This window comes from Glycomyces harbinensis, assembly GCF_900101745.1.
Classification (GTDB): Bacteria; Actinomycetota; Actinomycetes; order Mycobacteriales; family Micromonosporaceae; genus Glycomyces; species Glycomyces harbinensis.
The window spans coordinates 112,989-225,034 of record NZ_FNAD01000008.1 but is presented as its reverse complement, the minus strand read 5'-3'; the positions used below and the strand labels follow the sequence as shown (position 1 = coordinate 225,034).

Annotated in this window: 106 protein-coding genes, 1 tRNA gene and 1 pseudogene (2 of these 108 cut by a window edge); 53 read left to right on the top strand and 55 right to left on the bottom strand. The window is 68.6% G+C overall.

The window, feature by feature from the left end:
• From BLQ63_RS15365 to BLQ63_RS15330, 8 genes are all read left to right on the top strand, one after another.
• A protein-coding gene (locus BLQ63_RS15365; protein WP_091036731.1) for a lantibiotic dehydratase crosses the window boundary here: on the top strand, positions 1–2,808 show its 3' portion. Its footprint begins 231 nt before the window's first position; the window shows 2,808 of its 3,039 coding nt (coding positions 232–3,039); the start codon falls outside the window, past its left edge; it ends in the stop codon at positions 2,806–2,808.
• Positions 2,805–4,028, top strand: a complete 1,224-nt coding sequence (locus BLQ63_RS15360) for a lanthionine synthetase C family protein (protein WP_091036727.1) — start codon at positions 2,805–2,807, stop codon at positions 4,026–4,028. The genes BLQ63_RS15365 and BLQ63_RS15360 overlap by 4 nt, the downstream gene beginning before the upstream one ends.
• A complete protein-coding gene (locus tag BLQ63_RS15355; RefSeq protein WP_091036725.1) occupies positions 4,028–4,912 on the top strand; it encodes a thiopeptide-type bacteriocin biosynthesis protein in 885 nt (294 codons plus the stop codon). The genes BLQ63_RS15360 and BLQ63_RS15355 overlap by 1 nt, the downstream gene beginning before the upstream one ends.
• Complete coding sequence (locus tag BLQ63_RS15350) at positions 4,905–5,993, top strand: hypothetical protein (RefSeq protein ID WP_091036722.1); 1,089 nt, start codon at positions 4,905–4,907, stop codon at positions 5,991–5,993. The genes BLQ63_RS15355 and BLQ63_RS15350 overlap by 8 nt, the downstream gene beginning before the upstream one ends.
• 188 nt (positions 5,994–6,181) lie before the next feature.
• On the top strand, positions 6,182–7,459 hold the full coding sequence (locus BLQ63_RS15345) for a hypothetical protein (protein ID WP_143014924.1): 1,278 nt from the start codon (positions 6,182–6,184) through the stop codon (positions 7,457–7,459).
• Between the two features lie 56 nt (positions 7,460–7,515).
• Complete coding sequence (locus BLQ63_RS15340; RefSeq protein WP_143014923.1) at positions 7,516–8,523, top strand: hypothetical protein; 1,008 nt, start codon at positions 7,516–7,518, stop codon at positions 8,521–8,523.
• A gap of 124 nt (positions 8,524–8,647) precedes the next feature.
• Positions 8,648–9,493 (top strand): Scr1 family TA system antitoxin-like transcriptional regulator, encoded by an 846-nt coding sequence (locus tag BLQ63_RS15335; RefSeq protein WP_091036710.1) that lies wholly within the window; start codon positions 8,648–8,650, stop codon positions 9,491–9,493.
• Positions 9,490–9,687: a DUF397 domain-containing protein gene (locus tag BLQ63_RS15330; protein ID WP_091036707.1), complete on the top strand. Its 198-nt coding sequence runs from the start codon at positions 9,490–9,492 to the stop codon at positions 9,685–9,687. The genes BLQ63_RS15335 and BLQ63_RS15330 overlap by 4 nt, the downstream gene beginning before the upstream one ends.
• Before the next feature lie 176 nt (positions 9,688–9,863).
• Here BLQ63_RS15330 and BLQ63_RS28485 read toward each other — a convergent pair whose 3' ends face one another.
• Positions 9,864–10,532, bottom strand: a complete 669-nt coding sequence (locus tag BLQ63_RS28485) for a helix-turn-helix domain-containing protein (protein WP_091036704.1) — start codon at positions 10,530–10,532, stop codon at positions 9,864–9,866.
• A gap of 115 nt (positions 10,533–10,647) precedes the next feature.
• Between BLQ63_RS28485 and BLQ63_RS15320 the strand changes: the two genes are divergently transcribed.
• Both BLQ63_RS15320 and BLQ63_RS15315 read left to right on the top strand, forming a co-directional pair.
• Entirely contained in the window at positions 10,648–10,917 is a 270-nt protein-coding gene (locus BLQ63_RS15320; protein ID WP_143014922.1) for a DNA-binding protein, read from the top strand.
• A complete protein-coding gene (locus tag BLQ63_RS15315; RefSeq protein WP_091036697.1) occupies positions 10,914–11,225 on the top strand; it encodes a hypothetical protein in 312 nt (103 codons plus the stop codon). Before BLQ63_RS15320 ends, BLQ63_RS15315 begins: the two co-directional genes overlap by 4 nt.
• 47 nt (positions 11,226–11,272) lie before the next feature.
• Here BLQ63_RS15315 and BLQ63_RS15310 read toward each other — a convergent pair whose 3' ends face one another.
• On the bottom strand, positions 11,273–12,322 hold the full coding sequence (locus BLQ63_RS15310; protein WP_091036694.1) for a M23 family metallopeptidase: 1,050 nt from the start codon (positions 12,320–12,322) through the stop codon (positions 11,273–11,275).
• A 524-nt stretch (positions 12,323–12,846) separates the two neighbouring features.
• On the opposite strand from BLQ63_RS15310, the gene BLQ63_RS15305 reads away from it, so the two are divergent.
• The 9 genes from BLQ63_RS15305 (at position 12,847) to BLQ63_RS27885 (ending at position 26,458) form a co-directional block, all read left to right on the top strand.
• Positions 12,847–13,164, top strand: a complete 318-nt coding sequence (locus tag BLQ63_RS15305) for a hypothetical protein (protein WP_091036690.1) — start codon at positions 12,847–12,849, stop codon at positions 13,162–13,164.
• Between the two features lie 15 nt (positions 13,165–13,179).
• Positions 13,180–13,929, top strand: a complete 750-nt coding sequence (locus BLQ63_RS15300) for a hypothetical protein (protein ID WP_091036686.1) — start codon at positions 13,180–13,182, stop codon at positions 13,927–13,929.
• A gap of 46 nt (positions 13,930–13,975) precedes the next feature.
• A complete protein-coding gene (locus tag BLQ63_RS15295; RefSeq protein ID WP_091036681.1) occupies positions 13,976–15,436 on the top strand; it encodes a proline-rich domain-containing protein in 1,461 nt (486 codons plus the stop codon).
• Positions 15,433–17,091: an SCO6880 family protein gene (locus BLQ63_RS15290; RefSeq protein ID WP_091036678.1), complete on the top strand. Its 1,659-nt coding sequence runs from the start codon at positions 15,433–15,435 to the stop codon at positions 17,089–17,091. The genes BLQ63_RS15295 and BLQ63_RS15290 overlap by 4 nt, the downstream gene beginning before the upstream one ends.
• Positions 17,088–18,593: a VirB4 family type IV secretion system protein gene (locus tag BLQ63_RS15285; RefSeq protein WP_245680978.1), complete on the top strand. Its 1,506-nt coding sequence runs from the start codon at positions 17,088–17,090 to the stop codon at positions 18,591–18,593. Before BLQ63_RS15290 ends, BLQ63_RS15285 begins: the two co-directional genes overlap by 4 nt.
• Before the next feature lie 19 nt (positions 18,594–18,612).
• Positions 18,613–20,427, top strand: coding sequence for a type IV secretory system conjugative DNA transfer family protein (locus BLQ63_RS15280; RefSeq protein ID WP_091036669.1), 1,815 nt, complete (start codon positions 18,613–18,615; stop codon positions 20,425–20,427).
• A gap of 164 nt (positions 20,428–20,591) precedes the next feature.
• Positions 20,592–21,221, top strand: a complete 630-nt coding sequence (locus BLQ63_RS15275; protein ID WP_091036665.1) for a hypothetical protein — start codon at positions 20,592–20,594, stop codon at positions 21,219–21,221.
• 18 nt (positions 21,222–21,239) lie between these two features.
• Positions 21,240–22,166: a hypothetical protein gene (locus BLQ63_RS27890; RefSeq protein WP_143014921.1), complete on the top strand. Its 927-nt coding sequence runs from the start codon at positions 21,240–21,242 to the stop codon at positions 22,164–22,166.
• A 596-nt stretch (positions 22,167–22,762) separates the two neighbouring features.
• A complete protein-coding gene (locus tag BLQ63_RS27885; RefSeq protein ID WP_143014920.1) occupies positions 22,763–26,458 on the top strand; it encodes a YobI family P-loop NTPase in 3,696 nt (1,231 codons plus the stop codon).
• 146 nt (positions 26,459–26,604) lie between these two features.
• On the opposite strand, the gene BLQ63_RS15255 is transcribed toward BLQ63_RS27885, so the two are convergent.
• Together BLQ63_RS15255 and BLQ63_RS15250 are read right to left on the bottom strand one after the other, a co-directional pair.
• On the bottom strand, positions 26,605–27,252 hold the full coding sequence (locus BLQ63_RS15255; protein WP_091036650.1) for a hypothetical protein: 648 nt from the start codon (positions 27,250–27,252) through the stop codon (positions 26,605–26,607).
• Positions 27,249–28,754 carry a tyrosine-type recombinase/integrase gene (locus tag BLQ63_RS15250; RefSeq protein ID WP_091036647.1) on the bottom strand — a complete coding sequence of 502 codons (1,506 nt, stop codon included), beginning with the start codon at positions 28,752–28,754 and terminating at the stop codon, positions 27,249–27,251. Before BLQ63_RS15250 ends, BLQ63_RS15255 begins: the two co-directional genes overlap by 4 nt.
• 266 nt (positions 28,755–29,020) lie before the next feature.
• Here BLQ63_RS15250 and BLQ63_RS15245 point away from each other — a divergent pair.
• From BLQ63_RS15245 to BLQ63_RS15220, 6 genes are all read left to right on the top strand, one after another.
• Positions 29,021–29,124: transfer RNA gene (locus BLQ63_RS15245), tRNA-Pro, on the top strand.
• Positions 29,125–29,308: 184 nt separating this feature from the next.
• Entirely contained in the window at positions 29,309–29,947 is a 639-nt protein-coding gene (locus tag BLQ63_RS28895) for an excalibur calcium-binding domain-containing protein (protein ID WP_218125287.1), read from the top strand.
• A 94-nt stretch (positions 29,948–30,041) separates the two neighbouring features.
• Positions 30,042–31,304: a sensor histidine kinase gene (locus BLQ63_RS15235; RefSeq protein ID WP_218125286.1), complete on the top strand. Its 1,263-nt coding sequence runs from the start codon at positions 30,042–30,044 to the stop codon at positions 31,302–31,304.
• Positions 31,292–31,951, top strand: coding sequence for a response regulator transcription factor (locus BLQ63_RS15230; protein WP_091036644.1), 660 nt, complete (start codon positions 31,292–31,294; stop codon positions 31,949–31,951). Before BLQ63_RS15235 ends, BLQ63_RS15230 begins: the two co-directional genes overlap by 13 nt.
• Positions 31,948–32,748, top strand: a complete 801-nt coding sequence (locus tag BLQ63_RS15225) for a DUF4097 family beta strand repeat-containing protein (protein ID WP_091036640.1) — start codon at positions 31,948–31,950, stop codon at positions 32,746–32,748. Before BLQ63_RS15230 ends, BLQ63_RS15225 begins: the two co-directional genes overlap by 4 nt.
• 258 nt (positions 32,749–33,006) lie before the next feature.
• Complete coding sequence (locus BLQ63_RS15220) at positions 33,007–33,579, top strand: hypothetical protein (protein ID WP_143014919.1); 573 nt, start codon at positions 33,007–33,009, stop codon at positions 33,577–33,579.
• A gap of 78 nt (positions 33,580–33,657) precedes the next feature.
• Here BLQ63_RS15220 and BLQ63_RS15215 read toward each other — a convergent pair whose 3' ends face one another.
• The 3 genes from BLQ63_RS15215 to BLQ63_RS15205 form a co-directional block, all read right to left on the bottom strand.
• Positions 33,658–33,966 carry a hypothetical protein gene (locus BLQ63_RS15215; protein ID WP_091036631.1) on the bottom strand — a complete coding sequence of 103 codons (309 nt, stop codon included), beginning with the start codon at positions 33,964–33,966 and terminating at the stop codon, positions 33,658–33,660.
• 112 nt (positions 33,967–34,078) lie between these two features.
• Complete coding sequence (locus BLQ63_RS15210) at positions 34,079–37,120, bottom strand: ATP-binding protein (protein ID WP_091036628.1); 3,042 nt, start codon at positions 37,118–37,120, stop codon at positions 34,079–34,081.
• Positions 37,121–37,596: 476 nt separating this feature from the next.
• Positions 37,597–38,976, bottom strand: a complete 1,380-nt coding sequence (locus BLQ63_RS15205) for a serine hydrolase domain-containing protein (protein ID WP_091036623.1) — start codon at positions 38,974–38,976, stop codon at positions 37,597–37,599.
• A 368-nt stretch (positions 38,977–39,344) separates the two neighbouring features.
• Between BLQ63_RS15205 and BLQ63_RS27870 the strand changes: the two genes are divergently transcribed.
• Together BLQ63_RS27870 and BLQ63_RS15195 are read left to right on the top strand one after the other, a co-directional pair.
• The gene (locus BLQ63_RS27870; protein WP_143014918.1) at positions 39,345–40,361 is read left to right on the top strand and encodes a hypothetical protein; all 1,017 of its coding nucleotides are present in this window, start codon (positions 39,345–39,347) and stop codon (positions 40,359–40,361) included.
• 169 nt (positions 40,362–40,530) lie between these two features.
• Entirely contained in the window at positions 40,531–40,857 is a 327-nt protein-coding gene (locus tag BLQ63_RS15195; protein WP_091036617.1) for a MoaF-related domain-containing protein, read from the top strand.
• Positions 40,858–40,996: 139 nt separating this feature from the next.
• Here the strand turns inward: BLQ63_RS15195 and BLQ63_RS15190 are convergent, their stop codons facing one another.
• On the bottom strand, positions 40,997–41,659 hold the full coding sequence (locus BLQ63_RS15190; protein WP_091036614.1) for a pentapeptide repeat-containing protein: 663 nt from the start codon (positions 41,657–41,659) through the stop codon (positions 40,997–40,999).
• Positions 41,660–42,142: 483 nt separating this feature from the next.
• Between BLQ63_RS15190 and BLQ63_RS15185 the strand changes: the two genes are divergently transcribed.
• Positions 42,143–43,132, top strand: coding sequence for a TIGR01777 family oxidoreductase (locus BLQ63_RS15185; protein WP_091036611.1), 990 nt, complete (start codon positions 42,143–42,145; stop codon positions 43,130–43,132).
• A 10-nt stretch (positions 43,133–43,142) separates the two neighbouring features.
• Here the strand turns inward: BLQ63_RS15185 and BLQ63_RS15180 are convergent, their stop codons facing one another.
• The 3 genes from BLQ63_RS15180 to BLQ63_RS29290 form a co-directional block, all read right to left on the bottom strand.
• Complete coding sequence (locus BLQ63_RS15180; protein ID WP_091036609.1) at positions 43,143–43,823, bottom strand: DUF1275 family protein; 681 nt, start codon at positions 43,821–43,823, stop codon at positions 43,143–43,145.
• Positions 43,824–43,827: 4 nt separating this feature from the next.
• Entirely contained in the window at positions 43,828–45,159 is a 1,332-nt protein-coding gene (locus BLQ63_RS15175; protein WP_177154951.1) for a choice-of-anchor A family protein, read from the bottom strand.
• 269 nt (positions 45,160–45,428) lie between these two features.
• Entirely contained in the window at positions 45,429–46,352 is a 924-nt protein-coding gene (locus BLQ63_RS29290) for a TetR/AcrR family transcriptional regulator (RefSeq protein WP_091036604.1), read from the bottom strand.
• A gap of 74 nt (positions 46,353–46,426) precedes the next feature.
• Between BLQ63_RS29290 and BLQ63_RS15165 the strand changes: the two genes are divergently transcribed.
• Together BLQ63_RS15165 and BLQ63_RS15160 are read left to right on the top strand one after the other, a co-directional pair.
• Positions 46,427–47,653, top strand: a complete 1,227-nt coding sequence (locus BLQ63_RS15165) for an MFS transporter (RefSeq protein ID WP_245680977.1) — start codon at positions 46,427–46,429, stop codon at positions 47,651–47,653.
• A gap of 12 nt (positions 47,654–47,665) precedes the next feature.
• On the top strand, positions 47,666–48,055 hold the full coding sequence (locus BLQ63_RS15160) for a carboxymuconolactone decarboxylase family protein (protein WP_091036598.1): 390 nt from the start codon (positions 47,666–47,668) through the stop codon (positions 48,053–48,055).
• A 262-nt stretch (positions 48,056–48,317) separates the two neighbouring features.
• Here the strand turns inward: BLQ63_RS15160 and BLQ63_RS15155 are convergent, their stop codons facing one another.
• Positions 48,318–49,463: a DUF5925 domain-containing protein gene (locus BLQ63_RS15155; RefSeq protein WP_218125285.1), complete on the bottom strand. Its 1,146-nt coding sequence runs from the start codon at positions 49,461–49,463 to the stop codon at positions 48,318–48,320.
• 327 nt (positions 49,464–49,790) lie between these two features.
• Here BLQ63_RS15155 and BLQ63_RS15150 point away from each other — a divergent pair, with 327 nt between their 5' ends.
• Entirely contained in the window at positions 49,791–51,746 is a 1,956-nt protein-coding gene (locus BLQ63_RS15150; RefSeq protein ID WP_143014917.1) for a bifunctional copper resistance protein CopD/cytochrome c oxidase assembly protein, read from the top strand.
• A gap of 77 nt (positions 51,747–51,823) precedes the next feature.
• Positions 51,824–52,606, top strand: a complete 783-nt coding sequence (locus tag BLQ63_RS15145; RefSeq protein ID WP_177154950.1) for a class I SAM-dependent methyltransferase — start codon at positions 51,824–51,826, stop codon at positions 52,604–52,606.
• A 267-nt stretch (positions 52,607–52,873) separates the two neighbouring features.
• On the opposite strand, the gene BLQ63_RS15140 is transcribed toward BLQ63_RS15145, so the two are convergent.
• The 3 genes from BLQ63_RS15140 to BLQ63_RS15130 are packed head-to-tail and all read right to left on the bottom strand — an operon-like array spanning position 52,874 to position 55,151.
• Positions 52,874–53,764 (bottom strand): 5-oxoprolinase subunit C family protein, encoded by an 891-nt coding sequence (locus BLQ63_RS15140; RefSeq protein WP_091036586.1) that lies wholly within the window; start codon positions 53,762–53,764, stop codon positions 52,874–52,876.
• The gene (gene pxpB / locus BLQ63_RS15135) at positions 53,761–54,411 is read right to left on the bottom strand and encodes a 5-oxoprolinase subunit PxpB (protein WP_091036583.1); all 651 of its coding nucleotides are present in this window, start codon (positions 54,409–54,411) and stop codon (positions 53,761–53,763) included. Before pxpB ends, BLQ63_RS15140 begins: the two co-directional genes overlap by 4 nt.
• Positions 54,408–55,151 carry a LamB/YcsF family protein gene (locus tag BLQ63_RS15130; RefSeq protein WP_091036581.1) on the bottom strand — a complete coding sequence of 248 codons (744 nt, stop codon included), beginning with the start codon at positions 55,149–55,151 and terminating at the stop codon, positions 54,408–54,410. The genes pxpB and BLQ63_RS15130 overlap by 4 nt, the downstream gene beginning before the upstream one ends.
• A 313-nt stretch (positions 55,152–55,464) precedes the next feature.
• On the opposite strand from BLQ63_RS15130, the gene BLQ63_RS15125 reads away from it, so the two are divergent.
• The 6 genes from BLQ63_RS15125 to BLQ63_RS15100 all read left to right on the top strand — a co-directional run bounded on the left by BLQ63_RS15125 (position 55,465) and on the right by BLQ63_RS15100 (position 59,044).
• Positions 55,465–56,535 carry a glycoside hydrolase family protein gene (locus BLQ63_RS15125; protein WP_143014916.1) on the top strand — a complete coding sequence of 357 codons (1,071 nt, stop codon included), beginning with the start codon at positions 55,465–55,467 and terminating at the stop codon, positions 56,533–56,535.
• 200 nt (positions 56,536–56,735) lie between these two features.
• Complete coding sequence (locus BLQ63_RS15120; protein ID WP_091036578.1) at positions 56,736–57,140, top strand: YbaB/EbfC family nucleoid-associated protein; 405 nt, start codon at positions 56,736–56,738, stop codon at positions 57,138–57,140.
• Position 57,141: 1 nt separating this feature from the next.
• On the top strand, positions 57,142–57,465 hold the full coding sequence (locus BLQ63_RS15115; protein WP_091036575.1) for a type VII secretion target: 324 nt from the start codon (positions 57,142–57,144) through the stop codon (positions 57,463–57,465).
• A gap of 154 nt (positions 57,466–57,619) precedes the next feature.
• The gene (locus BLQ63_RS15110; RefSeq protein ID WP_218125284.1) at positions 57,620–58,108 is read left to right on the top strand and encodes a WXG100-like domain-containing protein; all 489 of its coding nucleotides are present in this window, start codon (positions 57,620–57,622) and stop codon (positions 58,106–58,108) included.
• Positions 58,101–58,607, top strand: a complete 507-nt coding sequence (locus BLQ63_RS15105; protein ID WP_091036569.1) for a hypothetical protein — start codon at positions 58,101–58,103, stop codon at positions 58,605–58,607. The genes BLQ63_RS15110 and BLQ63_RS15105 overlap by 8 nt, the downstream gene beginning before the upstream one ends.
• Before the next feature lie 14 nt (positions 58,608–58,621).
• The gene (locus tag BLQ63_RS15100; RefSeq protein ID WP_091036565.1) at positions 58,622–59,044 is read left to right on the top strand and encodes a hypothetical protein; all 423 of its coding nucleotides are present in this window, start codon (positions 58,622–58,624) and stop codon (positions 59,042–59,044) included.
• Positions 59,045–59,158: 114 nt separating this feature from the next.
• Here the strand turns inward: BLQ63_RS15100 and BLQ63_RS15095 are convergent, their stop codons facing one another.
• The 4 genes from BLQ63_RS15095 to BLQ63_RS15080 all read right to left on the bottom strand — a co-directional run bounded on the left by BLQ63_RS15095 (position 59,159) and on the right by BLQ63_RS15080 (position 63,348).
• Positions 59,159–60,094 carry a peptidoglycan-binding protein gene (locus BLQ63_RS15095; RefSeq protein ID WP_245680976.1) on the bottom strand — a complete coding sequence of 312 codons (936 nt, stop codon included), beginning with the start codon at positions 60,092–60,094 and terminating at the stop codon, positions 59,159–59,161.
• A 1,310-nt stretch (positions 60,095–61,404) separates the two neighbouring features.
• Positions 61,405–62,148: a class I SAM-dependent methyltransferase gene (locus BLQ63_RS15090; RefSeq protein ID WP_091036561.1), complete on the bottom strand. Its 744-nt coding sequence runs from the start codon at positions 62,146–62,148 to the stop codon at positions 61,405–61,407.
• 146 nt (positions 62,149–62,294) lie between these two features.
• On the bottom strand, positions 62,295–62,546 hold the full coding sequence (locus BLQ63_RS15085; RefSeq protein WP_091036557.1) for a DUF397 domain-containing protein: 252 nt from the start codon (positions 62,544–62,546) through the stop codon (positions 62,295–62,297).
• Entirely contained in the window at positions 62,509–63,348 is an 840-nt protein-coding gene (locus BLQ63_RS15080) for a Scr1 family TA system antitoxin-like transcriptional regulator (protein ID WP_091036553.1), read from the bottom strand. The genes BLQ63_RS15085 and BLQ63_RS15080 overlap by 38 nt, the downstream gene beginning before the upstream one ends.
• Before the next feature lie 333 nt (positions 63,349–63,681).
• On the opposite strand from BLQ63_RS15080, the gene BLQ63_RS15075 reads away from it, so the two are divergent.
• Together BLQ63_RS15075 and BLQ63_RS27865 are read left to right on the top strand one after the other, a co-directional pair.
• A complete protein-coding gene (locus BLQ63_RS15075; RefSeq protein ID WP_143014915.1) occupies positions 63,682–64,047 on the top strand; it encodes a hypothetical protein in 366 nt (121 codons plus the stop codon).
• Positions 64,040–64,369 carry a hypothetical protein gene (locus BLQ63_RS27865; protein WP_143014914.1) on the top strand — a complete coding sequence of 110 codons (330 nt, stop codon included), beginning with the start codon at positions 64,040–64,042 and terminating at the stop codon, positions 64,367–64,369. Before BLQ63_RS15075 ends, BLQ63_RS27865 begins: the two co-directional genes overlap by 8 nt.
• A 69-nt stretch (positions 64,370–64,438) precedes the next feature.
• Here BLQ63_RS27865 and BLQ63_RS15070 read toward each other — a convergent pair whose 3' ends face one another.
• From BLQ63_RS15070 to BLQ63_RS15020, 12 genes are all read right to left on the bottom strand, one after another.
• Entirely contained in the window at positions 64,439–64,801 is a 363-nt protein-coding gene (locus tag BLQ63_RS15070) for a hypothetical protein (protein ID WP_143014913.1), read from the bottom strand.
• Positions 64,770–66,050 carry a pentapeptide repeat-containing protein gene (locus BLQ63_RS15065; RefSeq protein WP_091036541.1) on the bottom strand — a complete coding sequence of 427 codons (1,281 nt, stop codon included), beginning with the start codon at positions 66,048–66,050 and terminating at the stop codon, positions 64,770–64,772. Before BLQ63_RS15065 ends, BLQ63_RS15070 begins: the two co-directional genes overlap by 32 nt.
• A 129-nt stretch (positions 66,051–66,179) precedes the next feature.
• Complete coding sequence (locus BLQ63_RS15060; RefSeq protein WP_091036536.1) at positions 66,180–66,725, bottom strand: SMI1/KNR4 family protein; 546 nt, start codon at positions 66,723–66,725, stop codon at positions 66,180–66,182.
• Complete coding sequence (locus BLQ63_RS15055) at positions 66,722–67,252, bottom strand: hypothetical protein (RefSeq protein WP_091036533.1); 531 nt, start codon at positions 67,250–67,252, stop codon at positions 66,722–66,724. Before BLQ63_RS15055 ends, BLQ63_RS15060 begins: the two co-directional genes overlap by 4 nt.
• A 24-nt stretch (positions 67,253–67,276) precedes the next feature.
• Positions 67,277–67,819 (bottom strand): hypothetical protein, encoded by a 543-nt coding sequence (locus BLQ63_RS15050; protein WP_091036529.1) that lies wholly within the window; start codon positions 67,817–67,819, stop codon positions 67,277–67,279.
• Between the two features lie 55 nt (positions 67,820–67,874).
• Positions 67,875–68,363: a hypothetical protein gene (locus BLQ63_RS15045; RefSeq protein WP_091036526.1), complete on the bottom strand. Its 489-nt coding sequence runs from the start codon at positions 68,361–68,363 to the stop codon at positions 67,875–67,877.
• 1 nt (position 68,364) lies between these two features.
• Positions 68,365–68,901 carry a hypothetical protein gene (locus BLQ63_RS15040; protein ID WP_091036520.1) on the bottom strand — a complete coding sequence of 179 codons (537 nt, stop codon included), beginning with the start codon at positions 68,899–68,901 and terminating at the stop codon, positions 68,365–68,367.
• Positions 68,902–68,904: 3 nt separating this feature from the next.
• Positions 68,905–69,417, bottom strand: coding sequence for a DNA/RNA non-specific endonuclease (locus BLQ63_RS28480; protein ID WP_177154949.1), 513 nt, complete (start codon positions 69,415–69,417; stop codon positions 68,905–68,907).
• 293 nt (positions 69,418–69,710) lie between these two features.
• The gene (locus BLQ63_RS28475; RefSeq protein ID WP_177154948.1) at positions 69,711–70,421 is read right to left on the bottom strand and encodes a hypothetical protein; all 711 of its coding nucleotides are present in this window, start codon (positions 70,419–70,421) and stop codon (positions 69,711–69,713) included.
• Positions 70,422–70,439: 18 nt separating this feature from the next.
• Positions 70,440–70,754, bottom strand: a complete 315-nt coding sequence (locus BLQ63_RS15030) for a type VII secretion target (RefSeq protein ID WP_091036515.1) — start codon at positions 70,752–70,754, stop codon at positions 70,440–70,442.
• A complete protein-coding gene (locus BLQ63_RS15025; RefSeq protein ID WP_091036511.1) occupies positions 70,754–71,161 on the bottom strand; it encodes a hypothetical protein in 408 nt (135 codons plus the stop codon). Before BLQ63_RS15025 ends, BLQ63_RS15030 begins: the two co-directional genes overlap by 1 nt.
• 244 nt (positions 71,162–71,405) lie before the next feature.
• Positions 71,406–71,846, bottom strand: coding sequence for a DUF1707 SHOCT-like domain-containing protein (locus tag BLQ63_RS15020; RefSeq protein WP_091036507.1), 441 nt, complete (start codon positions 71,844–71,846; stop codon positions 71,406–71,408).
• A 160-nt stretch (positions 71,847–72,006) separates the two neighbouring features.
• Between BLQ63_RS15020 and BLQ63_RS15015 the strand changes: the two genes are divergently transcribed.
• Positions 72,007–73,092, top strand: coding sequence for an NADH-quinone oxidoreductase subunit D (locus BLQ63_RS15015; protein WP_290427520.1), 1,086 nt, complete (start codon positions 72,007–72,009; stop codon positions 73,090–73,092).
• 37 nt (positions 73,093–73,129) lie between these two features.
• Here the strand turns inward: BLQ63_RS15015 and BLQ63_RS15010 are convergent, their stop codons facing one another.
• On the bottom strand, positions 73,130–73,777 hold the full coding sequence (locus tag BLQ63_RS15010; protein ID WP_091036499.1) for a hypothetical protein: 648 nt from the start codon (positions 73,775–73,777) through the stop codon (positions 73,130–73,132).
• Between the two features lie 73 nt (positions 73,778–73,850).
• Between BLQ63_RS15010 and sigJ the strand changes: the two genes are divergently transcribed.
• Both sigJ and BLQ63_RS15000 read left to right on the top strand, forming a co-directional pair.
• A complete protein-coding gene (gene sigJ, locus BLQ63_RS15005; protein ID WP_218125283.1) occupies positions 73,851–74,846 on the top strand; it encodes an RNA polymerase sigma factor SigJ in 996 nt (331 codons plus the stop codon).
• A 23-nt stretch (positions 74,847–74,869) separates the two neighbouring features.
• The gene (locus BLQ63_RS15000) at positions 74,870–75,370 is read left to right on the top strand and encodes a carboxymuconolactone decarboxylase family protein (protein WP_091036493.1); all 501 of its coding nucleotides are present in this window, start codon (positions 74,870–74,872) and stop codon (positions 75,368–75,370) included.
• A gap of 245 nt (positions 75,371–75,615) precedes the next feature.
• On the opposite strand, the gene BLQ63_RS14995 is transcribed toward BLQ63_RS15000, so the two are convergent.
• The 4 genes from BLQ63_RS14995 to BLQ63_RS14980 form a co-directional block, all read right to left on the bottom strand.
• Positions 75,616–75,927, bottom strand: coding sequence for a DUF1416 domain-containing protein (locus BLQ63_RS14995; RefSeq protein ID WP_091036489.1), 312 nt, complete (start codon positions 75,925–75,927; stop codon positions 75,616–75,618).
• A gap of 30 nt (positions 75,928–75,957) precedes the next feature.
• Positions 75,958–76,809, bottom strand: coding sequence for a sulfurtransferase (locus BLQ63_RS14990; protein WP_091036485.1), 852 nt, complete (start codon positions 76,807–76,809; stop codon positions 75,958–75,960).
• A gap of 432 nt (positions 76,810–77,241) precedes the next feature.
• Positions 77,242–77,964: an LmeA family phospholipid-binding protein gene (locus tag BLQ63_RS14985; protein WP_177154947.1), complete on the bottom strand. Its 723-nt coding sequence runs from the start codon at positions 77,962–77,964 to the stop codon at positions 77,242–77,244.
• A 46-nt stretch (positions 77,965–78,010) separates the two neighbouring features.
• Complete coding sequence (locus BLQ63_RS14980; protein WP_143014912.1) at positions 78,011–79,036, bottom strand: hypothetical protein; 1,026 nt, start codon at positions 79,034–79,036, stop codon at positions 78,011–78,013.
• Positions 79,037–79,418: 382 nt separating this feature from the next.
• Between BLQ63_RS14980 and BLQ63_RS14975 the strand changes: the two genes are divergently transcribed.
• From BLQ63_RS14975 to BLQ63_RS14965, 3 genes are all read left to right on the top strand, one after another.
• Complete coding sequence (locus BLQ63_RS14975) at positions 79,419–80,141, top strand: winged helix-turn-helix transcriptional regulator (protein ID WP_091036471.1); 723 nt, start codon at positions 79,419–79,421, stop codon at positions 80,139–80,141.
• Positions 80,142–80,433: 292 nt separating this feature from the next.
• On the top strand, positions 80,434–80,751 hold the full coding sequence (locus BLQ63_RS14970) for a hypothetical protein (protein ID WP_091036468.1): 318 nt from the start codon (positions 80,434–80,436) through the stop codon (positions 80,749–80,751).
• 5 nt (positions 80,752–80,756) lie between these two features.
• Positions 80,757–82,517, top strand: coding sequence for a serpin family protein (locus BLQ63_RS14965; RefSeq protein ID WP_091036464.1), 1,761 nt, complete (start codon positions 80,757–80,759; stop codon positions 82,515–82,517).
• A 156-nt stretch (positions 82,518–82,673) separates the two neighbouring features.
• On the opposite strand, the gene BLQ63_RS14960 is transcribed toward BLQ63_RS14965, so the two are convergent.
• The 6 genes from BLQ63_RS14960 to BLQ63_RS14935 form a co-directional block, all read right to left on the bottom strand.
• Positions 82,674–83,759, bottom strand: coding sequence for an arabinan endo-1,5-alpha-L-arabinosidase (locus BLQ63_RS14960; protein ID WP_218125282.1), 1,086 nt, complete (start codon positions 83,757–83,759; stop codon positions 82,674–82,676).
• A 328-nt stretch (positions 83,760–84,087) separates the two neighbouring features.
• A complete protein-coding gene (locus BLQ63_RS14955; protein ID WP_091036457.1) occupies positions 84,088–87,153 on the bottom strand; it encodes a S8 family serine peptidase in 3,066 nt (1,021 codons plus the stop codon).
• 232 nt (positions 87,154–87,385) lie between these two features.
• Positions 87,386–87,982: a DUF1707 SHOCT-like domain-containing protein gene (locus BLQ63_RS14950; protein WP_091036451.1), complete on the bottom strand. Its 597-nt coding sequence runs from the start codon at positions 87,980–87,982 to the stop codon at positions 87,386–87,388.
• A 6-nt stretch (positions 87,983–87,988) separates the two neighbouring features.
• Positions 87,989–88,426, bottom strand: a complete 438-nt coding sequence (locus tag BLQ63_RS14945; protein WP_091036444.1) for a hypothetical protein — start codon at positions 88,424–88,426, stop codon at positions 87,989–87,991.
• A 306-nt stretch (positions 88,427–88,732) separates the two neighbouring features.
• Positions 88,733–89,578 carry a hypothetical protein gene (locus BLQ63_RS14940; protein ID WP_143014911.1) on the bottom strand — a complete coding sequence of 282 codons (846 nt, stop codon included), beginning with the start codon at positions 89,576–89,578 and terminating at the stop codon, positions 88,733–88,735.
• Between the two features lie 251 nt (positions 89,579–89,829).
• Positions 89,830–90,681 (bottom strand): hypothetical protein, encoded by an 852-nt coding sequence (locus BLQ63_RS14935; protein WP_091036435.1) that lies wholly within the window; start codon positions 90,679–90,681, stop codon positions 89,830–89,832.
• Positions 90,682–91,147: 466 nt separating this feature from the next.
• Here BLQ63_RS14935 and BLQ63_RS14930 point away from each other — a divergent pair, with 466 nt between their 5' ends.
• Positions 91,148–92,296, top strand: a complete 1,149-nt coding sequence (locus BLQ63_RS14930) for a hypothetical protein (protein ID WP_091036432.1) — start codon at positions 91,148–91,150, stop codon at positions 92,294–92,296.
• Between the two features lie 10 nt (positions 92,297–92,306).
• On the opposite strand, the gene BLQ63_RS14925 is transcribed toward BLQ63_RS14930, so the two are convergent.
• The 4 genes from BLQ63_RS14925 to BLQ63_RS14910 all read right to left on the bottom strand — a co-directional run bounded on the left by BLQ63_RS14925 (position 92,307) and on the right by BLQ63_RS14910 (position 95,855).
• Positions 92,307–93,203 (bottom strand): class I SAM-dependent methyltransferase, encoded by an 897-nt coding sequence (locus BLQ63_RS14925; protein ID WP_091036428.1) that lies wholly within the window; start codon positions 93,201–93,203, stop codon positions 92,307–92,309.
• A gap of 135 nt (positions 93,204–93,338) precedes the next feature.
• Positions 93,339–94,043, bottom strand: coding sequence for a sensor domain-containing protein (locus tag BLQ63_RS14920; RefSeq protein ID WP_177154946.1), 705 nt, complete (start codon positions 94,041–94,043; stop codon positions 93,339–93,341).
• Positions 94,044–94,208: 165 nt separating this feature from the next.
• Entirely contained in the window at positions 94,209–94,625 is a 417-nt protein-coding gene (locus tag BLQ63_RS14915) for a hypothetical protein (protein ID WP_091036422.1), read from the bottom strand.
• 495 nt (positions 94,626–95,120) lie between these two features.
• Positions 95,121–95,855 (bottom strand): DUF7873 family protein, encoded by a 735-nt coding sequence (locus BLQ63_RS14910; RefSeq protein ID WP_091036418.1) that lies wholly within the window; start codon positions 95,853–95,855, stop codon positions 95,121–95,123.
• Between the two features lie 376 nt (positions 95,856–96,231).
• On the opposite strand from BLQ63_RS14910, the gene BLQ63_RS14905 reads away from it, so the two are divergent.
• Positions 96,232–96,969, top strand: coding sequence for a hypothetical protein (locus BLQ63_RS14905; protein ID WP_091036415.1), 738 nt, complete (start codon positions 96,232–96,234; stop codon positions 96,967–96,969).
• 312 nt (positions 96,970–97,281) lie between these two features.
• On the opposite strand, the pseudogene BLQ63_RS29970 reads toward BLQ63_RS14905, so the two are convergent.
• Together BLQ63_RS29970 and BLQ63_RS14895 are read right to left on the bottom strand one after the other, a co-directional pair.
• A pseudogene (locus BLQ63_RS29970) lies at positions 97,282–97,647 on the bottom strand (GNAT family N-acetyltransferase); the annotation flags it as partial.
• A gap of 49 nt (positions 97,648–97,696) precedes the next feature.
• Positions 97,697–99,994 (bottom strand): hypothetical protein, encoded by a 2,298-nt coding sequence (locus BLQ63_RS14895; RefSeq protein WP_091036409.1) that lies wholly within the window; start codon positions 99,992–99,994, stop codon positions 97,697–97,699.
• A 196-nt stretch (positions 99,995–100,190) separates the two neighbouring features.
• Between BLQ63_RS14895 and BLQ63_RS14890 the strand changes: the two genes are divergently transcribed.
• Entirely contained in the window at positions 100,191–101,072 is an 882-nt protein-coding gene (locus tag BLQ63_RS14890; protein WP_143014910.1) for a hypothetical protein, read from the top strand.
• A gap of 26 nt (positions 101,073–101,098) precedes the next feature.
• Here BLQ63_RS14890 and BLQ63_RS14885 read toward each other — a convergent pair whose 3' ends face one another.
• From BLQ63_RS14885 to BLQ63_RS14855, 7 genes are all read right to left on the bottom strand, one after another.
• Positions 101,099–101,821 carry a hypothetical protein gene (locus tag BLQ63_RS14885; RefSeq protein ID WP_091036400.1) on the bottom strand — a complete coding sequence of 241 codons (723 nt, stop codon included), beginning with the start codon at positions 101,819–101,821 and terminating at the stop codon, positions 101,099–101,101.
• Positions 101,822–101,877: 56 nt separating this feature from the next.
• Entirely contained in the window at positions 101,878–103,023 is a 1,146-nt protein-coding gene (locus BLQ63_RS14880; RefSeq protein ID WP_245680974.1) for a M23 family metallopeptidase, read from the bottom strand.
• Positions 103,020–103,568, bottom strand: a complete 549-nt coding sequence (locus tag BLQ63_RS14875; RefSeq protein ID WP_091036397.1) for a hypothetical protein — start codon at positions 103,566–103,568, stop codon at positions 103,020–103,022. Before BLQ63_RS14875 ends, BLQ63_RS14880 begins: the two co-directional genes overlap by 4 nt.
• Positions 103,569–103,571: 3 nt before the next feature.
• A complete protein-coding gene (locus BLQ63_RS14870; RefSeq protein ID WP_091036392.1) occupies positions 103,572–105,407 on the bottom strand; it encodes a cation diffusion facilitator family transporter in 1,836 nt (611 codons plus the stop codon).
• An 89-nt stretch (positions 105,408–105,496) separates the two neighbouring features.
• Positions 105,497–108,361: an ATP-binding protein gene (locus BLQ63_RS14865; protein WP_342673941.1), complete on the bottom strand. Its 2,865-nt coding sequence runs from the start codon at positions 108,359–108,361 to the stop codon at positions 105,497–105,499.
• Between the two features lie 275 nt (positions 108,362–108,636).
• Entirely contained in the window at positions 108,637–109,026 is a 390-nt protein-coding gene (locus tag BLQ63_RS14860; RefSeq protein WP_218125281.1) for a hypothetical protein, read from the bottom strand.
• Between the two features lie 47 nt (positions 109,027–109,073).
• On the bottom strand, positions 109,074–109,352 hold the full coding sequence (locus BLQ63_RS14855) for a hypothetical protein (RefSeq protein ID WP_245680972.1): 279 nt from the start codon (positions 109,350–109,352) through the stop codon (positions 109,074–109,076).
• A 383-nt stretch (positions 109,353–109,735) separates the two neighbouring features.
• Between BLQ63_RS14855 and BLQ63_RS28470 the strand changes: the two genes are divergently transcribed.
• The 4 genes from BLQ63_RS28470 to BLQ63_RS14835 form a co-directional block, all read left to right on the top strand.
• Positions 109,736–110,542, top strand: a complete 807-nt coding sequence (locus BLQ63_RS28470) for a hypothetical protein (RefSeq protein WP_091036381.1) — start codon at positions 109,736–109,738, stop codon at positions 110,540–110,542.
• Between the two features lie 82 nt (positions 110,543–110,624).
• Positions 110,625–111,359 carry a hypothetical protein gene (locus BLQ63_RS14845; RefSeq protein WP_091036378.1) on the top strand — a complete coding sequence of 245 codons (735 nt, stop codon included), beginning with the start codon at positions 110,625–110,627 and terminating at the stop codon, positions 111,357–111,359.
• Positions 111,359–111,661, top strand: coding sequence for a type VII secretion target (locus BLQ63_RS14840; RefSeq protein ID WP_091036373.1), 303 nt, complete (start codon positions 111,359–111,361; stop codon positions 111,659–111,661). The genes BLQ63_RS14845 and BLQ63_RS14840 overlap by 1 nt, the downstream gene beginning before the upstream one ends.
• An 11-nt stretch (positions 111,662–111,672) precedes the next feature.
• A protein-coding gene (locus BLQ63_RS14835; RefSeq protein ID WP_143014909.1) for a hypothetical protein crosses the window boundary here: on the top strand, positions 111,673–112,046 show its 5' end (the start). The gene runs 574 nt beyond the window's last position; 374 of the gene's 948 nt are visible here — the first part of the coding sequence; it begins with the start codon at positions 111,673–111,675; its stop codon lies beyond the right edge, outside the window.

Genomic DNA, 112,046 nt, shown 5'->3' with positions numbered 1-112,046 from the left:
GCCGCGCAGATCCGGCGGGTTGCATTCGCCATCTTGCGCTACGACCTGCGCTTCGAATCACGCGCAACACCGTTCGGACTATTCGCCGGGGTCGCCCCGGTCCGCTTCGCTGATTCGCCGGAGGTGGTGAGCGGTGCGCAGCATCGCGCCCTCGCACGACCGGAAGCGCTGCGGCTGCGCCGAGCGACCATCCCGATTTTGCACAGCCTTCTCCGTGACATGACGGTCCTGTTCAACAATCTCGCCTCAGCTCAAGGCGGACGCCTGGTGGTGCTGGGCCAAGCCGAACACAACGAACTCGGCTCGGCCGCCGTCTCACTGCGCCACACCCCGGCCACCGCGGCGGTTCAACGGCTCGCGTCTGCTCCGATCCGGTACGCCGACCTGGCCGCGAAGCTCACCGCCGAGTTCCCGACCACCCCGGAAACGACGGTCGAGGCCATGCTGCGGGCACTGGTCGGCCAAGGGGTGCTTCTGACTCGGCTGCAACCGCCGATGAGCGAGACCGATCCGCTCGGTTTCATCGCTGATGAGCTAGCTCAATCCGGTCACGAAATCCGACAACAGATGCTCTGCGACGGACAGCAGGCCCTTCAAGCCGTCGCCGCGGCCCGAGGGGACGCCGAACAGCGCGCGACCCTCCGCGAAGCCACTCGCATCGTCGGCCAGGAAGGTGACCGTCCGGCACTAGCGGTCGATCTCGCCTTGGACCTGAACGTGGCACTGCCGCCGGACGTGATTGCCGAGGCCGAACACGCGGCCGACGCCCTACTGCGCCTGACCCCCTTCCCAAGTGGGTTCGGGGCGTGGGCGGACTACCACCACCGGTTCCTCGAACGCTACGGCCTGGGCGCGGCGGTACCGGTAAGAGAGGTGATCGATCCGGTTGCAGGACAAGGCTTTCCAGCGGGGTTCCGCGATTCGTTGCTCCCGCAACCGGTGACGGTATTGACCGACCGCGACCGGGCGCTGATCGCTCTCGCGACCGAGGCAATCCGCACGGGCCGCGAGATCGACCTGGCCGACGGTGCTCTCGACCAGATCGCCACCGAGACGATCACCCCGCCACCGCATGTCGGCATCACCTTTCACTTGCGCGCCGCCGACCTCGAATCGGTTGCCGCTGGACGGTTCACGCTCAGCATCGAAGGCGCCAGCCGCGCCGTCGGCACCACCGAAGGCCGGGTCCTGCACCTGCTCGACCAGGCAGACCGCGACCGCATCGTTCAGGTCTGGGAGCACCTGCCGACCACGATTGCGAGCGCAAGGCGCGTGCAGGTGTCAGCGCCGCCCTTGTTCACCTCGACCGAGAACGTTGCACGTGTTCCGCAGGTCATCGGCGAGTTCCTGGCGCTTGGGGAATACCCGCCGCCGAGCGCGAACCCTGTCAATCTGGACGACCTCGCCGTCTCAGCCGACACCGTGCGCCTGTTCTTCATCGACCTCACCGACGGTTCGATCGTCGAGCCGATGGTGCCCAACGCCGTTGAGCCGATTTCCAGGATGCACCCGGTTCAGCGCTTCCTCGCCGAGCTGTCGCGTGCCCGCGCCTCGGTCTACACGAAGTTCGACTGGGGAACCGCGAGCGCTCTGCCTGTTCTTCCCCAGATCCGGCTGGGACGCTCCATCCTCGTCACCGCCCGTTGGAAGATCCGCGCCGAGCAGCTTCCCGACCGAGAGCGGCCCTGGCCCGAGTGGAAAGCGGCGTGGCAGGAGCTCCGCGGGGAGCTCCAGATACCGGACCTGGTGTATCTGGGTGAGAGCGACGTCCGCATCCGCATCAACACCACCGACCCCGCGCACCAGGCCCTGCTGCGCCGCGAACTCGACCGGCACCCATTGGTCATCGTGCGCGAGGCCCCCAGCCGAGAGGACTTCGGCTGGATCGACGGGCGGGCCCACGAGATCACTCTTCCCCTCGCCACCACCACGCCGGCATCCCAGCGCGAGTGCGCACCGAGACTTCCGCAGCCCTTCACGATGAAGGATGAGCACCTGCCCGGAACGGGAACCTGGCTCTACGCCAAGGTCTACACCCACCCTGAACGGATGAGTAGCCTCCTCACCGACCACGTGGCCCGATTCGCCGCCGAGACCGGACTGGACTGGTGGTTCATCCGCTACCTCGACCCCCTCCCACACCTGCGCGTGCGCTTCCGCCTGACTCCGGCCACCGGATACGGGGCCGCCACCGAGCACCTCGGCGCCTGGGCCCAAGATCTGCGGCAGCGCAGCCTGATCGGCGGCCTCCAGCTCGACACCTACATCCCCGAGACCGGCCGGTACGGGCACGGCCCGGCGATGGCCGCCGCCGAGGAGTCCTTCGCCGCCGACTCGATCACCGCACTCGCCCAACTCCGCCACACCGCCGCCGCGGTTAAGCTGGCGCAGCCGCTGCTCGCAGCCAGCCTCATCGACCTGACGGTTGCCTTCACCGGCTCCGTTGACGCCGGGATGCGCTGGCTCCTCGAACACGTCGACCGCACCGGCCCACCATTGGACCGTACCGCAGTCACCGCCCTCGCCGGCCTCCTCGACCCCCATGCATCAGGGCGAACGCTTCTGACCGACTCACCCTCCGGCTCGGCCGTGGTCGACGCCTGGACGCGGCGGGCTGGCGCGGTCGGCCGCTACCGGTCCGCGCTCGCCGCTGCCGAGCATCCGACCGATCCGGTGCTCTCCGCGCTGCTGCACCTCCACCACATCCGGGCCGTGGGCATCGACCCCGGCAGCGAGCAGGCTGCCCTCAAACTCGCCCGCACCGCCGCGCTCGCTTGGCACTCCCGCAACCGAAGGAGCCCATCATGAACAGCACCACCAACGCTGGGACCGCCGCGGCCGAGCGGATCGCTCATCGACTGACGAAGCCGGGGACCGCCGGGTTCCGTCCGAATATCGGCGCGCAATCGCTGGGTGCAGGGGCCCTCGGCGGCGTGCTGCTGCACTTCGAACGCATCCGCCTCGGGCTCGGGGATGCCGCCACCGCCCGCGCCTGGCTGCGCGCCGTCGCCCACCCGAATGTCAACAGCACCACCGCTACCAATCTTTTCAACGGGGCCCCCGCGATTGCGTTCGTCCTCCACGCCACCGATGCCCCATCCCGCTACGACCATCTGCGCGCTCGCCTCCACGAACAAGTCCAGGCCATCACCACCGGACGACTCGCATTGGCGCGCGAACGCCTCCACCACCAGCGCCCCACCGGATTTGCCGAGTACAGCCAACTATCGGGACTCAGTGGCCTCGCCACCTACCTGCTCGCCACCGAGCCTGGCAGCGACCTCACCGGCGACGTCCTCACCTTCCTGGTCACCCTGACCAAACCGATCCGTATCGGCCGAACGTGGATGCCGGGCTGGTGGGCTGACCACGACCCCTTCCTCAAGCAGTCGCCCGAGTTCCCCGGCGGGCACCTCAACATGGGTGCCGCACACGGCATCCCCGGACCCTTGACGGCCCTCGCCCTGGCCTACAACGCGAACCTGCGCGTCCCCGGCCAGCGCGACGCGATCGAGTGGATCTGCCGCTTCTACGACACCTGGCAGCACGAGGCCGGCTGGTGGCCCCAATGGCTCACACGCGAGGATCTCGACCGGGGCCGCGCCTCTCAACCCCGCCCGGGACGCCCGAGCTGGTGCTACGGCACCCCCGGCATCGTCCGCGCCCTCCAACTGGCCGCCATCGCCCTCGACGACCCCGCCCGTCAGGCCGCCGCCGAAGGCGCCCTGGCCCGCTGCCTGAATGACGCCGACCAGACCAGCCTGCTGGTCGAAGGCGGTCTGTGCCACGGCACCGCCGGGCTCTACCGCATCACCCAGCGCGTCGCCGAAGACGCTTCTGGCGACCGCTTCACCACGGCGCTCGCCGATCTCGAGGTGCACCTGGCCGCCCGCCCCGTCCCCGAGCACGGGTTCCTCGATGGCGAAGTCGGACTCGCCTTCACCCTCCAAGCCGCTGGTCCCCGGATCACCGACGAGAGCATCTGGGACGCCGCCCTCGGACTGGCCGCACCGAAAGTACTCCGCTGATGGACCGCCAACCTCCGACCGCCATCTGGCTTCAGACCAACGTGCGCCTGGTCGATCCGACTCGCGCCGAACGCTACTGCGCCGACATCCTCTGGCCCGCCATCTGGTCGGGCATCGAGGACAACGTTCTCGGCGGCTGGTTCTTCGTCCGCAAGACGCCTTGGTGGCGACTGCGCTACCGTGCAGCCCTGGGCGTCGAACCCGAGCGGGCTCGCGCCCTCGTCACCGAGATCCTTAGCGGGCCCCAATCCCGGTCCTACCTCGCCGAGGTCACCCACCAGATATACGAACCCGAGGTCGCGGCCTTCGGCGGGCTTCAGGCGATGGATATCGCACACCGCCTGTTCAACCACGACTCGGGCTTCGTCGGTGAGTACCTCACTCACCAGCACCTCACTCACGGCACCGATCGCCGACGGGAGCTTTCGCTGCTGCTGTGCACCGCCATGACCCGCGCCGCCGGCCAGGAATGGTACGAACATGGCGACATCTGGGCCCGCCTCGCGAACATCCGCGGCACCGACCCGCACTTGCCCGCTGACCCTGACTCGGCCGCCGAGACTGCCTGGCACCTGCTCACCGCTGACCCCGACGCCACCCTCACCCGCCTCCCCGACCCCCTTGCCTACAACGCCACCGGAGCCCTCACCGAGTACCGCAGCGCCGGCATTGCCCTGCGCTCCCTTGCCGACCGAGGACACCTCGAACGCGGTCTCCGCGACGTCCTCGCCCACCACATTCTTTTCGCCTGGAACCGAATCGGGCTTGCCATCCCCGATCAACAGGCGCTCGCCCGGGCCGCGCGCGACGCTGTTTTCACCAGCCCCCGGACCCATGCACCTACCCGGCAAAGCCGGCCCGAAAGGAACCAACCCGATGCCTGAGCTCCCGAAGGCGCTCGCGACCTGGTTCCCCCTCGTACCCAGGGCCAGACCGCTTTGCGCACCCCTCGACAAGCGCATAGCCGCCGTCTCGACCATGGCCGAACGTGCCCGGAACGCCACCGAAGCCGCCGCGGCCCTCAACCTGACCGCACTGATAACCAGTGACATCGGTGCCCACGATCTCGCACGTGACTTGTGCTGGAACCAGTTCTTGGTCTTCGCCAAGCACGCACCGCTCAACGCCGAGCGTGCGGTGCTGGCGATGGAGCCGATAATCAATCTCGCCCGGCTCGCCACTCGAGAGGGCGACGGCGACCGCGCGCACCATATTCTCGACCAGGCGCTGACCGCTGCAACCGATCACATTTCCACGTGGATCGACCAGCGTGAAGTCGACGTGGCTGCCATGGCTGTAGACCGTCATGGACGCAATGCGATGCAGGAGAAGCTATGGATCGCGTTCCTGTCCGACGGCGCCCGGGCGTTGACACGTGCAGGACGGTGGACCGAGGCACGGCAAGCCGCCGAACGGTGCAGCGGTATCGGCAATCGACTTCTTGACGGCCGCCAAACCGCGATCATCGCCACCATCGCGGCCGACGAGACCGACGCTACGCAGGCACTCATCGCAAGCACCGAGGTGATCGAACCATGGGAAGAAGCCTTGATCACATACTTCGAGATGTGCAGTAGCGCCGCGCTCCGTGACTCGCCGGACGCAAAATCCAGGCTCCTCATCGACCAGATCGTGGGTTTGGCGCTGCCGCAGGAGCAACAGCTCTTCCAGGTCCGGCTCGGGTTGAGTGTCCTCGAACTTGCGTGTCTCGGCCGCGCAGCGTCGGAGCTGGCAGCGACATTCGGGCCGATCGCGATGCGCGACGGGGACGCATACGCTGCGCGAGACCTTCTCTCAAGTCCGACGTTCCGGAGGTCAATCGACCCCGCAGGTGCAGCTCATCTCGCTGAGGTGCTGCATAGATCCGGACTAGAACAGGGCGCTGAACCTGCATTGCGGGAGAGGTTGGAGTTGATTGCCGATGTTGCCGTTGCGCAGCTTTCCCGAGACCTTGCTGAGCACTAGAGAAGTGCGGCACCTGTTTCTACCTGCCGGAACCCAGACTCTCGATGCGATTGGGTTCCCGGTCGGCGCCGCTTGCGCTGTCCCAAGTCGACACGGTGACGCTGTCGAAGAGGTACAGCGTTCGGCTTTCGCGCTGGACAAGCAGCGTAGAGCGACGGACAGACAGTCCGGTTTGACGCTGGGGCCCTGTGGATATGCTGGAGGATGAGCGTGGGCGAGCCGCCGTGGTCGACCCTGCGACAACAGGTGTCGATCCGTTTGCAGTGGAGCCGCCCATGCCGGTAAGAGGGGTTCGCGACCGCTTGCTGGATCGTATCGCGGAGCTGCGAGGGCCACTGACCTGGATGGCTGTCATCGCTGGCTGCGGATCGGGCGTCATGGTTGGATACCTCCAATCATGGTTCCAGGGCCTCCTGGCGGTCGTGTCCGCGAGCGGAATCATCCTGGGATTCCGGATTTGGGCGAACAGCCGATCCCGCAGCGCCCCTTTGCAGGCACCTCGGGTGATCGGAGTGCTTTTCAGCCCGATCGCCAGGGCGATCGAGACTGGCCGGGCGCGATGGTGGCGACGGATCGTCGCTTCGGCGCTGACTAAACCTGACCTGTCTCCGGCCACGAAGTTGGAGATCGTCGATTTGCTGTGTGGGGCAGGGGCACATGAACCGGCAGCGATAGCGGACATGCTTCCTTGGGCGATGAACGGGCGGGTGCCAGCCGAGGTGCGCTTGGCAATCGCCGTGATCGCGGCTCGTGGTCGCGTCGGTGGTGCGGTGCGGATCATCCGTTCGTTGGCCGAGATGAACGATGTCCCGTTCCACGTTCGATTCGACGCGGCCGAAGAACTCCTGGCGTTTGACGAAGCCGCGGCCGAGCGGTGCTTCGAAGCGCTCGCGAGGTCGTTGGAAACCCCGAGCAACCTGCGGTTGGAGGCCGCGGCAATCCTCAGTGAGCGCTCCTATCAGGGTTTGACTGCTCAGCAGGGCCCCGAAGTGCTCGCTCTCTTGGTCGGTGATGAGTCGGTCGGCCCCTGGGTGCGGATCGAATCGTGCAAGCTACTGCGCTTGCATGGGGCCAAGCGCTATCAGCGGGCACTGTGGAGTCTGGCGAACGACTCGCGGCTGAGCCCGGCCCAACGGCTGTGGTGCGCGGAGCGCTTGGCGGACTCTGATGTCGGTGAGGGAGAGCGGGGATGGACCGCACTTGCACACGATGCCCGACTGCCGTTCTGGGCGCGAATAGACGCGGCAGCCCGTCTCGGCATGATTACCGAGAAGAGCGGAGTCTTCGCGCTGCGGGCGCTGTTGCAGGACCCGACAATCGATGAGCGGACCAAGTTCGATGTTGTCAGAAAGTTGACACTTCTCGACTTATCCCAGGCCAACAAGGGTGTGGCGGACTGTTTGTGCGACGCATTGCGGGAATCACTGATTAGGGTTGAGTGCCTACCGGGCGAGATCGCCCGGTAGTACTGTGTAACAAGGGAATCACCCTTTCAGTCCTACCGAAAGATAGAATCACTTCTATGTCTATGGACGGCTCCGAAGACAATCCGGGGCCTCGGTCCCGCCGCCTCCCGGTCATACTGGCGACCCTCGCCCCTGCACTCGCCTCAACTGGACTGGCACCCGCCGGCCTCGTGGAACCCGTCGACCTTCTCTGGGTCTCGCCGACCTGCGCCGCCGGGGCGGCAGGGATTTACGGTCTCTTCGGCTGGCTGCGGAACCGAGAGCTCTCGTTTCGATTCGAACTCGAACGGCGACAGGCCGGCGGCGTCTCACTCAGCGTCAACGCCAAATTCAACGAACTGCTCGGAGAGGAAGAGGCGCAGAACCCGAATCTCGCGGAGATGCATGCCCTGCCCGATGGGACGCAGGACCCGGTCCTCATTTTGGTGCAGCGTCTGCTCCACGTCCCCGAGGTCGAATGGGAGGACGCGCAAGCCGACATCTGGCGCTTCGCGGCGGACCGCAAGACACGCCCGTATTCCCGCGTCGTTATTGCCAGCGGGCTGGCGACCAGGAATATCACCAAGGGCGTGATGCTCCTGGTACGGATTGCGCGAGATGGCGAGCTCGCCTCCATGGTCCGCCTCATGGCCATTCACGAGCTGCGTCGTTGGGACCTTGATGTGGCCGCCATGGAATACGAGTGCCTGAACGCCGATGAGCGAATCAGCGCCGAGGATCGGATCGTGGCCGGGGAGTTGCTTGGTGAACTCGACGCCGAACGAGGAGCCGCCGCGCTGCTGGCGATCGTACAGAACCCGAAGCTCCACTTTGACGATCGGTTCAATGCGGCGGAGCGAAGCGGGCAGTTCTCCGACTGGGCACGCGAGCGGGCCTTGTGGGCGTTGGCGACCGACAGCACTCAGAGGATGACCAACCGAGTATCGGCATCGGGGCGACTGCACCAGCTGGGTGTACCAGGGGCTCGCGAACTGTTGGAGAGCGGCGCGGAGAACCTCTCGCTCGAACCGGAGGCCCGAGAGCTGTGCATGAAGTTCTTGGCGGAGGTGCAGCCTTTCTCGTGATGCGTCGGGCCCGCTTGCGCGGGCCGGCTTGATTGGCGCGCCAACGTAGCCATCCTTCTGCCTGTCTAGCATGCGAGCGATGCACCTTGCATGACAAGGCAGGGGAGTCATAGAATCCCGTGGTATGACAGACGGTGACGATGACTTCGCAAGCTCGCCCCCGCTCACTGAGCTTGCTCAGCAGATGATCTACGAGCGCACAAGGCCTCGCCCCCGCAAGCCGACTGGCTTCAAGAAGAGCGAGATTCCTGGCAGCATCGCTTCGACTCGAACGCTTGACCGGATCGAGTCAGGGACCTATCGCGGGATGGGCCTTGGCAAGATCCTCGAGCTCCTTGACTTCTACGACACCGAACATCAACAAGTCGATCAGATCAAGCGTCTCGTCCGAGCTGCCAAGGCTGACGATTGGTGCAGCGTCTACAGCGACGCGGTTGATGACAAGGGCTGGTTCTACCAGCAGCGCGAGGACGCTGCCTCGGACCTGTTCTTTCACTCGGGCTTTGTGTTGCCGTCGTTGATTCACGGCGAGGCGTACTACGAGCGGATCGTAAGCACGACCGAAGTCCACATGGCTGAAGTTGACGGCAGCCAGAATCCGGGTTTCCGTCTGGAGCGGCGACGAAGGTGGATCGCATCAGAGCGACCTGCTCAGTTGCTCATTCATCAGGCGGCGCTTACGATCGATCTGGGACCCAAGGCTGATGAGATTCACGCCGACCTGCGGAAGATGGTCACGCTTCCTTTCGCGGACGTGCGAGTCATCCCGTTCAATGTCGGCCGCTATGACCTGATGGGCTACGACATGAGCCTCCTGGAGTTTGATGGAGGAGGTGAGTCCATCGTTCAAGTTGAGTCATCCAGGGGTTCCGGGCTCATCAAGGCGGACTCGGCGCGAGGTAAGTTCTTCATCGACGCCTACAAGCGGGCGTCTGCGAAGTCGATCCCAGCAGAGGAGTTCCTACGATGAGCAGCCCCGGACCCTGGCGCAAGTCTTCCCGCAGCGCAGGGAATCAGAACAACAACTGCGTGGAGGTTCGTCTGAACAACGGCGTCCCCGAGATCTCGGACAGCAAGCTTGCTGACGATCGGCCGATCCTCGCCGCGTCAACCGGCAGCTACAACGCACTGTTGGCTTGGGTAAAGCAGCACAGCCAGGAGTGAACGTACGGCCCGCGGTGGCGAAACAGCGGGCCGTACCAAGCGAAGACGCTCATATCCAACGTACCGGAGGTGGCGGACCCACGGGCCTGCCACCTTTCCATATATTCAACGTAAATCACTCAAATCGCCGAATACTACGCGCAGCGTTGCCTTGAGGCTGCCTGGATGCGCGAAAGCTAATCGCCCGGGGTGGAACGATAGTCGTCCGCACTGTCGATGGCGGAAACATCGATCCCGAGTCTGCGCGAGAGTGCTTCGGCGGTGCGGATCAGGTCGGGTGAGGGTTCCTGCTCCAGAAGGCTGGCCGCGAAGGCATGGGCTTCTTCCCGCAAGGTGTCGGCCGTGCTCGCGGCCTCATCGGCATGAGAGACGATCTTGAACGCGAGTGCGCGGGCACGCTGGTCGAGACTGCCCTGGAACCTTCCGATCGGCGCACCGAACGGGTGGTGTTCCACGTACGGCGTCTCGTCTGCTCCTGGTAGGGGGCTGGTACCGGTTACCCAGGCGTTGAAGCGCTCGGCCGAGATGGTGACACCAGGGGCGACGTCGATCTCAGTGTGCTGGTCGGCGGGAAGGGTCATGAGGGCGAGCGGAGAGACACCGAGCGCTGCGGCGATGGCGAACAAGGTGTCGACGTGGATCTTGGTGCGATCGGACGCGAGGTTCCAGAGGCGATTCTCGGTGAACGGGTATCCCAATGCCGCAAGGCGCTCGGCGAGTTCAGGAATGCTGAGTCCAAGGGCGACCCGGATGTCACGGATGCGTTCGACTGCCGCCTTGGCGGGCGACAGGGAACGGCTCTGGTCGGCGTCCTCGTTATCCCTCGAGTTCTGATTTCCTGTCATAACTACAGGATAGCTGCCAGACCCTTGGTGAATGCCCTGTTCGGGGTGAGGATCGATCCATCAGCTAGCGACGGGAATGAATCATCCTGTCGAAAATACAAGCGATGGAGGGCCCATGTCTCGTCGAGCGCGAATCAGAAAACACCCGTACTACTTCCGGAACCGGATGTGGTCACGCGAGGAGATCGAGGATCTCGGCACGACCTGCCCACTGCTGACCGCGGCCGAAATTCTCAGCATCAGCCGCAACGCGGCCTACATCCACGTCGAGGCCGGCACCTTTCCCGTCAAGGTCGTGAGGATCGGGAACCGGCTTCGGGTGGTGGTCCCTGAGTTGGTCGAGCTCTTGTTCGGTGCCGATGAGCGGGCGGAGGTCCAGCGGTGACCTGCAAGCACGACTACTGGGCCCAGCTCGATCCCGAAGGCGAGTTCGAGGACTGGGGTGAAGCGTCGATCGAAGACGCGATCGGCGGCCCCGAGGAGTTCATGATGGTCTGGGAAGAGCTCGGCGAGTTCGGGGACCGCGTTGCCTTGGCCGAGTTCACCGGGAGGTGGATGCAGCTCGGTGAGCATGCGGCGCAGCTGCGCGCGAAGTGCCTCGATGCCGGTCTCGGTGAGCGCCTGACCGAGCAGACGATCGCGGGATTCCTCAAGGAGGTCGCGCCGCGCTGGGGAGAGCCGGAGTCACGATGAGCAGCGTCCGAGTCATGACCGTCGACGGCCGCGAGAGCGCGGCCGCGTCAGGAGGAGAAGCTGATCCCGCGATCGGCGAAATACGAGTAAGGGTCGGTCGCATTGGAGCTGTTGGCATCATGGTTGGTGTGCGTTTCGAGGTGGAGGTGGGGGCCGGAGGAGTTGCCGGAGCTGCCGACGTAGCCAATGATGTCGCCAGCCTCGACGGTGTCGCCGACCTCGAAGAGCGGTTCGCTCACCATGTGGCAGTACCTGGTCAAGGTCCCATCAGGGTGGGCGATCTGCATGTACCACCCGCAGCCCATCACCTCGGGGGAGCCATCGGTATCGCAGGAGTAGTCGGCGCCGTTGAGGGTGGCGTTGCAGCGGACCCGGTTGACGGCGCCGTCGCTGGCGGCATAGATCGGGGTGCCATGGTCGGCCCACAGGTCGAGGCCGTCGTGGTCGGGGCGGTCGCCGGTGCGGTAGCCGGAGACGACGGGTGCGCCCGGGAGTGGGTTGGTCCAGGCGCCTTCAGGGAGGTCGGCGGTCTCGCAGTCGACAATGGTCGCGAGCAGGTCCACGGCGAGCCGTGCGAGCGGTTCCCACTTGGCATAGGCGTCGGGGAAGGCCGATATCTGCACGGCCTGCGCGGCGTCGGTGACCGCCATGCCTTCCCACCCTTCGATGGTCTCGAGCTTGTCGTAGAACTTGGTGGAGGCGTAGACCGGGTCCTGGATCTGCTCGGGGGTTCCCCATCCCGATGAGGGCCGCTGTTGGAACAGGCCGAGGGAGTCGTGGTCGTTGGCGTCGCCGAGGTGGCCGAGATTCCTCAGCGTGGATTCCTGCATCGCCGTGGCGAGCGCGACGACCATCGCCTGCTCGGGCAGGCCGCGTTCGGCGCCGACGGTGTAGATCGTGACGGCGTTCTGGATCTGCTCGTCGGAGAGGTCGGTGGCCTCGATCAGTGCGGATGATCCCTCCGCCTCGGTCCGGCAGGTGTAAAACCCGCCCTCGGACAGTTCAGGGGTGCTCGCCGCGGCTGTGAGCACAAGGAGCCCGAGAGCAGCGACGAACGGCAGGGCCAGCAAGGCGGCCAGCGGGGCGCGAGGGTTCATGTGGGGTACCGGGATTGTCGGGGACGGGGAGTCGCAACGCGAGGAACTCGATCGAGGATCTCACTTTGGCGCTCCAATATAGGCGCCGCTATACGTCGGTCGTCAATACCGACGAGCACCAGTTTGCAAATTCGTTACTTGAAATCGTTCCTAATTCGAGTAAGAAACACTCAGACGTTACCGGCCGGTATTCAGGGGCTTGGTGTGCGCGTGAAGTCACTTTGGTGAGTCGATGGTGAGAGTGAGCTGTCGATGGAGCAAGTCGGTATAATCGGACATTTTTAGATGTGTTCAGGCATGAGCGGGCTGTAACAGGTCCATTTTTCACGGCCACTGAGCTGGATTTTCTCTCAGGTATCAAAAAGATAACGAAGCTTCTTTGGAGTTGTCGCCATGGTGTGACGGCCGCTACGTTAGTCCGACCTGTTGGACCTTTCGGCTAACCGAGAGTGTCCGTTCGGCCCGGAGCCAGATGCCCTCCTATCTCGCTCTGCAATTTGATTCCCCGACAAGGAGTGCCCTCTATGGATGTCCCTTCCGTTCTGATCGCAATCAGTGGATCTACTGATGTGCTCGGTATCGTCACCAACCCACCACCAGTCGACCCGACTGGGGGATCAGAAGGTGTCAGCTTCCTGATCTCGTCCGCGAAGTACGTCGTGCTCATTATCTGCGGGATCGTCGGAGTCGTTGCGGGGGCGCTGATTGCGATCGGCGGCGCGAGCAAGCGGCCCGACACCGCCGACCTCGGCAAGAAGGCGCTCTTGTGCTCGTTCGTCGGCATCGTCGTGGCCGGGGTCTGGATCGTGGTCACGAACACGACCTGGACTTTCGTCAGCTAGGTAGGAGCAGAACCTATGGGACGCAACGCCTTTCTTTCCCGCTCGCGATCGGGCCGCGTCATCGTGCCGCTCGCCGTGCTGCTCGTGCTGGGGCTCTGCGGAGCTGTTGCCCTGGCCGCACACCAGTCTCGCGACGACGACAGCCCGAAAGCCGAGAGCGAATCCCCGACATCCGCGGAGCCCAGCTTCGAAACAGGGCCGGTCGTCCCCGACCAGGACGTACCGGAGGTGCTCGTCCTCGACACCGTTGGCACGCAGCTCGTGTCGGGCATGTGGACCGGCTTCGACCACGACCTCGCCGGTGCAGTCTCCGCTGGTGTGGAGTATTGGTCGGCATACTCCGGCAACCTTGACCCGGGCCGCGGCGAAGAGCTCGGCGCAGCGATGTTCTCCGAGTCGATGCTCGCCGAGTTCGATGCTGAAGGGCTACGGGCCAAGGCGCTCGATTCGCGCGAATCGATCGGGATTCCAGCCGAAGGTGAGGTCCCCGAGGGCACCGACCTGATCGTGGCCTTCTCCAACTACCAGACCTACGGCTATGAGGCCGACCGTGTGAACCTCCTGCTGCTGGGCGAGGCGACCGTCTACGTCGACGACGGTGTCCCGCAGACTTCGCCCGTGGTCACGCCGCTGGTCATGGTCTGGGAGTCGGGCGACTGGAAGATCGACGGCTTTCCCTTCGGCGACCTCGACTACCAAGCGCTCGTGGCCGACCCCGGCTCGCTCGAAGCCACTGAGCTCGGCTGGTACCTCCTCACTCGCTGACCTCCTTTTCACCCTGAACCTGAGACCCACCTCCAGGAGCCCTCCCATGTGCGATGACGGATTCGACCCCACAGCGGTATCCGACTACGTTTTTTGCAGCCCAGTCAACGAATGGGCGATCGACCAACTGGCCGCCGACGCCGCCGACGAGGCCGGCGATGCCGTCGGCGGCTCGATCGGTGAGTCCGTGATGGGCGACCTCGCGCTCGACGCCGCGGCCGGGATGATGCAGATGATGGAGTGGTTCGCGGACGCCTTCGTCGCGTTCCCGAACATTGATCTCGCCGGCGGCGGGATCTCCAAGGTCTACGCCATCAGTATGGGCATCGCGGCCATCGTCTCGGTCTTCATCATGTTCACCCAGATCATCCGCACTGCCGTGACCGCTGAAGGCAGGCCGCTCGCCGAAGCCGTTGTGGGCCTTGGCAAAGCACTCCTGGCAGTCATGACGACCCTGACGATCGGTTCGATGGCGCTCGTCGCCTCGGACGAACTCGCCAGCGGCATCATCGACTACACCTTCGAGGACGGTGACGCCGAGCTCCGCGACAAGCTCGCCGCCCTGTTCGCCTTCGGAGCCAGTCCCGAGCTCGCGGCCACGCTGGTCTTCTTGATCTCGCTGGCCGGCATCGCGCTGCTCTTCGTGCTGTGGGGTGAACTGATCCTGCGCAACGCCGCCCTGGCCGTGCTGATCGCCACGTCGCCGATCGCTGCGGTCGGCCAGATGTCCCACACGACCAAGCAGTGGTGGAACAAGCTGGTTAGCGTCACGATCCAGCTCATCATCATGAAGCCGCTGATCGCGATTATCTTCGCGGTGGGCTTCTCGCTCATCGGCGAGACCGAAACCGAAGACGGCACCGGCGCGACCGACATCGCCACCTTGTTGAGCGGCATGCTCGTCATCCTGCTCGCGGCGCTCGCGTGGCCGGCGCTTGCGAGGTTCATGACGTTCACTTCTACGCACGTCGGCGGCGGGACGGGGCTCGCAGCGGTCGCCGGAGCCGGTGCCGGATTCCTCAGCGCGCAGTCCGCTCCCGCGATGGGTGGCAGCGCCAGCTCACTCCAGTTCGGTCAGGCCGCCGAAGCCCGCACGATGGCGGCCGTGGGCGGCCGCATGACGATGGCGGGCAACAAAAGCGGCGCGATCGGTGGCGGAGCGATGAAGGCCGCCGGAGCAGCAGGGCCGTGGGTTGCCGGTGCCGCGATGGCACTGCGCGCGGTCCAGCGGGGCGCGAACTCCCTCACCCAGCGGATGGAGCAGACCGCGGCCCGCGCCGGGATCGAAGGGGCGAACCCGTATGCGCTGCCCGGCGGCTATCCCGGCTACCACCAGTCCATCGCCCGGCCGCCGGGACCGGACACGAACGGTGAGCCGCGTCCCGGGCATGGGGCTCCGCAGGCGGTCCCGCCGCCTCCGGACTACGGCAACACGGGCGGGCCGCCCCCGCCACCGCCGATCCAGCCCCCGCCCCCGAACCCGACCGACCACGGAGGTAACCGATGAGCGAGCAGACCAAGCCCGAAGCACGCAGCTATTTCGGCTGGCAAGTCGAGCGCGTCGCCTTCATGTTCGGCATGTCCGGACCCCGAGTCCTCCTGCTCGGTGCCGCCTCCCTCCTCGCGGTGTGGCCCTTCACCGTCGCCGACCTCCTCTTCGGAGTCATCGTGTGGCCGATCGCCGCACTCACCGTCGGGCTCGTCTTCTTCCGGGTGCGCGGTCGCACCGCCGACGAGTGGATCACCGGGTGGGTCTCCTACCACCTTGGCAAGCGGCGCGACTTCCACAAGTTCGCCTCCGGCGCGCTCGCTCCCGACGCCAGTCCGGTCATCGACACCGCCGACCTCGAACCCGAAGCCGCAGAAGAGGAGCCGGAGCCGGAGTCCATCACTGCCCAGCACGGAAACGAACGCGGACACGGCTTCGGTCGTGGGCCGAAGCGCAAGCGCGCCGACCTTCCTGGGGTGCTGGCGCCGATCGAGATCCTTGAGGACGAGTTCCCCGATGGGACGCCGATCGCGATCGTCCACCACCGCATCGACAAGACCTTCACCGCCGTCGCCCGCATCACCTACCCCGGCCTCGGCCTGGTTGACACCGACCGGCGCGAACAGCGCGTCGCCGGCTGGGGCGGCCTCCTCGCCGGGCTCTGCACCGAAGGCAACCCGATCATCCGCGTCCAGGCATTCCAGCGACTGCTCCCCGAATCCGGTGCCGCGTTGCGCCGCTGGCACCTCGACCACGCCGACCCGCAAGCCCCTGAGGTCACCCAGGCCATCACCGAGGGACTGCTGTCGACGGCGACGCTGGCGACCTCCAGCCGGGAATCGTTCCTGGCCTTCACAATGGACGCCCGACGCGCGGCCTCCGCGATCCGATCCGCCGGCGGCGGCTCCCGCGCCGCCTCGGCCGTACTCGCCCGCCACGTCATCTCCCTCACCGCCTCCATTGGCGGCGCCGACCTGGCCGTCCAGTCCTGGCTCCAGCCGCGCGAGCTCGCCGAAGTCGTGCGCTCCGCGTTCACCCCGAACATGGCCCGTTCACTCGCCGAGCGCCGCGAAGCCGCCGACAGGGGCGGCCTCCCCGCCGGGATCGACCCGGTCCTCGCACGGCCGGCCTCGGCCGAGGCCCGTCCCGGCTACTACCTCCACGACGGGTCCGCCTCGATCACCTACTGGGTCTACGACTGGCCGAGATCGCGCACCTACTCCACAGTGCTCGCGCCCCTCCTCGGCGAGGGTCAGCACCGGCGCACCTTTTCCATGCACCACGAACCGCTCGGCCCGCGAAAGGCCGAGAAAGAGGTCATGAAGGAGCGCACCGCCCGCTCGGTGGCCGTGCGGATGCGCCAGCGGACCGGGCAGATCGTACCCGAGCACGAGCAAGCCGCCCTCGACCGCGCCGCACAGCAGGACGTCGAACGCGCCAACGGCCACGGGCTCGTCCGCTTCACCGGACTCATCACCATTACGGTCACCGACTTCGACGACACCAGCGACGCTTCGCACCGCGAACTCGAAGACGCCGCTGCCGCGCTCGAAGCCGATGCCGCCGCGGCCCGGATCGAGGTCGACCGGATGTGGAACACGCAGGACATCGGCTTCGCCATGTCCGCCCTGCCCTTGGGGTTCGGTCTGCCCAAGGCCCGGTGGTCCCAGTGAGACAGGCACTCGAACGCCGCCGCGCCGCTAAAGCCGCGCAGCACCTCCCGCACGCCGACCTCGCCGATGTGCTCGCACCTTCCGCCGTCCCCGAGGCGCCGGTGCGGGAGAAGGGACGCCGTGAGCGCCCGGAGCCGATCCCGTCGCGGCGCGGCGTCGCGAAGCCGTTCTCTGGGCGCGCCCCGCGCATCCCGAACTTGCCCGCGTTCCGGTCCTCGACCGGGCAGGTCCAGGGCCTGTACCCGTGGCTGTACGGCAAGTCCCTCCCGCCAGTCGGGGCATACATGGGGGTGGACTGTTTGACGGGCGGGGCGTTCTCCTGTCACCCCGTCGAATGGCTTCACCGCGGACTCACCTCGAACCCGAATCTCTTGATCACCGGGGTTCCGGGCTCGGGGAAGTCGGCGACGATCAAGGGCCTGGCTCTGCGCCTGCTGACCTATGGTGTGAAGACGTTCGTGCTGGGCGACATCAAGAACGAGTACGCCAAGGTCGCCCGCGCCCTCGGTGTCGAACCGGTCGAGCTCGGCCCCGGCCTGCCCACCCGGCTCAACCCGCTCGACTCCGGGCCACTCGGCCAACACCTGCCGACCGACCCGATCGAGCTGCGGGACCGGCTGGCCGAGATCCACCGCCGCCGCATCACCCTGCTTTCCTCGCTTCTCGAAGTGCGCCTGGACCGCAAGCTCGACCCGACCGAGGAAGCCGCGCTCGCTTACGCGATCAAGGACATCTCCGGCGAGCACGACGGCAACTCCCAACTTGTCGACCCGACCATCCCCGACGTGTGGGCGGTCCTGCGCGACCCCCACCCCGTGATGGTCGAGGAGCTGCGCGCCGACTCCGTGAAGGAACTGCGCGAACGCATCCGACCCGCCGCCGACGCACTCGGCAACATGGTCCAAGGCTCACTCTCCGGGCTGTTCGACGGCCCGACCACCGTCCGGCTGGACTTCAACGCCCCGATCCAGACCGTCAACCTCGAACGCATGAAGGGGCGCGGAGACGAGACCGTCGCCATGACCCTCGCTTGCGCTTCCAACTGGGGCCAGACCGCCATCGACGACCCCAACGGTCCCGTTCGGCTCGTCATCCGCGACGAGCTGTGGCGCGCGATGCGCATCCCCGCGATGGTCCGCAAGCTCGACGCCGACCTGCGCCTCTCCCGCTCCAACGGGACCATCGAAGTGCTCTCCACGCATCGCCTGTCGGACTTCGAGGCCGTCGGCGCGGCCGGCAGCGAAGAAGTTGCCATTGCCAAGGGGCTCATCAGCTCCTGCGACGTCCGGATCTGCCTCGCCCAGGACACCGCACCGCTCGCGATGACCCGCGACGCCATCGGCCTGACCGACACCGAATGCCAGCACATCGCCTCCTGGACCGGCCAGCACAAAGGACGCGGGATCTGGAAGATCGGCCGCTCCTCCTCCCACGTCGTCCAGATGATGCTCACGCCGATCGAGCAGGAGTTGACCTGGACCAACGAACGCATGTCGCTGTGACGACCTGAAAGGCCTCCTGATGTCCACCCAGTCCTCTGGAACCAGCACCGACTCAATCAACGACGTGCTCTGGTACACGATCTTTTACATCGTCTTCGGCGCGTTCCTCGGCATCTGGTTGACCGGCCAGGTCGCAGGACTCCTGTTCCGCTTCAACTGGCCCGACACCAGTCTCGACGACATGGCGCAGATCCTCCCCGGACTGTCCGGCAACTTCGACGACCCGGCCCAAGCCTGGCCCGAAGCGGTCGCCGCACAACTGCCCGGCCCGGTCGGCTTCTACATCGCCGCCCTTCTCGTCTTCAGCGTCTTGACCGCTGCCGGCATCCTCCTGATCCGGCTCCTCGGCACCGTCCGCAGCCCCCGCGGCTTCGCCAGCGCCGCCGAGCTCGACCGTGCACTCACCCACCGCGCCGCACTCAGGAAAGCCAAGCGCCTACGCCCTGACCTCGGCCGCAAAGCCGAGATCGAGGACGTCGCCGTGGACCTGGGCCGCGCCGTCGGCGGCTTCGGGAAGCGCTTGGCGGCCAGCATCGAAAACTCCATCCTCGTCCTCGCCGCACCCCGCCAAGGCAAGACCAGCCAGGTCATCATCCCCTGGCTGCGGGCTTGGCGCGGCCCGGCACTGGTGACCTCCATCCGCCGCGACGTCGTCCTCGCCACCCACGAACTCCGCCGCGACACCGGACCGGTCGCCGTCCTCGACGTCTCCGACACCGAATGGCCCTACCCGCTCAGGTGGAGCCCCGTCGCCGGATGCGAGGACTACGACCAGGCCCGCCGCCGAGCGAACGTCATGGTCACCGTCGGCAGGAGCGGCGGCGACTCGACCAATGCCGGCTACTTCCACAACAACGCCGTCAACCTGCTCGCCGGCTGGCTCCACATCGCCGCCCTCGAAGGCCGCACCATGGACGACGTCGTCCGCTGGGCCATGGACCCTGGCGACAACGAACCGATCGAACTGCTGCGTGCCAACCCGGGCACGGTGCCCGGCGTTGCGGGGAACCTCTTCTCGCTCTACAACGGCAACCCCGACTCCCGCGGCGACCTGTTCAACACCGTCCAGACCGCGGTCACCCCGCTCCTGTCAGCCAAGGCCAAGCGGCTGTTCTCCTGCCACCCTGCGGATTCGATCGACATCGAGCAGTTCCTTCGCGAGTCGGGCACCATGTACCTCCTCGCGCCCTCCACCCAGAGCAGCCAGCTCGCGCCGCTCATCTCCGCGTTCGTCGACCACGTCACCGAAGTCGCCACCAATCTGGCCGACCAGTCCCCGTCCGAGCGGCTCGACCCGCCGCTCGGGCTCATCCTCGACGAGGTCGCCAACGTCGTCCCGCTCGAAAACCTCCCGGCTCTCATGTCGTACTCGGCCGGGTCCGGGATCTTTGTCGTCGCGATCCTGCAAGAGATCGCCCAGGCCCGCGCTCGCTGGGGCCGCGACGGCGCCGACATGCTCTGGGGCGCATCGACCGTGAAGATTGCGCTCGCTGGCCTCGCAGGGGAGGAAGCGCAGTGGTTCGCCGACCTCTCCGGCACCTGGCGCGAACACGTCGTCAACCGGCAGCACGGCCCGAACGGCAGCTCCACCTCCCCGACCGAGCGCGAGCGGTCGACCATCACTTCCAAAGAAGTGCGCACTCTCAACGCGGACCGCGGCGAAGCCCTCGTCATCCACGCCTCCACGCCTGCGGTCAAGACCCTCATGCGCCGCCACTACGAGTCGGCTGAAGCCAAGGATTACGAGCGGTCGGCCACCGAGACGAAGCAGATGCTCGGGCGCGGCGCGGCCGTCGCAGAGTCTGTGGACCGCTGGCGCGGCACGGCCCGCTGAACCAAGGAGAGGACGGCAGCATGTCGACACCTGCCCAGCCGCAACGGCCTTCAACGCCGACGCTGCGCCGACCACACGGCGCGTCAGGTGACAGCGGCACGTCCGCATCCGGTTCCGGATCGGGTGTCCTTGCGATCAAGGGCCGCCTGCTCGAATGGCACTCCATGACCGACGAGCAGCGATCCGAGGCCTGGACCGGTCTCGTCGAATGGGTCGCCTGGCTCCACGACCGGTACGAGCTTTCCATCTCCTCGCGCCTCCCCGAGTGCTGGCCTCAGCATCCCGGCCTCATCGAGGAGTTGTGGGCGTTGAAGATGTGGCGCGAGGCCCTGTACACCACTGACACCGAATCAGGTGTCCTCATCGGACAAGAGGCGGGTGGCCTCGCCCAGCACGCCCGGTACTGGCACACCGACCTGCGCAACCTGTTCGGCCAGATCCGCTTCTACGCGGAACGCTGCGCCGCTGAACACCGCGGCGGGCAGCCCTTGGCCGAGCGCTCGAAAACCGACCTCAAAGCCGGATGGTTCCAAGCAGATTCCACCAACGCCATCGCCGCACCAGCGAGCCAGCCCACCCGAACCGCAAGACCCACAAGCGGACTGCCTGCCGCTGAAATGCACCGCCGCCTCGAACTCGGCAGCGCACGCAGCCTCGACCTCGGCGATGACAAGTACGCACGCTCCTTCGACGACTGGTGGGCGCGCGACAGCGAGACTGGTGAGTGGAACAAGGTCACCGACACCGACCTGGCTCGCCGACTCGACAGCCTCGCCGCTACCGAACAGCCTTAACCCGAAGGACTGCAACCAATGTCGACCCTATTGACCGAAGCCGAGCGGCGCTACCTCGCCGCGGTCCTTGACGAACCCGACCTCGCCCTTGACCAGATCCAGGCGAACGACTTCGCCCACCCCGGATACGCCCGCGTCTATCAAGTGGTCAATGACATCCACCGCGAACAGCCCACCCTTGAAGGACCCGAGCTGATCCGTGCCGTTGCTGAGCAGGCCGCAGCACCAGGCCTTGACGCCGACCGCCTTGAACTTCTGCGAGCGGAAGCACCTGACACCGAGCAGCTTCCCTTCTACGTCGGCATGGTCCTCGATGCCAGCGCCCAACGCGAACTCGTCACGATCGCGGCGAACCAGGACCACGTCGAGCAATACCAGAAACTCTTCAACACGCCCTGGCCCGACCAAGCTGTAGCCGCCATAGCCCCTGAAGCCGCCACCCGTGCCGGCCACGAAGAACTTCTCGTCGCTTCCCTCATGGCCTACCCAGAACAGGCCAGGACCCTCGTCGGCATCGTCCCGCCAGAAACCGTCCAGGACTTCCGCTGCCGCGTCGCCTATGAGGCCGTCGCCTCCGCCGCCTGGGACGGCGACTACACCTCCGACGTCAGCCTGGTCTGGCAGATCGCCAAGGCACAAGAAATCGCGAAATCCTTGGGCGATACTCCGCCTACCTACATCGAGCCCGATGCCTCCTTCGTTGCAAGGCTCTCTCGCACGGAGATCACCGATCAGACCGGTCTCGACACAGCTCGCCACCTTCTAGCCCAAGACCTTCGGCACAACCTGAGCGCGACACCAGAACCCGAGCTGGAGCAGCAGATCCGCGTCAGCCCGGCATCGATCTTCGCTAACCCGGCCCAGATCGATCCGCACGCACCACCTGCACCCACTCCCGAGTCCGGGATCGCTCCGCAGCACGGCCGAGCGGAGGGCACCCGATGAGCAACGCTGCCCAGCCCTCGCGAACCGGACTCCCCATGGTCATGACCGCCGCCGAGATGCGCCGCCACTGGCGCCGAGGCGAAGTCCGCCCGCTCTCCCCGCTCCTCGACATGACCGCGGAATACGCCGGCCACTGGTGGAACCTCGACGGCAACGACGCCTGGGTCCGCGCTACCGACCCCAACGCCATCGCCGTCTACGAAGCCCAGAAGCAGCGCTCGGCCGCCACCCTCGAAGATCTCCGGAAGAAGACCCAACGCCTCAACCTGCGAAAGCAGTTACCAATTCCTACATGCTGCCCTGGAAGAACGCGGTGCGTTCGGTCGCTTTCCGGCTGGTTGACGCCTCTGCTCCTTGGCGCAGCCTGGGCTCGACGGCATCGAAGTGAGTCTTGATGATTGTGAGGTGTCGGACCGGATACAACTTCGGCCTCCTGGAGCTCTGGCCCTGAGTATCCTTTGCCTATTGAGACGATGTTGTTGGAGACGCTGTCGCTAAGCAACGCTGGAACTTCTTGCCCAAGATGGCTCTGCAAAGGAGTCAATTTGGGATGAGACGGCCCGCCCGATCTCGGAATCGCGGTCTAGGATCATGGGATGACGCGTTCAAGATCCGCCTCTCAACCCGAAGGCGAGTCGGTGGCCAAGCGGCTCAAGATGTACAGCTTGGCGCCCGAGTACAAGCCTGAGGCTCATTCGATCTATGTCGCTGCCATAAGGCAAGCGCTCAATGAGGAAATCCCCGCCAGGAACATCGCTGTAACTGGACCATACGGTACCGGCAAAAGCAGCATCTTGCAGAAGATCGTCCAAACATACAAAAATCGAGTCGTTGAGGTTTCGCTCTCCACTCTCGGAGACTCGTCGACAGCGGCTCAGACGAATGAGCCTACCGCCCGAGCTGTGGATGCGAAATCGACAACCAATCTGATCCAAAAGGAAATCGTGAAGCAACTTCTCTATCTTGAGAAGCCCAGCAAAACACCTCAATCCAGATTCAATCGGATATCCCGCCCGAACTTCCTACGTGAACTCACCGGTGCACTGATATGCGGGCTTATTGCACTGATTATCCTATTTCTAACGGGCGGCGATCAACCAATCTTGGGCCGACTGTCCAGTACCATACCTTCTGCTCCCGCCTGGAGCCTGTATGTCGGCATCGGCCTTTGCGCGAGCGCCGGCTGGCTGGGAGTTCGGTACCTGTTCCGTGGAAGATTTGTGATTGAGAAGCTCACTGCCGGACCAACTTCACTGACTCTTTCCTCGGATCGGGGAAGCTACTTCGACGAGTATCTTGACGAGATCGTCTACTTCTTTGAGATCAGCAAGCGGGACATCGTCATCTTCGAAGATATTGACCGGTTCGATAATCTCGGTATATTCGAGGAACTTCGAGCTCTCAACGTCCTTCTTAATCGAGCTGGGCAGCTGCGCTCATGGTCGCGAAGTCTGCGCAAACGGAAAATCAAGTTCGTCTATGCGGTCAAAGACAGTCTGTTTGAGAAACTGGAACTCGTCACCGGAGGCGGCATCGATGGAGCGCAGGTTGAGCTAGAGCGCGCGGATCGGACCAAATTCTTCGACCTGGTAGTTCCGGTGGTTCCATTCATCACCCACCAAAATGCGCGTGACCTCATGAGCCGGAAAATGGATCGGGGCACTGGAGGAGTCTCCGATGAGCTAATCCGGCTCGTTGCCGTACATATCCCAGATATGCGGCTCATTATCAATATCCGCAACGAATTCGAAATCTACCGACGCCAACTCCTTGATCATCCCGGGGCGGTGCCGGACTTGACTGCTGACAAACTCTTCGCCCTCGTAGTCTACAAGCACGTCTATATGTCCGATTTTGAAAAAATCCGGCACGGACGAAGTCGACTCGACGATCTCTATAGAGAATGGCGGCAGCTTGTCGAGGTAAACCTCAGCGATCTAGCAAGCGAACGGGCTCGTCTCCGCAGCCGGTTGAAGGATGATACTGCCTTGAGCGAGAGAAGCGTCAAGCTGGGTGATCTGCTGGAACAGCAGGCCAAGCTACTTGTGCGGAGTTCTCCGAGTTCTGGCCGCAAGTCGGATAACGCGACCATCGAGCTCGACGGGCGGATCCTAGATATGGGTGAAATACGCACGCCTGAATTCTGGAAAAGCTTGGTTGCGGGGAAGAAATCGATCAATGTAAAGCCTCATCCTCGGCAGGCGGTTCTCTTGGAACTTACATTGAACGACCTCGCCAATATCCTCGGAGAAGAGCCTGGGTCAGCACTCTGGGAGGCAGCTGACCGTGCTAAGACTGAGCGTCGACTGAAGGCCATTGAAGACGAACTTGAATTCCTGGACCATCACACCTGGAAGCAACTTTACGGTCGATCAGAGTTTCACGAGCAATCCGAGAATGCAGGCAAGGGTGGAACATTCCGTGCTCTGACCAAGAGACATCTCGTCGACAAGCTCCCCTGTGACCTCGTTGCCAACGGCTACATCGACCAGTACTTCATGCTCTACGTATCGTCATACTACGAAGAACATCTCAGCGTGCGCGCGCTGCAGTATTTGCTCCGGAACGTGGACCAAGGAGAGCCAGACCCGCTCTACGAGCTCACGCCGGACGACATCAAGGCAATCATTGCCAATAGGGGATCTGAGATATTGCGGGATCGCGTCATGCTCAACGTGTGGGTTCTTGACCACCTGCTAGCAATAGGTGAACCGGGTGAACTCATCGCGCAACTCCTGGGGTTTGGAGAATCGGAATACGAATTCATCGATCATTTTGTCGTCCATGGAGCGCGTAAAAGAGAGCTCATACGCGCACTGACACCGATGTGGGATGATGCCTTTACCTACCTTGCCGCAAGGGCCCCAGTTGGCGACGAAATTCGGCTAGACCTGTTTGATGCGGCCCTGGCAAGCTGGGATTCCGATCTAGGATACGACCTCGACGACAGCGTGCGTACCTACATCGAGGCGAACTACTCGAAGTTCACACTAGTCACGAAGACTTCGCAACCTATCGAAGTCAAGAGCGCCGTTGAGCTCTTCTCTGCCGCTGGCGCGACCCTCCATGATCTGGACCCGCTTTCGCCAGCGGCACTCGAATCAGTCGCTGAGGAGCGCGTCTATGCGATCACCGCCGAGAACCTGGCGCTCATCAGCGATGGAGATGACCTCGCGCTCGACCAGATCCGAAGGCGCAGCAGCCGGGTATACGAGTATGCCACCGACAGCCTTGACGATTACCTCCGATTGATCGACGAAGCGGATACGCCCTGGTACTCGATCGCCGACCCCGACGAATTCGAGTCCGTGCTCGACGACGTGCGCGAGGAGGGGCCATTCAAGGATCTTGTGCGGCTCTCAAACCCTGCCTGCAAGACTGAAGACATCCACGTGGTCCCGTCCGAGGTATGGCCGGCGCTGGCGCAAGGTCAACGATTCCCAGCCAGGTTCGCAAACGTGGCCGCCTACGTCCTTGCTTTCGACGGGATTGACCGGTCGTTGGCAGAGCTGCTAAGACACGAGGGCAAGATCATCGAGGCCGCCGAGGCTGGCTTGGCTGAGCGGAAGGCGCTCGGCATTGCTCTGGTAAACGACAGAACCTTCCTGGAGGACGTAGAGACGCGTGTGTCGTTGGCAAAGGGGCTCAATTTGGAGGAGCCCCTGAGAATCGAGGATGTGACCGCGGAATCCGGCCCACTCATCGGCAAGTTGATCAAGGAGAAACTCCTGGAAGATTCCGCCAGCTCGTTTGAAAACAGCCATATGCTTGACTGGGAGACAAGAGAAGCAGCAATCGCGGCGTCCGCGAACTTCCTCGATTTCATGAACCCCTCGCTGCTGCCACCCGATCAGGTACGCAGCCTATTTCGCAGCCCCAAGATCGACGAGCAAGTCAAGCTACGAGTCCTTTCCGACTTGCCACGATATGCAGCAGGTGCTGCTTCTGAAGTCTTTGTCGCAATCGCACGTGAAGCGCTTAAGCAAGAATGGGATCTTGACTTCGATCAGATCAAGGCGCTCATTGCGGGCGGGGCGACAGAGACAACAACCATCCTAGGCCTTATTAATTCTTCGGGTGAGTTGATTGAAATTGATCACGTGCACGAACTACTTCAGGGACTCGGTGGATCATACGGGGACCTAATTGTTCCAGGGCATAAGGCAGTGGTCCTGCCGAACGATAAGACCCATCGCCTCTTGGTAAGCGATCTCAAGGAACGTGGGTACGTTTCCACCTTCGTGACTGATAAGAAAGCAATCAAATTGCGCGTCCATATGAGACGGAAGTAATGACGAGCACCCGCCGCTGAACTGATTTCGCTTGCCCTCGAGTTCCCATCGGGTCTGGTCCCTTTGCTTCGGGCCTACCGAGAATGGTCCCGGTGTTTTGACTTGGGGCGGTGCCGAAACTCTGCACCGCCCCTTTTGCCTGATCTCTACCTTGTGAAGTACGAGTTTCCCAAGCGACGCCGATCCTTTGCGGCAATCACCAAGCACGGGTACCCCCTGATCTGGAGTTTCCCAGCCAGGAGCGAGAGGTCGAGGTCCCAGTTGTACCGGCTGCGCCAGTTGAGGCGTTCGGCCGCGTTCTCGAGCGCTAGGTCGATTTCGTCGTTGCTCCAGGCGTTGACGGCCTTGAGCTGCATTTTCACGAGAGACTCCTCTCCGCGGAGGTTCGCGAGGCCGATGTGTTGCAGTCGGTGGCAATCGACGCAGAGCGCGATAAGCCGTGCCAAACGCTGGACCGCCGTGGTGGAAGTGACCTCGAAGTGCCAGATTTCGTGGCAGTCCGGGCGACGGGGGCGACCGGTCTGCGGGTCATGGCCAGGTTGGCCGCAGACCTCGCAGCGCATTCCGGCCGCCTCGCACACCGGGATGCGGAGCCGGTCCCAATCGGCGCGCGGGAGAATGCCGCGGAGGTTCGAGCCCCAGACGTTCTCTGGGAGCACGTCGGGGTAAATCAGACCCGGGCCGATCGGGAGGGAGTCGACCATCGGCTTCACCGCGGGGACTTTGCTCTCGGCGGGCTTCGGCCGGTCGGGGCGAGTTACCCAGCGCCGCAATGACTTGAAGATGCGCTTCATGCAGCCGCACCAATCTTCATCTCGTTCTGGATCAGGCGCCTGTTCATCTCGGCCTGGAAGGTCCCCAGGTAGCTGAACAGCAGTTGGGAGTCGATCTTCGCGAGCTCGTCCTGGTTCAGCGGCTCCTGCGACACCAACCCGGTAAGGATGACCGAACCAAGGACCTCTACGTCCGGATGGCCGCCCTGGCGGACCCGCTCCAGCGCGTCGAGTGCCGCCATGCCGGAGTCGTCCACGGTGTGGAGGTAGCGCTCGGTGGTGAGGATACTGGCATGCCCCAAACGGTCCTTGACATCCATTAGGGTCGCACCACCGTTGAGGAGCCATGAGGCGTGGGCGTGGCGCAGCAGGTGCATCCGAATGTCCACCGGCAGATCCGCAGCGGCGAGCGCGGGCCGGATGACCCTCTCGCGGAACCATCGACTCGGGATATGCCCATCGGTGTCCCAGCGACGCTGCCTGCGCGGCTGATCCTTTCCCGATGCTCGGCGCTTGCGGCGGTAGTCCGTCATTGCGTCTTTGCAGTGTTCGCAGTGGCACCTGCCAGCGGTGTACGCGCTCATGGAGCCGTGCTGGTAAGTCCGGCCCTTCTCGTTGGGCTCGGTCCGACCCAGATCCATCGGCGCGGGCTCGACGACTCCGGGTTCGATGGCCTCGGGGATGTACCAGAAGAGGAGGTCTTCCTTCTTCAGGTTGCGGGTGGCGATGTGGTCCTTGATGCGCTTGGTCAGGCCCTCGCGGATACGGAGCACACGCTGCTCGTGGTCCTTGGGCGGCTTGACGAGGAAACGTCCGCCCTGCGGGTGGAACTTGCGGTTCACCTGGACGACGGCCCGGGACACGCGGAGGCGGTGCTGCTTGGGCTCGAAGTCCTTGACGCGTAGCTCGGTGATCTCGCCCCAGCGCATGCCGGTCTCGATCGCGACTTCGACCAGGAGTTTCCAGATGTCGTGGACGAGCGCGGCGTAGAACTTGTCGTACTGCTCCGGGGTGACGATCCGGAGCGCCTTCTTCGCCACCTTCTCGGTCTTGACCTTGAGGCAGGGGTTGGCCGGGACGATGTCGTCGTTCACCGCGTTGGAGAAGATCGTGGACAGGAGCGTCTTGAGGTACTTCCGGGTCGCGGCCGAGACACCGCCCTGCTTCAACTGGGTGAGCCAGCGGCGGATGTCGGCGGCGCGGATGTCGATCATGCGCCGCTCGGCGAAGTAGCCGAGGATGTGCGCGTGGAGCTCGTAGGAGTACGTTTCGAGCGTCTTGACCTCGACGGTGAGGTTCGGCTTCCAGTGCTCGTTGACATAGGTCTCGAAGCTCATTCGGCCACGGACCAGGTACTCGCCCTGGCCTTCATGGGCCTTCGACTCGGCCTTCTGCCACGCCTTCTTGGCGTCCTTCTTCAGATCGAAGGTGCCCGCCGAGCGGTACTTGTTGTCGACGTCTAGGTACATGGCGGTGTACCGGGGCTGTCCTGCTTTGGTGATTCGCTTTTCGCAATACCCCATGGGGCTGGCTCTCCTTGCTGGTCTCCTGCTGGGCGAACCAGGTGGGACTGGCGGGGACCCGCAGGTGCGCTCAGGGACGTTTCCTGAGTACGTTTCCGCAGGTCGGAGAGCAAATATGACCGCATCTCAGCAGGTCGACAAGGGTCCCTGTAGTTTCGACAGGGCTAGTTCGGGACGAGGGGGTCGCAGGTTCAAATCCTGTCAACCCGACCACATGAAGGGGGCCGCAAGGCCCCCTTTTCCGTGCGCGGCGGAAAAGAGAACATCGGGTTGTGGCGCAGCTTGGCAGTGCTTTTTGGCGGCACTCCGTGCCGGCGGCACCTCGTTCGGGACGAGGGGGTCGCAGGTTCAAATCCTGTCAACTCGACCACAAGATCCAGGCCGGGAGCATCGCTCCCGGCCTGGTTTCGTGCTGCGGCCCTTCGATTCGCCCCGAACGGGTGAGGGCCTAACGGTTGGTAGCCAGTCGACCGCGCAGGGGATTCACGGGCCTCGTGCGCGGGCATAGCCTGCTCGTACCCCGGCACACTCCTCCTACCCCATCGGAGACGCCCGTGTCCACCGATCCCTCCGCCGCGGGCCCGCAACGGCCCCGCGTCAAGTCCTGGTCCCAGATGTCGACGGCCGAGCGGGTCCTGGTGATCCTGGTCTTCGCCGTCCCCGTGCTCTGCTGCGGCGGCGTCATCAACATGATCGACGGCGACGAACCCGAACGGGAGACCATCGTCGAGGAGCCGACCGAGAGCGAGTCGGCCGAGCGCGCGTTCGACCCCGCCACCGACGGCCCGACCTATTACGGCCCTGCCGAGGAGACCACCTCGGCCTCGCCCGAACCCGCACCCGAAACCGAGGAGGAAGCGCCCGAGGTCGAAGAGGTCTACTACGAGAACTGCGACGCCGCACGCGACGCCGGCGCCGCACCGGTCGAGGAAGGCGACCCCGGCTACCGCAGCGGGCTCGACAGCGACGGCGACGGCACCGGCTGCGAGGACACCGGTTCCGGCGGCGGCGGGGGCGACTCCGGCGGCGGCGATTCCGGTGGCGACTCCGGCGACGATGACGACGACGGCGGCAGCGTCTACTACGAGAACTGCGACGCCGCACGCGACGCGGGCGCCGCGCCCGTCCACCGCGGCGACCCCGGCTACGGTGGCCATCTCGACCGGGACGGCGACGGCACCGGCTGCGAGTGAAAGTGCCACCCGCTCGGGGGTGAGGTTTTCTCCACCCCCGAGTCGGGCGTCAGCGGCAATGTGCGGGCCGCGCGGCGAACCTACTGTTCTAAGCATGGACATCTCAGCTACGCCGGCGCTCCCCTGGCGACAAGCCCCGCGGATCGCGGTGCGGGCCCTCTGGGCCGGGGAGACCTGGCGCTCCCTCATGCATCTGGTCACCGGCTCCCTGATCGGCGCCCTCGGCGGGATCCTCATCGGGGTCCTGCTGGTCCCGGCGTTCGCCGCGTTCCTCACCGTCGTCGTCCCGGTCCTCGTGCTCGGCGCGATCCTCCTCGTCAGCTCCGTGCTGACCGTGGTGCAGCGCAGCCGCCACTCCGCCTACCTCGGCGTCCGCTGGCCCGACACGTCGTTCACGAAACCGGCGGCGTTCGAGCTCCGCGCCGTCCTCGACTTCCTGCGCAATCCCAGGACCTGGCGCCAGTTCGCCTACCACGTCATCTCCGGGGTCTACGGCCCGCTCGCCGGGTTCTTCGCGGTGGCGGCCTGGACGTTCGGTCCGGCGATGCTCTTCTCGCCCCTGTTCGGGGCCACCACCACCGGGCTGAGCCCGCGGCACTGGATCCTGTTCGCCCTGGGGGTCATCGTGACCTTCGGCGCCCCGTGGATCACCCGCCTCTTCTCCTGGGTCGACGAGCTCATGGCCCGGCAGCTCCTGGGCACCAACCGGGTCGAGGAACTGCAGACCCGCGTCACCGACCTCGCCGCCAGCCGCGACTCCACTGTGGATGCCGCGGATGCGGAGCGGCGCCGGATCGAGCGCGACCTCCACGACGGCGCCCAGCAGCGCCTCACCTCCCTCGCCATGAACCTCGGCATCGCCCGGGCCACCCTCACCGACCTGCCCGAGGACGCCTCCCGCGCCCTCGCCCAGGCCCACGAGGAGTCCAAGCAGGTGCTCACCGACCTGCGCGACCTCGTCCGCGGCCTGCACCCGGCCGTCCTGGAGGACCGCGGCCTCGACGCCGCGCTCTCGGCGGTGGCCGCCCGCTCGCCCGTCCCGGTCCGCGTCAAGGTCGACATGGACCGCCGCGCCCCCCGCGACGTCGAAGGCGTCGCCTACTTCGTGGTCTCCGAAGCGCTCACCAACGCCGCCAGGCACTCCGACGCCCAGCACGCCGCGGTCGAAGTCCAGCTCGACGGCGAGCGCCTGCGACTCAAGGTCACCGACGACGGCCGCGGCGGCGCCGACCCCGAAGCCGGCACCGGCCTCAAGGGACTCGCCGACCGCGTCCGCTCGGTCGACGGCACCTTCCACCTGACCAGCCCGCTCGGCGGGCCCACCACCATCGAAGCGGAGCTGCCATGCGCGTCGTGATCGCCGAAGACTCGGTCCTGCTCAGAGAAGGCCTCGCCCGACTCATCGAGATCGGCGGCATGGAGGTCATCGACACCGTCGGCGACGCCGAGGCCCTGCTCCGCTCGGTCGAGCGCGACTGCCCCGACCTCGTGGTCGCCGACGTCCGGATGCCCCCCGACCAGAGCGACGAAGGCGTCCGCGCCGCCCTGGTGCTGCGCCGCCGCTACCCCGACCTCGCGATCCTCATGCTCTCCCAGTACGTCGAGGAGCGCTACGCGGTCGACCTGCTCACCGGGCAGATGCGCGGCATCGGCTACCTCCTCAAGGACCGCGTCGCCGACGTCGCCGAGTTCCTCGACTCGCTGCGCCGCGTCGCCGGCGGCGGGACCGCCCTCGACCCCGAGGTCATCTCGCAGCTCCTGGTCCGCCGCGACGGCGACGAGCTCGACCGCCTCACCCCGCGGGAGCGGGAAGTCCTGTCGCACATGGCGGAAGGCCGCTCCAACGCCGGCATCGCCGAGGCCCTGTTCCTCTCCGAAGGCGCCGTCAGCAAGCACATCAACTCGATGTTCACCAAACTCGGACTCCCGCCCTCCGACAGCGGCAACCGCCGCGTGCTCGCCATTCTCAAGTTCCTGCAAGGCAACCCGAAGGACCGGTCATGATCGACACCCCCGTGAAACAGTCCGACACCGCCCAGCCCGACGAACCCGCGTACTCCGGCCGCAAGGTCTGGTGGATCGTCGGCGGCACGTTGACCGCCGCCGTGCTCCTGTTCGTCATGGCCGTCGCCGGCGTATGGATCTGGTCGGCCTCCTCGCCGAGGGAGGAGTACACCCTCACCGAGGAGTACCCCGGCCCCGTCGCGAGCGCCAGTGTCGACGTCGAGGTCGGCGACATCGTCATCGAGGACGCCCCCGGGACGATGCTCGAACTGCGCACCCACGTCGAATGGCGCGGGGCCGAACCCGATGCCACCGAGGCGATGCACGGCGGCCACTTCAGCGCCGACGCCGGATGCGACTCCGGCCTCGCCCTGTGGGGCGGCGCCGACGACTGCCGCGTGGACTACACGCTCGGCCTCCCCGCGGGGACCGCGGCGACCGTCAGCAACGACGTCGGCGACATCCGGATCAACGGGGTCGACGGCGCCGTCAACGCCGAGACCAGCGTCGGCAGCGTCGAAGGCCTCGGCCTGCGCACCTCCGAACTTGAAATCGAGACCGGCGTCGGCGACGTGAACCTCGAATTCGAGCAGGTCCTCGGCGACATCACCATCACCTCGGGCACCGGCGACGTCGTCATCGAGGTTCCCGACGACGGCACCACCTACGCGGTCCGGTTCGACTCCGGTGTGGGCGACCAGCACATCGACATCGCGACCGACCCGGGCACGACCGCCGACCGGGTGATCAACGTGAACTCCGGCGTCGGCTCCCTGACCGTCCGATACGCCGCCTGACACGCTGACCGACACCACAGACCTGACACCGGAAACCCGAACGCCGCCCGCGACCACCCGGTCGCGGGCGGCGCCGTCATGCAAGCCCTTGCGGCCCGACCAGATCGCATGAACGTCAGCGGGCGCGCCCCCGTACCAGCGCGATATCAGCGGCCCGTCAGCGCCGGGCGCGAACCTATCGGCATGGAGCTGGGCGCCAACGGACTCCCGGCGGCGCCCGGCTCGGATCCACACCCGCCCAAGCCGAAGGAGCACGCCGTGAACACCCTCCGCCCCGCCCGTCCCGCCACCGTCACCGCCGCCGTTCTGCACTTCGCGATCGCGCCGGCGTTCGCCTCGATCCCGCTCGTCGGCCTGCTGTACGGCGCCGACGTCCAGGCCGCCGCCGAGGCCGAAGCCGCCCGCCAGGGCCAAGACCCCGGCGTGCTGGCCGAGGCCGGACTCAGTTTCGAGGAGCACGGCGTCGCGATCTGGGCGCCGTTCGCGATCGCCGCTCTCATCGCACTCCTCGGCGGACTGCTCCTGGCGGGCAAGCGGTTCGCCCGGACGATCGCCTTCTTCGCGCTGCCGCTGCTGCCGGCGGGGAACGCACTCATCATGGCCGGCAACGCGACTGCGACCGAGAAGGTGCAGGCGCTGTTCGACGCCTCGGACAGCGGGGCCGTCCGCTCGCTCGACGCGGCCGCCCTGCTGGAGGCCGACTACGCCGCCTATCCGGCCTGGCTGCCGGTCCTCGAAGGCGCCCGGTTCGCGGTGGTCCTCCTCGGCGGCGTGCTCGACATGATCCTGCCGGCCCTGCACCCGGCCCGGGCCCACTTCAAGAAGGCCTGAACCGTCGCGAATGGAGCGGTCCCGCATCTGGTGCGCCGCCGCGGGACGCCTCGGACCCGTTCGCCTTCGCCGCCAGGGCTACCGCTCAGCCGCCCGGAATCGTGCGGCGAGCCAGATCGTCAGGTCGTTCGCGATCCGGCTCATGTCCTCGCCCGGGTCCCGGCGATGCTCGCCGCGGCGGTCGTCCCGCCGCTCGACCTCGTACCCGCCGTCGGGCAGCAGGCGAACCGAGGCGGACCATGCGGGGCTGCCATTGTGCGGCCGAATCACGACGAAGGTGTTGCCGGGCCGTTCGAGTTCGCTGATCAGGATGAACAGCGCGTCCTCGGAAGGGTCGTCGATGTGGTCGCCGTTCTCGGTGTCGGCGATGTAATAGTCCGCGGCCACGCGCTCCTCCGAATGCAGGGTGAGGGTTCAGGATGCCAGGGGCGCGGGCCGGCGCTCGGGCGCGCGGTCGAACCCTGGCTTGCGGCCGGCAGCTCGCCGGTGCGGGGATTCCCTAGCGGCGCAGCAGGGCGATCGCGTCGTCGCGGCCGAGTTCGGCGCCGCGGGCGTACTCGGCCTCGAACACCTTGTCTCCCAGCGCTGCGCGCGTCCGCTCGGAGGTGCGCAGCGCCTTGTCGTAGCCGCGGCGGTCCTCGGTTCCCAGCAGCCCGGCCGCCGCGCCGAGCAGCGCGGCGGCTCGGGCCGCGTCGCCGTCCGCGAGGGCGATGGCCGCGCCGACGCGCGCGGCGACGGCCAGATTCGGGCTCGCCGCACCCTCGACATGCGCGTCCGTCAACGCGTCGAGGCGCCGCTTCGCCAGGGCCGCATCACCGTCGGCGAGGGCGACCACGGCGCGCAGCGCCGCCCCCCACACCTGCACCCGCGAGTCGTTCGCGGTGCCGTCGAAGACGTGCTCGGCGGCGGCGAGCTCGCGCAGTCCCGCCTCGACGTCGCCGGCGCACAGCAGCACCTGCGCGCGGCACCACCACACGTAGGCGGTGGTGTGCGGGTCGCGGTCGGCGTCGGCCCGTTCCAGGCCGAGACGCAGAGGCTCCCAGGCCTGTTCGACCGCGCCGCCGAGTGCGGTGGTGAGGGCGAGTTCGGCGTAGGTCTCGGCGGCGTCGGCGGCGGTGCCGAGTTCGTCGAACAGCCGAGCCGCCTGCGCGAGCGCGTCCTCGGCCGCGTCGTGGTCGCCGTGGCGAGCCCAGTACTCGGCGCGCATCCGCAGTGTCGAGGCCAGGCCGAAGCGTTCGCCGAGCTTCGCGAACTCGGCCTCGGCCCGCTCGACCTGGGCGATGCCCGCGGCGCCGGTGGAGCCTTCGCCGACGGCGGCCGCGGTGAGCAGGATGATGCCCAGCTCCCAGCCCTCGGCCGTTTCGGGGTCGCTGGCGACGTTCGGGTCCGAGAGAAAGGCCGGGGCGATCGCCAGCAGCGACCTGCCCCGCATGGCCGCGCCCGCCTTGCGGCCCAGGGCGATGCCCTCGGAGATCGATCGCGCGCCCGCTTCGAGGTCGTCGTTCACCGTCTGCGCCATGCCCGTCATCAGCAGGACTGCGGGGCGCAGCGACGCGGGGACCTCGCCGGGGAGGTCCAGGACCGCCGGGAACCAGTGCTGGAGCTGGGTGCGGAAGCCGCGCAGGTGCCAGTACCAGAACAGGGCCGCGACCATGCGCAGGCCGGTCTCCTTGTCGCCGTTGGTGACCGCCGCGGAGAGGAGCGAGAGCAGGTTGTCGTGCTCGGCGTCCAGTCGCGCCATCGCCTCGAGCTGGGTCGCCGACCGGATCTCGTCGTCGGAGCGTTCGGCCACGTCGAGGCAGTATCGGGCCTTCGCGTCCCGTTCGGTCTCGGCCCGGCCGCTGCGGTGCAGCTGCACGGCGGCGTAGAAGCGGATCGTCTCCAGCATCCGGTACCGCTCGCCATGGCGCTCGATCAGGGACTTCTCGACGAGCCCGGCGAGCGCGTCGAGATCCTCCACCCGGTCGAGTCCGATGCCGCCGGGGTAGACCGCCATGCGCATCGCCAGTGTCCGTTCGGCATCCGAGAGCAGGTCCCAGCTCCAGGCGAGGACGCCTTCCAGGGTGCGGTGCCGTTCGGGGGCGGTGCGGTCGGACCCGGCGAGCAGCGCGAACCGGTCGTCCAGGCGGGCGGCGATCTGGGCCGCGTCGAGGGCCCGCATGCGCGCGGCGGCCAGTTCGAGCGCGAGTGGCAGGCCGTCGAGTCGGCGGCAGATCTCCACGACCGCAGCGGTGTTGACCGCGTCGAGTGCGAAATCGGGTCGTACGGCGGCGGCCCGTTCGCAGAAGAGCCGGACCGCAGGGCTCTCTTCTGGACGGTCGTCCGAGATCGGCAGGGGCGGAATCGGGTACAGGCGCTCGCCGCCGATGGCGAGGGCTTCGCGGCTGGTGGCGAGGACGCGCAGGCCCGGGCAGGAGCCCAGGAGCCGGGCGGCGAGATCGGCGGCGGCCCGGATGCGGCGCTCGCAGTTGTCGAGGACCAGGAGCGCGTCCTGGTCGGCGAAGTACTCCTCCAGGCGGGAGGCGGCGTCGTGCGCGGAGGGCTCCAGGAGGCCGGATTCGCGGGCGCCGATGGCGCGCAGGACCGCGGGCGCGACGTCCGCGTCGTCCACGACCGCGGCGAGTTCGACCAGCCACACCCCTTGGGGTGCAAGGTCGGACATGCGGGAGGCGGCCTCGATCGCGAGCCGGGTCTTGCCCGCGCCGCCGGGTCCGGTGACGGTGACCAGGCGCGAGGCCGCGACGGCGCCGGCGAGTGCTTCGAGGTCGTCTTCGCGCCCGACCAGGCTGGTCAGCTGGGCTTTGAGATTGGTGCGGCGCCGTTCGGGGCGGGCCGCGGGTGCGGTGCTGTGGCGCAGGATCCGGAGGTGCAGTTCGGCGAGCTCGGCGGACGGGTCGGCGCCGAGTTCGTCGGCGAGTCGCTCACGGGCCCTTTCGAACACGTCGAGGGCTTCGGCCGGTCGGCCGGTGGCGTAGAGGGCGCGCATGTGCAGGGTCTGCCAGCGTTCGTCGAGCGGGTGCGCGGCGGCGAGCGGTTCGAGTTCGGTGAGGACGTCGGTGCCGGCGGCGGTCTCGAGGGCGAGGCGTTCGCGGGTGGTCTCGGAGCGGAGGCGTTCGAGCCGGATTGCTTCGGCCCGGGCGAAGCGGAGGTCGAGAAGGTCGGCGAAGGCCGTTCCGCGCCAGAGGGTTTCGGCTTCGCGGAGGACGGCGAGGTCGGCGGTGCGGCGGCCGGTCTCGGCGAGGCGTTCGAAGCGGAGGACGTCGATGTCGCCGGGGTCGAGGGCGAGGCGGTAGCCGGCGGCGCCGCGCGTGAGCCGTTCCGAGCCGATGGCGCGGCGGACCCGGGAGACGAGGGCCTGGAGGGCGTTCGCGGAGGGCGCGTCGTCTTCCCAGATGGCGTCGGTGAGGGTGTCGGCCGAGATCTCGCGGCCGGGTTCGAGGGCGAGGCGGGCGACGAGCGCGCGAAGCCGCGCCCCACCGAGCTCGACGGGCCGGTCCGCGTCGTCGCGGATGGCGAAGGACCCGAGCAGGAGTACGCGCATACGGGCAAGTGTGCCCTGAGGTGGCGACGAGCCGGGGAGAGGCGGGAGAGCAATCCCGGGAGGCACGCCGAAGGCGATGATCGGAGTGTGGGCCCCCAGACACAAGGGTGGCGCGAGGGTACGACACAACCTCGAGATCCAATCGATGCGAGTGTCCCGAATCACCGGCCTTGTCGCCGTCGCTGTTCCGGCCCACGCCGAAGGCGAGTGGCGCCGCTTGGGCCCCTGAACACAAGGGTGGCCCAGGGGTGCGACAGAACAGTGCCTCTTCGGGGTCGCGGGTGTGCGGAGTCACCGCACCCGCGGCCTGCGCGTTTCAGCCCACGCCGAAGGCGATGGCCGGCGCATGGGCCCCTGACACAAGGGTGCATCGCGGGTGCGACAAAACGGTGCGGGCCGGTCGGGTTGCTCCGACCGGCCCGCACCGTTCTCGCCCGGCTTCGTCCCAGGGCGCCGTTCCCGCTGGTCGCGCCGGCTCAATCCGCCCTGACGACCCGGCGGAACTCGCGTCCGCCGAGGTCGATGCCGGTGATCGCCCCGTCCTCACCGCGATCGAAGTAGCCGCGCTGGCCCTCCAGCGGCCCCTCGGTGATGATGTAGTCGTCGCCGTCCTCGGCGAGGAACCCCATGTGCGCGGGCTCGCAGTCCGCGGGCAGCTCGTCTTCCGACGCTTCGCGCAGCTCCGGCTTGATCCGCGCGGCGAGCGTCAGGCGCCCGCCTTCGTCGGTGACCGTCACCGTCATCATGTCCACGTCGAAGTCGCCGACGACCTCGGCGGCGCGAACCGCCTCGTAGGCGACCGGCTCGGGGTCGCGGTCGATCAGGCCCAGGTAGTGCTCCAGCGCCCAGCGGATGACCGCCAGGTTGCAGGGCGTGCCGCCCGGCGCGGCATTGGTGGCGACCGCGATCGCGAAATCGTGCTCCGGCACGACGATCAGGTCCGCGAACTGGCCGTACGCCGACCCGCCGTGCCCGAAAGAGGCCGCGCCGTCGATCTCGCGCAGGAACCAGCAGATGCCGAACGCGTCGCCGGTGGAGCTGCCGCGGAGTTCGACCGTGGGGTTCCGCATGGCGCGCAGCGCCTCGGCGGAGACCAGCCGCTCACCGCTCGGGGCGGTGCCGTCGCCGAGGTGGAACCGGGCCCAGCGGACGAGGTCGCTCGCGGTGGAGGCGAGGCCGCCGCCGGGGTTCTGGGCGCGGTGGAGCTTCCAGGGCCGCGAGACGGTCGTGCCCTCGTCGTCGACGTTGTGGCCCAGGGAGAACCTGTGCGTCATCGCCTCGGCCGCGAAGAAGGTGGAGCGTTCCAGGCCCAGCGGTTCGAGCAGGAGCCGGGAGACGGCCTTCTCGTAGGTCGTGCCGGTGACGGCCTCGATGACCCGGCCGAGGAGGTTGAAGCCGGCCTGGCTGTAGGAGGCGCGCTCGCCCGGCTTCCCGATGACGGTCAACTCCTCCAGATTGTCCACATAGGTCTTGAGCGCGTCGTCGCCGTCGCCGGTGTCCAGGAGCATCCAGGTGTCGAGCCCGGCGGTGTGGTTGAGCAGGTGGGCGACGGTGATCGACGCGGCGGTCTCCTCGTCGGCGAGTTCGAGGCCGGGCAGGTAGCGGCGCACGGGGGCGTCGAAGTCGACCTTGCCCTGCTCGGCGAGGATCACCAGGGCGGTCGCGGTGAAGCTCTTGCTGATCGAGCCGAGGGTGAAGATCGTGTCCCGGTCGACCGGGAGCGGATTCTCGACGCTGGTGACGCCGTGGGCGGCGTAGATTTCGCGGCCCTGGTGCCAGATGCCGACCGAGACGCCGGGAACGGCGTAGGCCTCGGCGTACTGGGCGACGGTCTCGTTGAGTTCTTCGACGGTCATGATGGCGTCCCTTCGGTGGACCCGGCTCGCGGGTGCTTCTGAGCGGCCGAGGCGGTGGGCCCGGGCCGTCCTTGCTGTCGAAGTGAACGATCGCCGCACGCGCTGACATCGCGCTGACGAGTCGCTGACAGGAACCGCGCGACCCGCGTCTTCCCAGCTGAGAGGCGCTGGAACGGAAATTGTCGGACCCCTTGGGTACGGTCGCCGAGGCAACTGAATAGCGAGCGCGGCGCCTTCGGGCGAAGCGCGATCACCGATCGGACGGTGCGATGGCGACAACGAGACCATCAGGCAGTTCACGGAAGCAGGCCGGGCCGAAGGCCCTCGCCGACCACCTCGGGGGCATCGCCCCGCCGAGCGCGAGCGTCTTGACCGACGCGGAGCCTGAAACCACTGCAAGCGGCCCGACCCTCTTCCCCGATCACCTGCTCGGCGCGATCCCGCCCGTCCCGGGCGGCGTCGCCGAGGAATTGGCGGGCGTCGCCCCGCCGGATGCAGGCGGCATCGGACGCGGGCTCGGCGCGACGAGACCGGATCCGAGACCGCCCTCGGACCGGAGCGACCCATTGCGGGGACCGGAGATGGTCGCGCAGGCACTGCCGTTCGCGACGGTCCCGTCAGAACCGCTGCGCGAGCACTTCACCAAGTGGCTGGTCCGCTCGCTGACCCAGACCGCCTGGAAACTGGGTCTCGCCGAAGCGAAAGCGCAGCAAGCCGAACCGGCGCGAGCCGCGCCTGAGACCAAGCCGGGCCCCGAGCCGCGGCAGACGCGGGAACCGAGCGGGCCGACAGCAACCACGAAGGCCGCAGCCGAACGCACCGCCGAACCGGTGAACCCTCCGGAAGGCTCCGTAGCAAAGCGTCGGCGAAAACCCCCGAGCGCACCGAGAACCAAACCGCGACAGGCCGCTCCTCCACCCGCACCGACGCACCTCCGTGGGCCATTGACGGCACCCGAGACGCCGGCCGCATCCGGCGGCCAGTCGACCAGTCCGCGACCGCAGTTCGTGCAGCGAGGCGATCCGACGGTCTGGATCACCAACGCATTCCTTCGCTCGCGAGGCTGGACCGGAGCCGCGATCCGCGACTTCCTTCCCGAACCCGAGGGTCTGAAACCGAACCCGCGATTCGCGGCCACCGGCGCACCGATGCCGGTCTGGCGACCGGAGACCGTGGCGGCGGCCGAGAAGACAGCCGACTGGCGGGCATGGCTGGAAAGGTCGCTGCGGCGCAGACAGACCACCTTGGCTGCGCTGGCGGCATCCGAAGACGCGGACTTCCGAGTCCGCCTCGAAATCGCGACGCAAGCCATCGAGGCCTGCGGCGGTTCAGCGAACGCAGGTCCCACCGATCGGGCGACGGGCGTTGAGAAAGGGGGCGAGTGACGGGCAACGATGCAGAAGGAGTGATACAGGTTGGCGGTGATGACCGTTCTTGAGCATTCGGAGTCGGCGAATCGCCGGATTGCGCGCCGCTCAACTCGTAGGTTGGAGGGCGGCCGCATTCAATCGGTCTGATTCAGGGCATCGGCGAAGGTTACGAAGGGAGCCGGGCATGAGTGATTTCGCGTTCGCGGGGAAGGTCTTCGAGATCCGTCTCGACAACGGGGTGGTCTTCCGCAACACCTACGGACCCGGGGGCGACAAGCTCCGCTACGAGATGATCGACGGCGCCACCGAGGGCGGCTCGGGCACGGTCGACCTGTATGTGGGAGAGGTCGCCGAGGGGGTGTACCTGGTGGGCTGGAACGAGGAGTCGGGCACGGCCGTCACACAGGTCATGGACTTCAACACCAAGCGGATCACCGCCTTCTTCTCGCTCGACGAGGACGGCGGACGGACCGGCGAGGTCCACGACGGGACCTTCCAGGAGGTGATCTAGCCGAGCAGTGAACGAATTCGGTCGAAGCGATGAAGCGGGAGCGGCGTTGCAACTGGCCGAGTGAAACGGTGATGGTCAAGATCGGCCGCCGCAACGCCGCAACGCCGCAACGCCGCAACGCCGCAACGCCGCAACCGGGCTATGCCAGTTTGAACCCCGCGGCCTTTGCCAGCTCTCCGGCGATCTCGACCGCCTGGTCGGCCGTGATCAGCGACCCGCGCAGGCTCATCAGGCCGGTGATGCCGCCCAGCTCGGCCTGGCGGAAGTCGCAGCCCTTGGCGTTCGCCACACGGGAGAAGTCGGCGCCCGGGAAGGTGCATTCGATGAACACCGTCTTCGAGAAGTCGCCCAGGAACGTCGCGTTCATGAAGCGGCACCGCTCGAAGACCACCGGTCCCTTCGCGCTTCCGATCGAGATCCCGGCGAAATCGGCCCGGCAGTCGGCGATGTAGACGTCCTGCGCCAGCGAGAACTGGGTCTGCCAGCCCACCAGGTTGCTGTCGGTGATCTCGAGCCGGCGCGCGGTCGCCCGCTCCCAGCGGCTGTTCGACAGCACCGACCGCTCGATGGTGGTGTCGACGATCTCGAAGGGCGTCAAGACCGTTCCCGAGAGGTCGGTGCTGCGGACCAGTGACTGGTCCAGGCTGCCGTCGGCCTGCGCGGAGGTCCACTGGAGTCCGTCGAGCAGCCGTTCGCTCAGCTCGAAGTCCGGATCGGGCGGCTCTTCGAGCGGTTGCAGCCGCTCGGCTTCCCACAGCGGTCTGCGCATCGAGCGCCGCTCATCGATCTTCCTGAACTTCACCGGGCCTCCTCGGTCGTCTAGACCCCGGCAGGCTACGGCACCCCACCGACATTCCGGCCCGCGCACCTTCGGCGCCGTCCGGTTTCGGCGCAGGGGAGATCCAACCGGAAGCGGTTCGGAATCGCCCCCGATTCAAGGGTGCCCGGCGGGTGTGACACTCCGGCGGAGCGAGGTCGACCCGGCCGCGCCTGTGAGGTCTTCAGGGCAGGGGAAATCCATAATGCGGCGGTTCGCGAGCGCCCCCGGTTCAAAGGGTGCCCGGCGGGTGTGACACTCCGGCGCCTGTCGAGCTTGCGATTTTCGGGCAGGGGCAATTCTGATTGCCGCGGTCTGCAGCGCCCCCGATCTAAGGGTGCCTGCGGGGTGTGACAGTTCGGTGCTTTCGTCCCCGGTTTTTTCCGGAGTGATCCCGCGAGTGATGCCAAGATCATATTTGAACGTGTTCAAGTTCTGGCGTATCGTTGGCGCAAAGGAGGAAGCCCCATGAAGATCGTCATTCCCGGTGGTACCGGCAACGTCGGCGCCGTCCTCGAGCGCGGCCTGCTCGCCGCCGGGCACCGCGTCATCGTCCTCACCCGCACCCCTTCGCGCCCCCACCACATGCACTGGGACGGGCGCACCCTCGGCCACTGGGTCGAGGCGATCGACGGCGCCGACGCCGTCGTCAACCTCGCCGGCCGCAGCGTCAGCTGCCGCTACACCCCCGAGAACCTCAAGGCCATGATGGACTCGCGAGTCGACAGCACCCGCGTCGTCGGCCAGGCCATCGCCGCCGCCCGCAAACCCCCGGCCGTCTGGCTCCAGGCGAGCACCGCCACCATCTACGCCCACACCTTCGGCCGCGCCAACGACGAGGCCACCGGCGTCATCGGCGGCACCGAACCCGACGCACCCGCCTACTGGGCCAAGAGCATCCGCATCGCACAGGCCTGGGAACGCGCCCTCGACGAAGCCGACACCCCGCACACCCGCAAGATCGCCATGCGCTCGGCGATGACCATGAGCCCCGACCGCGGCTCGGTCTTCGACGTCCTCTCCCGCATGGTCCTGCTCGCCCTCGGCGGCCCGATCGGCGGCGGGCGCCAGTACGTGTCGTGGATCCACGAGGAGGACTTCGTCCGCGCCGTCCGCTTCCTCATCGGCCACACCGACCTGACCGGCCCGGTCAACCTGGCCTCGCCGCACCCCCTGCGGCAGAAGGACTTCATGCGCGTCCTGCGGCGCGCCTGGGGCGGCCACGTCGGCCTCCCCGCGACGCGCTGGATGGCCGAGATCGGCGCGTTCGCGATGCGCAGCGACACCGAGCTCCTGCTCAAGAGCCGCCGCGTCATCCCCGGCCGCCTGGAAGGGGCGGGGTTCGCCTTCCTCTACCCCGCTTGGGAATCGGCCGCCGACGACCTCGCGCGAAGGGTCGCCGAGGACCGCAAGTGGCCGCTGGTGCGCACCCCGGGCATCCACGTCCGCGCCGCCTGAGCCGGGCCGGTCAGCCCTCGGAGCCCCGGTGGCGGGCCTCGGCGAACGCGGCGGCCGCCATGGCCGCCGCGACCGCCGCGGCGACCCAGCAGACCGCGCTGAACGACACCGCGTTCGCCAGGATCGACCCGAGCCCCGCCGCGACCAGGTACACCGCCCACACCCCGGCCTGGAGCCGCGCCGTGCGCAGGTCCTCGCGCCCTCCGGACAGGTTCACCGACATCGCGATGAGCGTCCCGGTGAGCACCGTCGTGGTCACCCCCGACAGTCCGATCCGGGCCGCGTGGATCGACTGCACGCCCATCGCGAACGCCGCCAGCGCGATCGCGAGCTCGGTCGGCCCCGCCAGTCCCGCCGCCGCGAGCGCCACGACCTCGGCCACGAGGAGGAACGGCACCCCGAAGCTGGTGAGCACGTGCCGTCGCGTCGCCAGGGAAGCGAGCACCGTGCCGAGTGCGAACCCGGCGAGCGACCACAGCGGGCCGATGGGGGAGAGCCCGTCCTCGCGGCCGGTGAGGTCCCCGGACACCGCGACGGCCAGCAGGACCGCGTTCCCGGTCTGGTTCGCGACGAACTGCTGGCCGAGGCCGAGGAACCCGGCCCCGTCGACCGCCCCGGCGAGCGCCGTGAGGACCAGTGCGGTCCAGGCGTGCGCTTCGGCGCGGTCGAGCGAGGCGAGGGGCCGCTTCATGTCATCAGCTCCGGGCGCCCTTTCGCCGCACGGCCGTGGCGACGACCGCCGCGGTGCCGAGCGCCGCGAGTGCGCCCGCGGCGATGATCAGGGGGCGCATCGAGTCGCCGGTGGTCGCGAGTGAGTCGCCGCCCGATCCGCCCGGCCCGTCGGTACCGTCGGCGCCGGTCGTGCCGTCGCCGCTCGTGGGCCCGTCGGTGGCGCCGGTGGAGCCGTCGGCCGACATGCTCGGCTCGTCGCTCTCGCAGGTGAGTTCGGCCGCGAACGGGAAGTGGTGGATCTCGCCGCCGTTCTCGCCGATCTCACCCAGGTTGGCGTTCTTGGCGATGATCTGGCCCTCGACGTTGGCGGGGCTGATGTCGGAGTAATCGGCGTCGGGCGCGAGGATGCTGCCTTCGACGGTGTCGCCGGCGGCGATGCGGAGCCTGGTGGTGTCGTCGAAGTTCCACAGCATGTACGGCGCCTGGGGGCCGCTGATGCCGGCCTGCGTGGCGACCCGCCAGTCGAGTTCACCGCCGGTGCCGGAGGTGTCGACGTTGACGAGCAGGGGCGTGTCGGCGCTCGGGGGGTTCAGGAACGTCAGGTCGGACATGTTGTTGAGATCTTCGCCGGTGAGGTTGATGACGTTGGTCCTGCCCTGCTCCAGGGTGATGCGGATCTGCTGGTTGGTGCCGACCTGGCCCTTGGGGACGACCGCTCCCGAGCTGTCGGTCATCTCGACCGCGGCGGCCTCGCACGCGTACAGCTCGGCGGCCTCGGACCGGAAGGTCGCGAACGCGTCGGCGAAGTCGATCGGGGAGGTCGGGCCGACCGAGTCGATCGGCTGCTGCGCGGTCAGTTCGATGCGCGGCGTGCTGTTGTAGTCCTCGCCCGCGGCCACGAGGTGGGTGTTGACGGAGGCGCCGTTGCCGTCGGTGTTGAGGACGCTGGTGCCGCTCAGGTCGCCGATCTTGACATAGCCGCCGTTGAGGACCTGGACGACGGAGGTCGCCAGGTCGACGGTGTAGTCGACGCGGCCGCCGACCACGAGGGCGCTGGGCGCGGCGTCGCCGGGCGCGGTGAACGAGCCGGTGTCGTGGATCATGACGTTGTAGGACCCCTCGATGCGGAGGTCCCCGCCCGTGGCGATCGGTCCTTCGGCCTCGGTCGAGGCGAGGATCGTCCGGTTCTCCACGAAGGCGTTGAACCCGAGCGCCTTTTCCAGCGGGTTCAGGTTCACGACGGCGGCCTCGGCGTGGATCGTGGCGGCGACCGCGGTGACGGCCACGGCGGTGCCGGCGGCGGCCGCGGCGAGTGCGACGGTTCGCGAACGGCGGCGGGTCGGTGTGGTCTGCAAGGTGAGTCCCCCAGGATGTCGATGGTCGGCGGCGGTCGGGGGAACCGCCCATGAGCCTATCGGCGCCCGTCCCTCGAAGGGGTGAACGAAACACTGCGGTTCGCGACGTCCCGGGGAACGGCCGTCGAACTCGTCGCCGCTCCCGCGGCCCGGCCGCGGTCGTCGGCGCGACCGCTCACTGCGATGCGCCCGGCCGGGCGTGTCCGACGGACCGGCGCGCTCGGGCGACGGAGGCGCCCACCGGCGCTCGCGCCGCCCAGTCGCGCCGTTCACTCCGCCAAGAGCTTGAGGACCACCGGGCGGGAGACAGTGCCCGCGACCTCCTTGGCGAGCCGGTTCGCGCTGGTGCCCCGGGCGTTCGCGGCCCGCAGGGCCTCCCCGAGCGCCGCCTTCGCCTCGTCGGCCTCGGCCTGCGCCCGACGCAGCCGCGCGGCCGCCGCGGCGACGGGGTCATCTGCCGCCGACTCGGGCAGGGTCCCGCCCGCCGCGCCGACCGCCAGCACGGTCTCGTCTTCCGCGCCGACGCCTTCGGGGTCGTACGGCCCGGTCACCCGGTCCTCGCCGCCCTCGCCGGTCAACTCGTTGACCGGTCGCGGGAAGGCGCCCGAGGCCCGCGCCGCGCCCTCGGCGAAGGAGACCAGGAACGCCTTGATCGCGTCCGCGTCGTCCCACCGGTCGCCGAGCAGGAGCCGGCGCAGCTGCGGGACCAGGTTGAGCCAGTTGGGGATACCGCAGATGACGAGGGTCATCAGCCCGGCCCGGAACGGGTCGTCGGTGCCGAAGTGGCGCAGCGCGCCCTCCAGCTTCAGGCGGTAGTGCTCGCGCCGCCAGCCGCCGACGTCGTGCACGTCGCCGCCGCCGCGGTGCAGGGCCTCCCAGGCCAGGAGCCGCAGCAGCTGGGGGCGGGTGCGCTGGTAGTCGTAGAGGCTGCCGACGAACGCGCCCACGTCGCCGGTGCCCCACAGGGGGTCGACCAGCTCGGTGAACTCCTGCATGACGTCGATGAGGACCGCGTCGAACAGCTTGTCCTTGCTGCCGAAGATCCCGTAGATCCGCTCCTTGTTGACCCCGGCGGCGTCGGCGATGCTGTCGACGCGCCCGCCGGCCAGGCCGTGCTCGGCGAACTCCTCGCGGGCCGCGCGCAGCAGCGCCCTGCGGGTGGCGTCGGAGCGTTTCCCCTCGTGCAATGGCATGAGGCCCAGATTACCACCATGTAAACCAACTATTTGGTTGACAAGGGGGTCGGGCCGGGCCTAAATTTGCCGCCATGACAGCAACCACCACCGCGTCATCCACCCGCTACGTCCCGGCGCAGATGCCCGTCCGCATCGGCCCGGTCCACACCCCGGCCCGCCGCGCCGTCCCCGTCTTCGCGCTCGCCGCCCTGCTCGCCACCGGCCAGATGTACACGCCGATCCCCATGTTCAGCGCCATGGAGGCCTCCTGGAACGTCGGCCTGGGAGCGATGACCTGGGTCATCAGCGCCTTCGCGTTCGGCTACGCGGGCGGGTTCCTCCTCTTCGGCCCCATGGCCGACCGCTTCGGCCAGAAACGCGTCCTGGTCATGGGCCTGATCGCCGCCGGAGTGGTCACACTATTGACCGGTCTGGCGCCGACGTTCGCCACCGCCCTGCCCCTGCGGGTCCTCCAAGGCCTCGCGGTCGGCACGATCCCGCCGGCGATGACCGCCTACGCGACCTCCCGGATCGCCCCGGGCCGGCGCGCGGTCGCCGTCGCCACCATCGTCACCTCGTTCCTCGCCGCCACCGTCATCGGCCAGCTCGCCTCCCAGACCGCGATCCGGTTCGTCGACTGGCGCTGGGTCTTCATCGGCTCGGCCGTCCTCTTCGGACTGGTCGCGATCGCCGCGCACCGCATCATGCTGCCCGACCGCCTCTCGGGCGACGCGAGCCTGGCCCGCAGCTACGCGGCGATCCCGCGGGTCCTGCGCCTCCGCCGGCTCCTGCCGATGCTCGGCGCCGGGTCCCTCGCCATGGCCGCCATGGTCGCCGTCTACACCGGCATCGAACTCACCGGCATCGTCACCGGCTCGGGCGGCCTGCTCGCCCTGCGCGCCAGCGCCCTCCCGGTGATGATCGCCCTGCCGTTCCTGGCGATCCCGCTCGCGCGCATCGCCCGGCCCTCCCAGGTGGTGCTCGGCACGATCGTCGCCGCCGCCTCGATGCTCGCCGCCGCGTTCGCGGGCGGGAACCTGGTCGTGCTCGCGGTGCTCCTGGCCGTCCTCATCGGCGGCCTCGGCATCGTCGCGCCCGCGACCACCCAGACCGCGGGCGAACTCGGCGGCGAGCACCGCGCCGCGGCGTCCTCGGTGGCGATGTTCAGCTTCTACGTCGGCGCCACGGTCGGCCCGCTCGTCGCGCAGGCCGCAGCCGCCCACGGCTTCCCCGCGCTCGCCTGGACCCTTGCGGCGATGCTGTCGGTTGCAGCAGGATTGGCCCTGTGGGGCAAGCACATCCAGCCAACCGACGCTTAAGGGGCATCGCAAATGGAGCAGCACGGAGAACGGTACGAACGCGGGCTCAAAGCCCTGCAGCACATATCGGGCGACACGGAGCCGTCGGTCCTGACCTCCCTCGCCGGCATCGCCCCCGACCTCGGCCGCTACATCGCCGAGTTCGGCTACGGCGACCTCTACACGCGGCCGGGCCTGGAACCGCGCGACCGCCAGCTCGTCACCCTCGGCGCACTCGCGGCACTGGGCAACGCCGCCCCGCAGCTGCGCTTCCACATCAACGGCGCGCTCAACGCCGGCTGCACGAGGGCCGAGGTGGTCGAGGCGCTCATCCAGATCGCCGCCTACGCCGGGTTCCCGGCCGCGATCAACGCCCTCAAGCACGCCGAGGCGGTCTTCGCCGAAATCGACGCGAAGGCATGAGCCGCACGAGGTCTCGGGCCAGGACCTCGCGCACGAACCGGGGGCGGTGCCGCACGGCACCGCCCCCGCTCAACGTCATGACAGCGCATTGTCGGACCCCCGAAGCACCCTTGAGTTCGGGGGCGCAACGGATGTCCGAATTGCGGGGACACTCCCGGATCCCGCCGGTGGCCCTGCGCATTGTCGGACCCCGGGTGCACCCTTGGGTCCAGTCGAAGTCCAGTTGCGAAGACCGGGGCCGCATCCGCGGCTCAGCGCCGCTCTAGAGGTACTGCCCCACGTGCTGCTGCGGGATCGCGGACTCGGTCCGGGTCGGGTCGGTGCCGCCGCGCTTCGCGTACAGCTCGGCCAGGGTCATCGGCTCGCGCACGGCCTCCCCGCCCATCCAGTCCGTCGACTCCAGCGGCGACAGCTCCCCGACCTCGATCTGCGCCAGGCACCGTCCCGGACGCACCACCGCCGGGTGCAGCCGGTCCAGCCGCTCGTTCGTCGTGATGGCCACCATGATCTCCCGGCCCTGCCCGAGCAGCCCGTCCGTCAGGTTCAGCAGGCGCGCGAGCGACTGCCCCGACGCCTCCTTCGCCTCACCGCGGATCAGTTCGTCGCAGTCCTCCAGGACCATCAGCCGCCAGTGCTCGCGCCGCGTCTCCCCGTCGTCCAGCACCATGTCCATCTCGGACCCGATGATGACCTCCATCAGGTAGGACGGGTCGGAGAAGAACGCCTCCGGGTCCAGCACCGTGTCCACCTGGCACCACGGCGCCCACTCCCTCGCGAGGGCCCGCAGCGCCGTGGTCTTGCCCGTACCGGGCGGGCCGTGGAGCAGCACCAGCCGCCCCGTCACGTCGGACGACCTGGTCGCCATGAGCTTGCCGAGCGCCGAACCGGCGCTCGAGGAGTAGTTGCGCTCGATCTCGGGCCAGCGGGGCGCGCTGATCGACCGGGTGGAGCGGAACGGTCCCCGCGCCGACCGGTACCAGAACCCCATGTCGACCTTGTCCTCGCCGGGCTCCTCGGCCGTGCCGGTGCGCTCGGTGACGTACGCGGCGACCTCCTCGGCGCGCTCGCGCGTCTCGGCGGTCACGACCGCCTGGCCGGTGCCGTCGCGCCAGCGCTGCGTCCGCAGCGTCCAGCCCTCGCCCGTCACCAGTTGGAGGAAGGAGATCCCGGAAATCGACCGGATGAGTGAACCGCCCTCGGGAATCAGGTCGACGTCGTCCGCGACCATGTCGAGGGCCCGGACCACCGCGTGCGGCTGCGCGCCGGTCACATAGGCGTCCAAGGCCATGAGGTTCAGCACGTTGGACGGGTCGTCCGAGCCGTCGAGCGTGAAGTGCATGTTGCCGAGCACGCCGCCGCCTCCCTGGAGCAGGTTCATGATCTCACCGCGTCTTTCGATGATTCCCATCGCGATCCACCATAGAAAACTACGGCGCCGCTCGCCTCGCCGTGACTGCCGATGCACGACTCTGCCAATGTACGGCTCTGCGAACGGCGCACCGTGATCGTGCCTTATGACTCCGACAAGACTGGAGGACGCCCTCGGGCGCGCCTGGGAGTCGCCGGCGATAACTGACCCCACCCGGTGGGGCGTGAGCTGGATTAATCAGCCATGCTGGGATGCGTGACCGCATCGACCGAGACCAGCCAAAACACCGCCGCCACCATACCTGGCGGCGGCGGCGGGCACCGAGGGGGGCCGCGTGCGCGCGCGGGCCGGCCCCCGCGTCGCGGCATGCGGGTACCGGCCCTGTGCGCGGCCGCTCTCGCGGGCCTGCTGGCGGCCGTGATCGCCCTGGACCTGGGCGGGGCGGTGGACGTCGCCGCACTCCCGGGCCTGGCCGCCGCCGACCCGATGGTCACGTGGGCGGCGGGCCTGCTCAAGTACGGCTACGACCTCGCGATGCTCGCCGCGGTCGGCTGCCTCATCGCCGCCGCGTGCTTCCTGCCCGGGCGCGCGGGCGCGCGCCGCCGGCTCTCGGCCCAGTCGTGGCGGTGGCTGCGCATCGGCGCGGTCGCCTCCGGCCTGTGGGCCGCTCTCGCGCTGGTGAGCCTCCCGGTCGACTTCGCGAACACGTTCGCGCGGCCCCTCTCGGAGGTCACCGTCCCGGGTGTGTGGTCGTATGTGGCCCAGTACGAGCAGGGCCAGGCGCTCGGCCTGGCGGCGCTGTTCGCCGCGGCCGCCGCCGTCGTCGCGGCCCGCTCGTTCACGATCCCGGGCGCGGCCTGCGCCGCCGCCCTCGCGCTCGCCGCCGCGGTGCCGCCGATCTTCACCGGGCACTCGGCGTCCAACGGCAACCACCAGATCGCCGTCGACGGCCTCCTCATCCACGTGGTGGCCGCCGCGTTCTGGGCCGGGGGCCTGCTGGCCCTGTTCATCGCCCGCAAGGACCCGGCTACGGCCGCCCGCCGCTACTCGTTCGCGGCCGGCCTCGCCTACCCCGCGATCGCCGTCTCGGGCCTGATCGTGTTCGTCGCGAACGTGGCGCTCACCGACCTGTGGGAGTCGGCGTACGGGCGGATCGCGCTGGCGAAGCTCGCGGTGCTCGCCGTCGGCGGCGTCTTCGGCTGGGCCCACCGCCGCCGCACCCTGCCGGCGGTCGAGGCCGGGGACCGGGGCGCGTTCACGCGGCTCGCCGCGGTAGAGCTGGGGCTCATGGCGATCGCGTTCGGCCTCGCCTCGTCCCTGTCGGTGACGCCGCCGCCCGCCGAGGAGCTCCCGGACCCGAACACGGCCCTGCTGGGTTTCCCGACGCCCGGGCCGGTCAGCCTCACCGCCGTCCTGACCGACTGGTACCCGTCGATCCTGTTCTGCGCCATCGCGATCACCCTCGTCGGCTTCTACGTCGCGGGCGTGGTGCGGCTGCGCCGCCGCGGGGACTCCTGGCCCTGGTACCGGACGGCCCTGTGGATCGCCGGGTGGGGCGTCGTCGTCCTCACCACCTCGACCGGGCTCGGCAAGTACGGGATGGTCCTGTTCAGCGCCCACATGATCCAGCACATGGCGCTGAACATGCTCGCGCCGATCCTGCTCGTCCTGGCCGCTCCAGTGACGCTCGCGCTCCGGGCGCTCAAGCCCGACCGGGCGGGCGGGCCGCGCGAGTGGCTGCTCGCGCTCATCCACAGCGGCTGGTCGCGGTTCGTGTCGCAGCCGCTCATCGCGCTCCTCGTCTACCTGACGAGCCTGTACCTCATGTACTTCACGGGCATGTTCGAGTGGGCGATGCGCGGGCACTTCGGGCACCTGTTCATGACCGCGCACTTCCTCGCCGCCGGGTGCCTCTACTTCTGGGTCATCATCGGACCCGACCCGAAACCGCGGCCGCTCTCCTACCCGGCGAAGGTCCTGCTGTACTTCGTGTCGATCGTCTTCCATGCGATCTTCGGCCTGACGCTGATGATGGGCACGACCCTCATCGCCGAGGACTGGTACACGCAGATCGCGATGCCATGGGTCACCGACCTGCTCGCCGACCAGCGCGCGGGCGGCGGCATCGCCTGGGCGTTCGGCGAGATCCCGAGCCTCATCATCATCTGCGTGCTCATCGCGCAGTGGGCGAACTCGGAGGACCGCGAGGGCCGGCGCCTCGACCGGATGGCCGAGCGCGCCACCGCCTCCGGCCACCCGGAGGACGACCCGCACGAGGTCTACAACGCCTATCTCGCGAGCCTCGACCAAGAACGCCGCTAGGGGGCGGTGGCGCCGGCGCTCCCGGTTTCAATACTGTGGTGGCGGGGCAGTCGTCCGCCGACGAAAGGGGCACCGCCATGGCAACGTCCGACAGGATGCTGCTGATCGCTCTGACCGAGCAGCTCAACGGCCTGACCGCGGCCGTCGCGGACCTGCGCGAGACGCAGCGCGGCATCGAGCGGCGGCTCGAATCGATCGAAGCGGGCGTCGAGTCGAACCGCAAGGCCGCCAACGCCATCGCCCGCACCTCGTACGCGCAGGTCGAGGATCTGCTGGCGCTGTACCGGTCGGTCGGGGCGGACGGGCCGCTGCCGCGCATGCGCGACTTCGCGGCCGGGCCCGAGATCGTGCGGTTCCTGTTCGACGAGGTCGTCGCGCGCGGGGGCGCCCAGGTGCTCGAATGCGGTTCGGGGACGACGACGGTGGTGCTGGCGCACGCGATGCGCTCGCTCGGTGCCGGGCATGTGACGGCCCTGGAGCACGAGCCGCATTACGCCGCGCAGACGCGCGCCGATATCGCCGACCGCGGGCTCGGCGAGTGGGCGACGGTCGTGGACGCGCCGCTGACGGACGTGCACCTCAACGGCGAGGCCTGGCGCTGGTACGACACGGCCGATCTGGCGGACGGCGAGGTCGACCTGCTGCTGGTGGACGGGCCGCCCCAGAAGACCGGGCCGCAGGCGCGGTACCCGGCGCTGCCGGTGCTCGCGCCGCGCCTGGCGAAGGGCGCTCTGGTGGTCCTGGACGACGCGGACCGCCCCGACGAGCGGGCGATCACCGCCCGCTGGGCCGCGGAGTTCCCCGAGTTCGACGCCGAACGGCTCCAGCACGACCGGGGCACGGTGCTCCTGCGGCGCTGAATTCCCGCCGCGGTCGGCCGTCCACAAACCCCCACCCTCCCGAGAGGGGAAAGGCAGTCTGCCGCGATCCTGGCAGCCGGGTCCGACAGGAAATGCCGCCCCGGCGCCGCATCCGCCTGCGGTTCACCCGAAAGCGTGCGCGAAGCCGAGGGCTCCGCGCAAACGCGCAGGAACCGCCGTCTCTCGACGCCGGGCCCCGCGCACGCGCGCCGGGGCGCGGCCGCGCGCGCACCGGCGCAGCGCATTCGACAAGCGCCGGCGCGCGCTTCAGCCCCGCTTGCTCCAGTACGGCATCGGGATCGGCGCGAACCTGATCCCCGTCCCCGGCCTCGCCTGCGCCGCCGCCGCGAGCGACTCCGGGCCCACGACACCGATCACCGGGTACCCGCCCGTCGTCGGATGGTCCGCGCCGAACAGGATCGGCTGCCCGCTCGGCGGCACCTGCAGCGCCCCCGCCACGATGCCCTCGCTCGGCAGCTCCCGCTCCGCGTCGACGCGCCGCAGCGCCGGCCCCTCCAGCCGCAGCCCGATCCGGTTCGAATGCTCCGACACGATCCACAGCCCGCGCGCCAGCTCCGCCACCGCCTCCGGCCTGAACCACTCCAGCCTCGGTCCCAAATGGAGTTTCATGACGATCTCGGCGCTGATCCCCGCCCACGGCGCCGGCCACTGCGTCGGCAGCGGCGGGTGCGCCGGGCTCGGGCCCAGCGGGATCGTGTCCCCGTCCTTCAACGGGGCCGGACCCAGGCCCGACAGCAGGCACGTCGAGTGCGAGCCCAGGCTCGGCTTCGGATGCAGCCCACCGGAGAACGCCAAGTACGAACGCACCCCGACCTCCGCGGGCCCGGCGTCCAGCACCGACCCCGCTCTGAGCTTCACCGGCTGCCCCCACGCCTCGGGCCGCCCGTCCACGGTCACCGGGCACGGCGCGCCCCCGACCACCACGGTCACGTTCCGATGCGCCCGCACCGTGGCGCCGTTCAACGTCGTCTCCAGTGCGCACGCCCCGGTCGGGTTGCCCGCCAACTGGTTCGCCAGCCTCCACGAGGGACGATCGGCCGCGCCCGAGGGCGGCACCGCGAGGTGGCCCCAGCCGGGCCGCCCGGTGTCCTGGCAGGTCGTCAGCGCGCCCGCGCGCAGGATCTCGATGTGGCTCATACCCGCACCGCCGCGAACCGCACGCGCGTGCCGGGAACCAGGAGCGCCGCCGGTTCGCGGTGCTCGTTCCACAGCCGCCCCGGATTCGTCATGGTCGCGATCAACTGCCATCCTCCAGGGCTCGAACGCGGGTACACCCCGGTGTAGGGCCCGGCCACCGCGACCGAGCCGGCCGGGACGGTCGTCCTCGGCGTCTCCTTGCGCGGCACGTGGAACCGCTCCGGAAGCCCCTCGAGATAGGCGAACCCGGGCGTGAATCCGCAGAACGCCGCCTCGTACTCCACATTAGAATGAATGTCGGCCACGTCGTCGGGCGCCACACCCCACATCTTCGCGACCGCCTCGAGGTCCGGTCCGTCGTAGCAGACCGGGATCTCGACGGTCTCGCCCGCGGCCTCGGCCTCCTCGATCAGGGGCCAGCCAGGGAGTTCCGCGGCCAGCAGCTCCGGTTCGTCGATCCCGTCGACCAGGACGGTGGTCGCGCCCGGCACCAGGTCCGCGGCCTCCAGCAGCCCGGACATGCGCCGCGCCTGGAGCGACCGGTAGCAGGACCTCGCGGCCGCCGGTGTGCCGCAGTCGATCAGGATGCTCCGCGGTCCGGCCGGGAGCGGCCTGAGCCGGTGGGCGGTGGTTCTTCCGGTGGTCACGAGAATGCCTCCACGTCGATGCCTCGTTCGTCCAATGCGGCCCGGATCGCCGCGGCCACCGCGACCGCCTCGGGCCCGTCCCCGTGCACGCAGATCGATTCGGCCGCAACCGGGGTGCGCGCCCCGTCGATCGCGGTGACCATGCCTTCCGACGCCAGCCCGATCGCCTGCGCGACGGCCGACTCCGGGTCGAGCAGCGCCCCCGGCGTTCCCCGCGCGACCAGGTGCCCGTCCCCCAGGTAGGCCCGGTCGGCGAACGACTCGCCCACGACCCGCAGCCCCGCCCGCGCGGCGGCCCGGTCGAGCGCCGACCCGCGCTGGGTCAGGACGGTGCCCACCCCCGCGAGCTGCGCCCCCTCGATCACGGCCTCGGCCTGGACCGGGTCGCGTCCGGCCCGATGGTACAGCGCCCCATGGGGTTTCACGTACTCGACGCGTTGGCCGACGGCCTCGGCGAAGACCCGCAGCGCCCCGATCTGATAGGCGACCTCCGCGGCCAGTTCCGCAGGGGGCACGTCGATCTCGCGCCGCCCGAAACCGGCCAGGTCCCTGTAGGACACCTGGGCGCCGATCCGCACCCCCGACTCGGCGGCGAGCGCGCACACGCGGCGGAGCGTGGCCGGGTCGCCGGCGTGGAAACCGCACGCGACATTGGCGCTCGTGACGATCCGCAGCAGTGCGGCGTCGTCGGTGAGCTCCCAGCGGCCGAAACCCTCCCCAAGGTCCGCGTTGAGGTCCATGTGTTCACGGTACCGGAACGCGAGATATTCGGGCGCTTCGGGAACACGGGGTGAAATCACGCCCCCGACGAACACGTTCGGGTGACACCGCCGCCCGCGGGCGCGGTTCCTGTCGTACCCGCGCGGAAGGATGGGCCTACCTTTCCCCGGGAGGGTGGGGGTTTGGGATGGTATTCACTCCCCGTTTCCACTCGACGCCGCCGGGTTCGCTCGGTACGCTTGAGCCCTCTTCCGGCAAACGCTATCCAACCGCTACCTTTCAAGCACCCCACCGGGCCCGGCCAACCGGCCGCCGACTCCCCTTGGAGGAACCATGACGACCGGTCCTGCCCCGAGCCCCGAAGACTTCGCCACCGAGGCGGCCGAGGCCATCGCCGCCGACGCCGACGCCGACACCACCGGGGCCGCCGCTGCCGCCGTCCCGGACCTCCAAGCCGCGACCCCCGCCCCGGTCCTCCAGACCGCCGCCCCCGCGCCCCTCTTCACCGACCCGGTCTTCGACGGCCCCACCGACCCCACCGTCGTCCACGACCCCGCCACCGGCCTGTGGCGCCTCTACTACACCCAGCGCCGCGCCAACCAGCCCGACGGCGGCGTCGCCTGGGTCCACGGCACCGACATCGGCCGCGCCACCAGCCCCGACGGCCGTGTGTGGACCTACACCGGCACCCTGGCCGGCCTCGACCGCGTCCCCGGCAACACCTGGTGGGCCCCCGAGATCCTCCGCCACGGCGACCGCTGGCACATGTACGTCACCTACCTCGAAGGCGTCCGCGAGGACTGGTCCGGCCCCGCCGAGATCCGCCACTACACCTCCGGCGACCTCGAGTCCTGGACCTACCGCTCCACGGTCGACACCGACTCCGAGCGCGCCATCGACGCCGCCGTCCACCGCCTCCCGAACGGCAAGTGGCGCATGTGGTTCAAGGACGAGCGCCGCGAGAGCCGCATCCACGCCGCCGACTCCGAGGACCTCTACACCTGGACCCCGGCCGGCCCCGCCGTCACCGACCAGGCCCAGGAGGGCCCCACGGTCTTCGCCCTCGGCGGCGTCTACTGGATGGTCACCGACGGCTGGTCCGGACTGCTCGTCCACCGCTCCACCGACCTGGAGCACTGGCACCGCCAGCCCGTCCCGCTCCTGGCCGGGCCCGGCCGCCGCGCCTACGACGAGGCCCTCGGCCACCACGCCATGGCCCTCACCCAGGGCCCCGACGAGGCCTTCCTCTACTACTTCACCCACCCCGGCGGCGGGCGCCGCTCCACCGTCCAGGTCGCGCGGCTCCACGTGCGCGAGGGCTGGCTGCGCTGCGAGCGCGACGAGCACTTCGACTACCGGCCCGACCCGGCCCTCGTCGAACCCCTCCGCGGCGGCGCCGCCTGACACGAACGGGCCCAGAGTGTCGCAAGTGCACGGTGCGCTGAACGCAAACCGGTCCGACAAGGGGCGAATCGGGACGCTGACCCTCTGTGAACAAGGTTGCCGAATGCGCTGGTAGAGCGGCACATTCGGGGGACCCGAATGTGGCGGGGCCGGTCTATGCTGAGTCACGAACCGAGTCCACTGAGAACCCCGGAGGCGGCATGTTCGGTGAGGACCAGATCGCCCAGCAGCTGGCCGATGCCCGCTCTGCCCTCAATGACGTCAGACAGCAACAGCAGGACCACCAGGTCCCGCCCGTCACCGCGGAATCGGATGACGGGCGCATCAAGGTCACCCTCGGCGCCGACGGACGCGTCGACAACTTCAAGTTCGTGGAAGAGCGGGTCCTCAAGGAGGGCACCGAATTCCTCGAAGAGGCGCTGCGCAAGATCGTGAACGAGGCCCTCGACGCCCGCGCCGAGTCCCTGACCGCGGACGTGCCGGCGCCCGACCTCGACGCCCTCGGCGAGTCGATCGCCAGGATCCAGGACCAGGGCCTGCAACGGATGCGGGACATGTCCGCGCAGATCAGCACGGTCATGAAGAAACTCCAGAGCGGAGAATGACATGGTCGTGCAGATCGACACCGACACGATCCGCCGGGGCGCGGCCGAACTCGACGCCGCCACCGAGACCGTCCAGGGCCTGATCGACCAGTTCAAGTCCTCAGTGGAGGGACTGGCCGACTCCTTCGGCTCCGACATGATCGGCTCGCTGCTGGACCTCGCGCACCAGGCCGTCATGGAGGCCATCAGCGAGTGCTTCAGCACCAACATCGAAGACCTCCAGGACTACGCCGACACGCTGCGCGAGATGGCGGAGAACCACGACAACAACGACAGCGAGCTCGCCGAGATCTTCCGGCGGTTCCTCACCGAGCTGGGCGTCTAACCCCGCTCGATCCCCGCTTCCCCTGATCCCTTCGCACACAACGGCCGCCGGCACCGGCCCGCATCAACTCCCGCATAACGCTATGTGTCCCCCAAGGCGCTCAGCGTCGCTTCGAACGCCTCGCGCCCCTCCACGAAGGAGCCCCAACGTGGGTATGCAACTGCCATCCGAGCTGCGGAGCTTCCTCAGCATGATCGGATACGACTGGCCCGAGTCCGACGAGGAGAAGCTGCTCGACCTCGGCACCACCTGGACCGACCTGGCCGACCAGATCACCGGTTCGATCGACAAGCTCGAATCGGCCGCGAGGACCGTCATCGACAACAACGTCGGCGCCGACATCGACGCGTTCAAGTCCGAATGGGAGGACGGCGAGTCCGCCGTCCGCAACATCCAGGACATCGGCGAGCCCTCCAACATCATCAGCATCGGCCTGATGATCGCGGCCGGCGTCGTCCTGGCGCTCAAGCTCCAGATGATCGTCCAGCTGGTCACCCTCGCCATCCAGATCGCCCAGGCGATCGCGACGGCCGTGGTGACCTTCGGCGCCTCGCTCCTGGAGATCCCCATCTTCAAGATGATCACCTCGATGCTCGTCGAGCAGATCATCAACATGGCGATCGAGGCGGTGCTCAATGGCTAGGGTTCGCACGCGGGCCGCCCGCAAGGCCACCGCCAAGGGCGCCAAGATCATCTCCGGACTGATCAGCAACACGAAGTTCTTCCGCACCGGCAAAGGAGGCGGAAAGTGGAAGGACGTCAAGATCACCGACAAGGCGACGAAGAACCTGCGCAAAGCGCATCGCGCCCGGATGGGCACCTCCACGTCGAAGGACTACCGCGCCACCTTCTTCAAGAAGAACCCGCACCTCAAGGGCAAAGTGGTCGTCCACCACGCCGTCGAGCAGAACGTCCTCAAGAAGTTCAAGGGCCGGTTCACTCCCAGCCAGATGCATTCCATCGAGAACCTCCGCGGCATTCCAAAGGGAAAGGTCAACGGCGCCGTCCACTTGAGCGAGATCCGCAAGGACTGGAACAAGTTCTACAAGGCCAATCCGAATGCGACCTCACAGCAGATCCTGGACCACGCGACGGAAGTCGACCTGCGGTTCGGCACGAACTTCAATCCCAAGGTCCCCTGAGTTAGGATGCGCCCATGAACTACTACCTTCTGGAACCGGAAGTCGCGGGCGACTTCGGTGACGACACGGAAATGGACTACTCGGTGCAGCCGCCCGCGGTGACCCGCCTCCAGTACCGGTTCCTGGGTTGGCTCGGCGACGAGATCCTGGAATCGACGCCCGCGTTCATCGTGACCGAGCACCTCGCCGGCCTCATCGAGGAGGCCGGCCTGACCGGCTACCGCTTCGCCGAGGTCGACACGATCCTCGACGAGCAGGCCGAGGAACTGGACGAGGGCCCGGTCGAGCTGCCGGACTTCCGCTGGCTCCAGCTCACCGGCAAGCCGCAGGTCGACGACTTCGGCGCCTCGGACAACGGCAGCCTCATCGCCTCCGAACGCGCCCTTGAGGTCCTGCGCCGCGGGGCCCTCAACCACTGCGACATCGAACCCGTCTAGCACGGGTGGAACGGGGGCGGGCGGGGATCACCCCGCCCGCCCTTCGTGTTCGCCGGCGCGGGTAGTCGCGCCGGCGCGGTCCCCGCCGAGATCGTCGGCGGCAGTCACGCGCGGCTAACCGCGGTTGTACTTCTCCCACCAGGTGAAGGAGCCCCTGTAGGCGCTCGGGGTGTTGTCGGCCGCGTGGCTGGCGAGGCCGTTCTTGCCGAAGAAGCAGTCGTGCACCTGGGCCTGCGCCACGCCCGCCATGTCGGTGTCGGCCACCGCGTTCGCGTGGATGTGGTACGAGAACCCCTGCTCGGGGGTGCGCAGCCAGGCCGCGAACCCGACGTCGCGCAGCGCCTTGACCGTCTGCCAGCGCTGCGTGGCGGACATGGACCCGACGGCGATGTCGACCACGCCGCCGCCGTCGTGCGTCCCGGCCGAGTCGGGGTTGCCGGGCGTGTAGGAGCCCTGCGTGAGGGTGAGGCTCCACGACAGCTTCGCGTCGGCGGCCACGAGCATGGCCCGGGTGCGGGCGTTGACGCGCTTGCCGCCGTAGCTGGCGTTGTTGGCCCCCACGCTCACCTTGCGCGTCACCGTGAAGCCCTCGGCCTCGCCGAGCTTGGTGAGCGAGGTCGGCCCCGGGAGGCCGTTGGCGTCGAGCCCGGTGTAGCCCAACGACTTCTGCCACGCGGAGTACGCGGTGATGGTGGAGGTGCCGTAGTGGCCGTCGACCAGCGAGCCACCCAGGAAGCCCTTGTCCCGGAGCGCGCCTTCGACGGCGGTGACGGAGGGGCCCGCCGTGAGCGTGATGCCGGTGCCCGTACGCGGCGGGTCGACCATCGCGGCGACTACGGTCAGCTCCATGTCGACCGAGGTCGCGGCGCTGGCCTGCTGGACGGCGAAGACCGCCGGAACCGTTGCGGCGCCGACGGCCCCGGTGATGAGGGCGGCGCGGCGCAGGACCGCGCGCCTGGAATGGGTCGAACGGATGGTGTCGTCGGCGTGGGTGGAGTGGCTGAACTCGGTGGAATGCGTGTCGGGTGATTCGGACGAGAGATGGGTCATGTCCTTGTGTCCCTTCGAAGGTGACGCACCGAGGGGTGATCGGCGTTACAGCTGACGTCACGGAACCATATCGAAGAAATCTTTCGCCGGGAAGTCCTCCAGCGAAACAAATCTCCAAATCGGCGCACTACGTACCGCTTCGGCGCGTTCGCCGCAAGTGAGACGACCTGCTCGGGGGCGTGTCGAGGAGGTCTGGCGGGGCGCGTGTGGCGTTGCCCGCCAAGGGCTCGACTCGAAAAAGTCGGACTGAGGCTGGGACGTGTTGCGCTGCCGCGGAGTGCGTTGGCGGGGTGTTGGCTGGGTGTTGGCAGGGCGTTGTCGGTGGAGGGCCCGGCTTTTAAAGGGCGGCGGCGACGGTGTGGTGGGTGGTGGGTTGGGGTGCGTCGCTGATTCGGGCACCGTCTGGGTTGGTGTTCGGGCGGGCGGCGACGAAGGGGTGGGGTGTGGGCCGGTGTCCGGGGCGGGCCGGGGGCGGCCGGGGCGCGGCGTCCGCGCCAGCGGTCCCGGTGGGACCGGGTTCGCTTGCGGCACAAGGGGAGTGACTACGAAATGTGAGTGGTGTGTACCCGTGTGGGTGTTGCGGGTGGTGTCTGTGCGAGAGAGAATTGGGGTACGCACAAGGGTAAGGGATTCATACAGGCGGCGGCCGGTGTAAGCAGACTACGCCAAGCCTCTGGCCGAGAGTCGTTCCTCTGTATGGAGCCCCGACACTGCTACTCCATTGAACTGGGGGTTGGTGTGTGGTCGCCCTCGGAGTGCTATCGGGACCCCGCAGCAGTACGGCCCAGAGTGGCCGGATCGGGTGGGGGTGCCCTGTCGGCCGGGATCACCCCGACCGCCGGCAGGCTGGTGCTGTCAACGAGGCACATACCGCAGGCAAAGGCCCTCTGAAGCGCCACCTGCGATGATCACGACCGGTCGGCATCTGCGCCCGATCCACGCGCACCCCGACAGTCCCGACCAACACCCAGCACCACCAGCATTACCAGCACTGGGGTGCAGTACCCGCACGCCCGAACACGGGCACCGGGCGCTGACACCACGACAATGCCCCACCGGCAATCGACCCGATCGCCATCTTCCGCACGCGACAGCTCGAGTGCGGCAACCACAGCGCGCCCAGCGGGGCGCGGCCAGTGCAGCGCCCGACTCTCGAAAGGAGGTGAATACACACCATGACGACCACGACCGACAGGAACCTGACTGCGCCGTTCAGCCGAACCGCCTTGGGGCTCACCGCTGTTCGGTGGCTTACTCGTGCGCGAGTTCTGGCATGGCTATTTGCGGGGTTCAACCCGGCTGAACGACACTCAGGCGGCTTCCAGGACGAGGAACAGGAAGCACAGGAACGCCGAGTCGGGTGTCTTGACATCCTCGGGGAACAGCTTGTGGGCCTCGGGTGCCGGAGGCGGCTCGCTGATGACCGAGATCCGGAACCCGGCTTCGATGAACGCGCCGGTGACTGCTTGCAGTGGCCGGTGCCATTGCGACAGCAGGACGTTCTGGCCGCTGAAATTGCACTCCAAGCCGTATTCGTGGGTCGAGAAGTAGCTGCCGCTGTCCGGGTTGGTGTACTTGTAGACCCAGGGGTGGTTGACGGCCACGATGAGCCGACCGCCCGGCACCAGCACGCGCCGCAGCTCGGCGAGCGGCGCCGTCCAGTCCTCCAGGTAGTGCAGGACCAGGCACGCGACGGCGTCGTCGAACGTGTCGTCGGGGAACGGCAGGGGATCGTTGAGGTCCGCCTGCTGTAGCGCCGCGTCCTCGCCGAGTCGCCGCCTGGCCAGCTCGAGCATCTTGATGCTGGGGTCGACGCCGGTGACGATGGCGCCCCGTTCGCGGAGCGACTCGAAGAGGGGTCCGGCACCGCAGCCGACGTCGAGGATCCGTCGCCCGGCGACGTCTCCGGCCAGATCGACAATCGCGGGCCGTGCGTAGTAGCCGTTGAGGAGACTGGATTCGGTCTCGGCGGCGTACGCCTCGGCGAACCCGTCGTAGTCGCCGGTCGGTGTCTGGTCGGCAAGCGCGGAGGAGTTCTCGTGGTCAGGAGACATCGGCCCATCCTGGCATGGCTCGCTTGCCCGAAGAGCGGCGGTACCAGAAGGATTGGAGGGGCAGAGGTTTCCTGATTTGGTGCGGTGGCTGACCCGCAGCGGGGAGGCACAAAGCGCTTCCAACGGGAAGGTCCGAGAACGGGTCCTTAGCCGGCGGCGCGGAGCAGGCTGGTGAGATCACCTGCGGCAAGGTCGAACACGGGCGAAGCGTCGCCCAGTTTCGAGTCCCGGACATGGAATCCGGCCGACTGGTCGCAGGAGGAAAGCTCGACGCAGTTGGAGTTGTTGTCCCCGCCGCTGCGAGTGCTCTTGCGCCAAGCCCGACGAAGTTCCACGCAGCTGGAGTTGTTGTCGCTGCCGCTACGAGTGCTCTTGCGCCAAGCCGTCACGTCGGTCATCGAGGTACTCCTTCAGCATGATCGATTTAGTCAGCAGGATCTGCCAGAGCTCATCGTAACGTTCGATTCGTGTGGGGTCCTCGATGCACCAGCTGTTGTCCCAGACCTCCGTGTAAGCGAAGGTGGGCCCGCCGAACTGAGCCTTGCCCGCGCTGTAGATTTCGAAAGCGCCACCAGCCTCGGGATGGAGTGCTGAAACGATCCTGATCTCCCAATTGGGTAGGGCTTCGAGTTCGTGCAAGCGGTCGATCTGCTCCTGGCGGTCGGCCGGGCTGAGGAACCGCAGATTCAGGAGCGCGGTCTCGCTGATGAGGAGGACCACCCTCGGATTGTCGGTGCGGGCGAGCAGGGCCCGGATGCGCTCGATCTTGAACGACCAGCCGCGATTGAGCTGTTCGTCGGTGGAGCCTTCAGCCTCGCGCAGGATGTTGAAGTGGTAGGCGCGGGTCTGCGCGATGCCCGGAATGAACAGCGGGTCCCACTTGAAGATCGCGCCGTAGAATCGTTCGGCCATCTGGAGGCAGAGGGCGTTGAAGCGCCGGTCGGTCGGGAAGTTCTGCTCGGCTCCGCTGCGCGCGATGTCGACGAGGTACTTCTTCACCTCCTCGCTGAGTGAGTAGAGGTCGGCGAGCGCATAGCAGTCGCCCACGGAGGGAAAGACTTTGCCTTTCTCCAGATTGGAGTAAGCCTCGTACTGCTTGCCGAGGAACCGGCCCGCCTCGGTCTGGGTGTACTTGATGCGCTGGCGACCGATCCAGGCGGTGCGACCTGAGAACCACTTGGCGAGCTGGGATTGCGCCATCGAAGGCCTCCAAAGTGGGAGTAGTGACTATTCGGCCTCCCATGATGACATTGCGTTGCGACGAAGCAAACACCAATGCTTTTCCGTCACGGCCAATCAATGACGCTTGAACCGTGCCGGTTTTACCGGCACGGTTCGGCCGTCATGGTCAACACGGCGAGCGAACCTACTGGTCAAAGGCTTGCACCGTATCTACATTCAGGATGTCGAGACCGGCCGAACCGGTCTCGACTCGGTGGGACAGCCAGGGGGCCGAGGCCTCCCGACGACAAATCTCGACCTCCTGGCGTTCTCACTGTCGGAAATCCGATAATCCGAAGTGGAGTGGTGGCAATGCCCGAAGCGACACAACCCGGTAAGCCCGATACGGGCCTGATTCGCGGAGTCTTCCGTGATGACTTGCGCCAGTACAAGGTCCGCGCCTCAAGTCCCGATGCGCCCGACTCGTTTCAAGTCATCACCGGCGAGCGCGAGGATATCGTGCTGATCATCTCCGGTCTGAACTCCGGGGACCTGAAAGCCACCTGGGGGCCGTTCTGGCGGTCGCACAAGCCGAACTGGAAGATCTGGGTCGAGGAGTCGGCGTTCCGGGTCTTCTACAACGGCAGCAACCGCGTCCCGGGTCCGGCCGGTCCGAACGCCATGGGGCAGACGCAGCTCGAGTCGGCTTCGGTGTCGTGGCGGTTCTGCGATGGCTAGGACCGCGAACCCTGCCGATGAGGGGCCGTACCACCTGCGTTCGGACGGCGAACCCGGCATAGACGGCCACCTCGGTCATTTTCGCCGGGGTCCGGCGGTGTTCTCGCTCTACCAGGTCTCACCGGTGCCGCACCGGTACACGCCGGGTCCGCCGGAATACCTGATCGACGTGGACGACGGCGCTGGCGCCCGTGAGTGCTGCCGTTTCACGAACGATCCTGCGCCCGAGCCGATGTGGAACCGGAACTGGAACGGCGACGAGTGGTGCGACTGGATCATCGACCAGGCCCTCGCCCTCATCGCCAACCCGGACGACCAGTGAACCCGGTTGAACCCGACCGGTGTTCGGCGTCTTCGAGTGTTTCGGCGCCCTGAATGACCCGGTTCGGGCCTAGGGCCTCGAGGCGGGCCATGTGCCGTGCCGTTCCCGGTATGCCGACTCGATGTCGGCTTCCACGTCTTCTCCGGCGTGGAGACGCACGAGGAACGGAACCAGCCAGTGAAGCTCGGCCGCGTCGAATTCCTCTGCGAAGTTCGGGTTCAGCCCGGTCCCGGTCCCGTCGAGCACGCTGGAGAGTGGGACCCGTCCGCCTACGTTCGCGGCGTGTGGGCCGATCGAGAATCCGACGATGGAGTCCGCGCCGGCCGGATGCAGGCTCACCTCGACGGGGTGGGGCCAACTGCCGGAAGCGGTCTGCGCGAGCAGGAGGAAACGCGGGGGATCAGGTTTCCTCTTCTGCTTCTTCTTCGCCATTCGACTCAGTTCTCGGTGCAGAGGGATGTTCCGGCGCGGTCTCGGAACGGGGGAGATGCAACCCGTCTGATGCTACCGGCCCTTGCGGTGGGACGAACCCGGCGAGGGTTTCCCAGCCGTTCGCTGCGGTGAAGTCGACCGCGCCGCCGGTGAATGCCGCTCCGGTGAAGAGGACTCTGGTGCCTGAGAACGTCGCCCACATGAAGTTGATCCCTCCACCGGAGAAGACGGCCCAGTTGAAGTCGAGCAGGCCTTGTTCGAACCGAGCTCCGGTGAAGTCGACTTCGCCGGCGGTGAACGTGGTGTTCTCGAAGCGCAGCCAGTCCACCGCGAACGTCGCGTCCATGAACAAGACCCTGCTTCCCACGAACTGCGCCTCGGAGAAGTCGAGCCAGGCGTTGGAGAACCTCGCTCCGTAAAAGTCCACGGTGCCTCGTGAGAACCTCGCATTGGCGAAGGCGAATCCGGCGGCCGTGAACACTGCGTTGCGAAACCGCATGACGCCGCCCGTGACCATGATCCCCGACAGGTCGCCGCCGTCGAAATGCGCTTCGGTGAAGTCGAAGTCGTGACCGTGCCAGGTCTTGCCCCGCACCGGTTCCGATCGAAGCCGCTCCCGGATGACGTTGATGATGGTGTGTCGCACCTGCCGCTCCTGGCGGCGCGCCTTCTGCACTTCCGGCTCGACCGGGGTGGCCTCGGCGGTGTCCGCCGTCGCCGATTCGTCGGGCGGTTCGTAGGGCATCCGCAGGTAGGCGCAGAGGACGCTGATGCAGGTCTGGCGGCCCTTGTCCCAATCGTCGGCCAGACCCGCCATCGCGTAGACGCCGGCGAGCCGGTTCGCGGCCTGCTCCGACGACAACTGCTCGGCCGCGCTCTTGAAGCGCTCGTTGAAGACCTTGCCGTCCTCGCGTGCCTCGGCCTGCTCGACGCGGACCTCGGCGGCCTCGTTGAGGCCTTGGCGCCGATAGGAGATCACCAGGGCGAACACGCCGCCGATCCCCGCGATGATGAACAGGCTCAGCCGGATGACCTCGACCTTCAGCTCGTCCTTCAGCGAGGGCGAGAAGACCCCCTGGAAGATCGCCAGCAGAACGAACATCGATGCGACAGCGAGCCCGAAGAACAGCGCGATGTGAAACCACAACCGCAACGGCAGCCAGCGCCCGTCGTCGCCGCTCGCAATGAACCGCAGCTTCGGTGCGACCCGCTGCCGGGCGGCGCCCAGCCGCGATTTCAGCGGATGCACGGCCGCTACGAGCGGAGGCTGCTCGTCATCAAGTGAAGGCGAAGCACCATCGGCTGCCTCAGAAGGGGTGGGCATCCACCAGTTCTACCAGCATCCCCGAGCCGGAGGGTCCCACAATCTGCGCTCAGGTCACTGCGCAGCGAAGTCGGCCGGGTCGACGCGGTCCAGGTGCCGTTGCTTCATGGACACGATGCGTCTGAAGCATTCTTGGAAGTCGTCGAATCGAGCGAGCTCCTCGCCGGAGTCGATCCATACGACACGGCCCGGAGTGGCGGTGCCGGACCGATAAACGACGATGAGGTTGAGTCGCTGACCCGCCGCGATCGGTATGACATCTCTCGGATCGATGCCGATGGTCTCCAGCACCTCTTCATCGTCATATGTCCGCAACAGCTCCTGCGCCGGACTCCAGTTGCCGCCGCCGCGCAGCTCGGGGATGCCGAAAATGCCCATCCCGAAGTAGAACGCCTCCCAGCCGTCGGCGAACAGCAGGAAATCGCGGTACCCCGGAGGAAGCCGCTCGTCGAACTCAGCCTCAAATGCGCGAAGCCCCTCTTCGGTGTTCTCGACCCGGGGCAGCGTGGACGAGTGGATGTTCGGCTCCAGCTCGAGCAGCCGGGCATTGGTGCCGATTGCCGCTCCGAGCAGTGCCAGCCAGGATTCGGAGGCGTTCATCGCGGGCGAGCGGGGTCGTGATTGCCGGACTCCGAGGAGCCGCTACCCGTGTACCGGTTGACGAGTGCACGCTGGAAGTCGAGGATCGCCTGCTCCCTCGGTGTCGGGTCTGTGTCGCCGACAGCGAGTCCGGGCTCGGAATAGCGAGTGTAGTCGGCCTGATAGCAGTGGTCGAAGATCACGACGACCCGCTGCGGAGTGAGCTCGGGTCCGACTTCATCGAAGCAGAGGTAGTAACTCATGAGCAGGTCGGAGGCTCCGGGCTCCTCCGAGTCCTGGATGGGTTCGTCGAAGGCCTCTAGGAGTGCGGAATCAGTCGGGGCGATCGGCAGCGAGTTGCGAACCGCTGTTTGAACTGCGGCAGCAGCGCGGGTGACGAGGTCGAGGACGGTGCTGTCGGCGATGGGGGTCGCGAAGTTCGCCACCGTCCATTGCAGCTGCTCTGCCGCAATGGCGAGCCGTTGCGGCGGCGACATGCCGGCGAAGATCGCTTCGAGCCGGGCGATGCCATTCGGTGAAACGGTCATGCCCCTATAGCCCTTTGCGATGTATCAGGAGTTGTACCGACTGAAGGTCACCGGGGTATCGGCAGGGAAGCGCGGGACCAGTGAGGTCGGCAGCTCTCCGGTGACCAGCCTCGTGAGCACCTGGGTGGTCGACTGCTGGAAGAACTCCCAGTTCTCCCCTGCGAGCTGGAAGAACGCGATCTGCCACTGCTCCGCGGGAACACCTGACTCGGCGATCCAGAACATCTGAACGCCGTCTTCGGTGGTCGCCCAGCTGATGATCGTGAAGGTCCGGCCCTGCAGCTCGGAAGGCATGTCCTCGGGAACATCCTCCCAGTCTTCGCGGAGGTACTCGTCCCAGTACAGCCCCCGCTGAAGGAGGTTGAACAGCTGAATGGGCTCACCGGGTCCGAGAAGCTCGATGTAGTTGTCGTACGCACCTGCGCCGAAGTTGTCGATCAGTTCCCTGTAATCGGCCGGCACATCGTGGCCGAGAGTGGACCTGACGGCGTTCCAGTCGGGTCGGACTGCCGCGCCCTGGCTCATGGCCGTCAGCTGTGCGAGCCGCTGAAGTCGGTCACTGACCATGATGCGCCTCAAGTTCCGCCGAGCGGGGTCGTGACTGCCGGACTTCGAGGAGCCGCTAACCCGTGTACCGGTTGATGAGTGCACGCTGGAAGTCGAGGATCGCCTGCTCCCTCGGCGTGATCTCACGGGCGTCGCCGACGGCGATCGCGGGTTGCGAGTAGCGCCGCAGGTCGGCTTGGTAGCACTGGTCGAACACCGTCGTGAGCCTGTCGGGCCTGATCTCAGGGTCCAGGTCGTCGAAGCACAGATAGAGACTGACGAGGAGTTCATAGGCGCCGACTTCCTCGGTCTCTTCCGAGGCCTCGAACAACGCTGTGGTGAAGCCGTCCTGTCCCGTCGCCGTGGACGCCCCGCGGCCGACCGCTTCGCGGATCGTGGCCGTCGCCCGGGCGACAAGATCGCTGACGACCGGATCGGCAATGGGCGTCCGGAAGTTCGCCACGGTCCATTCCAGCAGCTCCGCCGCCATCGCCAACCGATGTGGCCCCGGCATCTTGCCGAAGGCTGCCTCGACCTGGTTCAGGTCATCCCAGGCTTCCTGCACGTTACGGGTACGGCGTGTAGGTGATCGGCTCTGCCGAGTCGTAGGGCTCGAGCAGCGAGCTGGGGAGCTCTCCTCTGACAAAGGACAGAAGAACCTCGACGGTCGACTCCTTGAAGAACTCCCAGGAGTTTCGCTCCACGGTGTGGAAGGCGATCTCCCATTGTCGCGGTGCGATGCCCGGCTCGGCGACCCAGAAGAATTGGAGCGCGTCTTCCGTGCTGCCCCAATTGATCAGGGTCACGTTCCTGTCGCGCAGGCGGGCCGGAACGGCATCGGGGCGCTGCCCCCAGTCCTGGTGGAGCATCCGGTCCCAGTACAGGCCGCTCTCCTTGAGGTTGAACGACTCCAAGCGCTCTTCCGGACCGAAGATCTGCACGTAGTAGTTGAACAGACCTGCGCCGTAGTTCTCGATCAACTCCCGGTAATCCTCCGGAGGGCCGAAACCGAGCGCGGCCTGCACCGCGGCCCAGTCGGGTCGACTGGGGGCCTCCTGCATACGAGTCAGCTGAGCCAGCTGCTCCAATTGGTTGCTCACCATGGTCTAACTCCAATTGACACTGCTGCGGTCGAACAGAGTGTATCCGGATTCATCCGGCCTCGGGACGTTCGGAATGCTCTCATTGATGGAGACGGGGGGATCTCCGTCGATGGTCTGGGCGTTGATGTTGACGTTCGAGGGGACCTCGCTGCTGTCGTCGTAAGTCAGGTCGACGGTGTACTGGACCTCGCGGCCTTCGTTGAACACGCCGTTGGCGACCTCGTCCTCGACCTGCTTCATCATGGGCGCATTGGCATTGCGTTCGAGTGCGACGAAGTTCTCGTAGTCTTTCCATCGGTCGGCCGGCAGGGTTCCGCCGTCCTTGAGGGTCTGGTTGTCCTGCGCTTGAAGATCCTCGTGGTTGGTACCGCCGAGCTGGGCGCCGAGGATATGGCCGCGGTTTCTCTGGTCGCCGACCTGCTTGCCCGGAGGAATCCCGTTGAATCCCCATTTGGCCATGTCTCTGGTGTTGGTCGAGACGGGGACGGTTTCGCCGTCCCTGAGCGTCACGGTCATGCGTGTGACTCGGCCCTGGCTGTCCCTGGTGTAGGTAGGGGTGTAGTTGCGCGGCGGCGGTGTCGTCGACGACGGAGTGGTCGTGGAGGGTGAAGTGGTGCTCGTGGTGGAACTCGCGGACCTGACTCGTGCGGTGTTGATCCTGCTTCGGGTCTCTCCCTGCGAGCTGGTCTGCCCGCTGGAGGGGAGGGGGCTGTTGGTTCCCCGTCGCCTGCGGGCGTGCAGGCCGATCAGGCCGATGAGGAGGGGTATGAAGGCAGCTCTCATGAGCTTATTGCGCATGTTGTTGCCTCTCATCCGAACAGGAGGTCGCGGAGGGCGGAGATGGAGTCGATGAGGCCGGTGATCCAGCCGAAGATCTTGCCGACCCACTCGGTGATCTTGATGACCGCCTTGGGAATCACCCAGGCCGCGCCGATACCGACGGTGAACGCGACCTCCGCCGCCCAGGCGATCAGCGAGCCGATGCATTCGGCGACGAATTCGCGCACGAACTCTCGGACCATCGACACCAGGTCGCCCGCGCCGCGGGTCGCTGTGGCGAGCGACAGCGCGGTGCCTCCCAGGCAGCCGAGCACGTCGGCGTTCGCGTCGCCCTTGTCGCGGTACGCGTCCGAAGCCTCACCATCCCAGGACTCCACGTCGGCGTCGACGAACGCGGCCAGTTGTTCGGACATCGCGAAACACTCGTTCGCGACGTTCTCCCATGTCATCGCATGTGTCGAAACCAGATCCGGACTGCCGGCGAGCATGTCGAGCGCATCTTGCAGCGGTTCCACGTGCTCGATGAGCCAGCCGACGCCCGCGGACGCGAGCGTGCCGATCGGATCGAGCACGGCACCGACGGTCTCCAGCGCGACGCCGAGACCGGCGACCGACGCGTCGATCCACGAGCCGGAGTCGATGGCCTGGGCCAGACCGCCGTAGGACTCGATGATGCCGGCGCCGGCAATGCCTTTGCCTTCCTGGCTGAGGTCGGCTTCTGTTGCCACGAGGTCGTTCAAGGGGTCACCTTCGCGTATTTAGAGCTGGTCTTCGATGCCGCGATGTTCCTGGGCGGCTGTCTCATCCGCGGATTCGTAGTCGTCGGCAGTGGCCCGCAGCGCCTGGGCGAGGAGTTCGAGGTTCTCCTGGGCCATGGTCGTCAGTTCCTTCTGGTCTTCCTGGCGGCCGGCGAGGATCGGGGGGAGGAACTGGCAGATGATGCCGTAGGCCTCGTTGTCCTGCGAGACGGAGTCGATGGCGCTCAGCACGGCGGCGAAGCGTTCGCGGACCGATTCGATGTTGGCGGCGTGCGCGCGCAGGTCGTCGGTGATGACCTCGATGCTCCCGGCCATCAGAACTCTTCCTCTTCTTCACGCTCGGGGAAGCGCATCTTGACGCTGTCCACGAGCGCGCGGGCCGTCGGTGAACCTTCGGGCAGGCGTTCGCTCACGGCGGCCTCGGCCGCGCGCATGAGGGCCTTGCCCGCGTTGTCGTACGCCTCCATGAACTGCCGTTCGGCGTGGCGCAACTGCATTCGCTGGAGGTCCGGGTGGAACTGCACCCCGATCACCGCGCCGCTGGAGTTGAGCTTGACGGCGACGACACCGTTCGCGTCCATGGCCGTCACGGTGAGCTCTTGCACCGCCTCCGACGCAGCGATGGCCTCGGCCGCGCGCTGGTCGGCGCGTTCCTTCCATTCCGCCAGCGCGGCGCGGGCGTCACCGGGACTGCTGATGTTGGCGAAGGGGCTGTTGTCCATCGCTGCTCCATTCCGAGTGGGGGCCAGCGGAAACCAGCTGGTCGGTCGGCGGGTACAACCCGGATTATATGAAAGCAAGTCTCACAATAGGGTACCGAACAGTAACAGATGAATTCTGTTGTTCACCAACGGGACTGAAGTTGCTGGATGGACTCGGCAGACGGCACGAATCCGGGAGTCACGTCCCGCTCACCGGAACGCCGAAGGCCCGCATCCCATCGGGGACGCGGGCCTTCGCGAAGTGCTAGAACAATCCGGCGAACGCGGCCACCACGAACAGGACCAGGACCACCAGGATCCCGATCGCCAAATACAGGAACAGCTGAGGCGCGGCGATGAACAGCGCCAGGGCGATCACCGCGACGACCGCCGCGGCCACCCCGGCGATCTTCCACTTGCGACCGCCCATGTCCTGGCCCTCGCGCAGCTGCTGGTTCGCCTTCGACAGCGGCGGCCGCATCTCCCGGGTCGGCTCGACCTGCTGGGCGGCGAACCCCGGCGGGGACAGCTGCTGGAGGTCGGAGATCAGAACGTCCAGCTCCGAGTACACCCGGGCCTGCATGGCGGCGTCGACGCGGTCCTGGTACTCGGCCACGTCCAGGCGGCCTTCCTCCACCGCCTGGCGCAGCCGCTCCATGACGACCTGCCGGTCGGACTCCGATGCGCGCATCTGATCGCGGTCCATTCGGCGACACCTCCATAGTCGGATGCTCCCCCAAGGATGCCAGGACGCGACAACACGCGGCCAGGCACTTCCCGAACCGGTGCGAAACTGGGACGATGAGGCGGTGAGCGAGCGCGAGAAAGTCGTCGTCGGCGTCGGAGCCGGGACCGAGCCCCAGGACATGGTGCTCAACATCGGCCCGCAGCACCCCTCCACGCACGGCGTGCTGCGCCTGGTCCTGCGCGTCGACGGCGAGCGCGTCACCGAATGCGAGCCCGTCGTCGGCTACATGCACCGCGGCGCCGAGAAGCTCTACGAAGTGCGCGACTTCCGCCAGATCATGCTGCTGGCCAACCGCCACGACTGGCTCTCGGCGTTCTCCTCCGAACTCGGCGTCGCCCTCGCCGCCGAGCGCCTCGCCGGTATCGAGGTGCCCGACCGGGCCGTGTGGCTGCGCATGGCGCTCGCCGAGATGAACCGCGTCCTCAACCACCTCATGTTCCTCGGCTCCTACCCCCTGGAGATCGGCGCGATCACGCCGATGTTCTACGCCTTCACCGAACGCGAACGCCTCCAGGCGGTCATGGAGGAGGCCAGCGGCGGGCGCATCCACTACATGTACAACTGCGTCGGCGGCCTCAAGGCTGATGTGCCGAACGGCTGGGAGGACCGGGCCCGCCGGGCCCTCGACGAGGTCGAGACCGGCATGGTCCGCCTCGACAAGCTCCTGCGCCACAACGAGATCTTCGCGGCCCGCACCAAGGGCGTCGGGGTGCTCGACGCCGCGACCGCCGCCTCGTACGGCGTGACCGGTCCGGTCGCGCGCGCCTCGGGCCTGGACTTCGACCTGCGCCGCGACGAGCCCTACCTCGCCTACGGCGAGATCGACGTCCCGGTGGTGGTGCGCACCGAAGGGGACTGCCACGCGCGCTTCATCTGCCTCCTCGACCAGGTCGGCGCCTCGATCGAGCTCGCCCGCCTGTGCCTGGGCCGGGCCGCCGCCACCCCCGGGCCGGTGAACACGAAGCTCCCGAAGATCTTCAGGCCGCCCGCGGGCGAGACGTACGTGTGGACCGAGAACCCCTTGGGAGCCAACGGCTACTACCTCGTCAGCCGCGGCGAGAAGACCCCGTGGCGCCTCAAGCTCCGCACCGCGTCCTACGCGAACGTGCAGGCCCTCGCGACCCTCATGACCGGCTGCCTCATCCCCGACATGATCGCCATCCTCGGCTCCATGTTCTTCGTCGTCGGCGACATCGACAAATAAGGCGCCGAAGAAGCAGGGCACCGGTGGACGGCCGCCGCTACACGCAGCCGCCGGTCGTCTCGTGGACGCGCATCGGCTCCGCCTCGACCGGCTCGGTCCAGCTCGACAGGCGCTCACCGCCCGGGCAGTCGACCGCACCGAACTCCCACGACTCGGCGGCGTCTATCGGCGGGTCCGGGGTGAAGGACCCCACCGGGGCCTCGATCGGCCGGCAGCCCGTGACCGCCTGCACCGCGACCGGCTCGGACCAGCGCCCGCCCGCCGGGTCCGACCCCGGGGCGTTGACGCGCAGACCGATGAAGCCCTCGACGTCGCCCGACCACGACGCCTCCTCGGCGCCCTCCGTCAGCACCCGCAGCGCATAGGTCTCGACCAGCGCCTCGATCTGGTCCACCGTCGCCCCCGAGACCTGGAGCGTCCGCTCCAGCGACAGGCCCGGGCGCACCGGCGTCACGTCGCAGGACTCCGCGTGCAGCGGCCCCGCCGCCAGCACCGCCGCGCCCGTCAGCGACCCGGCCGCCGCCCCGAGCACCGCGTCCATCGCCTCCCGCGCCCCGGCCGCGTCCACCTGCTCGCTCACCGTCGCCCGCGACCCCGCGAACGCGAGCGCGACCAGCAGCACCGCCCACACCGCGACCGCGGCCCGCAGACGGCGGCGCCACCGCGCCGAGACGTTCGAGAACACGCCTGACAGTCTGCCCTACGGCTTTCGCGCGATGCCGGTCACAATCCCTGACGGGATGTCACACTCTTGAACCATGCCCCGTCCACCCGACATGAACGAGCCCGAAGCGCACCGAACCACCGAAGCGGGAAACGCAGCGACCGGGCCGCGGCGCGGGGCGCGCGGCGGAGACCGGGTTCCCGGAGCGGGAACCGCCGAGGAACACGCCCTTGCCGAGTTCGCCGCGCTCCGGCCCCGCCTGGTCGGCGTCGCCTACGGCCTCCTCGGCTCCGTCGCCGAAGCCGAAGACGTCGTCCAGGACGCCTGGATTCGGTTGCAGCGCAGCGACATCGAAGCGATCGATGACCTCACCGGCTGGCTCGTCACCACCACCTCCCGCCTCGCCCTCGACGTTTTGCGCTCCGCCCGCACCCGCCGGGAGGCCTACGTCGGCCCCTGGCTCCCCGAACCAGTCGAAACCGCCCCCGATCCGGCCGACACCGTCAGCCTCGCCGACGCCATGTCCTGGGCCATGCTCATCGTCCTCGAAACGCTCAGCCCCGCCGAACGGACCGCATTCGTCCTCCACGACGTCTTCGGCCTCACCTTCGACGAAGTCGCCGCCGCCCTCGGCCGCAGTGCCGCCGCCTGCCGCAAGCTCGCCAGCCGCGCCCGCGAGCACGTCGAAGAGCGCCGCCCCCGCTTCGACGTCGACCCGCAGGCCCACCGCGCCGTCGTCGAGGCCTTCGCGGCCGCGGCCGGCACCGGCGACCTCGACCGCCTCCTCCGACTGCTCGATCCCGAGGCCGTCATGATCTCCGACGGCGGCGGCATCGTCAGCGCCGCCCGCAAACCCATCCACGGAGCAGACAGGATCGCCCGCTTCCTCGCCGGCGTCCACGACAGGACCCCCGAGCGGACCTTCAGGTTCGCGCTCATCAACGGCTCCGCCGCACTCCTGGCCGTCACCCGCGGCCAGGTCGACGGCGTCATCGCCCTGGGCGTCGAGAACGGACGCGTCGCCCGCATCGACTACGTCCGCAACCCCCACAAATTCCACGGCCTCCACACCACCGGGGCCGCGACATAGCACCGCAAAGGAAAGGAACCGACATGGAACCCCGACTCGCGTTCACCGAGACCGAGTTCGCCAAGCAGTACTACAAGAACATGCTCGCCAACGAGAAGCTCTTCCACGAAGGCCCGGTCGCGCACCGGACCATGGAACTGGTCAAACTGCGCGCCAGCCAGATCAACGGCTGTGGCTACTGCGTCGACATGCACTACAAGGACGCCGTGCACGGCGGCGAGGACCCCGAGCGGCTCAACCTGGTCACCGTCTGGCGCGAGGCGCCCGCGTTCACCGACGAGGAGCGGGCCGCGCTGGCCCTCGCCGAGGAGTCCGCCCGCCTCGCCGACAACCCGCACGGCGTCACCGACGAGACCTGGGAGGGCGTGCGCAAGCACTTCGACGACGAGCAGATCGCCGCCCTCGTCGCGATGTGCGCCCAGATCAACGCCTGGAACCGCATCAACGTCACGCTGCGCAACCCGGCCGGCTTCTACGACCCGGCCACCAAGGCCGCGCGCTACAGGAACCACGACAAGGCCTGAAGCACCGCATCGGCATCGCCCCTCCGGCCGGCGGAGGAGCGCCGATCGGGCAGCTGCGAGTGGCCGCGAACGGCTGCGCCGACGACGGCCTGCACCGGGGTGGGCGGGGAGGGGGAGGGGCCCCTTCCCCCGTTCGGAGCCAAGGCAAAGGGCGGGGCCGCATCTGCGGCCCCGCCCTTCAGACTGGGATACGAGCTGAATCGCCCCGGTCGGTCTCAGCGCCGGTGCGAAGGCACCGGCAGGCGTTAACGGCTGACGGCCAGGCTGGTCTCGTTGAGGCCGCGCGCGGCCTCGACTTCACCGGTCGCGTCGCCGTAGCGCGAGAGCGCGCGCAGCGTCCACTTCCCGGGTGCGGCGAAGAAGCGGAACTGCCCGCCCTCGCCGGTCACGACCTCGGCGGTGAACTCGCCGGTGCCGTCGAGGAGGCGCACGTACGCCCCCTGGACCAGCTCGCCCTCGTCGTTGACGACCGTGCCGGTGAGCACGGTCTCCTTCTCGAGGTCGACCGACGCCGGCAGGGCCGCGTCCTGATCGGGTGCAGCGCAGCTGTCAGACATGAGGTGTTCCTTTCCGTACCGTCGCCGGTGCTACTTGGTGCCGGGCTCGTCGCCGAGCGCGATCGGCACGCCGACCAGCGAGCCGTACTCGGTCCAGGAGCCGTCGTAGTTCTTGACGTCCTCGTAGCCGAGGAGCTCGCGGAGCGCGAACCAGGTGTGGCTGGAGCGCTCGCCGATGCGGCAGTAGGCGATCGTCGGCTTGGACTCGTCCAGGCCCGCCTCGTCGACGTAGAGCTCGCGCAGCTCGGCCTCGGACTTGAACGTGCCGTCCTCGTTCGCGGCCTTGCTCCACGGCACGCTCAGCGCGGTCGGGATGTGGCCGGCGCGCTGGGACTGCTCCTGCGGCAGGTGCGCCGGGGCCAGGAGGCGGCCGGCGTACTCGTCGGGGGAGCGCACGTCGATGAGGTTCTTGACGCCGATCGCGGCCTCGGCCTCGTCGCGCTTGGCGCGCAGGCTCCAGTCGAGCGGGCCGGCGACATAGCTCGTGGCCGGGCGGTTCGGGACCTCGGTGACGACCTCGCGGGCGTCGAGCTCCCACTTCTTGCGGCCGCCGTCGAGGAGCTTCACGCTCGAGTGGCCGTACAGCTTGAAGTACCAGTACGCGTAGGCCGCGAACCAGTTGTTGTTCCCGCCGTAGAGGACGACCGTGTCGTCGTTGCCGATGCCGCGCTCGGACAGGAGCTGCGAGAACTGCTCCTGGTTCACGAAGTCGCGGCGGACCGGGTCCTGGAGGTCGTCCTTCCAGTCGATCTTGACGGCGCCCTTGATGTGGCCGCTGTCGTAGGCGGAGGTGTCCTCGTCGACTTCGACGAACACCACCCCGGGGGTGTCGAGGTTCTCTTCCGCCCAATCGGCGGTGACCAGCACGTCTTCGCGAGCCATGGCAGTTCTCTCCTGAACGTTAAAAGGAATGACTTGGGTTCTGTTCCGGAGCGTGCCCAGGGTGGAGCGGTGCGGTCGCTGCGATGTCGCAGCTGAGCAGGATTCGTTCAGGGAGGAAGGTCCCGAACTTGTCAGCCGATACGACGTCCCGGTTCGCATCGCGTCAGAAGGCGATGAGGATCGATGAATCCGGGAGGTCTTGCTCTTGAGTTCGCGCACGCTGGGCCGCAATGCGGCGACTGTCTCCGGGCCGTGTGGGCCGGGCGAGTCGCCTAGGGCATTCGACAGAGCGTGGTCGCGATCATGCAGTAGTCGATCGCGCGCCGCTTGGTGAGCATCGGCTTGCGCATGGGCAGAACGCTAGCAGACTTCCCGGCCCGAATCCACACCCGTTCTCGCGATGCGGACACTCCTGGGGACCGTGCGTGACCGTCAGGTCAGGACGACGTCCTCGGCCGAACCGGAGATGACGACCTCGTCGCCCTCGAACGCGAGCTCGACCAGCTGGATCCCGTACGGCAGCTCCGGCAGCGTCACCGAGGTGGTCAGCTGGGCCGCGTAGTCGTCGATGAGCGGCTGGATCTGCTCGGGCAGGCCCGAGGTCAGCGACTCGACCGCGTCCGGCGTGAACCGCAGCTCGCCCTCGCCGACCTCGATCGCACCGGTGGCCTGGAGGTCCACCGAGACGCCGCCGACCTCCTCGGTGCTCGTCACCGTCGCGACCCCCTCCTCGTCGATCGCGAGGTCGAAACCGGTCTGCTCCGCCATCAGCGCCTCGATCGACGCCACCGAGATCGACCCGCTCACGTCGAGGGTCCCGGCGACCGCGTCGCCGCCGTCCGCCAGCTCGCGCCAGTCCGCGGCCACGTCGCGCGCCTCCATCGCCAGCGACGGGAACACCAGGCCCTCGGCGCCCACGTCCCGCAGGTCGATGTCGATCTGTTCGAACTCGCCCGACCACGCCTGCGTCGCGAACGGCCAGCCGTGGATGGTCACCTCCGGACGCTGATCGGAGTAGGCGCCGTTGTCCGCGGCCGTCGCGGCGACCTCGTCGGCGATGCGCCCCTCCGCGAGCGCGTTCGCGACCCGGTCGCCCAAGGCGGCCAGGGCGACGACGATGACCAGGACGATGAGCACGCGGCGGAAGATCTTCACCAGGGGTTCTCCAGGGAAAGCGGGGGACGGGGCGTCAGCGGAGGTGTCAGTCGATCATGTAATACGCGGACAACAGGTACACGACCGGCCCCGTCACCGCGAACGCCAGCAGCGGCCCCGCCGCGTTCACCACCGGGTTCGGCGCCGTCCCGGCCCCGTCGATGCGCCGCGACGCCGACATGTACCCGCACGCCAGATCCGACAGCACCGCGATGAGCGCCACCAGCAGGCCCCCGATCGCCGCGTGCGAAGGGTCCGGGCCCTCGATGACCAGCCCGGCGTACGCCGCCGAGGCCGTACCGCACATCGTGCCGATGACGATCCCGAACGCGCCCCGCGTGACCTGCCGGTTGATGCGCGGATCGGGCATGACCAGGTCGACCGCGCGGGCCGCCAGGATCGCCGTCCCGGCCGCGACCACCGCCGAGTACATCGCCGGCGGCGCCGAACCCAGGCGCGACAGCGCGATGAAGCAGGTGTACCCGCACACCGCGACGCACAGGAGCATCGTGAACCCGAGGCTCTCGGTCGCCCCCGAATGCTCGCGGCGCAGCAGCTGGCCCACCACGGCCGCCACGAACGCCAGCGCCAGCAGCACCGTGATCGGCAGCAGCGACACCGGCGTCCACATGACCGCCGCCGCGTCCGCGGCGAGCGCCAGGCCCGAGGCGACCGCGAGGGTCACCCAGGCGCCCTGGACCTTCCGCACCCACGTCACGAGCGCGACCGTCGCGATCTGGAGCACCGCGATCCCCGCGGCGTACACCGGCCGCTCCATCTGGGCGCCGAGCACGAGCCCGGCGCTGATGACGATCGTGACCGCGAGGGCCGGAAGCCGGTGCAGCAGCGGAGGACTGGGCGGCGGGAGGGTGTGGTCCTCGCGCCCGTCGGGCCCGGTGGTGCGGTAGGAGCCCGTGTCCGCGCCGGCGCGGGGGTGCGCGCCGGCGGCCCGCCGGCGCTCGGTGCGGGCGGGCTCGGTCTCGGGGAGGGTCGCGCCCCAGGCGGGGTCCTCGGAAGGCGCCGGCGCCTCGGGTTCGTAGCCCCAGGTCTCGTCGGGTCGGCTGTACGACACGAGCACAGCCTACGGCAAGCCCTCTGTGCACTGTTCACCTTCGATGGGGCGTGCGCGGGGTGTCGGCCGGACCGCCCGGACGGCCGCACCGGTCGCGGCGCCGCTGAGCGCGGGGAAGGGCATCGGCGCCCGTCGATCGGTTCGGGCCGTGGCGAAAAGACGGCGCACATGAGCACTTCGTGTCGATTCGGTGAACGGCGCTTGTCCCACATCCTGCATCGGGCCGTCTCGCATGGTGAGGTTTCGCCGCGGTGACGCTGGTCTTTTAAGTGGTGACCGTTTACACTTGGCCAGGACTCCACCTACCGCATGTAAGCCCGCCCGTCGCCGAAGCCGGGAAGAGCGATAGTCGCGTGTGCTCACCTACCAGCGGAGGACTGCTGTGGAAATCCTGATCCTCACTTCCAACCCCGTTCCGGAGTCCCCTGAGTCGATCCTGCCGTCCCTGGAGCTCCTGCCGCACCGCTCGCGCTACGCGGGCCGTGACGTGCGGGCCCTGCTGAGCGGCCCGAGTCCTGACGCGGTCATGGTCGACGCCCGTTCGGACCTGGCCGACGCGCGCGCCACCTGCCGCGTCCTCCAGGCCACCGGCCTGACCGTCCCCCTGTTCGCCATCGTCACCGAGGCGGGTCTGGCCGCGCTCCAGGCCGACTGGGGCGTCGACGACTTCCTGCTCGCCTCCTCGGGCCCGGCCGAGGTCGAGGCGCGCCTGCGCCTGGCCACGGGCAAGCCGAACGCGGCCACGGCCGCGGGCCCGGCCGTGATCCGCGCCGGCGACCTCACGGTCGACCCCGACACGTACGCGGCGAAGCTCAAGGGCACCCCGCTCGACCTCACGTACAAGGAGTTCGAGCTGCTGCGGTTCCTGGCCCAGCACCCCGGGCGCGTCTTCACCCGCGAGCAGCTGCTGCGGGAGGTGTGGGGCTACGACTACTTCGGCGGGACCCGCACCGTGGACGTCCACGTGCGGCGGCTGCGGGCCAAGCTCGGCAGCGAGTACGAGTCGATGATCGGCACCGTGCGCCAGGTCGGCTACAAGTTCGTGGCGCCGCCGCAGGACCACGTGCGCGAGACCGAGCCGGTCCCCGAGAGGGTCGACGCGTAGTCGTTCGCGCATTGGAGTGACGCAAGGGATGGGTCCGAAAGGGCCCATCCTTTTTTGTTTCCAAAGTTGACAGAGCGACTTGTGTTCTTACAGGGATTGCAGTCGATCATTGTGCCGGAATCGAGTCGCGGACACCGATCGGATAAGGAATGTTTACCATCTTATACCCATCGGATATTCAGTCCTAACCGGACAAATGTGACAACTCTCCGTACCCATGGGGTTGCGCAGGGTGGATAGAATTGAGTTCGCTTTGGACCCCCATCCTCTCGCCATTTTGGAGTGTGACCCCGTGTCCGATCGCGCTGTCGACGCCGAAGCCCTCGCCGAGTTCCGCGAAGTCGCCCAGGGCCGCTTGGACCATCTCGATACGCTCATCGAACGGCTGCGCCACGGCAACGAACTGGGCGTCGAGCCCGGGTTCGGCCTGCTCGACAGCGCCGTGTCCGCACGCGAGGCGTATCGCGAGTTCCACCGCCTGACCTGGACCAACCTCCAGGATCTACGAGCCGACCTGGCCGGCATCATCGCCACCGTCGACGGCGTCGCCGAGCGCGCCGTCGAGACCGACGACGAGTCCGCCGCCTACCTGTCGCGAACCAAGGACTGATCGCCATGCCGGAGACGCAGACCCCCACCCAGGACCCTGAGCGCACTGACGACGACGCCGTCGACAGCACCGACGCACCCGACGAGGATCAGGACGACCAGGACGACGGCCCCGACCAGGGCGACCCGGACGGCCAGGACGACGACCAGCCTGAAGACCAGGACGACGGCCAGACCGAGGACCCCGACGACGACCCCGACGACGAGTCCGACGATGACCCGGACGACGAGTCCGAGGACGAAGAGTCGCAGGAGCCGGACGACGAGGACGACGACGACAAGGCCGGGCGCAACCGCGACGACGAGGACCGCGCCGGCCGCGACCGCTACGAGCGCGAGGAGTGGGAGCAGGGCGCGGCGCCCGACGACTCCACCGTCGTGGAGTACCAGCGCCTCGACGCCGAAGCGCTGTTCCTGTCCGGGCGCCCCTGCTCGGACCCGAACTGCCAGAACACCCACAACCCGGCCGAGGACGCGTGGATCAAGCTCGTCTCGGCGATCCCGGTCGCCGGGCAGGTCGCGAGCCTCACCGTGGTCACCACGGGCACGCCGGCGCCGAGCCAGGACGACATCCGGACGCTGGTGAACGAGGTGCGGCCCGACGAGCCGGACAAGTACGCGCTCAGGGAGGTCAGCGCGCACTGGCAGACCTTCAAGGAGGACTTCGACGCCGACCCCGAGAGCGGGATCGCCCCGAACCTCAAGGCCTCCTTGCGGACGCTCTCGGAGCACTGGAAGGGCGCCGACTTCGACGCGTTCGCCGAGCAGGTCGAGATCGTCATCGGCAACTGCGCGACCGTGAGCGACGACATCGGCGACACGTCCTCGGGCGCGGTCGGCCTGCTGGAGCAGAAGGCCGACGAGTTCTACGGGCTCCAGGGCGGGGACTCGGGCGAGCTGCCGTATCCCGCGCCGCTGTACTGGATCTCCGACATGGAGCAGCTGTACACCGACCCGTTCGTGCACGTGCGGCCCCCGTTCTCCAACGGGGACTGCCAGATCACGGCCGGGTGCGACAACGACGGCGGCCTGATCGGGGCCCTGCTGGAGCTCGGCGGCTTCAACAAGGACTATGTGGACGAGGTCTCGGACTACGTCGAGAACCAGACCGAGTACTACCTCAACAAGGGCAAGAAGCTCGACCCGCCGACCACGCCCGAGCAGGCCGCGCTGTGGGCGCAGGCGGACGCGAACAACAACATCAGCGCCGACGTCAACGCCGGGGTCGAGGACTACGACTCGCGGTCCCAGATCGCGAACGAGGACGTCGTCAACCGGTGGGAGAACGCCGAGGAGTCGGCGGGGACCTTCACGCCGGAGGCGCACCCGTCGAACCCGTCGAACTTCCGCGAGGCCGGCGACATGCTCGCCGGCTCCTACTCGGGGCTCGACGCGGGCTCGAACGGGTTCAACGCCGGCGACGAGCCGCCCGGAGGCGGCAGCGGCGCGGGCGGCGGCCTCGAGCCCCCGGGCGGGGGCGGCGCCGGCGGCGGTCTGGCCAGCGGCTCGACCCTCGGCGGCGGCGGCTCGTTCCCGGTCGGCGCGGCCTCCTCCACCGGAGAGGGCGCGGGCGGCGGCTCGGGCGCCGGCTCGGGCTCGGGCGGACGCGGCGCCGCAGCTGGCATGGGCGGCATGATGGGCGGCGGCGCCGGGGGCGGGCGCGGCATGGGCGGCGACCAGCCGTCGGAGGGCGAGCACTCCGACTGGCTGGAGGAGGATCAGGAGATCTGGGGCATCCGCGACATCGACGAGGACCCGTACGCCTGAGTGCCGTTCGGCGGAAGCGAACGGCGGGGGCCGCGATCCAAAAGGATCGCGGCCCCCGCTTCGTCGCCGCCCGAAGGCGCTTCGGACCCGCCGGACTGAATCGTCAGGCCGTGATGCGGTCCCCATCGGACGGCCGGGGGTGCCTCGGACGGTGTGTCAGCTCCCGTCGAGGACGGGCCAGCCGGACTGCCACTCGACGGCCTCGATGCCGAGGTCGAAGTGGCCGTCCTCGTGGTAGGAGTGGTAGGCCATGAGCCCGTTGGCGATCGACTGGCCGCCGGTCGCCACGTAGTCGCCGTGGGCGCCGAGCACGAGGGTGCCGCCGCCGTCGGTGAGGGCGACGCCGTCGGCGTCGGTGAACGGGCCGGTCGGGGAGGTAGAGCGGCCGACGCGGATGTTGTAGGTCGAGTCGGCGCCCGCGCAGCAGGCGTCCCACGAGGTGAAGAGGTAGTAGTAGCCGCCGTGCTCGACCAGCGAGGGCGCCTCGATGCCCGCGCCGCCGCGGCCGGCGACGTGCACCGGGCTCGCGCCCGACTTCACTTCGCCCGAGGGCCAGTCGAGTTCGAGCATGTAGATGCCCTGCCACCAGGAGCCGTAGGCCATGTAGTGGCGCCCGGCGGCCTCCAGAACGGTGGGGTCGATCGCGTTGTACGGGTCGCCGGCGTTCGACTCCCAGACCTGGCCCTCGTCGACCCACTCGTAGCCGTCCTCGGACGGGTCGAGGGTCGTGTTGGTGGCGAGGCCGATGACCGAGCGCTGGTTGCCGAACGTCGAGGCCGAGTAGTAGAGGTAGTAGCGCCCTTCGTCGGCGTCGTGGAAGATCTCGGGCGCCCAGAGGTTGTCGACGCCCGGGACGGCCTCGGTGAGCCAGTCGGGCTTGACGTCCCAGACGGTGTCCACATACGACCATGTGGCGCCGTCGTCGGTGGAGGTGCGGATGGTGACGTTGCCTTCGCCGAGCGGGCCGTAGCCGGTGGCGAAGACGTACCAGGGCTCGCCCTCTTCGCAGGGGGCGAACAGGCCGGGGTCGTGGGCGCCGAGGTCGCCGCCGAGGGTGCCGGGCGCATCGGCGACGCAGGTCTGCTCGGCGTGGCCGTTGCCGTGCCCATGGCCGTGTCCGTGCCCGTGGCCGCCTCCGCGGCCCGGGTCGGCGAACGCGTTCGCCGAAAGCGCCGTCAGGCTCGCGGCGGCGATGCCGGCCGCCGCGAGCGCGGCGATGAGGGAGGTGCGCTTTCGTTTCATGCTGGACCTCCTTGTCCAAGAATCGATGGATTGAGACGGGTCGATGTTAACGGAAACATGACAGGAGGTCAATCGATCGGGTGAATCCTCCACCGGCCCTGGCAATCCGGGGCGATTCCTGTCGGACCCCCCGGAGAGGATCGCCGCAGACCACGGTCCCCGGGTGGGTGGGGGTTAGGGATGGTATACGCGGCCCCGCAAGCGAAAGCACGGCCCGTGAGCTCCGCACGCTCCGCACGCGAAAGCGCCCGCCGCATCGGCCGACCATCACTGGTCCGACCGACGCGGCGGGCGCCGCGATTCGCTCAAGCCCTCAGGCCCGAACCCTTCAGGTGCTCACGCCCACGACCGTGGACCCGATCGACTCGCCGTCGGCGGCGTACTCGACCGTCCCCAGGTAGCGCGAACCCTCCGTCAGACCCGACCACGCCAGATCCAGCGAGAAGTCGCCCGCCAAGGTCACGTCCTGCTCGGCCGGGGCGACCGTGAGGTTCCCCTCGTCCGAACCCGGCACCACCCACGCGTGCAGCGTCGCCTCCAGCGGCGAGGGACCCGCCCACTCGTCGACGAACACCACGAACGTGTAGCCGCCCGGCAGCGTCACCGTCTCGTTCGAACCGCCCGAAGCCGAGTTCGCCACCAGCGTCAGCGAACCGTCCGCCTCCTTGACGTACACGAACAGGTCCAGGTCGGTCCCGGTCGGGTGCTCCTCGTCGAACGTCGCGAAGCGCACCAGCGCCGCGTCGGCCGGCGTCGTGAACTCGTACGAGACCACGTGCGAGTTCTCCTGCGGGTCGTCCGCGGGGAACGTCCCCGAGTCCGGATCCGTCAGCGTCGCCGTCTGCACGTCCGAGGCCACCAGGCCCGTCGCCGAGGCGCTCAGCGAGCCGTCGAAGCCCGCCACGCCGTCGATCTGGGCCGAACCCGAAGCGCCCGTGTACGACACCTCATCGGCCGCCGCGAGCTGCGTCGGCTTCACCACGATCGGCGAACGCACCTCGTGGACCGTCCTGGTGCCCTTCTTCTCCACCCAGGTGACATCGCCGAACGCCCACTCGTCGAACGCCGCGTCAGTGCGCGTGATCGTCAACGTGTACGTCGCCGACTCGCCCGGCTTCAACGTGAACTTCTCCGTGTCCACCGACACCTCGAAGCCCGCGGGCGCCGTGATGTCGGCCTTGTACGTCGACTTCTTGTCCGACGCGTTCGTCACCGTCCGGGTCACTTCGTACGTGCCCGTCAGCTCCGCCACCGTGATCGACGGGTAGTTCAGCTGCGACGGCTCCATCGAACCGAGCGCGTCGCAGTTCGACTGGATCTTGTACGCCTCCGGCGTGCCGCAGATGTACTGGATCCACTCCACCGGCGTCGACTCGTACACCAGACCCGGGTCCAGCATCTCCAAGCCGTCCGCGTGGCCGGCGCCGAAGTCGAACGGCGTCGCGTCCTCCGCGCCGCGCTGGATCGGATCGCCGTTCTGGTCCTCCTGGTACGCGGTCGTCATGATCGCCGACTTGATCGCCGTCGGCGACCAGTCCGGGTGCGCCGACGCCAGCAGCGCCGCCAGACCCGCGACGTGCGGGCTCGCCATCGACGTGCCCTGGTTCGTCGCGAAGTCGTTGCCCGCGTGGTTGTCCGGGGTCACGCCCGCCACGATCTCGACACCGGGAGCGGTGATGTCCGGCTTCAGCAGGTTCTGACCCGCCGCCAGCGCCGGGCCGTTCGACGAGAACGCCGCCATGCTCGGCGCGTTCTGGTCCTCGAGCTCCGACGTCTCCACCGAGACCTTCGGGTTGCCCTTCGAGTCGACCCACTCCTGGAACTCCTGCCCGTCCGTGTAGGACAGCGACAGCACCGGGACCGCCTGCGAGGTGACCGTGGTCGCCGGCCCCCGCTCGAACTGGTCGACCACGATCAAGGCGACACCGCCCGCGGCGGCCACCTGGTCCGCGTTGTCGGAGAACAGGTTCCCGCGAACGCAGACGATCGCGAAGTCCTCGGTCTTCTCCGGGTCCAGCGTGCCCGCGTCGCAGCGCGCCGCGGCCTCGGGATCGGTCCCGTCATAGGCGGCGTCCACCGCGTTCTTGACGTACCAGGTCGCCTCGCCGACCAGCCCTGCGGCGTCGACCTCGTCGCGGCCGAACTCGAGCTCGGTGCGGAAGGTCTGGTCGTGCGTGGAAGCGGCCACCGTGGTCACCCACGGCTCCTGGTGGTCCACCGTCGAGGTGGGGCCGTCGTTGCCGGCGCTGGCGGCCACGAAGACCCCCGCGGCGGCGGCGTTGAAGAACGCGATCGACACGGAGTCGACGAATTCGGGCGTGCCCGTCGAACCGATCGAGAAGTTGATGACGTCGACGCCGTCGGCGACGGCCGCCTCGATGCCCGCCACGAGGTCGAGACCGGAGCAGCCGCCCCAGCAGACCTTGTAGGCGGCGACGCGCGCGGCGGGGGCCAGGCCGGAGAACGTCCCGACCTTCTCGCCGTCGACCTCGACCTTGGTCTTGTAGTTGCCCGCGGCCGTGGTGGCGGTGTGGGTGCCGTGGCCGTCGGAGTCGCGCGGGGACGCGTAGCCGTTCACGGAGACGCCGCGGGCGTCGAACCAGCGGGCGCCGATCAGCTTGTTGTTGCACTCGATGTTGCCGGCCGGGTCCTCGTCCTCACCGGTGACGCACTCGCCGTTCCACTTGGCGTCGATGGTGGCCTGGTCGGGGCGCGGCTCGGAGAGCGGTGCCAGCGACGGGTTCTCCGGCCAGATGCCGGTGTCCAGGACGCCGACGATCACGCCTTCGCCGGCGCGCTTGGCGGAGCCGAACTCCTCTTCCCAGGCGCCGTTGTTGCCCGAGACGTCGAGGAAGCTGGTGGTGTCGACCGCTTCGGTCGTCTGGTAGATGACGTCCGGGATGACCGCGAGGACGTCGTCGCTGGCGGCCAGTTCCTCGGCCTCGTCGGCGGTGAGGTGCGCGGCGAAGCCGTTCAGGACCGTGTCGTACTCGGCGAGCGCGTCGACGTCGTGCTCGGCGATGACGTCGGAGCGCTCCTCGGCGAGGAAGTCGCTGTACTCCTCGACCGCGCCGGCGCTGAAGTCGATGGTGTCGCCCTCGGCGGGGGCGGTGGCGTCGAGGCCGGACTGGCCGCCCTCGTAGGTCGCGATGGGGTCGGCGGCGAGTTGGACGACGTAGTAGCCGTCCTCGTACTCGACGGGTGCGGACGCTTCCTTGAAGTACTGCGGGGTGATCTCGGGCAGCGCGGGGGGCTCTGCGGCGGCCGGGCCGGCGGCGGTGGTGAGCGCGGCGACCACCAGGGGGACGGACGCGGCCGCCAGGACGGCTCGGGTGCCTGATCTGGCGCGCTTGGTCGTGCGCCGTCTCAGGAGACGGGGGGACGGAGATCCCATACGATGAGCTCCTCTCAAGGGGGAAGAGCGCCGCCGTGGGTGGAGTTCGGGTCACGGGTCGCGAGCTAGCCGTGACTGCGGCGCACGGAAAAGAGCCTATTGCGAGCAAGGTTCGGTGTAAACCCTCATATGAGGAGAATGCCGGTATCAGGCATGACTGTTATGCGGCCGTTACATTGGACGTTCCGCGATATGGATATTCAGTGAATGGCGGGTGCCCCGGCTCGGCCGTTCACCAGCGCCACCAGAGGAAACGGTGCTCGTAGCGGATCGTGACCGAACTGGCCTTGGCGCGTCCGGAGACGGCGAATCGAATTCCCGAGGCTCCCTTGTAGGAGGCCTTATTGTTCATTGAACTGGCGATCACTTCGGTGTCGTCGTCGGCCGCGTAGGAACCGGCGGGGAGCACGACCTCCAGTGACGAGGCCCAGAGGTTCAGGTCGATGTCGACCCGGCCGGAGGTGATCGTGGCGTGGCGGAGGTCGAGCTTGACGGAGCTGGCCTTGGCGTCGACGATGATCTTCTGCGGGACCAGCCAGTCGCCCTTGCGCTCCACGGAGGAGGCCTTGGGGGCGAGGCGGAGCTCGGTGGGCGCGCCGGCGGGCGCGGCGCTCGCGGGGGCGGGGACGGCGAGCGCGCCGGCGGTCTCGGGCAGGTCGACCAGGAGGCGCTCGACCTCGCCGTAGGTCCGGGCCTCGTAGGCCTGGCGGGTGCGGTCGGCGAACTCGTCGAGGTCGAGGCGGCCCTCTTCGGTGGCGGCGTGGAGCTTCGCGATGATGGCTTCGCGCTCGGCGTTGGAGACGCGCATGTTCGGGTCGGGCGTGGCCATGTCGTTTTACCTTCTCGTCGGACCGGGGTTGAGACGCCGCGGCCGGCGCACGAGCCCGCCGTTGCACCATTCGTGGTAGTCGAACAGGTCCGGCTGGCGGATGAGCGCTTCGGTGTTGGCGGCCCACAGTCCAACATACTGGTCGCGCGACTCGCCCGCCTTTTCGAGGAGCCGGTCGACGCGCTTGCGCGAGTGGACCCGGAACTTGGTCCGCACGGCGTCGCCCGCGTAGATGTAGAGCACGTGGAGGGCGAAGGAGCGCTTCGGGCAGGTCGCGTCGGCCGCGAGGTCGAGCCAGGTGTCGACGAGCTCGTCGGTGGCGAGGGTGAGGTCCCACTGGCGGCCCTCGGGGGCGACCGAGTACGGGTCGAGCGCCCAGTCGCGGATCTCCTGCGGGGTGGGCACGGCAGGGCGCGCGAAACCGGTGAAGGACCCCTCCGCCACGTGCGCTCCCCGGACTCGAACAATGCTCGCACCGATCCTAGCCCGGCCGCGCCCGATTCCCGGTCCGCGATTTCACCTCCTGGACCTCCTCGCGCCTACCGCTCCCGGGGCCCTCCCCCCCCGCCCCCCACCCCACCCCTCTCGTGATCGCCCACCCGCCGCAGCCCAACCCGAGCCGCTCCGCGCCCCGTCCGGCGGAGTGCCCGATGCGCGATCGGGCCTGCGGCTTCGCGGACCCGCGTTTCGCGCGTCTCGGGTCGCGGTGGGGCGGGCGGCGCCGCCCGCCCCACCGCGCAGTCACTGCCGCTACGGCATCAGTGCCATGCTCACCGCCTCGATGCGGGCGTTGATGTCCTTGAGCTGGTTGGCGTCCGGATCCCAGCCCCGTTCGAGGAGCAGGTCCCTGAGCCGGAGCAGCCACGGCCCCGGATGCTCCATCACGTCAGAGGCCGTCAGGACCACGACCTCCCAGCCCAGGTTGCGCAGCACCTGATGCCGCCGGCGGTCGCCCGTCTCGGCCTCCAGGCCCAGATGGGTGCCCATGCGGTCGTACTCCGCACCGACCCGCCAACGCTCCCAGCCGAAGTCGAGGAACTTCGACCGGCCGTTCGGAGTGCGCACCCGCAACTGCGGGACCGGCGTGGGCAGACCGGCGTCGCTGATCAGGCAGCGCGTCCAGGACTCCATCGGCGACTCCGACCGCGGATCGGCCGCCAGGAGCGTCGCGTTCGCCCGGCGCAGCCGGTCGCCGTGCACCGGTTCGAGCGCGGCCGCCAGGGCGCCCCCGTCGACACCCGCCCGCAGGAGCTGGTCGGCCGCGGCCACCGCCTCCAGGCGCGGCAGGTCCGCCGCGCAGTCGACCAGGGTCCGGGCGAGCGTGGTCACCGGAAGCCCGTCGACCACCGTGATCTCGGCCAGCGGCGGATCGGGCGAACTCTCGACCGGCCAGTCGCGCTGGTCGGCACCCGGTGGCAGGACATCGAAACCGTGGATCCAGGCGGCCGTGCGACCGGTCGCCACCTGGCTGAAATCGGCCTCGAAGGCGGCCTCGAAGCGCAGGAGCAGATCCTCCCCGGCGCGGGAGCCGTCCTCGTCGCCGGCCGGCCGGCTCATCGTCGCGGTGCTGCTGCGGTACATCGGTAGTTGCGTCATATGTCAACTGTGCCGACTCGGCTACATACCGTCAACAACTTCTTTTCGGCCTGTGGATAACTTCCCGTCGGGAGCAAGAAATCGCAGTTCAACCGCTGTGGGCGAAGCAAGCGGGCGCGACCGGCCCCGGTCGCGTCCCCGAGCGGGCGCGACCCGTCCGGCGCATGCGAAAGCGGTGCGGGGCGCCTCCTGAAAGGAGGCGCCCCGCACCGCTTCGAGAGGTCGGCCCGCGTCCGCGGGCCGCCGCGTCGTTACTCGGGAGCTCCGAAGACCACGTCGCAGAGCTTCCAGGCGCCGTCTTCCTCGACCGCCGTGAAGGTGTAGCCGGTCGACAGGTCGTCGACCGAGTCCGGCGCGAGGTCGTCGTACGTCCAGCCGGCCCACGCCTGGACCGTGCCGTCCGCGTTCTCGCGGGCGATGCCCCAGTGGATGAAGTTGAAGCCGAGGCCCTCGTTCTCCACCTCCCAGTCGACGTCGCTCTGCATCGCGGACGTCGGGTTCGCGCACACGACCGACTGCAGCAGCTCGTTGTCGTCGTTGTCCGAGGAGAGCCGGTACGCGATCGCGGCGCCCTCAGGCGTGTTGACGTCGTAGTCCTCAGAGCTCACCGCCGTGCCCCAGCCTTCAAGGGTCCCGGTCGAATCGGCCGAAGGCTCCTCGCTGGCCTCGGGCGTCGGCTCCTGGGACGGCTCGTCCTCGGAGGCCTCCGCGCTCGTCGCCGGGTCGGTGCCGCCGCCCGCGTCCGGGTCGCCCTCGTCGTCCGTCAGACCGGGGATGATCAGGACTGCGGCGACGCCGAGGACCACCACGATCGCGACGATCACGCCGAGGATGATCCCGAGGTTGTTCCCCGAGTTCGGCTGCGGGATCGGCGGGGGCAGCACCGAACCGGGCGCCGTCGGGTAGCCCGGCTGCACGCCGACCTGCGGCGGATAGCCCGGCTGGCCGGGCTGCTGCGAGTACTGCGGCGGCTGCTGCTGGTAGTAGTTCCCGGGCGGAGGCGTGCTGCCGTACCCCTGCTGCATGTAGGGGTCGCTGGGCTGCTGCGGCTCGGGTTGCAGCTGGTACTGCGGGTTCTCGCCGCCAGGGGGCGGATACGTCATCGCTCTCTCACGCCTCGTCTGCTCGGATGGGATCTTCCTGAAGGCCCACGGCACAGGGCCCCGCAACGGGTCGCACACTGAGCTTCAAGAGCACTCCCACGCTGGTCGGGCTGGTGAACGGGTCTCACCGGGGGTCGATTCCGATCGTACAGGCCCCTGGCGACAATGTGGCACCCGCGAAAGACCAGGTCCAGGCCCCGAACGACCGCAACGGTCGCATTCCGGCACGAACCGCTCGCCGCCCGAGAGGCCTCACTCCCGGCCACGGACCCGTCGCACACCCTGTGCGACGACGATTCCCCCTGTGGGACTACGCTTTATGCCCCGGCACTCCGCACGCGGCCCCGCCATCCCGACGCCGGGGCCGCGCACGACGCCGCGACGGGCCTCCCGCCGCGACCCGCGGCGGAGCCGTACGAGAAGTTCTGGCAGCAACAGAGACACGCTCCTACCCGAGGTTCAACGTATGGCGAACGCCGACGCAATGCAGCTGTGGACCCTCCGTTTCTCCGCCGTGCTCGCACCCGTCCCGGTCGTCGAGCTCATCGGCGTCAACCGCCTCTGGGGCTACGGCCTCCTCGGCCCCGCGATAGCCGCGACCTGGGCCACCTGCCGCTGGCAGCGCCGCCGCCAGCTCGCCCGGCTCCGCGACGACCCCCCGCCGCCGAAGGCGCCCGCCGCCCGCACCGCCTTCTGGGGCCAGGCCGAAGGCGAGCCCACCTTCGGCGCGGCCGTCTCCGCCTCCGTCGACGCCGCCGCCGACCCCGGCACCCCCGCCGAGCGCCGCGACCGCGCCATGGGCAGCCTCGTCGCCTCCGTCAAGAACGAGAACATCGACACCGACCTGCGCATCCAGCTCATCCAAGACCTCGTCGACCTCGGCGGCGAGGACATGGCCGTGCGCCTCTCACCCGTCGCCACCGACGCCGAAGTCGATGTCGAAGTGCGCCTCGAAGCCGCCGAGCACATGAGCCGCTACCAGCGCGACGCGGCCGCCCGCGCCCTCGAGCTGATCGCCGCCGACGCCGCCGTCCCCGACAGGCACCGCCTCGACGCGGCCAGCGCCCTCGTCGACTGCGCCGCCCGCCCGGCCGGGGTCGCGCTCATGCAGCTGGTCACCGACGACTCCGTGAGCGAGTACGTGCGCCACAGCGCCGCGAACGCGCTGCGGCGCGTCAACCGTTCGGCGGCGGCGCTGGCGCTGCGGCACCTGGCGAACGCGCCGATGGTGACGTCGCGGCTGCGGATCATCTGCGCCGAGCAGCTCGCCGACGACTGCGTGGCCGACGCCGAGGACGCGCTGTGGCGGCTCATCAAGGGCGTCGAGGCGGTCATGGACCACCATCTGGGCATCGATGCGGCCGAGGCGATGTACGGGATCAGCCCCGACGTGGGGGTCGAGGCGTACTCGGTGCTGGCGGTCGACGGGTGCTTCCACTGGTCGGGGCGGATCGAGGCGGCGTACCGGCTCGGGCGGCTCGGGATGCGGGACGGGTTCGACCTGCTCAGTGACTTCGCGTGCTCGGAGAGCCTGGAGGACGCGTACGGGCTGGCCGCGCTGGACCGGTTGTTCCAGTTGGAGATCGAGTCGGGCACGCTCGAGGCCGACGACTGAGCCGGGACGGTTACCGGGGTCTGACGGCGGTGTAGACCGTGTCGACGCCCAGCCGGTGGAGGTCGCGGCGGTGGCCGAGCCACTCGGGGCGGTCGGGGTCGAGCAGCCGCGCCCAGGCGGTGCGGTCTTCGGCGCTGAGGTAGTGCTCGAACCAGCCGACCTTGGCGGCCAGGGCTTCGAGGGCGTGTTCGAGGTCGGTGCCGGTGAGCGGGGCGGGGATCGCGTCGAGTTCGTGGAGGCCGCGGGCTGCGGTGAGTCCGGCTTGTTCGAGGGCGAGGTTCCAGCCGTAGGGGAGCGGCACGGTGCCGTGCTCGTCGCCGCCGTCTTCGAGGCGGCGGGAGCCGGCTTCGATGAGGCGCAGTTCCAGGCCGGGCCGGCCGGTGCCCAGGTGCCAGGGGAGGTATTGGACGGCGGTGCCGCCTTCGCCGATGGCGATCGTTCCGCCGGGGGCGAGGAGGGCGGCCAGGTGGTCCAGGGCCGCTTGGGGGTCGGTGGCGTGGTGGAGGACGTGTCCGGCCCAGATGAAGTCGGCGGGGGTCTCGACGGCGGCGGTGAGTGCGGCGGGGTCGTCGACGGAGGCGAGGGCGGTGCGCACGGGGGTGCCGCGTTCGGCGGCGCGTTCGCGGACGAGGTCGATCATCGCCGGTTCGGCGTCGACGGCGGTCACCTGCGCGTCCGGGAGGGTTTCGGCGAGTGCGAAGGCCATGGAGGCGGCCCCGCAGCCGATGTCGGCGGCGGTGCGGGTGCCTGGCGGGGCGAGGCGGGCGGCGCGGCGGCGGTACCGGTCGGTCTCGGCGTCGGCGCGTGCGCGGAGCCGGGGTGCGGCCTCGGCGAAGTCGAAGGCCGCCGAATGCGCGTGTCCGCCGTGTGATCCCTGGTGGTCGCCGGGCTGGTGCGGTGCTGCCATGCGGCTCAACCTATCACCGGTTGAGAACCGTTCCCGGTGGAAGAGTCGGGTGCGGCGGGGACGGCGACGGCCCCGCCGCGGTGGCGGGGCCGTCGTGGTTCTTCAAGTCGCGCAGGGTCGTTCGCGGGCCGCCGTCTAGGCGGACAGGCGCTCCTGGACGCGGGTGACCTCGGTGTCGATCTCGGCGGCGCGGATCGGGCCGTAGGGCGCGTCCGGCTCCGAGAGGGAGGCGAGCAGGCCCCGGCCGAGCCCGGCCTGCGTCAGGGCCAGGCCCCGCAGCACCAGCGGGAGGAGCAGGGCCATGACCAGGCCGCCCAGGAGAGCCAGTGCCGACAGTGCGGCGTAGGAGTCGCCCCAGCCGAGCCAGCGGGTCGCGTGCTCCAGGCCGTCGCCTTCGCCGGTGGCGCGGCGGATGACCCAGGCGTACAGGGGGTAGGTCAGCGAGGCGATGGTCGCGGCCCACCACGACAGGGCCACGACGAAGCCGAGGATCGCGAGCGGGAAGTTCACCAGGCCCCACAGGAGGTTCATCCACGACTGGCCGTCGCCCAGCGGCGTCAGGTACCGGCGCAGGGCCGAGGCGTTCTCGGGGGCCCGCTTGTAGCGGGGTGCGGTGATCGGGCGGTTGAGGACGGCCGAGAGCTGACTGCGGCCGGCGGCGGCGAGGCCGCGCATGGCGAACAGCGTCGCGGCGAGGATCGGCACGCCGACCCACACGACCGCGGTGCCGATGCCGGCGGCGAAGCCGGTGACGGTGATGACGAAGGCGGGGAGGGCGATCGGGAACGCGGAGAGCAGGTAGCCGGAGTCGGCGCCGAGCTGCTTGAAGATCTTGTTCATGTGCTCAATACTCGTCCGCCCGGGGCGGTTCTTCGAGCCGGTGAGCAGGCATTTCGATGGTAGGGCGGGCCCTACCGGCATTGTCGGGTCCTCCTGCGGCGCGCCCCGCACTCGGGGTTCGGCGGTGCCCGCGGTGCGCTCCCGCCGGGCGCCGCGGTCCGGTCGTCAGGCACGGTACGCCCACCACCGGTGCTCGAACCGGGCCGGGACCGGGACCGTGCGCGACAGGAAGCGCTCGTCGAGCGGTTCGAGGAGGCGTCGCAGCTCGCGGGCCTGGCGCGGTGGGAGGCGGTGCGCCGTCCGTTCGAGGACCTCGCGCGACCACGTGCCGCATGAGGGGCAGGGGCACGAACCCGCCCCCGTGCTCAGCTGCCGTACGGGTCGGTGGACCCACCGCCGCCACTGCGTGAACGCCTGGGCGATGTCGCCGGGAGTGAGGCGGGCGTCGGCGTGTTCGAGCCGCACGACGGCGGCCTGGAGGGCGCCCGAGGCGCCGGGGATGCGGGGGAGGAACGTCGCCCGCCAGGGGGAGAGGCGGCGGGGCTGCTGTGCGCGTACCCGCGCGGGCGGCCTACGCGGCATCGCCCTTTCTGTAGTCGTCCATGCCGACCATTATGGGGCCGAGGCGAAGCGGGTGCAACACCCTTGTCCGCGGCGCGTGCGCCGGAGACGGAGGTGCGGCCCGGGTCGTTGACCTCGACACCGGGCCGCCATGTGCCACATAGTGACCGCTGCGGACCTTGACGGTAGCCACTGAATCTGCTGCTAGCATCGTGCTCTGCCATTGAGCTACCGCCGCATGTGGTGCGGCGGGGAGGACTCGAACCTCCAGCCCCGATGTCAAAAGGGAACTACTCGCGGTACCGCGCGGCGTGGCGAATGCTGAAGCTGGAGCGAGAGTCTGAGTTTTCGCGGTGCGCCTCTACCGATTGGGCCATTCGACCGGCCGGTCTAGCCGGAGAAGGGGGACTCGAACCCCCAACACCACCGCGTTCTGCTACGACTTGAATCTCAGTTTCAGCGTCGTCGGCGCTTGCGCGCCACCCCTGTCGCTCAAAACAGGGGGGTTCATGGGTTTCAGTCGCCCAGCAGGTAGCCGAAGACCTTGTCGCCGATCTTCTCATCGACGACCTCGGTCGCGTTGGCCTCCTCCCGGGCGAACTTGACGGCGGTCTGGAGCCGGTCCAGGCGGTCGGCGAGCGTCGCGACGCGCTTGGCCGGGGCCGCGCCCGAGAACTTCACGGTGGTCCAGTAGCCCACCGGGATGTCCTCGTAGTACACCTCGACCTGCGCGGGGTGCTTCTCGGTCGCCTCGGCCTTGACGTGGTTGCGCGGGACCTTCTTGGTGCGCACGGTCTTCACCGGGTCGGTCGCGAAGCTGTCGGCGGCCTCGTTGAACGTCCACGACTCGCCCGCGTCCAGGACCGGCAGCGACTTCACGAGGGCCTGCAGCTCGCCCAGCTGCTTCTCGAGGAACAGCAGGTAGGTGACGGGCATGTCCGCGACCAGCACCTCGCCGTCGACGACGATGTCGGCCGTCGCGAGCGCGTTCGTGCGGTCCTTGGTGGCCGTGACGTCGAACAGGCGCGTCATCGCCGCCGAGACCTCGCGCAACTGGTCCTCGACCCGCCGCTGCACCTTCGTCGACTCGGGCGGCAGCTGCTCGCCCTCCTCGTCCTTGGGCTGGTAGGTCCGGGAGATGCCCGACAGGAGCGGCGCCTTGGCCAGCTCGCGTCCGGCGTCGCCGAGCGCGCGGGCGGCCTTCGCCTTGACGCTCTTCTCGATGGCGATGATCTGGTTCAACTTGGTCACGGGCTGCCCTCGCTTTCGGGCTCCACCATAGAGACCGCGCGCCACCGCCCGCAACGCGGCAGGCGCGCCGCCCGTCGCGGCCCGGCCCCGGTGGCGCCGAGGTGAACGAGGGGTGTTTCGAAGCCGCCGATGCGGGTAGACGGGCGGGGCAGGGGAAGGTGTCGCTCCACAGGCCCGCCGCACCGCGGAGGGACGAACGTGACAACGGGTCTTAAGATGGATGACTGCAGGCCGAGCGCGGTACCGGACGCCTCAACGGACCGGACCGCAGCAACGGGACGAAGCGCTGCACACCAGGCGCGGGAGCGTCCGCGACGCCGGCAGCGCTGACGCGAACGACCACCGCCAGGGGACCGGTGGCAGGACGGAGGGCCTGATGATCACGAGACTGGCCGAGTCACTCGGCTACCGGGTGCTGGAAGTCGAAGACGGCGACGGCACGCTCGCGATCGGCGGCCACGACGGGGCCAGCTCGCTGAGCGTCGGCTGGCGGCCGCTCATCGTCGAGGGCTACACCGGGTCGGGGTCGATCGACCGGTTCGCGATCCGCACCCGCGACGCCGGCCTGCGCGGCGCGCTGCGCACACTGCGCGCACTGCTGCGCAAGCCCGTGGAGAACGCCGACCCCGTCGAACTGGCCCGCCCCATCCTGGGCCTGCTCCAGCCGGGCCACTACGGGGTCCGCGTCTGGCCCGACGCGAACGTCCACATCGAACCGTTCGGGGAGAACGGGTCGGCCTGGTGGTACCCCGACGAGCCGATCGGCACCGAAGGCACCGCGATCATCCCCACCGACCTGTGGCCGCCGCACGACGCGGACACCCTGGACGCCTACACCGCATCGATCGAGCGCGGAGAGCGCCCACTCGCCGTGACCCTCAGGTCCGAGCCGCCCGGCGACGAGGAGGACTGCGCCGCGTTCCTCCTCGACGGCCACCACAAGCTCGCCGCCTACCGCCGCACCGGCATCCGCCCGCACTTCCTCGACATCGCGCGCCTCGCCGACCGCCGACCCTGCGCCCCCGGCGACCTGCGCGACGTCATCGACGGCGACGCGAAACTCGAGCAGTCCGCCGCGAACCTCATGCGCTACCTGGAGGACAAGCAGCGCTAAGACGCGCCGCCCCAACGGGACGCCGCCGGGGCGGTCGGCCGCCGCGAACAGCGCCCCGGCCGCGGCGTCGACGGGCCGGCGCCCTTCCGAGGCCTCCAGGTTCTCGCGCAGGAACACCCCGATCGGCGCCCCCGCCACCGAACCCCCGACCGTCACATACTCGGGCGCGACGTGCAGGGCGAGCAGGAGCATCCCGTGGACGCGCCGGGCCGGACCGCCGATCCCCGGCTGAAAATAGGGCAGGTCCAGGACCTTCGCGCCGGCCCGCTCGTAGAACGCGAGCCGGCGGCGCGGATCGCCGTGCATCTCGTGGACCGGGCCGTTCGGGTCCTCGATCTCGGCCAGCACCAGGCACGGCGCGAAGCGGTCCCGCCACGCGCCGACCGCCTCGGCCAGGACGCGCCCGCCCAGCCCGTGCCCGCGGACCGCCGGATCCACCGCCAGGTACCACAGGAGCACCACCCTCGAACCGGCCGACCAGCGGCCGAACGCGGCCGCGACCGGCGTCCCCTCCGGGTCGAGCACGGCCAGGAGGCTCCCGGCGCCCTCGGCCAGCGCCGCCTCCAGATCACCCTCGCCGACCAGCTCGTCCGCGGGGAACGCCGGGACCAGCAGGCGCGCGTAGACCTCGCCGAGCAGCCCGCCCGGGCGCGTCAGCTCCACCGTCGTGAACTCCATGCGGCCGAGTATGGCAACCGGGGCGCGGCCGGGCGGCGAATCGCGCGGCTCAGGGCCGGGCGATCGGGCGCATCCGCCGCGCCGCGGCGCCCGTCCACACCCAGCGCACGAGGGTCAGCGGCACCCTGACCGCGTACTTCAGCGTCGACACGAGGCCGTTGTAGGTCACCCACCGGTGCGACACGTAGGCGACCGCCCACAGGGCCACGACCGCCGTCGTCACGCTCCATCCCAGCGGCGTCCACACCTTCGCCGCCTGCCAGATGCTGATGGCCGCGCAGATGCTCAGGGCCGACACGGCGGCCGTGGCCGAGTCGCGGACGCGCTGCTGGCGGTCGCCCTCCCATCGCTGGAGGGTCGCCTCGGACTGGTCGGCCATGACCTCGCCCAGGCGCGATTCGAACGTCTCGAGCTGCTCGTCGACGCCGCTGACGGCCAGCAGGCGCCGCAGCGCGGCCGCGTTCGAGGGCGACCGCAGCAGGTTCGGGGAGTGCAGCAGCGAGATCACCTGCCGGGTCTCGCTCTCGAAGCCGAGCATGCGCGTGCGGGCGGCCTTCATCGCCTCCAGCTGCGCCGACCGGTCGGCGCCCGGCAGGTTGTAGGCGGCGATGAACCCGATGACGCTGGCCCGGTAGCGGTCGAGCTGGTGGTTCCAGGACGCGAGGGTGCCGCTGAGGCACGCGGTGAACTCGGCGACCGCCTCCAGGTCCCCGGAGATGAAGTTCGGGGCGTCCAGGGCCGCGATCACCGTGGTGTTCTCGGTCGAGATGAGCAGGTCGCCCTGGTTGCGCTGGTTCCAGATCTGCCTGCTGTGGTCGTCGGACAACCGCACCCAGTCCCACAGCGACTCCTTCGCGTCCGGCGCCGCGTGGAGGAGCACGGAGGCGCCCACGAGCGTCAGGAGTCGGCGCCCGTCCTGGACCATCGGGGGGTCCGAGCCGGCGAGGTGCGGCTCGAACTCGCGGCGCCGCTCGGACGCTCGCAGCACCCGCACGAGCACATGCGACCGTCCCCTCTGGATCGTCACAGGGTCGTCGTCCTCGCCGTCGCCCCCGGCGAGTTGGGCGTGCAGCTGCTTCTGGACGAGGTCGCGGGCGAAGCGCGACAGGCGGTCCCAGGTCCGGTCGGCGCCGTCGCAGGCGACCTCGATCGTCCCGTGCTCGCGCGCCGCCCGGAACATCGCCGCGTGCAGCTCGCTCGGGTACAGGTCCTCCACCGTCCGCTCCAGGCGCAGGCAGTGGACGCCCATGGGCGAGAACCGGATCGCCGCACTGAGCTCCTCGACGGTCTCCTCGTCCACGTGCAGGCGGACCTTCGGCAGGAGCACCTCGAGGCCGTCGAACCGCTTCTCCCGCTCGAGACGCGGCTCCCAGATGTCCGCGTGGTAGGTGAAATGGTCGATGACCGCGGTCGGGCGGACCACGCCCTCCGGGCGCTCACCGGCGCCCCTGATCCGGGACGTGATCGTCTCGTAGTCGATCCCTGTGACGCCGAACGGGAACAGGTAGACGATGCGGCCCTCGTCCACGCGCATCCACGCCTGGCGCTCCTCCTGCGCCTCCTGGAGACGCTCGAGGGCCTGGCGGTGCGCGTTGAGCTTCGACAGCTCGACCGAGGAGAACGGCCACGAGTTCACCAGGCGCCGCAGGTCCTTGCGGAGCTCGTAGCGCCGGCGCTGGCCGGCGGACTTGGCGATGAGCGCCTGGTTCGCCTCCCGCAGCTGCAGGTGGTACTGGAGGCGCACCGTCACCTCGTCCCTGACGTAGGCGGCGATCGCGCTCGCCGAGGCCTGCGCCTCCTCCAGGACCGCCGAGCAGGAGTCGATGACCGCGTCCAGCGCCTCGCAGTAGCGCAGGCGCGAGCCGGTCTTCAACCGGTCCTCCAGCAGCACCTCCTCGCGCACCAGATCGCACAGCCGCAGCGCCAGCTCGACCGCCGGATCGGGCTCCTCGTCCAGGCTCCAGCACTTGCGCACCGTGTCGCGGAACTGGATCATGCAGCGGGTCAGCAGGTCGACCCGGTAGGTGTGGTTCCAGGCGCGCACGGTGCTGTGGTGGACCCACAGGCACAGCATGGCCCGGTCCGGCCCGAGCGGCGCCCGGGCGGCCTGGCGCTCGAACTCGGCGCCGGCCCGCTCCAGGAACGCGTCCCCGACATCGAAGAACCCGTCCACCTCGATCTCGGACTGGAGCCCGTTCCACACGAAGCAGTCCCTGACCGCGCGGGTGTCGACGCCGCAGCGGTCCCGCAGATGCGACTCGATGCGCAGGTGGACCTCGTCGCTGCGGGCCTCCAGGGGCCCGTCGAGCAGATCGTCGTCCGGCAGGCGATACGGGGGGTCGCTCATAGCAACAGAATACGGCGGGCGGGCCTCACGCCGGGGCCCGCGAACGGCTGCTGCTTGAGCCGGAGGGTCCCGGTCCAATAGGGTGAGGGCCATGGGTTTGTTTCGGCGTGTTGCTCGGGGTGTGCGCCCCAGAAGGCCGGCTGCGAGCAGGTCGACGGTCCACGACGCGTCCGGAAAGCGGTACCGCGTCGTGCCGGTGGACGAAGCGGAGGCCGCCGAATTCGCCGACCCGCCCCGCAAGTGGCCCCGGGTGGGCGCCATGGCGGGCGCCTGGGCGATAGTCCTGGCCCTGGGAGCCTCAGTGGCCCCGGGCTTCGCCGCAAGCGGCAGCGAGGAGAACGACGACCCTCGCGACGAGCCCGCGACCGACGCAAAGGGCGCCACGTGGAGCTACTTGCGATACGGCTCGAACGGCGACACGGATCTGGCTGAAGCCGCTCTCTGCGGTGACGCCTCGCCTGAACTGACCCCAGCCGATCTCGACGCCATTCGCCAGGGCTACGCCGATGAATTGGGCGGTATCAGCGATGTCGATGTAGAGACCGGTGACCCGACCGCCACGGCTGATGGAATCAGCGTCGTCGGTACGGTCTCGTTCATCTCGCAATCCAACAAGCGTGACGAGGAGTTCACCGTCACCGTTCAAGAGCGGGACGGGTCCTTCTGCGTTTCGAACGCGACCCAGCCCGATGACGAAAGTGAACAGCCTTCGATCGACGAGAGCGCTGAGCCGGGTGTTGATCCTGAGGTTCTGGCCACGGACTTCCTCCGCAGTGTCGTGCTCGAGCGGAATCCGATGGCCGCCACGGCAATGCAGTGCGATTCGTACTCCGGCATCACCGCCCAGGCGTTGGATCAGGCCATGATCGACTGGGCCGCACCCGATGAGAACCCCAGTGGTTACCTCAATGCCATTGACCCCATCGAGTCCGGCGATGATGCGGTCGCGTTGTTCGAGGTTGAAGCGGTCATCGAAGGCAACCTGACCGAGGAGACCTTCACGTTCCAGATCGGGGTGCAGGACGACTGCGTCGCGTCGCTCGAAGGCGGCGAGGGCCTCATCGCCGCCGACGACTGAGACGTTCCGGCGAACCACCGCTCCGCTCACATGACGGGGCGGTTGGACGACGCGTACTCTTCCGCGATGTTGAAGACGCTGGCACAGCGCGGACATTCCGCATAGCCGAAGAGATGGGCGATCCCGTCGGCGAGCGCGGACTCCCCGTCACGGACGGCGGTCTCATGCATCCATCGACCGACACCGGAAAGGGCCTGAGGGTCAGCCGGCCTGAGCCCGCGCCGGTCCACGTCGCCCAAGTTCCAGTCCCGGATCGCCGAGTAGCGCCCGTAATCGCCGATGGCGATCGTCACCTCCGCAGCGCAGTGAGGGCAGGCGACCTGGTAGAAGTCGTCTGAGAAATCCCCCACGACCGCGCTCCAGTGATACTGCTCTTTCGCCGCGAGCAAGTCGAGGAACGTCGCGAGGTAGTCGTCCGGCCGCGACCGCAGGTGCCGATCCAGCAGCTCGCGGAGCTCATCGATCGCGTCGGCGCAGCCCGCCAGCAGATCGTCGCATCCGTGGCCCCCTGCCGCGCGCCGCACGATCACCCCGGCCAGCCGGCGCGCCCGCGCGCTCCGCGACGCGAGACGCACCAGACGCGGCAGCGCGGCGAAACTGGCGGGGAACACCAAGTCGTGCTCGAGGACCAGCCGGTGACCCAGCTCATCCCATGCCTCCGCGTCGTCCTCGCGCTCGACGAGCGCCAAGAGCTCGGGGACGCGATCGATGTCCCCGTGGCAGTCGTACATCCGTTCCCAGTTCACCACTTGAGCATTCAACCGCCTTGAGGCCGCGGGGAGTGCTGCGGTGTAGCAGGCATGCGCTATTCGAGCGGGGCGCCCATCTGGTTCATGAAGGCGACCGGGTCCACCGCGCCCGCGGGGCTGCGGTCGCCGTTCAAGTGCGTCTCGAAGTGCAGGTGCGGCCCGCTCGACCGGCCCGAAGAACCCACGTAGCCGAGGATCTGACCGGCCTGGACCACGTCGCCCTCCTTCACCATCGGCGCGGACCCCATGTGGCAGTAGCGGGTCAGGTAGTCCCCGGCGTGCAGGATGTTGACCATCCAGCCGCACCCGGCCACCTCCGGAGAACCGTCCACATCGCATGAGTAGGACGCGCCGTACAGGCTCGCGTTGCACTCCGAGGTGATGACGGTCCCGCTCGACGCGGCCACGATCGCCGACCCGCGCGGCGCGCCGATGTCGACCCCGTTGTGGGTCGGGCGCTCGGGCGTCTGGAAACCCGAGTTCACCGGCCCCTCGACCGGGATCATCCAGCCCGAGGCCGACAGGTCGCCCGGCTGCGCGCAGGTCCCCAGCTCCGTGTCGACCGCCGAGACCCGCGCCCCGCCGCCGGTCAGGGTGTTGACGATCTCGGTCGCGAGCGGCTCGTGCTTGGCGTAGGCGTCGGGGAACGCCGAGATCTGGACCCTTTGGGCCGCGACGGTGAGCGGCAGCGTCTCCCAGTTCTCGACCGTCTGCAGCTTGTCGTAGAACTTCGTCGAGGAGTAGACCGGGTCGGTGACCTGCTCGGGCGTGCCCCAGCCGGATGAAGGACGCTGCTGGAACAACCCGAGCGAGTCGTGGTCGTTCTGGTCGCCCAGGTGGCCGAGGTTCGTCAGCCGCGACTCCTGCATCGCCGTCGCGACCGCGATGATCCAGCCCCGGGCCGGGATCTCCAGGTCCTGCCCGACCGAGATGATGATCGCGGCGTTCTTGATCTGCTCGGAGCTGTAGGGCCCGATCTCGGGGAACTCGGCGTTCGGGTCGACGACGACGTTCGTTCCGCAGCCGGCGAGGATCACGTTGCCGTCCTCGTCGCTCGACTGGTCCGACAGGAGCTGCACGATCGAGACCACCACGCCGAGGCAGCACACGCTGAGCACGGCGAGCGTCCACATGAAGGGCCGCAGCCGCTTCGGGATGCGGGGCCGTTTCGGCTTCACCTCGTCGTCGCCGATCGCGCTCATGACTGCTCCCAGTCGATCGCCGAGACGAGCCAGTCGCTCCCGGTCCAGTTGTTGGAGCCCTCGGTCATGGTGAGCGTCAGCGTGCCGGTGTCGAGCGGGACGGCGACCTTCTGGCCGTCGGCGGCCGGTTCGCCGGCGACCTCGGTGGCCGGTACGGAGACCGGGTCGACGCCCTGCATCAGGTCGGCGTTCTCGGTGGTGAGATAGGGGACGATCGAGTCGTACCAGCCGTCGGGGCCGTAGCCGTCCGGGTTGAGCCAGGCCTCGGTGAAGTCCATCGCGCGGTCGACGGCCTCCTGCGGCAGCTCTTCTCCGGCATAGCAGTCGTCGCCTTCGCACCCCTCGGTCGCGAACCCGTCGTCCTCGGTGAACGCCTCGGAGGTCGCCTCGCCCTCACTGCCCTCACTGCCCTCGGTGCCGGACTCGGCGCCGTCGAGCGGGGTCTGCTCGCGCGTCTGGGCCAGCGCGATCACCCCGAGCACCAGCAGCAGGATGATCGCGATGATCCCGTAGCGGGAGAAGATGATCCGGAGGGCGCGGTTCATCGGTCACTCCCCTCTCGAAGGCCGGTAGACCTCTCCACCACCGGGACTGGGGCCGGTGGGCGAACTCGGGCCGGGCCCACTGGTCGAGCCCGCGGGCCGGGCGGCGCTCTTCTGCTGCTCCGGCAGCGGATTGTTCGTGCCGCGCGGGGTGCGGACGGTGTCCGAGACCTCCTCGGGCCGGACGTCGTCGCGGCGCTGCCTGGCGCGGTCGAGCTCGCGTTCGCGCTCGCCGCTCTTGTCGGAGTCGATGCGGCGCCCCAGGAAGGCGTCCGCGGGTCCGCCGCCGGCCACGAGCCCGACGATGCGCCGCCCGGGTCTCAGGAGCAGCCATGCGGCCACGCCGAGGAGCCCGATCATGACCACCTGCAGCCATACGGGCATGGAGGTGGCGAGGATCCGACTGGAGGCCCAGATGTAGATGACCGCCGCAAGGGAGAAGATCGCTACGTTGATGATCGCGCCGAGCACCGTGTTGACCAGGCGTTTGAACGGGCCGCCCGCCGGGCGCAGGAGCGCGATGGTGCCGATGATCGGCAGCGCCACGATCGCGAAGCGCACGATCATGAAGCCGAGGATGATGAGGATTGACGCGGTGAGGTCGAACAGCGAGAAGAAGATCGCCGTCAGCAGGGCCAGGAAGCCGGTGCCGGTGCGCTCCCAGGCGCGCTGGCCGCTGATGTTGGCGTAGGCCTCGGGGTCCTCGGTCTGGATCTGCGCGACCAGGTTCTGCCAGAGTTCCTGCTTCTCTTCGATGAGGCGGTTGCGAACGGTGGAGGAGTCCTCGGCCTCTTCGTTCTCCTGCCAGGAGAACGCCTGCGCGGCGAACAGCGCGGGCCCGTACTTGTAGGCGGCGTTCGATTCGCTGACGACCGGGTTGCCCTCGTCGTCCTCGACGACATCGCCGTTGCGCTCCTGGAAGGTGACCTCTTCGCTCTGGCCGAGCATGGTGCGCAGCCAGTTCTGGTAGAGGACCTGGCCGGAGACGGTGTCGGAGGCGACCACGGCCGCTGAGCGGGTGTCGATGCAGAAGCCGTCGCCGTTGAGCTCCTTGAGCTCGTCGTACTCCGACTGGCTGAGGTTGTCGATCCGGACGCAGCCCTCGGCGGTGTCGTCGTTGATGAGCACGGTGCTCAGGTCCATGCCGATCGTGAGCGCCTGGTCGGTGTACTCGGCCGCCTTGACCGGCCAGCGGACCACGGCCGTCACCAGCACGAGGATGAGCACCGCCCACGCGACGGTCGTGACGGCGTTGTTCATGTCCGCCTGCCTCGAACGCCACAGCAGGTACAGGCCGATCAGGCCGACGGTGACCGCGCCGAAGACGGTGAATATCTGGCGGTAGAGCACCTCGGTGCCCTGCTCCATGAAGCGGTTCGACCAGCCCCACATGGTGTCGGGCTCCCACGCGGCCTGTCGCATCGAGTTGGCCGCACCGACTGTGGCCACCGAGAGGCTGAACTCCATGTTCGCCAAGGCGTTGGCGGTGTCGGCGCCGTTGGGGACCGACACGGAGTCCACGCACTGCCCGCCGACGCTCATCTGCTGCGCGCCGTACATCGGCAGTTGGTAGCCGGCGTAGCCGTATCGGCTGTAGGTGCCGATGCCCTCGCTGCGATCGAGCTCGCTCGGCTCGGCGAACCAGCCGGCCATTCCCGAGTCGGGCGAGGCCGGTTGGGGTGCGGCCTCGCACTGCAGCTCCTGTCCCTCGGGGAGTTCGTCGATGCACTGCGACCAGTACGTGTGCCACTCGTAGTCGCTGCACCCCTCCTCGGCCTGCGCTCCCGCCGTGCCCGGCGTGAACGCCAGGGCGCCTGCCGCCGCGGTCAGGACCAGGAGCATTCGCCCCAATCGCCCGACCGCCCGCTTCGCGAAGCCGGGGCGTCGGTGTTCGGTTGTCGGAGGGGCGAGGTCGTGCGCCGAGGGGTCGGTCACTTCTCCTCCCCGGGCGTGGTGTTCAGGTAGTCGAGCAGCCCCCTGACCCAGCTGAAGTCGGCGCGGATGCGCTGGACGCGGCCGTCCACGTCGCGCATGACGAACTCGCGGTACCGCAGCTTGCTCGTCTCCGTGACGTCCTGTTCGGACAGTGAGGCGAGCACACTCTCGTAGCCGACCCCGGTGGGCACCCGCAGCAGCTTGAGCGCCTCCTCGGCGACCTCGGTGTCCTCGGCGATGCGGCCGACGAACACGGTCGAGACGAGGTTCTGGACGTCGAGCCCGAGGATGTCCTTCGGGTTCTGGCTCGCCACCAGGGCCGCCAGGTTCCACTTGCGGGAGTCGCGGGCCAACCGCACCAGGAACGAGCGGCCGGACTTCCAGCCCTCCATGAAGTGCGCCTCGTCGAGGCCGACGAGCTTGCGCCGGTGCATGTCGCCGCCGTACGCGCGGCGCACGGCCAGGCGGTGCGCGGTGTGCAGCATCGGCAGCGCGAGCGCCTCCTCGGCCGACCAGTACTCGCGCTCGATCCCCAGGTCCGGCAGGCGGAGCCCGGACATGGTGATCACCGTGAGCGCCGTGTCGTCCTCCAGCACGCCCCGGTCGGGGGTGCCGAAGAACAGTTTCGCGAGCGGCATCTCGGCCGTGTCGAGCAGGAGCGCGGCGAGTTCGGCGCCGTCGCCGGTGGTGTGGTCCTCGGCGTCCTGGAGGGTCTCCACGATGTCCTCGAGCGCGGAGTCCTCCTCCGCCGGGACGTGGCGGGCCGCGTGGCGCAGGAGGCGGGCGGTGCTCGCCTCGCGCTGGACCTGCGGCGGTAGCAGCATCGCGCAGATGTCCTGCACGAGCATGCGCCGCTCCGAGCGGGCGTTGGAGACGGCGATGTCGTACTCGCGCTGGCCGTCGGGGCTGTCCTCGTAGTGCTCGCGCCGCGGGGACGGGATGAGCGCGTACGGCGCCAGCGTCCCGTACTCGGAGCCGGTCAGGTTGAGCACGCGGGAGAACGGCTTGAGCTCGGGCATCTCGCAGAGCTTCGCGAGCGGCCCGGACGGGTCGAGCAGCGTCACCTGGACGCCGCGCCTGGCGGCGAGGTATCCGATGGCGCCCATGAGGGTCGACTTGCCGCCGCCGGGTTCGGCGACGAACACGCTCAGGCCCGACTTCTCGCGGACCTCGGTCGCGAAGTGCAGGTCGAGGAAGACCGGCCTGCGGCAGGTGCCCGCGGTGCGGCCGATGAGGTCGCCGCGCTGGTCGCCGACGGTGGACGCCGCCTGCGGCAGGGCCGCGGCGAAGAGCTTGACGGGCATGCGCCGCACGTAGCCGGTCTGCGCGACCGGCTCGCCCGGGATGAACTCGCGGGCCAGCCAGTCCTGGTTCTTCGGGTGCTGGAGGCTGATGCGCATGTCCCGCTGGTACATCTGCATGAGCGTGCGGGCGCGCTCAAGGCATTCCTCTTTGGTGTCGGCGGTGACGGCGAGGCGGTGCCAGCCGTGGGCGCGCGCGGCGTCGATGGGCAGGCCGGTGGTCATCTCGTCGCCGACGCCCAGGGCGCGCTCGGCGAGGCGCTGGAGTTCGGGCGGGGCGTCCATCGCGTGCTCGTCGTAGTCGCGCTGCTGGCTGCGGATGAGCCGGAGGCGGTGGTCGAGGTCGCGGAAGGCCTCGCCGGGGCCGAGGATGTCGATGCGGCTCGACAGTTCGACCGGCCACGGGCAGCGCTCGTGGAAGTGCAGCCACGGCTCGTGGCGCTGGGGGATCTCGAGTTCCTCCATGCGCCCGACGGTGAGTACCGCGGTGTGCTTCTCCTCGCCGGTGAGGCGGTTGACGAGTTTGACGGTGGAGCCGTAGGGGCTCCGGTAGCGCTCGATCGACTCGGTGAGGGCCAGGATGTCGCCGGACTCCCACTCCTCGTTGGTGCCCGAGAGCAGGCGCGGCGGCTCCATGCCGAGCGCGACCGACCGGTAGACGAGCCCTTCGAGCTCGGCGGTGGTCGCGCGGCGAGCGCGCATCCCGAACGAGCCGAGGACCTCGTCGAACTGGAGGCTGCGCTTCTCGATCTTCTCGCGCTCGGACAGCTTGGTGCCGCGGCCGAACATGCGGCCGACCTTCTCGCCCAACTGGTCGAACGCGCCGCGGCGCGAGAAGGTGATGCCGAGGTAGGTCTCGCCTTCGGCGTGCGAGAGCTGCTGGAGGTGGCGCTGGGCGGCGACCAGGTGGTCGGCCCAGCTCGTGCCGCCGGGGACGGTGCGCAGCGGCCGCGCGGTGTAGCGGTCGACGGTGCGGGCCCACTGGTCGGCCGGGAACGGCCGGGTGGTGCGCCGCAGGTGGACGCGCATCCCCGCGAGGCCGGCGAACTGCTCGGCGATCGCGATGATGAGCGCCTCGCGCTCCAGGTCGGGACGGAACGACCAGCGCACCCCGGGCAGCGCGTACCAGGCCGTGACCGAGGCGGGCGTGAACGTGACGTGCCCGGCGATCTCGGTGAGGCTCAGCTCGCGCAGCGGCTGGCGCTCCTTCTGGCCGGCGATCGGCTTGACGCGGGTCGGCTTGTCGTCGGTCGTCGCCACGAGCGCGGCCTCGGCGCGGGTCTGCCTGACCGGGACGAGGTCTTGGCCCGGCACCCGTTGTGCACCGTTTTGCGTGGCCGGTTTGCGACCTGTGGAAACACTTCCCCGACCCTGGTCAACAGCCTGTGGATAACTCGGCGCCTGCTGTGGATAACTTCCGTTGTTCTGTGGATAACCCTGTGGATTCCCGCTGGTGGGGGCCTGTGGGTAACGCTGTGGATACCCCTGTGGATAACTCGGCGGATTCTGTGGATAACCCTGTGGAGGGGCCGGGGGACGGGCCGCTGCCGGAGGGGTCATCGACGCAGGTGGCGTCGCGTGTCGAATCGGTTCCACTGGGGATGGTGAGGCCGCCGCCGGGCCCGGCTGCGCCGAACGCGGCTCGGAGGGGGCCTGCGGCGCCGGGGCCGCCTCTGCCCGGCCCTGCCGATTGACGGGCTCCGCCCGGAACACGGCGTCCGCGAGCGCGGTCGCGTCGTCGCCGAGATCGCCCGACTGCCGCTCCCGTTCCCGCACGGGTGCGGGCGGACGGGGGGCGGAGAACTTGGCGACCGGCTGTCGGCGATCCTCGCCGCTCATAGGCGCTCCTCAATTCGGACGGGCTCCACGAGTGTGGGGCGCAGGCGGATCGAACGGGTCGTGAACGCGGGGATCCGCGCCTCGTGGCCGGCGTCGCGCGTGTGCTTCCAGTCGGTGAGCAGCGTGCGCAGGACGGTGGTCGCGGGGCGGTCGGCGTCGACGTAGCGGAAGATCAGCGAGGTCGCGACGAGGGCGAGGGAGATCTCGATGGAGGGGAACAGGTCGACGTCGCCGGTGAAGGCCCAGTGGAGGAGCATGAACAGGGCCAGCAGCGCGGCGAACGCACCGTACTGCCCGTAGGGCAGGTGGACGGGGAGGGTGTAGCCGGGCGGGCCCAGGTACAGCAGGCGGGCACGGTAGATGTCGTCGTCGGTGCGCAAGCGCATGGGCGTCCTCCGTCCGGCCTTGCCTCAAGGGGCGATGTGGGGGCTCACTAGTCCTCTTGGCTGAAGAGGACGTCGACCAGTCCGCCGCCGACGGCCACCAGGACCACGGCGCCGGCGATGAAGGCGATGCCGATGATCGCGATGGTCGATGAGGTCAGCACGCGGCTGACCTCGCCTTTGTTGGCTCGGGCGATGAAGATGAGTCCGAGGATGGCCAGGAGGATCGGAGCGATTCGGGACAGGAAGAACCCGATGATCCCCTGCGTGTTGATCTCGGCGCCGGCCTGGGCGTGCGCGGCCACCGTCCAGAGTGTCTCTGTCATCATCTTCAGTCCCATCCTTCCGTCACAGGAGTCACTCTCGTCTCACGTAACGCAATTTTCACTCATGTTTCTTGTCTCCCAACCCGTTGCGGGGTCTGCCCTCATCATATGCCGGGCCCCTGACGGAACGCACCTTCGTCGGCTCGAAGAGCGACCGTTCGACCCGCCACGGCACAGTGAAACCGATTGACCGGCGAATGGCAATCCGATGGGCGCGATCACTCCGTGTCGGTAATCCGACACTAAACTGGAGACGCTCGGTGTCCTACGCTCGAATCCGGCGCGGCACCGCACAATAGACCCGACCACGCAGCACCGTCCGGTACGACACGAACACGCCCACACCGTCGGCCACCAGGCCGAGCACCGACCTCGCGGAGACCACCATGGACTACATCGACGACATCGCCGGGCGGCTCACCGTCGCCGCGGTCGCCTTCGCCGTCGCCGGTCTCGCCGTCGCCGCCCTCGCGGCGACCGCGCTCGGCGGCGTGCGCGCCGCCGAGAAGTGGCCCTCGGCCCCGCTCCCGCGGCTCGGACGCCCCGCCGTCATGACCGGCGCCCTCGCCGGCCTCATCGTGTTCGCCCTCGCCGCCGGACTGTTCTCCCTGGCGCAGATCGGCACCGGTTTGAACGCCAACCTGCGGGTACTCCTCGCCGTCGGCATGGACCTCCTCGCCCTGGCCGTCGGCCTGTGGCTCGTGAGCTACGTCGCCGGCAAGGTCGAGATGCGCACCCTCATCGCCGTGCCCGACCAGACCATGGCCCCGCCGCCGATCCCGGTCTCGGGCGACCCGACCCGCTATCAGATGCCGGACTACACGGAGACCCCGATGGAACCCGAGTCGCAGGACTACACGCCGCGCTTCGCACCCGAACCGCGCCACCCGATGCCGCCGTACGCGCCCGACACCGCCGCGACCGGGGACCTGCCCGCCGCGCGGACCAAGGTGCCCACCATCCCCACCGACACGCGGCCCGGCTGGGTCTTCCAGGACCGCGGCACCGGCGCGTTCTACGCGGCCGTCGCCCAGAGCCGCGGCGGCATCAGCCTCCTGGCCCTCGACGACTTCACCGTCGCCCGCACCGCCTCCCTCGTCGGACCCCTGGAACTGGTCGGCTCGGTCGAGGCCACCGTCTGGCCCCTGGAGAACGGCAACAGCGATCCGGCCGAGGCCGCGTCCGAACGGTGACCGGCCCCGAAACCGGGGCGAACGCTCTGTAAACGAAGGTTCGCTATTGTCGGGGTGACTTCGACCGAAGCGAGCCGCCACCGTGAACGACCCCGAGCCGACCTTCACCGACCTCGACGAATACGTGACGCTGCGCGTCGACGACGGGAAGATCATCGTCCAGGTCACCGCGGCGGGCTTCCGGCAGCCTCCGAACGTGATCGCGGGCCTGGTCACCGAGCTCGCCGGCCGGCTGCCGCGCCCCGGAGCCGGATCCGACGGCGCGCTCGCCGAAGGCGTCGAGGCGATCGGCCGGCTCCAGCAGGCGGCGGCCACCGGCGGCTACGAGGCCTTCGCCGCCATGATGCGCGGGCGCCTGGGCATCGAGGCCCCCGCCGAGACCCTCAGCCGCGACCCCGAGGTCGACCGCGCGATCGCCAACCGACTCGACGGCGTCCTCAAGTCCATGCGCCAGGCCCAGAGCGCCCGCGCCGAACCCGCCGCCGAAGTCCTCAACGCCGAGGTCTACACGGACGAGGGCGACCTCAGCGTCACCTCCAGCTCCGAGCGGGCCGTCGCCGGCGTGTGGATCGGACCCGCCGCCCGATACCGGGGCATCGACGGGCTCGGCGAGGCCCTGACCTCCCTCATCGCCCGCGCCCGCGCAGAACTGCGGGCCGTCGCGGAGGAACGCGCCCGCGAGGCCGTACCGGCCCAGGTTGCGGAGACGATCGACAATGCGCCAGAGGACGCGCAGCGAGCCGGAGGAGCCGCCATGCAGATGATCGAGCGCATCCAGCAGATCAACGAGACCATCCAACGAAAGGCGGGACACTGATGGCACGGGTCTTCGACACCGCGTTCGTGCGACAGCTCGGGGCCGGCATCGACGCGAACGTCGTCCCGATTCTGGAGAGCACCAACGAGATCCTCCCCGAACTGAGCGCGGTCGACCGGGGTCTCTACACCACCGTGACGCTGCCGATGGCCGCCGCCTACACGATGGCCGCCTCGACCGTGACCGAGTCGATGGCCGGGGCCGCCGAGTGCTTCCGCGAGATGCGCGAGGCGCTCGACGCGTGCGCGCAGGACATGGAAGACACCGACGACGCCTGCGCGCAGTCGTTCGGCGGCAAATAGGGGGACTGGCAATGTCGGCAGGACAGAGCATCTTCGATGCGGGCGAGGAGATGGCGCCGTACTACAACGGCGTCATCAAGAGCTGCGCGGTCGCCATCGCCCCGCCGGCGATCGTCTTCGGTCTCGCCGTGCAGGCCATGGCCACCAGCGTGTACATGAACCAGTGCAACCCCGGCGACATCATGAAGGCCGGCGGCGCGTGGATCATGCTCGCCGAGAAGAACATGGAGGCCGCCGAGGCCCTCCAGACCGAGGTCGACACGGTCACCGACCAGAACTGGAGCGGCACCGACGCCGACGGCTTCACCGAGGCCGCCGGCAACGTCAAACTCCAGCTCCAGGAACTGGCCGTCACCGCGTTCCTCATCGGCACGCAGCTCATCGC

What these genes read in the sequence shown, in the direction of transcription:
- BLQ63_RS15360 (WP_091036727.1), top strand. Translation starts at nt 2,805, where the DNA reads ATGAACAGCACCACCAACGCTGGGACCGCCGCGGCCGAGCGGATCGCT.
- BLQ63_RS15355 (WP_091036725.1), top strand. Translation starts at nt 4,028, where the DNA reads ATGGACCGCCAACCTCCGACCGCCATCTGGCTTCAGACCAACGTGCGC.
- BLQ63_RS15350 (WP_091036722.1), top strand. Translation starts at nt 4,905, where the DNA reads ATGCCTGAGCTCCCGAAGGCGCTCGCGACCTGGTTCCCCCTCGTACCC.
- BLQ63_RS15340 (WP_143014923.1), top strand. Translation starts at nt 7,516, where the DNA reads ATGTCTATGGACGGCTCCGAAGACAATCCGGGGCCTCGGTCCCGCCGC.
- BLQ63_RS15335 (WP_091036710.1), top strand. Translation starts at nt 8,648, where the DNA reads ATGACAGACGGTGACGATGACTTCGCAAGCTCGCCCCCGCTCACTGAG.
- BLQ63_RS15330 (WP_091036707.1), top strand. Translation starts at nt 9,490, where the DNA reads ATGAGCAGCCCCGGACCCTGGCGCAAGTCTTCCCGCAGCGCAGGGAAT.
- BLQ63_RS28485 (WP_091036704.1), bottom strand. Translation starts at nt 10,532, where the DNA reads ATGACAGGAAATCAGAACTCGAGGGATAACGAGGACGCCGACCAGAGC.
- BLQ63_RS15320 (WP_143014922.1), top strand. Translation starts at nt 10,648, where the DNA reads ATGTCTCGTCGAGCGCGAATCAGAAAACACCCGTACTACTTCCGGAAC.
- BLQ63_RS15310 (WP_091036694.1), bottom strand. Translation starts at nt 12,322, where the DNA reads ATGAACCCTCGCGCCCCGCTGGCCGCCTTGCTGGCCCTGCCGTTCGTC.
- BLQ63_RS15305 (WP_091036690.1), top strand. Translation starts at nt 12,847, where the DNA reads ATGGATGTCCCTTCCGTTCTGATCGCAATCAGTGGATCTACTGATGTG.
- BLQ63_RS15300 (WP_091036686.1), top strand. Translation starts at nt 13,180, where the DNA reads ATGGGACGCAACGCCTTTCTTTCCCGCTCGCGATCGGGCCGCGTCATC.
- BLQ63_RS15295 (WP_091036681.1), top strand. Translation starts at nt 13,976, where the DNA reads ATGTGCGATGACGGATTCGACCCCACAGCGGTATCCGACTACGTTTTT.
- BLQ63_RS15290 (WP_091036678.1), top strand. Translation starts at nt 15,433, where the DNA reads ATGAGCGAGCAGACCAAGCCCGAAGCACGCAGCTATTTCGGCTGGCAA.
- BLQ63_RS15280 (WP_091036669.1), top strand. Translation starts at nt 18,613, where the DNA reads ATGTCCACCCAGTCCTCTGGAACCAGCACCGACTCAATCAACGACGTG.
- BLQ63_RS15275 (WP_091036665.1), top strand. Translation starts at nt 20,592, where the DNA reads ATGACCGACGAGCAGCGATCCGAGGCCTGGACCGGTCTCGTCGAATGG.
- BLQ63_RS27890 (WP_143014921.1), top strand. Translation starts at nt 21,240, where the DNA reads ATGTCGACCCTATTGACCGAAGCCGAGCGGCGCTACCTCGCCGCGGTC.
- BLQ63_RS27885 (WP_143014920.1), top strand. Translation starts at nt 22,763, where the DNA reads ATGACGCGTTCAAGATCCGCCTCTCAACCCGAAGGCGAGTCGGTGGCC.
- BLQ63_RS15255 (WP_091036650.1), bottom strand. Translation starts at nt 27,252, where the DNA reads ATGAAGCGCATCTTCAAGTCATTGCGGCGCTGGGTAACTCGCCCCGAC.
- BLQ63_RS15250 (WP_091036647.1), bottom strand. Translation starts at nt 28,754, where the DNA reads ATGGGGTATTGCGAAAAGCGAATCACCAAAGCAGGACAGCCCCGGTAC.
- BLQ63_RS15235 (WP_218125286.1), top strand. Translation starts at nt 30,042, where the DNA reads ATGGACATCTCAGCTACGCCGGCGCTCCCCTGGCGACAAGCCCCGCGG.
- BLQ63_RS15230 (WP_091036644.1), top strand. Translation starts at nt 31,292, where the DNA reads ATGCGCGTCGTGATCGCCGAAGACTCGGTCCTGCTCAGAGAAGGCCTC.
- BLQ63_RS15225 (WP_091036640.1), top strand. Translation starts at nt 31,948, where the DNA reads ATGATCGACACCCCCGTGAAACAGTCCGACACCGCCCAGCCCGACGAA.
- BLQ63_RS15210 (WP_091036628.1), bottom strand. Translation starts at nt 37,120, where the DNA reads ATGCGCGTACTCCTGCTCGGGTCCTTCGCCATCCGCGACGACGCGGAC.
- BLQ63_RS15205 (WP_091036623.1), bottom strand. Translation starts at nt 38,976, where the DNA reads ATGACCGTCGAAGAACTCAACGAGACCGTCGCCCAGTACGCCGAGGCC.
- BLQ63_RS15195 (WP_091036617.1), top strand. Translation starts at nt 40,531, where the DNA reads ATGAGTGATTTCGCGTTCGCGGGGAAGGTCTTCGAGATCCGTCTCGAC.
- BLQ63_RS15185 (WP_091036611.1), top strand. Translation starts at nt 42,143, where the DNA reads ATGAAGATCGTCATTCCCGGTGGTACCGGCAACGTCGGCGCCGTCCTC.
- BLQ63_RS15180 (WP_091036609.1), bottom strand. Translation starts at nt 43,823, where the DNA reads ATGAAGCGGCCCCTCGCCTCGCTCGACCGCGCCGAAGCGCACGCCTGG.
- BLQ63_RS29290 (WP_091036604.1), bottom strand. Translation starts at nt 46,352, where the DNA reads ATGCCATTGCACGAGGGGAAACGCTCCGACGCCACCCGCAGGGCGCTG.
- BLQ63_RS15165 (WP_245680977.1), top strand. Translation starts at nt 46,427, where the DNA reads ATGACAGCAACCACCACCGCGTCATCCACCCGCTACGTCCCGGCGCAG.
- BLQ63_RS15160 (WP_091036598.1), top strand. Translation starts at nt 47,666, where the DNA reads ATGGAGCAGCACGGAGAACGGTACGAACGCGGGCTCAAAGCCCTGCAG.
- BLQ63_RS15155 (WP_218125285.1), bottom strand. Translation starts at nt 49,463, where the DNA reads ATGGGAATCATCGAAAGACGCGGTGAGATCATGAACCTGCTCCAGGGA.
- BLQ63_RS15150 (WP_143014917.1), top strand. Translation starts at nt 49,791, where the DNA reads ATGCGGGTACCGGCCCTGTGCGCGGCCGCTCTCGCGGGCCTGCTGGCG.
- BLQ63_RS15145 (WP_177154950.1), top strand. Translation starts at nt 51,824, where the DNA reads ATGGCAACGTCCGACAGGATGCTGCTGATCGCTCTGACCGAGCAGCTC.
- BLQ63_RS15140 (WP_091036586.1), bottom strand. Translation starts at nt 53,764, where the DNA reads ATGAGCCACATCGAGATCCTGCGCGCGGGCGCGCTGACGACCTGCCAG.
- BLQ63_RS15130 (WP_091036581.1), bottom strand. Translation starts at nt 55,151, where the DNA reads ATGGACCTCAACGCGGACCTTGGGGAGGGTTTCGGCCGCTGGGAGCTC.
- BLQ63_RS15125 (WP_143014916.1), top strand. Translation starts at nt 55,465, where the DNA reads ATGACGACCGGTCCTGCCCCGAGCCCCGAAGACTTCGCCACCGAGGCG.
- BLQ63_RS15120 (WP_091036578.1), top strand. Translation starts at nt 56,736, where the DNA reads ATGTTCGGTGAGGACCAGATCGCCCAGCAGCTGGCCGATGCCCGCTCT.
- BLQ63_RS15115 (WP_091036575.1), top strand. Translation starts at nt 57,142, where the DNA reads ATGGTCGTGCAGATCGACACCGACACGATCCGCCGGGGCGCGGCCGAA.
- BLQ63_RS15110 (WP_218125284.1), top strand. Translation starts at nt 57,620, where the DNA reads ATGCAACTGCCATCCGAGCTGCGGAGCTTCCTCAGCATGATCGGATAC.
- BLQ63_RS15105 (WP_091036569.1), top strand. Translation starts at nt 58,101, where the DNA reads ATGGCTAGGGTTCGCACGCGGGCCGCCCGCAAGGCCACCGCCAAGGGC.
- BLQ63_RS15100 (WP_091036565.1), top strand. Translation starts at nt 58,622, where the DNA reads ATGAACTACTACCTTCTGGAACCGGAAGTCGCGGGCGACTTCGGTGAC.
- BLQ63_RS15095 (WP_245680976.1), bottom strand. Translation starts at nt 60,094, where the DNA reads ATGACCCATCTCTCGTCCGAATCACCCGACACGCATTCCACCGAGTTC.
- BLQ63_RS15090 (WP_091036561.1), bottom strand. Translation starts at nt 62,148, where the DNA reads ATGTCTCCTGACCACGAGAACTCCTCCGCGCTTGCCGACCAGACACCG.
- BLQ63_RS15085 (WP_091036557.1), bottom strand. Translation starts at nt 62,546, where the DNA reads ATGACCGACGTGACGGCTTGGCGCAAGAGCACTCGTAGCGGCAGCGAC.
- BLQ63_RS15080 (WP_091036553.1), bottom strand. Translation starts at nt 63,348, where the DNA reads ATGGCGCAATCCCAGCTCGCCAAGTGGTTCTCAGGTCGCACCGCCTGG.
- BLQ63_RS15075 (WP_143014915.1), top strand. Translation starts at nt 63,682, where the DNA reads ATGCCCGAAGCGACACAACCCGGTAAGCCCGATACGGGCCTGATTCGC.
- BLQ63_RS27865 (WP_143014914.1), top strand. Translation starts at nt 64,040, where the DNA reads ATGGCTAGGACCGCGAACCCTGCCGATGAGGGGCCGTACCACCTGCGT.
- BLQ63_RS15070 (WP_143014913.1), bottom strand. Translation starts at nt 64,801, where the DNA reads ATGGCGAAGAAGAAGCAGAAGAGGAAACCTGATCCCCCGCGTTTCCTC.
- BLQ63_RS15060 (WP_091036536.1), bottom strand. Translation starts at nt 66,725, where the DNA reads ATGAACGCCTCCGAATCCTGGCTGGCACTGCTCGGAGCGGCAATCGGC.
- BLQ63_RS15055 (WP_091036533.1), bottom strand. Translation starts at nt 67,252, where the DNA reads ATGACCGTTTCACCGAATGGCATCGCCCGGCTCGAAGCGATCTTCGCC.
- BLQ63_RS15050 (WP_091036529.1), bottom strand. Translation starts at nt 67,819, where the DNA reads ATGGTCAGTGACCGACTTCAGCGGCTCGCACAGCTGACGGCCATGAGC.
- BLQ63_RS15040 (WP_091036520.1), bottom strand. Translation starts at nt 68,901, where the DNA reads ATGGTGAGCAACCAATTGGAGCAGCTGGCTCAGCTGACTCGTATGCAG.
- BLQ63_RS28480 (WP_177154949.1), bottom strand. Translation starts at nt 69,417, where the DNA reads ATGACCGTGACGCTCAGGGACGGCGAAACCGTCCCCGTCTCGACCAAC.
- BLQ63_RS15030 (WP_091036515.1), bottom strand. Translation starts at nt 70,754, where the DNA reads ATGGCCGGGAGCATCGAGGTCATCACCGACGACCTGCGCGCGCACGCC.
- BLQ63_RS15025 (WP_091036511.1), bottom strand. Translation starts at nt 71,161, where the DNA reads ATGGACAACAGCCCCTTCGCCAACATCAGCAGTCCCGGTGACGCCCGC.
- BLQ63_RS15020 (WP_091036507.1), bottom strand. Translation starts at nt 71,846, where the DNA reads ATGGACCGCGATCAGATGCGCGCATCGGAGTCCGACCGGCAGGTCGTC.
- BLQ63_RS15015 (WP_290427520.1), top strand. Translation starts at nt 72,007, where the DNA reads ATGGTGCTCAACATCGGCCCGCAGCACCCCTCCACGCACGGCGTGCTG.
- sigJ (WP_218125283.1), top strand. Translation starts at nt 73,851, where the DNA reads ATGCCCCGTCCACCCGACATGAACGAGCCCGAAGCGCACCGAACCACC.
- BLQ63_RS15000 (WP_091036493.1), top strand. Translation starts at nt 74,870, where the DNA reads ATGGAACCCCGACTCGCGTTCACCGAGACCGAGTTCGCCAAGCAGTAC.
- BLQ63_RS14995 (WP_091036489.1), bottom strand. Translation starts at nt 75,927, where the DNA reads ATGTCTGACAGCTGCGCTGCACCCGATCAGGACGCGGCCCTGCCGGCG.
- BLQ63_RS14990 (WP_091036485.1), bottom strand. Translation starts at nt 76,809, where the DNA reads ATGGCTCGCGAAGACGTGCTGGTCACCGCCGATTGGGCGGAAGAGAAC.
- BLQ63_RS14965 (WP_091036464.1), top strand. Translation starts at nt 80,757, where the DNA reads ATGCCGGAGACGCAGACCCCCACCCAGGACCCTGAGCGCACTGACGAC.
- BLQ63_RS14960 (WP_218125282.1), bottom strand. Translation starts at nt 83,759, where the DNA reads ATGAAACGAAAGCGCACCTCCCTCATCGCCGCGCTCGCGGCGGCCGGC.
- BLQ63_RS14955 (WP_091036457.1), bottom strand. Translation starts at nt 87,153, where the DNA reads ATGGGATCTCCGTCCCCCCGTCTCCTGAGACGGCGCACGACCAAGCGC.
- BLQ63_RS14950 (WP_091036451.1), bottom strand. Translation starts at nt 87,982, where the DNA reads ATGGCCACGCCCGACCCGAACATGCGCGTCTCCAACGCCGAGCGCGAA.
- BLQ63_RS14940 (WP_143014911.1), bottom strand. Translation starts at nt 89,578, where the DNA reads ATGACGCAACTACCGATGTACCGCAGCAGCACCGCGACGATGAGCCGG.
- BLQ63_RS14935 (WP_091036435.1), bottom strand. Translation starts at nt 90,681, where the DNA reads ATGACGTATCCGCCCCCTGGCGGCGAGAACCCGCAGTACCAGCTGCAA.
- BLQ63_RS14930 (WP_091036432.1), top strand. Translation starts at nt 91,148, where the DNA reads ATGGCGAACGCCGACGCAATGCAGCTGTGGACCCTCCGTTTCTCCGCC.
- BLQ63_RS14925 (WP_091036428.1), bottom strand. Translation starts at nt 93,203, where the DNA reads ATGGCAGCACCGCACCAGCCCGGCGACCACCAGGGATCACACGGCGGA.
- BLQ63_RS14920 (WP_177154946.1), bottom strand. Translation starts at nt 94,043, where the DNA reads ATGAACAAGATCTTCAAGCAGCTCGGCGCCGACTCCGGCTACCTGCTC.
- BLQ63_RS14915 (WP_091036422.1), bottom strand. Translation starts at nt 94,625, where the DNA reads ATGCCGCGTAGGCCGCCCGCGCGGGTACGCGCACAGCAGCCCCGCCGC.
- BLQ63_RS14905 (WP_091036415.1), top strand. Translation starts at nt 96,232, where the DNA reads ATGATCACGAGACTGGCCGAGTCACTCGGCTACCGGGTGCTGGAAGTC.
- BLQ63_RS14895 (WP_091036409.1), bottom strand. Translation starts at nt 99,994, where the DNA reads ATGAGCGACCCCCCGTATCGCCTGCCGGACGACGATCTGCTCGACGGG.
- BLQ63_RS14880 (WP_245680974.1), bottom strand. Translation starts at nt 103,023, where the DNA reads ATGAGCGCGATCGGCGACGACGAGGTGAAGCCGAAACGGCCCCGCATC.
- BLQ63_RS14875 (WP_091036397.1), bottom strand. Translation starts at nt 103,568, where the DNA reads ATGAACCGCGCCCTCCGGATCATCTTCTCCCGCTACGGGATCATCGCG.
- BLQ63_RS14870 (WP_091036392.1), bottom strand. Translation starts at nt 105,407, where the DNA reads ATGCTCCTGGTCCTGACCGCGGCGGCAGGCGCCCTGGCGTTCACGCCG.
- BLQ63_RS14865 (WP_342673941.1), bottom strand. Translation starts at nt 108,361, where the DNA reads ATGACCCCTCCGGCAGCGGCCCGTCCCCCGGCCCCTCCACAGGGTTAT.
- BLQ63_RS14860 (WP_218125281.1), bottom strand. Translation starts at nt 109,026, where the DNA reads ATGCGCTTGCGCACCGACGACGACATCTACCGTGCCCGCCTGCTGTAC.
- BLQ63_RS14855 (WP_245680972.1), bottom strand. Translation starts at nt 109,352, where the DNA reads ATGATGACAGAGACACTCTGGACGGTGGCCGCGCACGCCCAGGCCGGC.
- BLQ63_RS28470 (WP_091036381.1), top strand. Translation starts at nt 109,736, where the DNA reads ATGGACTACATCGACGACATCGCCGGGCGGCTCACCGTCGCCGCGGTC.
- BLQ63_RS14840 (WP_091036373.1), top strand. Translation starts at nt 111,359, where the DNA reads ATGGCACGGGTCTTCGACACCGCGTTCGTGCGACAGCTCGGGGCCGGC.